The sequence below is a fragment of the Fontimonas sp. FW305-C-3 genome (assembly GCF_058783185.1).
On the sequence record NZ_JBYSYK010000003.1, the window covers coordinates 284,883 to 399,009 of the forward strand.

Here is a 114,127-nt window from a genome sequence, read left to right on the forward strand (position 1 = left end):
GACGCAAACGAAGCCGGGCAATGTGCCGGACGCGACTTCGCCGGCCCAGGATTCAACGGTGATCCCCTTTTCCGCAAGACGCCCAGGCGAGACGGCGTTCTCGCGAGTAAGCCCGCGCAGGACCACACAATCTGGAATGTCCTCTGCCGTTGCGGGACGAATGCGCATGGGGTCTAACGCCCGGGTTAAGGACGCGGCTCCGCCGACAGTGGAGACGTCGGCCCTTGAACCCTTGGGTGGCCGACACTGCTGACCAACGCTTCGACCTCTTTCAATCGCGAGTACTTGTACCAAGGTAACGCTGCTTGAATTACAAACAGCGCCAACAGCACGGCAAGATACAGCCACGCGACCGCAGGCTTCTTGATCTCCACTATCTTTACGCGAAATGGCACAGCCATTCCTGGAGGCGGCCATTGTCCAGACCGAGCAGCACGCTGCGTATAGTGAACTGCAATGAACGAAAGCACCGCAACGAGTGTGGTACTAGCCACGGCAGACCAAAACGCGCGATTAATGACCTGATCCGCAAGAAGTGAAAGGTCGCTGCTCAGCGGCGGAAGCAGCTGATTGAGGCGGCTTAAGAGGAGCGTTACCCCCGCCAACAAGATGGCTGCCAAGAAAAACAACTGGCGAGCCCTGAGAGTGGGTTCGGCGAACCGTGTCATGACGCCGAACGCCCAGGTTAAGGGCGCGGCTCCGCCGAAGGCGGAGGCGTCGACCCGTGGACCGTTGGTTGGGCCGCGAACCCGGCTTCTTTCTCGTGAGCGATGGACCAGAAAACCACCGCACCGTTATTGTAAAACGCCAAGTCCTCCGGATAGTGGGGTGCCAGCCAACTGAATATCCCGGGCACCTCGGACAGCACAGCTAACGTTGCCTCGTTGAGGCCGTAGGTTCTTACCAAAGCAGTGCTGCCAACTAGATCGGTGCCAGGCCAACTGGATGTGATCTGTTCGTTACGCTGGTGCGGCTTCAGTTTCTTCTCGATGTGCGCCGCTTTCTTCGAGAACCTAAACTCTTGCCGCCACGTGAGACTGAATGCGTCAGCTTCCTTGGAAGCTAGAGTCAGTATCTGTTCGTAACTCATGGTCATTTTGCGGCCCAACGCCAAATAGAAGGAACATGGAACGCCGCATAATCCGGCGGCATTTCCAAATAACTCGAAACAGATGGTCCCAACGCCCACGAGAACAAGGCGTTGCATGGGGGGCCGACAGCTAACATGGAACTGCACATGGAATCACATTACCCAAAAGACACGGCAGCATAGTTGGCGCCAGAGGGCTTTGTGAATAGGCTGTAATTCGCTCGTCTGGGCAGCACCCGACCTTTACTAGTTGAGCGCAGTACCGCTCAAGCCAGAAAGCGCAGTCCGTCGACCAGTGAATCCGGGTCGAGCAACGTCAACAGCCGGTCATCGCGGCTGACCAAACCCTGTGTACGTGCCGAATTGTCGCCGTCCCCGACACGGGGCGCCGGCTTGATCGCGCCGCTCGGCAGCTTGAGCACTTCGGCAACGCCGTCGACGCACAACCCGAACAACTCGCCGCCGAGGTCGAGGACGACGATGCAGTACCTGGCTTCGATGTCCCGTTTGCCGGCCGGGCCTTCCTCGCGATCGAGGCAGAGGCGCAGATCGAGCACGGTGACGACGCTGCCGCGCAGGTTGATGACGCCGACGACGACGGCAGCCGCTCCCGGCACCGGCTCGACGGTGACGGCCGACAGCACTTCCTGCACGCAGCTGATCGGCAGGCCGTAGGTCTGTTCGCCGACCGGAAAGCACACCCAGCTCGACAGGCGATCCTCGCGGCGGCGGGCTTCGAAGTAGCGGTCAGTCGCAGCAGGAATCGCTTGCGCGCTCACGGCATGGCTCCATTGATGAGGCTCAGGGTTCCGCTAGGAACGACGATCGTGTCGACATGATTGCCGGGGCTGACGACGGTGGCCATCTCCTCGCCGGCGCCCGGCAAGGTGGCTTCCGCCGGGCCGCCGGGCAGGTCCGGATCTTCCGGATGCGCCATGACGATGACGACGACGCGGCGGTTGCGGTTGCGGCCCTCTGCAACGCTGTTCGACGCGGTGGGCCGGTATTCGCCGAGGCCGATGACGGTCATGCGCTGCGGCGCGACGCCGGCGCCCATGAACAGGTGCACGACGCTCGCCGCGCGTGCGGCGGAAAGCTCCCAGTTCGACGGGAACGTGCTGGTCGCGATCGGCACGTTGTCGGTGTGACCTTCGATGCTGATCGGATTCGGGAACGGACGCAGGATGGACGCGAGCTGGTTCAATACCGGCACTGCGTTCGGCGCCAGGGTCGCGACGCCGCTGGCGTAGAGGATGTCGGTGCTGATTTCGATCTCCAGCCAGTGCGCGGTGCGACGGACGACGATCGTACGGTCGCGGATCAGATCCTTCATCGCCAGCTCGACTTCGTCGGACATCCGCCGCAGTGATTCGGCGGCGCGCTGCTCACCCTCGCTCTGCGGCTGGTCCGCAGTGCTGACCTGCCCATCCGTTTCGCGCGTATGCACCGCGCGCAGGCTCTGCATGTGCCGCACCGGCTGCTCCGACTCGAAGCCGCGCAGGTTCACCGCGCTGAACATCGAATCGCTGGACGCGCCCTTCTCCGGGCGGTTGCCCATCTGCACCGGCTTCATCGACTTCGGCGGACCGCCGAAAGCCTGCGACAAGGAATCCGCGAGCACGCGGTACTTGCCCTCGTTGACCGAGGACACCGCATACATGACGACGAAGAACGCCAGCAGCAGCGTGATCAGGTCGCCATAGGGAATCGCCCAGGCTTCGTGATTGACGTGGTCTTCGTGCTTGTGTTTCTTCGCCATGACGGGCCTCTAGTGCAGATAGCCCTTGAGCTTGGATTCGATGTTGCGCGGGTTCTCGCCCTGCGAGATCGAGATCAGCCCTTCGATGATCATCTCGCGCACGCGGTTCTGGCCGGCGACGACGGCCTTGAGCTTGGACGCCATCGGCAGGAAGAACAGGTTCGCCGAGGCGATGCCGTAGATCGTCGCGACGAACGCCGCCGCGATGCCGTGGCCGAGCTTGCTCGGGTCGGCAAGGTTCTGCATGACCGACATCAGGCCGAGCACGGCACCGATGATGCCCAGCGTCGGCGCATAGATGCCCATGCCTTCCCAGACCTTGGCACCCTGGGTTTCCTCGTGCTCGCGCGTCTGCGCCTCGACTTCGAGCACGTTGCGGATCGCGTCCGGCTCGGCGCCGTCGACGAGCATCTGCAGGCCCTTGCGGATGAACAGGTCCGACTCGCCTTCGACGCTGCTTTCCAGCGCAAGCAGGCCCTGCTTGCGGGCGGTACCGCTCCAGCCGACGATGCGCTCGATCAGCGCATGCGAGTCCTGCTGCGGCGGCTTGAAGACCCACTTGACCATCTTCATGCCCATCTTGAACGTCGAGGCGGGCGTATGAATCAGGATCGACGCGACGGTGCCGACGAGCACGATGACGAACGCGGCCGGCGACAGCAGCGCGCCGACGCCCGCACCCTTGAGGATGCTGCCGCCGATCAGCGCAATGAAGGCGAGCACCACGCCAATGACAGAAAGCTTATCCATGCTGCATCCCCAAAGTTCGTTTCCAGGCTTCGACCAGACCGGCGAAGTCGAGAATCAGCGCAACCCGGCCATCCGGCATCACGGTCGCACCGGCGACGCCGGCCAGACCACGAAGGCTTGCGCCCAATGGCTTGATGACAATCTCTTCGCGACCGCGCACTTCGCGGACGACGAAGCCATAGCGCTCGTCGCCGACCTGGGCAACAACGACATGGCGCGGTGCGTCGCGATCGAGGGCCGACAGCCAGGGATCGAGCGGCACGAGGCGCAGCGTGTCGGTGCGCGTCAGCACGACATCCCAGCGGTCGAGCTTCTGCACCGCGGACGGATCGAGCTGGAACACGTCGGACACCGAGCTCAGCGGCAAGGCGTAATGCTGCGTTTCGCAGTCGACGATCAGTGCCGGCAGGATCGCCAGCGTCAGCGGCACGCGGATGTGAATCTCGCTGCCATGGCCGAGGCGTGACTGGATGTGCACGCTGCCGTTCAGCGATTTGATGCGCGACATGACCACATCCATGCCGACGCCGCGGCCGGACAGATCCGACACCTGCTCCTTGGTCGAGAAGCCCGGCAGGCAGACCAGCTGCAGGCATTCATCGGTGCTCAGGCGCGCGGCCATCGCGCGATCGAGCAGGCCCTTCTCGATCGCCTTGCTGCGGATGCGCTCGGCATCCATGCCGGCGCCGTCGTCGCTGACGACGATGAGAATATGGTCGCCGGCCTGCTGGGCCGACAGCTTCAACTGGCCGGCGGCCGGTTTGCCGCGGCGCACGCGCTCCTCCGGCATCTCGATGCCGTGGTCGACGCTGTTGCGGACCATGTGCACCAGGGGATCGGCGAGCGCTTCGACCAGACTCTTGTCGAGGTCAGTATCCTGCCCTTCGAGCGTGACGTCGACTTGCTTGCCGAGGCCGCGCGCGACGTCGCGTGCGAGCTTCGGGAATCTGGAAAACACCTTGCGCAGCGGCTGCATGCGGATCTGCATCACGGCGCCCTGCAGGCCGCGCGTGATGAAGTCCAGCTCGCTGACGGCGCGTGCATTGGCTTCGCCGCTGCTCTTGCCGCGCAGCGACTTGAGGCGGTTGCGGACGAGCACGAGCTCGCCGACGAGGTTCATCAGCTTGTCGAGACGATGCGTGTCGACGCGGATCGTCGTCTCGGCTTCCGGTGCGGTCGACGGCGATGGAGTAGCCGGCCTGGCCGCAACGGGCGCCTCAACGCTCGACGCCACGGGAGCGGCGGCCGGCGCCGATGCAGCGCCGGGCTTGCCCTGCAGCTGATCGAGCAGCGCTTCGAATTCGTCTTCGCTGATCGTGTCGGATGCGGACGCGGCGGCCGGCTTCGGCGCTTCAACGACGACGGGGGCGACTCCGGCAGCGAGATCATGCAGACGCTGCACCAGCGCCGGCGGCGCTGCCTGCGGCTCCGCCCGTGCGGTGACCGCGGCCATCATCGCCTGCACCTGATCGAGCGCCTGCAGCACTGCGTCAAGCAGCGCGGCGTTGACCGTGCAGCGACCGTTACGCAGCGCGTTGAAGACATCCTCGGTCGCATGGCACAGATCGACCATTACCGCGAGATTCAGGAAGCCGGCGCCGCCCTTGACCGTATGGAAGGCCCGGAAGATCGCGTTCAGCAGTTCGGCGTCCTGCGGCTGTGCCTCCAGCTCGATGAGCTGGCCGGACACGCGCTCGAGCAGCTCGCCGGCTTCGGCGAGAAAGTCACTGCGGATGTCGTCGTCGACCATCGAACTCATGGATCAGAACCCCAGTTCCGACAGCAGCGCGTCGGCGTCCTGCTGAGTTGCCGCCGGCGCACCGAGGCCTTCGACCGCCGGACCGGCGAGCATGCCCGGCACGACCGCAGCGGCCGGCACCGAGAACTCGGCATCGCTGCCGCGCAGCAGTTCGTGCAGCACGGTCTCGACATTGCAGACCAGCGTGATGACGCGCTTGATCAGCTGGCCGGAGATGTCCTGGTACTCCTGCGCCTGCGACAGCGCCGTCAGCGTCAGACGCAGCCCCTGCGCATCGGCGCGCAGGCCGTTGCTGAGCTGGCGGATGTTCTGCCGCGCCTGCGGCACGTCCGGATGCGGCACCGCCAGATCGCATTCGATATCGACCATGCGGTCGGCGATGGAGCCCAGGCTGCAGGCCACTTCATGCGCCTGGTCGACCAGATCCAGCGTCCGGTGCGCCGCCTTCTCGGTGACCTTCATGATGTAGTCGAGGCGGTGCCGCGCATCCGGCATGCCGTCGTTGGCGAGGCGTGCGATCTGGTCGTCCTGATGCATCGCGCGGACCTGCTGCTGCAGACCGCGGCTCAGCCGCGCCAGATTCGAGTACAGCCCGCGCTGCCGCGCGCGCATCAGCTCGTCGAGCTGCTGGTCGAAGCCGGCGGCGTCGCCCATGTCGAGCCGGTCCAGCGCCATGCGCAGCGCGCTCGCGACGTAGGCGCGATCGTGACTGGGCAGCGGCGCAGCGGCCGGCGCGTTCATGCCGCTTCTGCCAGGCGCTGGAAGATCTTGTCGATCTTCTCCTTGAGGGTGACGGCAGTGAACGGCTTGATGATGTAGCCGCTGACGCCGGCCTGCGCCGCCTCGATGATCTGGTCGCGCTGGGCTTCGGCGGTGACCATCAGCACCGGCGTCTTGCCGATCCGCGCATCGGCGCGGATGTGGCGCAACAGATCGATGCCGGTCATGCCGGGCATGTTCCAGTCGGTGACGACAAAATCGAAAGTGTTGGTCTGCAGCAGCGGCCAGGCCGTCTTGCCGTCGTCGGCCTCGGTGACATTGGCGTAGCCAAGGTCGGCCAGCAGGTTCCTGACGATGCGCCGCATCGTCGAGAAATCGTCCACCACCAGTATTCGCATGTTCTTGTCCATATCTCTCTTCCGGTCACTCCAAACGCGTTGAAGCCCTTTCAGGCTGCTTCGGCAAAATCACCCCAGATCTTGAGCCGGGCGCGCAGACGCAGCAGTGCCTGGCCATGGATCTGGCAGACGCGGCTCTCGCTGACCCTGAGCACCGCGCCGATCTCGCGCAGGCTCAGCTCATCGCTGTAGTACATCGACAGCACCAGGCGCTCGCGCTCGGGCAATGCTTCGATTGCCAGCGTCAGCGCCTGGTGAAATTCGTTATGCGCAAGAACGCCCAGCGGGCTGCGCTGCGGGTCGACCGCATCGAGCGTCTCGTCGCCGCTGTCGCCGCCGATGTCCATGCTCAGCACCTGGCAGCGCGAGGCGTCCTGGACGATGGCGTGGTACTCGTCGACGGAAATCTTCATATAGGCGGCGACGTCGATATCGCGCGCATCGCGGCCGCTCTGCTGCTCGATGCGGCGGATCACGTCCGCGACTTCACGCAGGCGGCGGTGCACCGAGCGCGGCGCCCAGTCCGTCTGGCGCAGCTCGTCGAGCATCGCGCCGCGGATGCGGATGCCGGCGTAGGTTTCGAAGGACGCACCGCGCTCGTCGCTGTAGTGACGGATCGCGTCGATCAGGCCGATGACGCCGGCCTGGATCAGGTCGTCGATCTCGACGCTGGACGGCAGGCGCGCAGCCAGATGATGGGCGATGCGCTTGACCAGTTCGGCATGGCGCTGCACCAACTGCGCCTCGGACTCTCGGGGTGCCACGGCAGCGGGCGGCTCGGCTTGGGTCATGGCAATCATGCGGGGGCTCCGATCGGTGAAGGCGGCGTCATCCGTTGGACGAGCCGCTCGACAAAGAACTCAAGGTTTCCGCGCGCGCCTTCCGGCAGCGTCCAGCCGGCGACCTGCTTGGCCAGCTCGCGGAATGCCAGTGCGGACGTGCTGCCTGGATACGCGTCGACGACGGCCTTCTGGCGGCGCACGGCGCGCTTGAGCCATTCGTCGTGGGGAATCGGCCCGATCTGGCACAGCGTCACGTCGAGGAAGCGCTCCGACACGCGGCGCAGGTTCTCGAAGATTTCCTTGGCTTCCTTGGCGTTGTGAACCTGGTTCGGCATCACGTTGACGCGCTTGATGCCGTTCTCGCGGCTCAGCACCTTGATCAGCGCATAGGCGTCGGTCAGCGACTGCGGATCGTTGGTCGCGACGACGATGATTTCCTGCGAGGCCTGGCTGAAGGTGATGACGCTGTCGGCGATGCCGGCGGCGGTGTCGACGATCAGCGTGTCGAGCGGCCGGTTGATCTCCGAGAACGCGCGCACCAGGCCGGCGTTCTCGACCGCCGACAGTTCGGCCATGCCGCGCTTGCCGCTTGACGCCGGGACAACCCAGATACCCGCCGGACCTTCAATCAAGGTGTCTTCCAGCGTGCACTCGCCGGCCAGCACATGCGACAGGTTGAACGTGGGCTGCAGGCCGAGCATGACGTCGACATTGGCCAGCCCGAGGTCGCCGTCGAGCAGCATGACCTGGCGGCCGTCGAGGGCCATCGAGATCGCCAGGTTGACGGAGGTGCTGGTCTTGCCGACCCCGCCCTTGCCGCTGGTGACCGCGACGACCTGCACCGGCTTTGCGGCGCGCATGCGGCGCAAGCCGACGGCCTGGCCTCCACCCATCGGATCAATGTTCGGCATGAGCCATTCCAAACTGCAAGGCCATCGTGGAGTCGTCGACCGTTGCCGGTATCTGACGGGACATCTGCATCGCGCGCAGAACGAACTGGTCGGCCTTGGCGAGCTGCAGGTCTTCGGGAACGCGCTGGCCGTCGCAGACGTAGGCGATCGGCAACTTCATGCGGATGGCCGCCGACAGCACGCCGCCGATGCGCGTCGCCTCGTCGACCTTGGTCAGCACCGCCGCGATCGGCTTGGCCGGCGCGAAGCGGTTGAGGATTTCGTGCAGGTCGATCGCCTGCGTCGTCGCCGGCAGCACCAGCAGCTTCTGCAGGCGCGTGCGGCTGGCCGCCATCTCGGCGAACTGCGCGGCAAGCTGCTTGTCGCGCGGCGCCATGCCGGCGGTATCGACGAGGATCAGCTTGTAGTCGGCCAGGCGGTTCATCACCGCGGCCAGTTCGCGAGCGTTGACGGCGGTGTGCACCGGCACGCCGAGCATGCGGCCGTAGGAGAACAGCTGCTCCTGCGCACCGACGCGATAGTGATCGGTGGTGACCAGCGCGATGTCGCGCGTGCCGAAGCGCTCGGTCCAGCGCGCGGCGAGCTTGGCGATCGTCGTCGTCTTGCCGACGCCGGTCGGACCGATCAGCGCGAACGCGCCGCCCTGCATGATCAGGTCATTGGGCGCGACGGGAATCCGCCGCGCCAACAAACCGAGCGGCAGGAACCGCGCGCGGTCGCTGCCGGCCTTCTCCGGCAGCTCGGCGATGATCTCGCGGGCCAGCGTGGTGTCGATGCCGAGATCGACCATCGCGCGCAGCGCGGCCATCCGCTCCGGCTGGCGTTCGCTCATGTCGCGCCAGACCAGGCCGGCGAGCTGGCCTTCGAGCAGACGGCGCATGCTGGTGACTTCCGAACGCAGCTGCTGGACTTCCGGCGCCGGAATGGCCGGCATCGGTTCCGCGCCGTGCTGCGGCGCAGCGGCTTCAGCCTTGGCGGGCGGCGTGTTTGCTTCCTCGGCGGCCGGCGCCGGGCGCCGCTGGGTCTGATGCAGCAGCGCGGAGTCGTAGTCGGTCGCGGCAACTACCTCGACGCCGCCGGCGACGCGCTGGTTGGAGAGGATCACCGCATCGGCGCCCTGCTCCTCGCGCACCAGGCGGATCGCCTCGCGCATGTTGGCTGCCAGAAATCGCTTGATCTTCATGTTGCGTTCCCTGTCCCGCTCTGGATGTTCATTGCCTGATCTCGCTCGTTCAGCTGACTGCGCCAACCATGCGCAGGCGCTTGTTGTTCGGCACTTCTTCGTAGGCCAGCACGTACAGCGCCGGGATCGTCTGGCGGGTGAAACGCGCCAGCAGCGGACGCAGCGGCATCGGCACCAGCAGCACCGCGGGCTGGCCGTTCATCTCCTGACGGCGGGCTCCGCTGGTCAGCGATTGGTGCATCCGTTCTGCGAGTCCTGGTTCCATCACAGCGCCTCCGCTTTTGAGGCTGTCCTGCAACACCTGTTCCAGCGGTGCCGCCAGCGTGAATACCGGCAGCTCTTCTTCGAGACCGTTGATCTCCTGGACGATCTGACGGCCCAGCGCGATGCGCACATGACCGGACAGCACGACGGGATCCTGGCTCTGCGCGGCGTGTTCGGCGCAGGCCTCTGCGATCACGCGCAGGTTGCGCACCGGCACGCGCTCGGCGAGCAGGTTCTGCAGCACCTTGACGAAATTGGAATGCGACAGCTGCTTGGGAATCAGATCCTCGACCAGCTTCGGCGCGTGCTTGGCCAGCTGCGTCAGCAGCGCCTGCGCCTCGTCATGGCCGAGCAGTTCGTGCGCGTGGTTCTTGATGACCTGCGACAGCTGGGTGACGACGACCGTTGACGTATCGACCACGGTGTATCCGAGCGTCTGCGCATGCTCGCGCGCACCGCGCTCGATCCAGATCGCATCCATGCCGAAGGTCGGGTCCTTGGTCGGCGCACCTTCCAGCGGTCCGAACACGCGGCCAGGGTTCAGCGCCAGATCCTTGTCGACCTGCACCGAACCTTCGGCCACCGGCACGCCATGCACCAGCAGACGGTAGGCACCCGGCGCGAGATCGAGGTTGTCGCGCACATGCACCGGCGGAATCAGGAAGCCGATCTCCTGCGTCAGCTTGCGGCGCGCGCCCTTGATGCGCGCCATCAGCTCGCCGCCCTGGCGCGTGTCGACCATCGGAATCAGGCGATAGCCGACTTCCAGGCCCAGGGCGTCGTCGCTCGGCACGTCTTCCCAGGACAGCTCGCTCGGCGGCGTTGCGACCGGCTCGGGCACCGCGGCCGCCATCGCCGCGGCTTCGCGCTTGCGGCGGGCGCGCAACCAGGCAATGCCGCCGCAGACCGCGCCGAGAAACAGGAACACGAGGTTCGGCATGCCGGGGATGATGCCGACCAGGCCGAGCACGCCGGCGGTCACCGCCAGCACGCGCGGCTCGGCGAACAGCTGGCCGGCGACCTGGCGCGCCATGTCGGTCGAGCGCGACATGCGGGTGACGAGCACGGCGACTGCGGTCGACAGCAACAGACCCGGCACCTGCGCGACAAGGCCATCGCCGATCGTCAGCAATGCGTAGGTCTTCGCCGCTTCCGCCAGCGGCAGATCGTGCTGCAGCGCGCCGATGCACAGGCCGCCGATCAGATTGATGAAGAGAATGATGATGCCGGCGATCGCGTCGCCGCGGACGAACTTGCTGGCGCCGTCCATCGAGCCGTAGAAGTCCGCCTCCTCGCGAACCTCGTTGCGACGCGCCTTGGCTTCGTCGCGCGTCAACAAACCGGCGTTCAGATCGGCGTCGATCGCCATCTGCTTGCCCGGCAGGGAGTCGAGGATGAAGCGTGCCGAAACTTCCGACACCCGCTCGGCGCCCTTGGTCACGACCATGAAGTTGATCAGGGTCAGGATAACGAAGACGATGATGCCGACCGCGTAGTTGCCGCCGATGACGAAGTCACCGAAGGCATGAATCACCCGACCGGCGGCATGCGGCCCCTCATGGCCGTGCAGCAGCACGACGCGGGTGCTGGCCACATTCAGTGACAGGCGCAGCAGGGTCGCGAACAGCAGCACGGTCGGAAACGCGCTGAAGTCCATCGGCCGCATCACGTAGATGACGGCGAGCAGCACCGCCAGAGAGATCGCGATGTTCAGCGTGAACATCAGGTCCAGCACCGGCGACGCCAGCGGCACGACCATCATGCCGAGGATCAGCAGCAGCAGCAGTGGCGCCGCCAGGCTCTGCGCGCCATTGGCGCCAGTGAATCGGCTGAACAGGGTTGCAGGCGTTGAACTCATGCGCCTGCTTTGCAACTTCCGTGCTTGTCGGAATTTCGACATGACGTGTCATGGGAAACCCTGACACGTCATGTCCTGCGAACCGCAGCCCGGGTGGAACCCGGGTTTCACCCGGGCTACGGTGACTGCGGGGTAAGGGGCGTTCTTCGGCCTACTCGGGATCCGGCTCGCCACCCGGCACATCGCCGATCACCGGCAGCGACGGCGCCTTGCCGGCGACCGCCTGGCGCAGCTGGTAGATGTAGGTCAGCACCTGCGCGACGGCGGCGTACAGCGCGACCGGGATTTCCTGATCCAGTTCGGCACCGCGGTACAGCGCCCGCGCGAGCGGCGGCGCGGACACCATCGGAATCTTCAGTTCCTTGGCCTTCTCGCGGATCGCGTGGGCCATCAGGTCCTTGCCCTTGGCGACCAGCTTCGGCGCGCGCATCTTGCCCGCCTCGTACTTCAGCGCGACGGCGTAATGCGTCGGGTTGAGGATGACCACGTCGGCGCCCGGCAGCTTTTCCATCATGCGGCGGTTGGCGATCTCCTGCTGCATGCGGCGGATGCGGCCCTTCACTTCCGGGTTGCCTTCCGACTGCTTGTGTTCGTCGCGCACTTCCTGACGCGACATGCGCAGCTTCTTGTTGTACGACCACAGCTGCCAGGGCGCATCGATGAGCGCGATCAGCAGCAGGCCGCCGCACAGCCAGATCAGGCAACCGAACGCCAGATCCAGCGAATGGCCAAGCGCCGGCTGCAGGGTTTCGCGGCCGAGGCCGAGCAGTTCGTCGCGATGACCGAGCACATAGGCGACCGCAATCGCGCCGAGCACGCTGGACTTCAGCACCGCCTTGAGCAGTTCCATCAGCGTCTGCGACGAGAACATGCGGCCGATACCCTTGATCGGATTGCTGCGCCCGAAGTCCGGCTGCAGCGCCTTGACCGACAGGTTCCAGCCGCCGAGCGCGGCCGGCGCCAGTAACGCTACGACCACCGCCACCGCGAGGATCGGCGCGACCAGCCACAGCGCCTCGACGCCGAAGTTGGCGAAGCGCTGCGTCAGCAATGCCGGATCGCGCAGCGTGGCGGCGTCGAAGCTCAGCGCCGCACGGAACCAGCCAGCGGCACCGGCGCCGAGGCTGCCGGCGATCGCCATCAAGGTCAGCACGCCGGCGGCGACGCCGGCCAGCGAGGCGAGTTCGCGCGATCGCGGCAGCTCGCCACGTTCGCGGGCCTCGCGCTGGCGTTTTGCTGTGGGGCGTTCGGTTTTCTCCTGGGCGCTCATGGCGCCGCCGCTCCGATCATCTGCGCAATGACGAGCCAGGCACCGTCGAGCAGGATGCCGACCTGCTCGGCGAGCGCCGGCAGGCCACCGTGCATCAGCAGCAGACCGGCCACCAGCGTCACCGGAAAACCGACTGCGAACAGGTTCAGCGACGGCGCCGAGCGGCCCATGACGCCGAGCGAGAGATTGGCGACCAGCAAGGCGGTGACGACCGGCAGGCCGAGCAGCAGGCCACCGGCAAACAGGGTCGCGCTGTAGCCGAGCAGGATGCCGAGCTGGTCACCGCCGAAGCGGGCGCTGCCGACCGGCAAGCTGGTGAACGAACGCACCAGCAGGTCGATCAGCACCAGATGACCGCCCATGCCGAGGAACAGCAAGGTCGTCAGGATCAGCATGAACTGGCCGATCACCGGCGTGCTGACGCCGCGCAGCGGATCGGCCAGCTGGGCGAACGACAGGCCCATGCTGTAGGAGATCATTTCACCGCCGAGCACGACGGCTTCGAACACCAGCAGCAGCACGAAGCCCATGCACAGGCCGATCGCCAGCTGTTCGATCAGCGTGCGCCACCACGCGGCCTCGAACATCGCGACCGGCGTCGCCGCCGGCAGCAGCGGCGCAATGACCAGCGTGATCAGGATCGCCAGGCTCAGGCGGATGCGCACCGGCACGTTGCGAGCGCCCACCACCGGCGCCAGCATGAAGACCGCGGAAATGCGCAGGAACGGCCACAGGTATTGCTGGACCAGGCCGAGCAGCTGTGTATCGCTGAACTCGATCATTCGCTGGCAACGCTAGCCGATCATCGACGGAATGTTCTCTACCAGACGCTTGGTGTACTCGATCAGCATGCGCAGCATCCAGGGGCCGGTGATCGCGAGCACCATCGCCATCGCCAGCAGCTTGGGGATGAACGACAGCGTCATTTCGTTGATCTGCGTCGCGGCCTGGAACACGCCGACCAGCACGCCGACCGCGAGCGCGGTCAGCAGCAGCGGCGCGCCGAGCATCAGCGCCAGCGTCAGCGCCTCTTGGCCGATCGTCAGGACGGTTTCCGGCGTCATTGGAAACTCGCCGCGAGCGTGCCCATCACCAGCGACCAGCCGTCGACCAGCACGAACAGCATCAGCTTGAACGGCAGCGAGATCAGCATCGGCGACAGCATCATCATGCCCATGCTCATCAGCACGCTGGAGACGACGAGGTCGATGATCACGAAGGGAATGAACAACAGGAAGCCGATCTGGAACGCGGTCGTCAGCTCGCTGGTCATGAACGACGCGGCGAGCACGCTGAACGGAATGTCCTCGGGCGTCGCGTACGGCCCCTGCCCGGCCATGCGGGCGAAGGTCATCAGGTCGGCTTCGCGGGTCTGCGCCAGCATGAACTCGCGCAGCGGCTTGGCGCCGGCTTCGAGCGCCGGCTTGAACTCCATCTGGCCGTCGAGATACGGCTGCGCGGCCTCGGTATAGATGCGGTCCATGACCGGGCTCATGACGAAGAACGTCAGCAGCAGCGCGAGGCCGAGCAGGATCTGGTTGGTCGGCGTCTGGCCGGTGCCGAGCGCCTGACGCAGCAGGCCGAGCACGACGATGATGCGCAGGAACGCGGTCATCGACAGCAGCAGCGCCGGCAGCAGGCTCAGGCCGGTCATCAGCAGCAGCGTCTGGATGCTGAGGCTGTATTCGGTGGCGCCGCCGGCAGCCGGCGTCGCGGTCAGGGTCGGCAGGCCGGCGGCGGCGAACGAGATTTCTGGCTGCAGCATTGCCAGGAACGCAATGGCCAGAAAGATCATCAACTTCAGACTCCCTCTCCCCGCCTGCGGGGAGAGGGTTGGGGTGAGGGGCGTCTTTTCACGCAGCAGCTGCGCGCCACCGCCCCTCACCCCGGCCCTCTCCCCGCAAGCGGGGAGAGGGAGATTCAATGGATTGATGAAGAGCGTTTTCATTTCGGCCCTTTCTTCATGGCGTCATCGAGCCAGCTCGAGAACGCCTTGGCCAGCGGCGGCATCGCCAGCGGCTGGGATTCGGGAATCGACGGCGGCGTGTCGTAGCTGTGCAGCAGGTTGACGCCGCTGCCGCCGACACCGAGCAGAAAATGCTTGCCGCCGGCTTCGATCCACACCACACGCTCCTTGGCGCCGAGCGAGACCGCCGCATGCACCTGCATGGCGCCGGCGCGCTGGCCGCGCACGCCCTGCACGCGCTTGAGCATCCAGGCCAGCGCGAACATGACCGCCAGTACGACGATCAGGCTCAGCAGCATCTCGAAGATGCCGCCGGCCATCGACGGTGCTGAGTTTGCAGTTGCGGCGGCAGCGTTCATTTCAGCTTGCGAATCCGTTCGGCCGGGCTGACCACATCGGTCAGGCGGATGCCGAACTTCTCGTTGACGACGACAACCTCGCCATGCGCGATCAGCGTGCCGTTGGCGTAGACGTCGAGCGGCTCGCCAGCCGCGCGTTCGAGTTCGACGACCGAGCCCTGGTTGAGCTGCAGCAGGTTGCGGATCGCGACGCGGGCGCGGCCGACTTCCATCGACAGCGTCACCGGCACATCGAGAATGACGTCGAGATTGACGTCGCCGCCGTTCTGGTTGGAGCCGGTCTGGGCGGTGTTGGAAACGAGTGTTGAGGAAGCGTTCATGCGGCCTCTCGGTGGCTGGGAATCATGGGGGGCTGGCGCGAGCTGGGTTCGCCGATACGGATGACATTGCGGCCGTTGGCCTCGCCGAAGGTGCCGCGGAACAACGGCAGCTGCTCGACGCACAGGTCGAGCACCTTCGGCAGATTGACCGGGATGACGTCGCCGGCCTTGAGCTGGGCGAGCTGACGCAGGCTGATCGTCGTGCGCACCAGCTCGCTGGCGACCTCGACTTCGCAGTTCTGGATCTGCTCGCGCAGCATCACCGCCCAGCGCTCGTCCCTGCCGCCGCGATCCGACTGGATGCCGGCATCGAGCTGCTCGCGGATCGGTTCGATCATCGAATACGGGAAGGTCACGTGCAGGTGGCCGCCGCCGCCTTCGAGTTCGATCTTGAACTTGGAGACGACGACGATCTCGCTGGGCGAGACGATGTTGGCGAAATGCGGATTGACCTCGGAGTTGATGTACTCGAACTCCATGCCCATGACCGGGCTCCAGGCTTCCTGCAGATCGGCAAAGGCCTGCTTGAGCATCAGCTGGATCACGCGCATCTCGGTAGGCGTGAACTCGCGACCTTCGATCTTGGTGTTGAGACGGCCGTCGCCGCCGAAGAAGTTCTCGACGACGGTGAAGACCAGGCGCGGCTCGAACACGAACAGCGCGGTGCCGCGCAGCGGCTTGACGCGGATCAGGCTCAGGCTGGTCGGCACGAACAGCGAATGGGTGTACTCGGAAAACTTGTGCGTCTCGATGCCGACGACGGTCAGCTCCGGCGTGCGGCGCAGCATGTTGAACAGCGAGATGCGGAACAGGCGCGCGAAGCGCTCGTTGATCATCTCCAGCGTCGGCATGCGGCCGCGGACGATGCGGTCCTGGGTCGCGAAGTCGAAGGAACGCGCTTCGCCCGGCATGGCCGGCGCGGCGCTCGTGTCGACCTTGCCGTTGTCGACGCCGTGCAACAGCGCGTCGATCTCGTCCTGGGACAGCAGTTCATTGCTCATGGCGCCGGGCTCACTGCATGACGAAGCTGGAGAAATAGACGGCCTCGACACCGGGGCTGCCGGTTTCTTCCTTGAGGATTTTCTGGATCTCGCCGAGGACCGCGGTCTGCAGCTTCTCCTTGCCTTCGCGGGTCGTCAGATCGGCGACCTGCTGCTGGCCGAGCAGCAGCAGGATCGCGTTGCGGATGCGCGGGTTGTAGCGGCCGACGGCTTCCAGCGCGGCGCTGTCGCGCGCCATCAGTTCGATCTGCGTCTGCAGGTAGCGCGCGTGATCGGGCGCGTCGAGATTGACGACGAAGGCGGGCTCCATGGTCTGGTACAGCGGCGGCGACTTCGGCTTCTCGGCGCCAGCGGCCTCGCCACCCTCGCCTTCGGCCGCATGCGCGAGGCTGGCCTGCATGGCGGCTTCGGTGCGGTGCGAGAAGAACCAGGAGATGCCGGCACTGGCCGCGGTGGAGATCACGACCGCGCCGATCAGCAGCATCATGCCGCCGCTCTTGGCGGGGGCGCTGGGTGCGGCCTTCGCCGCGGGCGCGGCAACGTCGTCGTCGACTGCGGAAGCTTTTGACTGGGCCATGAGACGGCTCGTGGGTGGACTGAGGGGTCCAGAGCAAGTCCTGTTCCAGTGAGTTGCGGTCCGTAGAGGCGGGTCTGAAACCCAGCAAACTCAAGGCTTGCGGCGGCGCCGCGCCGGGAAGCCGGAAAACCGGCGGCGGAAAATGTGCGATGCCGCCGGAAAGTCGACACCTGTCGACCGGAGCCGTTCCCCGGATTTCATCCGGGCTACGTCCGACCCTGTAGCCCGGGTGCAACCCGGGATGCTCCGGTTCAGAGGCCGGATGCGATCCGGACCGTAGCTAGGCGTAGGCGTCGACCAGCAGCAGGCTGCCGACCTGGCGCCGCGAGCGCAGGCTGCTGCTCCGCTCGCGCGTGCCGCTATCGCTTTGCGCCTGGTTACCGCTCTGGCTGGCGCTGCTGCGTTCGACCTGGGCACGCGCCAGGTTCAGGCCCTGCACCGACAGCAGTTCACGCAGCTGCGGCAGCGACTGCTGCAACAGGTCGCGCGCGGCGGCGCTGGCGGCGACGATCGTCACCTGCGCATCGTTGCCGCGCATTTCGACGCGCACGCTGAGACTGCCGAGTTCCGCCGGATGCAGTTCGATGATGGCGTCGTGCTGCTCGTCCAGAGATCCGGCAATGCGTTCGCCCAGCTGCAGGGTCCAGTCGGCTTGCTGGGTGTTGATGACCGTCGGCGCCGGTGCCGGCGGCGGCGTGCTGGCGGACGATGCCGGTGACTGCACGGGGTTCATCGGCGTATCGATCGGCAGGACGGCGGGCATCGAGTTGGCCGCCGCGACGTCGATGAGCGCGGCGAACGACGCCGGATTCAGGGTGCTGGCGGCGATCGGCTGCATGTCGGCCAGCGCGGTGCCGAGGGCGTCCGGCCCTGCCGGCGTCAGCAGCTCTGCGTCCGGTGCCGGCTGCAGAAGATCGACCGACATCGGCACCACCGGCTGTTGCGACTTCTTCGGTCCGGCTGCGGCCTCCGGCAGCGGCGCGGTGGCGTCAGCGGCCATCGCGGCGCCGTCCTGGGGCGTGGGGCCTGGGATCGGGCGCATCCACTGCAGCCACAGACCCATCAGCGAATTGCCGTCGCCGATTTCGTCGTCCGCCGGTTCGCGCTTGATCGGTTCGGATTCAGTGCCTTCCGTCGGCTCCAGTCCTGTGGTCTCGGCAGCTGATGCAACCAGGGGCAGACCGCTCGCCGCCAGCAAGGCATCGAATGCGGTTGTCGGGGTCGCCGCTCCCGGCGCCTTCGGTACGGCAGGAGGTGCGGCCGCGGCAGGCGGCGGCGAGGCGGTCACTGACGGCGATGCGCTCAAGATCGATCGCCGGCCTGATGCTGGCGCAGGGCGTGCTCATCGAGTGTGCGCTGGCCGCGGCGGTTCTCGACCAGCGATTCGCGGCCACGATAGACGTCCGCCAGCTGATCAAGCGTGCTGACTTCGCGGTGCCGCTGTAGCCAGCGGCCGCGCTCGGCTTCGAGCTCCTGCTGTGCCTGGCGAGTCAGCTGGGTCTGGAATGCGGCGGCCTCGTGCAGCCGGCTGACGAACATGCGCGCATTGAGCAGCAGCTGGGTGCTGGTCACGCGCTCCGGCAGCGCGTACTCGCGACAATAGGCCGACAGCTCGTTCAGGCGCGCCTCGCGCTCGGTCAGCTTGCGCTGCGCATCCGCCAGGCGGCTCGCGGCCTGATCCTCGCGAGTCTTCGCGAGCTGCTGCAGCGGTTCGATCCGGCGTGACATGGCAAGTGGCATTGGGCGGGACTCAGTTCAGCAGGCGATGCAGGCCGTCGATGCTGTCGCGCAGGCTGGCGCTCTGGCGGACGTCCTGGCGGAGGAACTCTTCGATGCGCGGCCACTGCGCGATGGCCGCGTCGACCCGCGGATCGGCGCCGTTCTGGTAGGCACCGATCGCGATCAGATCGCGGTTGCGTTGGTAGGCGGAGAACAGCGCACGGAACTGGCGCGCGGCGGCGCGATGGGTCGGATCGACGATCTCGTTCATGACGCGCGAGATCGACGGTTCGATGTCGACGGCCGGATAGATACCGGAATCGGCGATCGAGCGCGACAGCACAATGTGGCCGTCGAGGATGCCGCGCGCGGCGTCGGCGATCGGGTCCTGCGGATCGTCGCCTTCGGTCAGCACCGTATAAAACGCCGTGATCGAGCCGCGGCCGTCGATGCTGTTGCCGGCGCGTTCGACCAGCTTGGGCAGACGCGCGAACACCGACGGCGGATAACCGCGCGTCGTCGGCGGCTCGCCGATCGCCAGGCCAATTTCACGCTGCGCCTGGGCGAAGCGCGTCAGCGAATCCATCAGCAGCAGCACGTGCTTGCCCTGATCGCGGAAATGTTCGGCAATCGCGGTCGCCGTGTAAGCCGCGCGCAGGCGCTGCAGCGGCGAGCGGTCCGCCGGCGTGGCGACGACGCAAGCGCGCTTCATGCCTTCCGGCCCGAGGCTGTGATCGAGGAAATCGCGGACTTCGCGACCGCGTTCGCCGATCAGGCCGACGACGATGACGTCGGCCTGCGTGAAGCGGGTCATCATGCCGAGCAGCGTCGACTTGCCGACACCGGTGCCGGCGAACAGGCCGAGACGCTGGCCGCGACCGACGGTGAGCAGACTATTGATGACGCGCACGCCGACATCGAGCGGCTGCGAGATCGGCTCGCGCGCCAGCGGGTTGAGGATTCGTCCATGCAACGGGACATGGTGGCTGCAGGACAGGCGGCCGCGGCCGTCGATCGGCTGACCTTCGCCATCGAGCACGCGACCGAGCACCGCATCGCCGACTGCGACTTCGGCGCTGTGCCCCATCGGCACGACGCGCGCCATCGGCTGCAGGCCCTGCATGTCGCCGGAAGGCATCAGGAAGACGCGTTCGGCGGAGAAGCCGACGGCTTCGGCTTCGAGGATCGCGCCGTCCGGATTGATGATGCGCGCGCGCGCGCCCAGCGCGAGCGGACAGCCAACGGCTTCCAGCGTCAGGCCGACAACGCGGCGCAGCTGGCCTTCGACGACCAGATCCTGCGCTTGCGCCACGCGGTCGCCCTGTGCGCGCAAGCGCGCGGCAAAGTCGTGGTTGGCCTGGGCGCTGAAGGTATTCACAGGGCTTCGCCGGCCACTGCCATGCGCATCGCTGCGAGCCGCGTTTCGAGACGCGCGTCGAGCTGGGTCGAGTCGGTGGCGATCCGGCAATCGCCGCGCTGCAGGCTGGCGTCGCCGAGAATCTGGAAGTTCTGCCCTTGCGCCGGCAGACCGGGACGATCGGCCAGAAATGCAACGTCGTCCGGATGCAGCTGCACGCGCAGCTCGCGCGTGTACGGCGGCAACGCAGCGAGCGCACTGCGCACCAGGGATTCGATCAGCTCGGGACGCAGGCTCAGCTCGGCCTGGGCCAGGCGCCGTGCGATCGCGCAGGCGGTTTCAAGCAGTGCGGCTTCGACTTCTTCATCGAGCTGCGCCAGCGGACGCTGGATCTGTTCGATCAATGCGCGCAGGCGTTCGGCTTCCTGCCGTGCCGCGCGCTGGCCATCGGCATAACCGTCGGCCTGGCCGCGCTGCAGGCCTTCCTGGTAAGCCGCGGCTTCGATCTCGTCGAGCTGCGCGGCGGTATGCAAACCGTCGAGATCGCGCGGCCGGGGCTCGTCGAAGCTGGGAATCTGCCAGCGCGTCAGCGCCGCGGCGCTCTCCGCCGGGACGACGGCCAGCGGCGCAACCTGCTCCGCCAGCAGTTCCGGCATCGCTTCGCCCATCAGACCATCTCCTCGCCCTTGCCGCCGAGCACGATCGTGCCGGCATCAGCCAGACGCCGCGCGATCGCCAGAATTTCCTTCTGAGCGCCCTCGACATCCGACAGCTTGGCCGGGCCTTTGGCTTCCATGTCCTCAAGCAGCATCTCGCCGGCACGCGCCGACATGTTGCGCAGGATCTTGTCCTTGACCCGCGGCTCGGCGCCCTTGAGCGCGAGCCCGAGCACTTCGCCGGGCACATCGCGCAGCAGCGCCTGGATGCTGCGGTCATCAACCTGGCCGAGATCGTCGAAGACGAACATCAGGTCCTGGATGCGCTGCGACAGATCCTCGTCGACTTCGCCGATCTTGCCGATGATGGCCTGCTCGGCCGTCGTGTCCATCAGGTTCAGAATGGTTGCAGCGACCTTGATGCCGCCGACGCTGGAGGCCTTGAGGTTGCCGCCGCCGGAGAACTGCTTCTCCATGATCTCGTCGAGCTCGCGCAGCGCCTGCGGCTGGATGCCATCGAGGCGCGCGATGCGCATCAGCACGTCGCCGCGCATGCGTTCCGGCAGCTGCAGGACGACATCCGCCGCCTGGTCCGGATCGAGATAGGCCAGCACGATGGCGACGATCTGCGGGTGTTCGTTGCGGACGATGTCGGCAACGGCGCGCGTCTCCATCCACTTGAGCGCTTCGAGCCCCTTACTGTTGCGACCCAAGAGAATGCGATCGATCAGGCCGTTGGCCTTGTCCTGTCCCAGCGCGTTGACCATGACACGGCGCACGTAGTCATCGGCGCCGACGCCCAGCGAGGTCTGCGAGTCGACCGCGAGGACGAACTCGTCCATGACCTGCGTCGCGCGTTCCTGGCTGACGTTCGACAGCGAGGCCATCGCCGCGCCGACCTTCTGCACGTCCTTGGCGCCCATGTGCTTGAGCACTTCGGCCGCCTCGGTCTCGCCGAGCGACATCAGCAGGATGGCCGCGCGTTCGACGCCCGTCGGTGCAGCCGCTGCGGCATTGGCGTCGCCCATCTTCAAGCCTCCTGTCCGACCCAGTTCTTGACGACCTGGGCCACGCGTTTCGGATCCTGCGCGACGGCCTGACGCGCCGCCTGCAGCTTCTGTTCATAGGCCAGCTGCTGCTGCGGCATCGCCTGCGCATGCACCAGCTGCATCTGCGCCCGGCCATCGGCCAGTGCCGCCTCCACTTCCGCCGCCGGCCCCGGCAGCGACTGCTGCAGGCTCGCGCGCAGCGGCGTGTTGAGCAGGCTGCGCAGTGCCGGCCGCAGTACCACGAAAATAAGGATCAGCAACAGCAGCAGACCCGCACCCAGGCGGGCGTAGCTCTGCACCTGCGGCTCGCGCCAGATCGGCAGCTCCTCGGCTGCGGCGATTTCGCTCTGCAGGAATGCCGCGTTCTGCACTTCGACCGAATCGCCGCGCTGGGCATTGAAGCCGACGGCTTCCTTGACCAGCGACTGCACCTGCGCGAGTTCGGCGGTGCTCAGCGGCTTGAGCTCGACCTCACCCGGCTTGCCGTCGGATTTTGGACGCGGCACGTGATCGACCAGCACCGCAACCGACAGACGCTGGAGTTTTCCGGCCGACTGGCGCGTGTGGCTCAGCGTGCGGTCCATCTCGTAGCTGCGCGTCGCCTGCTTGCTCTGCGTTTGGATGTCGCTCTGCGGGCCCGTCGCCTGCGGCTGGCCGGCGGCATTGACCGCATTGAGCGGCGGATTGGGCTTGTCGGCCGGCGGCTGGTTCGATGTCGCGCCCGGAATCCCGACCGCGGCGCCGGCACCGGCGCGGGTAACGTCCTCGGAAATCTGTTCGCTGCGAATCTTCGTCGCGTCCGGCGTATAGCTTTCGCGCGCTTCCTCGGTCACCGAGAAATCGATGTCGGCGGCCACCTGGGCGCTCACCCGGCCGGCGCCGACCAGCGGCACCAGCAGCTGTTCGATGCGGCGCGCGTAGTCGCTCTCGACGCGGCGCTGGTAGCCGAGCTGTTCGGTGCTCTGCGCCAGGGCGCTGTCGTTGTTGTTGGACATCAGGCGGCCGCTCTGGTCGACGACCGTCACGTCCTGCGGATCCAGGCCCGGCACGCTGGCTGCGACCATGTGGACGATCGACGCGACCTGGTTCTGTTCGAGTTCGCGACCGCTCTGCAGCTGGACGAACACCGAGGCGCTCGGCGCCTCGCGGTTGCGCGTGAACGCCGAAGGTTTGGGAATCGCCAGATGCACGCGCGCCGCGCGGACCGGCTGGAGATTGCCGATCGTCCGCGCCAGTTCGGTTTCCAACGCGTGCTGGTAGCGGGCGGTTTCGACGAACTGGCTGGTGCCGAAACCCTGCTCCTGGTTCATCGCCTCGAAGCCCTGGGCCGAACCGCGCGGCAGTCCCTGGCCGGCGAGCTTGAGGCGCGTTTCATGCACCTTGTCGGCCGGCACCAGCACCGAGCCGCTGAGACGGTCGACTTCAAAAGGCACCGCCGAGCTGCGCAGTGCCTCGGCGACTTCGGCCGCATCGTTGCCGGCCAGGTTGGCGTAGACCGGCACATAGGCAGGACGCTGCGACCAGGTCCAGGCCCACAGCCCGATCGCAACCGCGGTGGCGATGCCGAACAGCACGCCGAGCTGGCGCACGGCGGGAACGTCCTTGAGATTGCGTACCGTCGAAAGCGATTGACTGGCCATGATTCAGCTCAGAGCGGCATGTTCATGATGTCCTGATACGCCGCGACCATGCGGTTGCGGACCTCGACAACGCCGCGGAACTCGACCTGCGCCTTGGCGCCGGCCAGCATCACGGTGGAAAGATCGGTGTTGCGGTCGCCGCGCGCGAAGGCTTCCTGCAGCTGGGTAGACGTGCGCTGCGACTGGCTGACCTGGTCGATCGCGCCTTTGAGCATCGTGTCGAAACCGCCCTTGGGAACCGCGGCGTTCAACGGCGCTGCCGCCGGCCGGCTGCTGGCCTGCGCCTGCAGCGTGCGGATTTGCGCGAGCACCCGGCTGACATCCATTTCGTTCATTGCTGCGACCCAGGGAACCGTTTGCGGGGGTCGGTGCAAGACCTGTTCCCGGTGCGGCGGATCGCGGGCGTCAATGAATTGACTCAACTCCAAGACGCAGCCGCCGCCAGATTTCCGACGAACTGCTCCCTCTCCCCGTTCACGGGGAGAGGGTCGGGGTGAGGGGCCTCTTTTGGCCCGGAGCCCCAAACAGCCCCCGTTCGCATCGAGTGCCGTGCGCGCAGCGCACGGTGCATCGAGATGCCGGCGCAGACCTGGTGCTGGTCTCTCGATACACCGCGCTCACGCGCGGCACTCGAGACGAACGGGGCTTTGTCCGGCGCCCGAAGGAAAAGCCAAACAAAATCGGCCGGCATTGCGCCGGCCGATGCTTGCTGCAAGAAGCGGACTAGGTCCGCTCGATGACCATCAGCAGGTCGTGCGCATTGACGATCGCGCCGCGCTGGGTCAGCACCTGGCCGATCGTCGCGTCGGCTTCGGCGCGCAGCTGGGTTTCCATCTTCATTGCCTCGATCGACAGCAGCGGATCGCCCTTCTTGACCTTCTGGCCCGGCTTGACCGCGACGGTGACGACCATGCCCGGCATCGGCGCGCCGACGTGGTTCGGGTTGCCGTCTTCGGCCTTCGGATTCTCCGCCTTGGTCAGCGCACCGGCCTTCGGCACGCGGACCACGCGCGGCTGGCCGTTGAGCTCGAAGAACAGCTTGACCGCGCCCTCCTCCGGCAGATCGGTCTGGCCCTGCAGCTTGATCATCAGCGTCTTGCCGGGCTCGAGGTCGATCGACACTTCCTCGCCCTCGCTCAGACCATAGAAGAAGAGCGGCGTCGGCAGCACCGACACATCGCCGAAATGACTGCGGTGCTCGGCGTACTCGCGGAAGACCTTCGGATACATGAGCGCCGAGGCCAGATCGGTGTCGGTGAGCTTGCGGCCGATCGTCTTCTCGGCTTCGGCACGCGCCGCTTCCAGGTCGACGGGCGCCAGCGAAGCGCCGGGGCGGCCTTCGCGCGGCTTGCCGCCCTTGAGAATCTTGTCGGTCAGCGCCGCCGGGAAACCATCCGGCGGAAAGCCGAGATCGCCGGTGAACAACTGGATCACCGATTCCGGGAACGCGACCTCGCGGGTCGGATCGGTGATGTCCTCGGCATCGAGGTCGTTGGCGACCATGAACAACGCCATGTCGCCGACGACCTTTGACGTCGGCGTGACCTTGACGATGTCGCCGAACAGCTTGTTGACCTCGGCATACGCGCGCGAGACCTCCGGCCAGCGCGCGGACAGGCCCAGCGACCGCGCCTGCTCGCGCAGGTTGGTGTACTGACCACCCGGCATCTCGTGACGATAGACGTCGGACGTACCGGAACGGATATCGGCCTCGAACGGCGCGTAATAGCGCCGCGTGCCTTCCCAGTAGGTCGACAGCGCCTGCAGCTTGTCGAAGTCCAGGCCAGGATCGCGCGGGGTACCGACCAGCGCGCTGGCGATCGCGCCGAGGTTCGGCTGCGAGGTCAGGCCGGACATCGAGTCGAGCGCGCCGTCGACGGCATCGCAACCGGCCTCGATCGCGGCCAGCACACTGGCCGCGCTGATGCCGCTGGTGTCGTGGGTATGGAAATGGATCGGCAGACCGACTTCCTGCTTGAGCGCGGTCACCAGCGCATGCGCGGCACGCGGGCGGCAGACGCCGGCCATGTCCTTGATGCCGATGATGTGCGCGCCGGCCTTCTCGAGCGACTTGGCCATGTCGACGTAGTACTTGAGGTTGTACTTGGGCCGCGCCTCGTCGAAGAGATCGCCGGTGTAGCAGATCGCCGCCTCGCACAGCGCGCCGGATTCGCGCACCGCATCGATCGCCACGCGCATGTTCTCGACCCAGTTCAGCGAGTCGAAGACACGGAACAGGTCGATGCCGTTGCCGGCCGCCTGCTGGACGAACTGGCGCACGACATTGTCCGGATAGTTGGTATAGCCGACCGCGTTCGACGAGCGCAGCAGCATCTGGAACAGGATGTTCGGCACCGCCTCGCGCAGTTCCGCCAGGCGGTGCCAGGGATCTTCCTTCAGGAAGCGCAGGGCAACGTCGAAGGTCGCCCCGCCCCAGCATTCGAGCGAGAACAGCTCGGGCGCCATGCGCGCGTAGTACGGCGCAATCGCCGCCATGTCGCGCGTCCGCATGCGCGTCGCGAACAGCGACTGGTGGGCGTCGCGCATCGTCGTGTCGGTCAGCAGCACCTGCGGCTGCTTGAGCATCCAGGCGGCAAAGCCATCCGGGCCCAGTTCCTTGAGACGGTCGCGCGTACCCGGCTGGATCTTCTGCGCGAGGTCGAAGTCCGGCAGCACCGGCTCGGCCATCGGCGTCGGCGGCGCGATGCGCCCCTTCATCTCCGGGTTGCCGTTGACGACCACCTCGCCGATGAAGCGCAGCAGGCGCGTCGCACGGTCGCGGCGGCGGGCGAAGGTGAACAGCTCCGGCGTCGTGTCGATGAAGCGCGTCGTGTTCTCGCCCGACTGGAACAGCGGGTGATTGATGACGTTCTCGAGGAACTGCAGATTGCTCGACAGACCGCGGATGCGGAACTCGCGCAGCGCACGGTCCATGCGCGTGATCGCCTCGGCGGAGCTGGCGCCCCAGGTCGTGACCTTGACCAGCAGCGAGTCATAGAACGGCGTGATGACCGCGCCGGAGTACGCGGTGCCGCCGTCGAGACGCACGCCGAAGCCGGCGGCGCTGCGGTAGGCGGTCAGGCGGCCGTAGTCCGGCGTGAAGTTGTTCTCCGGGTCTTCGGTCGTCACGCGGCACTGCAGCGCGTGGCCGGTCATCGTGATGGCGGACTGCTCCGGCACACCGGACTGCGGCGTGCCGATGCGCGCACCCTCGGTGACGCGGATCTGCGCCTTGACGATGTCGATGCCGGTGATTTCCTCGGTCACCGTATGCTCGACCTGGATGCGCGGGTTGACCTCGATGAAGTAGTACTTGCCGGTCTCGGCGTCCATCAGGAACTCGACGGTGCCGGCGTGACTGTAGTTCACCGCCCGCCCCAGCTTGAGTGCCGCCTCGCACAGGCCGGCGCGCTGTTCGTCATTCAGGTACGGCGCCGGCGCCCGCTCAACGACCTTCTGGTTGCGCCGCTGCACCGAGCAGTCGCGCTCATATAGATGCACCAGCTGGCCGTGGGTATCACCGAGGATCTGCACTTCCACGTGGCGCGCATGGCGAACCAGCTTCTCCAGGTAGACCTCGTCGTTGCCGAAGGCGGACAGGGCTTCACGACGGGCGACGTCGACCTGGGTCGCAAGGTCGGCTTCCGTCTCGATGACGCGCATGCCGCGGCCGCCGCCGCCCCAGCTGGCCTTGAGCATCAGCGGATAACCGACCTCGCCCGCCATGCGGCGGACCTCGTTCATGTCCTTGGGCAACGGCACCGTGGCCGGCATCACCGGCACCCCGGCCTTCACGGCGACATTGCGCGCGGCGACCTTGTTGCCCAGCGTGCGCATGACGTCCGGGCGCGGGCCGATGAAAAGGATGCCGGCCTGATCGCAGGCGTCGGCGAAGTCCGGATTCTCCGAGAGAAAGCCGTAGCCAGGATGGATGGCGTCGACGCCGGCCTTGCGTGCAACCTTGAGGATGCCTTCGATATCGAGATAGGCGGCAATCGGCTTCTGCCCGGCACCGATGCGATAGCTCTCGTCCGCCTTGAAACGATGCAGGGCGTAACGGTCTTCGTTGGCGTAGATCGCCACCGTGCGAATGCCCAGTTCCGCCGCCGCGCGCATGACGCGGATAGCGATTTCCGAACGGTTGGCGACCAGCAGCTTGCGGATTTGGCGCATTCAAACAGTTCCTGTGAGTCTCATCGAAAGGGGTGCGTTGCCACATTTTCGAGCATGGCAGACCCGGACAATATACCGATACAACGAGCGTGCCACCTACCATCCGGATAGGGCACCGATGCGATTTCTCCTACGTACAGACAATTTTAGCGGCCCGTATCGCAGCATTATTTCGGTCGGTCGCGAGGCCGGAATGCACCGGTTTTTGGCGTTTCGCGCGCCCTAGGGAGTCCCCTAGGGAAACCAAATGCGAAAAACACTAGTGCTACGCATTTGATTTCGACTAGCATACGGTGCCCGTCATGGGCGTACCTTTCTGGGAGATCGTTAATGGCTAAGGCCAAGAAGAAACCAGCTGCGAAGAAAGCACCCGCTAAGAAGGCTGCTCCGAAGAAGGCTGCAAAGAAGGCTGCACCGAAGAAGGCTGTGAAGAAGGCTGCTCCGAAGAAGGCCGCCAAGAAGGCTGCTCCGAAGAAGGCCGCCGTGAAGAAGGCTGCTCCGAAGAAGGCAGTGAAGAAGGTCAAGGTCAAGCGCAAGCCGAATCCGGCGCTGATGAAGCCGATGACGCCGAGCGCGACGCTCGCCGAAGTGGTCGGCAACAAGCCGCAGCCGCGCGGTCAGATCACCAAGAACCTCTGGGCCTACATCAAGAAGAACGGCTTGCAGGATCAGGCGAACAAGCGCCAGATCAATGCTGACGCCAAGCTGCAGAAGGTGTTCGGCGGCAAGACCACGGTCAACATGTTTGAAATGACCAAGCTGGTCAGCAAGCACATCAGCTAATGTCGTGCCGGAGCAGCGACGCAAGCGTCTAACGCTTGCGTCGCCCTCTCTGGGCTCGCTCCGACGAGCCGCAACGCTGACGGTTTTGGTTTCGCGGTACTGAAACATCCACGAAGCACCCAGGATTACTGTGAGCACCGTCGATCCCAGCCTGTTCGCCCGCTACGTGCCGCTAAACGCGCTGAGCCCCGAACGGCAAGCGGATCTGGCACGCAAATCCACGGTCACTGCCGCCAAACCCAAGGCGGCATTGTTCAAGATCGGCGATACCGCCGATCGCGCCCTCTTTCTGTTGTCCGGCGAAGTGCGTCTGCTCGACGCCCAGGGCAACAGCGTCGCCAGCATCCGCGCCGGCGACCCCGCATCCTTCCATCGACTTGCCCATCAGTCGCCGCGCGGCGTCACTGCCATCTGCGCGACCGACGTCAGCGTGCTCGCGGTCGACTCCGGCCTGCTCGACGTCATGCTGACCTGGGACCAGACCGGTTCCTTCGAAGTCGGCGAGCTCAAGGCCAGCGAAGTCGACGGCGACAATGCCGGCGACGACTGGATGACGCGCCTGCTGCAGATGCGCACCTTCCAGCTGGTGCCGCCGTCCAACCTGCAGGCGATGTTCATGCGCATGCAGCAGCACAACGTCGAACCCGGCACCGTCATCGTCAAGCAGGACGACGTCGGCGACTACTTCTATGTCGTCATGTCCGGCCGCTGCATCGTGACCCGCGAGCAGACTGCCGGCAAAGCCGTGCGCCTCGCCGAGCTGGAGTCCGGCTCGTGCTTCGGCGAAGAGGCGCTGATCTCCGACTCCCGGCGCAATGCCACCGTCACCGCGCTGGTGCGCAGCAGCCTGATGCGCCTGAGCAAGGACGACTTCCGCAAGCTGCTCAACGAGCCGCTGGCGCGCAAGATCGACTACGCGAAGGCTCAGGAGATGGTGGCGAGCGGCAAGGCACGCTGGCTCGATGTACGCCTGCCGAGCGAATCGCAGAACGCGCCGCTGGCGGGTGCACTGAACCTGCCGCTCTACATGCTGCGCATGAAGCTCGCTCAGCTCGACGCGGCAACGACTTGGATTGTCTGCTGCGATACCGGCCGCCGCAGCTCGGTAGGCGTCTTCGTGCTGACCCAGAAGGGCTTCGACGCGCTGCTGCTGGCCGGCGGCCTGCCCGCGACCCTTTAAGCGAGCTGCGTAGCCCGGATGAATTCCGGGGCGGACATCGCACTGCAAGTGTGAATCCCGGGTTGCACTCGGGCTACAACCCAGCCTTACATCGTGTGGGTCGGCTTGTCGCCGCCGAGCGCGCCGGCCAGCAGCGACTCGATCTTCTTCTGCGTGGTGCCGCCATCCTGCGTGCTGAACTGCACGCCAATTCCCTGCAGGCGCTTGTTCTGCGCGCCCTTGGGCGTCAGCCAGACGACCTTGCCGGCAACCGGGATGCGTTCGGGGCTTTCCATCAGCGTCAGCAGAATGAACACCTCATCGCCGAGGTGATAGTCCTTCGTCGTCGGAATGAACAGGCCGCCGTTCTTGACGAACGGCATGTAGCCGGCCAGCAGGCCGGCCTTGTCCTTGATGTTGAGCGTCAATATGCCGGGCTGTGCACTGCCGGCTCGATTGGGTGGTGTGCTCATTCGCGATGCCCCAGATGGTGTTCCGTCCCCAGGCGAACTGTAACCGATCTGGCCCGCACGGGATCAGGCCTTGCCAAGCACGCTGGGGCCGAGTTTCAGCCAGTTGACGAACAGCGACTCCAGCAGCAACTGCGGCTGCGCATTGCCGCCAGCCAGACGCAGGGCCTCGATGACTTCATCGAGCATGAGCTCGAGCGCTTCCAGCGCGGCGGCATCGGCATCCTTGCGCAACGCATGATGGCGCAGCTGCTGATACAGCCAGCCCCAGGCCCACTGCAGATGCTCGGCAAGACCGTCGCGATCGATCTTGGCGGCCGCGGTCACCGGATCGGTTCTGCGGCGGCCGACGCTGGTCCACAGATCGATCCAGGTACGCCGCAGTGCCAGGCTGTCGCCTTCCATCATCGCGAGCGCATGCAGCGGCGCGCCATGTGCCGCCACCAGCGCTTCGGCGCTGTCTCCCACCGATGCCTGGGCGCTGAGCCACTCGGCGGCGACTGCCGGCGCGGGCAGCGGCATGCGGACCCGCTGGCAACGGCTGCGCAGCGTCGCCGCCAGCGCCTGCGGCCGCGAAGCGATAAGCAACAGATGCGTCGCCGGCGGCGGCTCTTCGATGGTCTTGAGCAGCGCATTGACGCTGTTGACGTTGAGCGAATCGGCCGGATCGATCATCGCCACCCGCGCCGTCCCGTAGTGCGATGACAGGCTCAGGCGCTCGATCAGCGCGCGTGCCGCCTTGATCGAGATGTCGCGGCGCTGGCTTTTCTCCTCCGGCTCCCAGTGCGCCAGACCCTGCTCGTGCTGACCATTGGCGGTCAACGCCATGCCGAGCAAGCCATCGGTGCTGAGCAGCATCGCATTCGGATGCGCACCGACCGCGAACTGCACGCAGCTGCGACACTGGCCGCAGGCATAGCCGCTGCGCTGCTCGCACAGGATGAACGCCGTCAGCGCACGCGCGAACCAGCGCTTGCCGACGCCTTCCGCGCCCGTCAGCAGCACGGCATGCGACAGGCGCTGCTGCAGCACCTGCGCGGTCAGCTCCAGCCACAGCTCCTGCTGCCAAGGCAGCGGCTTGTTGAATGCCGCGCTCACCAGCGTCGCTCCAGGACGGTGCGGATCTGCGCAAACACGGCATCCGCGTTCTGCGCGGCGTCGATGACGACGCAGCGCTCTGCATCTTCCTGCGCCCGTCGCAGGAATGCGGCGCGGACGCGCTGCATGAACGGCAGTGCCTCCGCCTCGAAACGGTTGGCCTGCCCACGCGCCAGCGCGCGCTGCAGGCCGACTTCGGGATCGAGGTCGAGGATCAGCGTCAGGTCCGGTTTCAAGGTGGGCATCACCAGCGCTTCGAGCGCCTGGATGTGTGCGTCCGCAATACCCTTGCCGGCGCCCTGGTACGCATAGCTGGAATCGACAAAGCGGTCGCAGATGACATCGCTGCCGGCTTGCAGAGACGGCTCGATCAGCCGGCGCAGATGCGCGGCGCGTGCGGCGAACATCAGCAGCAGCTCGGCCTCGACGCCGACGCCCTCTTCCCAGGATTGCAGCACCACGCCACGGATCGCTTCGGCGAGCGGCGTACCGCCCGGCTCGCGGGTCTGCACGACCTGCCGCCCGTGCGCATGCAGCCAGTCGCGGATGCGCGCGGCCTGCGTGGACTTGCCGCTGCCTTCGCCGCCTTCGAGCGTGATGAATCGTCCGCGCATCAGGGCCTGCGCTTCAGCTGATATTGACGGACCGCGGCATCGTGCTGCTCCAGCGTCTCGGAGAACACATGCGTGCCGTCGCCACGCGATACGAAGTACAGCGTCTTGCCGGCGTCCGGATGCAGCGCCGCGTGGATCGCCGCGCGCCCCGGCAGGCAGATTGGCGACGGCGGCAACCCGGCGCGCATATAACTGTTGTACGGCGTATCCGTCGTCAGATCGTTGCGACGCAGATTGCCGTCGAAGCTCGCACCGAGGCCATAGATGACGGTCGGATCGGTTTGCAGGCGCATGCCCAGCTGCAGGCGGCGCACGAACACGCCGGCGATCTGCGCGCGCTCATGCTCGGCACCGGTTTCCTTCTCGACGATCGACGCCATGATCAGCGCCTCTTCCATCGTCTGGTACGGCAGCCCTTCGGCGCGCGAGGCCCATTCCTCCGCGAGCACCTTGTCCATCGTCGTCGCGGCGCGGCGCAGGAATTCGATGTCGCTCAGACCACGCGAGAAGCGATAGGTATCCGGGAACAGGCGGCCTTCCGGATGGCCGTCGCTGCGCCCCAGCGCCGCATAGACTGCGTCCGGCGTGGCGTCCGGCATCGTCTGCTGGATGCTCGGATGCTTGCGCAACTCGGTCAGCGCCTGCGTGAAGGTCCAGCCTTCGATCAGGCGCAGCTCATGGAGGACCGAGCGGCCATCAATGAACATCTGTAGCGCCTGCAGCACGTTCATGTCCGGCGTCAGCCGGTACTCGCCGGATTTGATCTGCGGGCCGATCTCGGTGATGCGCGCGTAGGCCCGCAGATACAGGATGCTGCGCGGTGCCGCCGGCAGATAGCCCTGATCGGCCAGTCCCTGCGCGACCGCGGAGAAGCCCTGCCCCTTGGGAATCTCGAACAGCGCGTCCTGCGGAAGATCCAGCGGCTGCTGCAGCACGCGCCAGGCATCGACGGCCAGCGCCACCGCCATGCTCGCCATCAATGCCATCAGTAGCAACAGTGTCCGCATCACAATCCCTTGTTCGTCGTTGCGGGATGCGCGAGCGCCTGCAGCAGGCGCCGCGTATGCATTCCTGGCGCCGGCCAGCGCCTTGCGTCCAGCGCGTGCACCGGCCACAGGCCGATGACCGCGTTACAGATGAAAACCTCATCGGCAGCCTGCAGATCGTCCAGCGTCAGCGGCCGGATGCTCAGATCCAGCCCGAGCGCGGGCGCCAGTTCGATCAGCTTGCTGCGCATGATACCGGCGATACCGCATTCATTCAGCGCCGGGGTCAGCAGCTGGTTTCCGGCGACGCAGAACAGGTTGCTGCGCGTGCCGCAGACGATCCTTCCCTGCGCATCGCACAGCAGGCGTTCGTCGATACCCTCCGGCCAATCGCGCGACGCCAGCACCTGTTCGAGACGGTTCAGATGCTTGATGCCGGCCAGCAGCGGCTGGGCCGCCAGCGTGATCCGGCTGACATCGATGCGAATGCCATCGCGCAGCGCCGCTGGATTCGATACCGGTGCAGCACTGGCGATCACCCAGCGCTCGCTCGCATCGCCGGTCGAACGATAGCCGCGCCCGCCCGCGGCACGCGCGACGATGATCTTGACGATGGCGCCCTGCGCGCCGCCGACGGCCTGCCGCGCTTCGGCGAGCAGCTGAGACGCCGGCGGCATCGCCAGCTGCAGTGCCGCGCAATCCGCGGCAAGCTTGCTGAGATGACGGTCCCAGTCGACCAGTTGCCCCTGCGCGTACAGCACGGTGCGGAACACGCCATCGCCATAATGCAGGGCACGGCTGCTGGCGATGCCGGCATCGACGGCAACGCCGTCGCGCAGCGTTCGCAGACTCATGCGCCGCGTCCGAGGGCGAGCAGCAGACCGCGCGCTTTCGCACGCGTCTCTTCGAGCTCGGCCTGCGGCTCGGAATCGGCGACGATGCCGGCGCCGGTGCGCAGACGCAGCTTGCCGGCCTGCCAGACCAGCGAACGGATGAGGATGTTGCTGTCCATGCGCCCGTCGCGCGACAGATAACCCATCGAGCCCGTGTACGGTCCGCGCCCCTCGCCTTCGAGCTCGGCGATGATCTGCATCGCCCGCACCTTGGGGCAGCCGGTGATCGTGCCGCCGGGGAACACCGCCCGCAGCGCTGCGCCCGCGCCCAGTCCCGCGCCCAGCGTGCCGCGGACGTTGGAAACGATGTGATGCACGTGCGCGTAGCTCTCCAGCGCCATAAGTTCGCTGACGACGATGCTGCCGGGTTCGCAGACGCGGCCGAGATCGTTGCGCTCGAGATCGATCAGCATGACGTGCTCGGCACGCTCCTTCAGATTGCCGAGCAGCACTGCGCGCAGCTGAGCATCTTCGGCGGCATCGTTGCCGCGCCGCCGCGTGCCTGCGATCGGCCGGGTCTGCACAGTGCGGTCGTCGATTTGCAGCAGACGTTCCGGCGAGGAGCTGATGACGGCACTGTCGCCCCAGCGCAGGATGCCGGCGAACGGCGCGGGGTTGGTCTTGCGCAGGCGCCGGTACAAAGTCGCCGGACACACCTCGTCAGGGATCACCGCGTCCCAGGCGCGCGACAAATTGATCTGGAACACATCGCCGGCGCGCAGCCATTCGAGGATGCGGCTGACGCCGTCGGTGAAGCGCGTCGGCAGTTGTTCGTCGATGGCGCTGGCGATCCAGTCCGGCGGATCCGCGGGCATTGCGCTTCGCACTGCATCGACGTCGCCGCGCAGCTGCGCAATGCCGGCGGCGCCGGATTCACTGATCAGATGCAGACGATTCTGTTCGCGATCATGAATCACCGCCGCGCGGCAACGCACCGCAAGGGCATCCGGCAGTGCGTGCGGCGAATCCGGCAGCTTCAGCTGCGGCTCCACCCAGCGCGCGGCTTCGTAGCCGAGCAGAAAGAACCAGCCGCCGGTAAACGGCAGATTTTCGTCGCGGGGCAGCGTGCCCTCGCGCGCGACCCAGCGGTCCAGCTCGGTGAAGAAATTCTGACCGTGAATCGCGAAGCCATCGGCCACCAACCGGCCGTGCTGACCGACGAGGCTTTCGCCCGGCTCGGCAAACAGGATGTCCCAACGCCCAGACTGCGGATGCGCGGCGACGCTTTCGAGCAGGAAGGGATAGCGCTGTGGATCGCGCTGATGCAACAGCGACAGGTCGAAGCCGTCGGCGGCTAGAGTGAGATGTTGCAGGGTCATGCGATCCGCATCGTGGCCAAAGGCGTTCAGACCAGATCGTTCAGACCCGATCACCGGCGCCTGCCTCTCGGCAGGCCGCGCAGATCAGACGTAACGCTTGAACGCCAGCGTGCCGTTGGTACCGCCGAAGCCGAAGGAATTCGACATCGCGATGTCGAACTTCGCTTCGCGCGCGACATGCGGCACGTAGTCGAGATCGCAGCCTTCGTCCGGGTTGTCGAGATTGATCGTCGGCGGCAGCACCTGATCGCGCAGCGCGAGCAGCGAGAAAATCGCCTCGATACCGCCGGCGGCGCCGAGCAGATGGCCCGTCATCGACTTCGTCGAACTGACCGCGACCTTGCTGGCGTAGTCGCCCAGCGCGCCTTTGACCGCCAGCGTCTCGGCAACGTCGCCGGCCTGCGTCGACGTCCCGTGAGCGTTGATGTAGCCAACCTGTTCCGGATTGATCTGTGCATCGCGCATCGCGTTCTGCATGCACAGACGCGCGCCGCGGCCGTCTTCCGGCGGCAGCGTGATGTGGAAAGCGTCGCTGGACATGCCGAAGCCGATGACTTCGCCATAGATCTTCGCGCCGCGCTTCTTCGCCGCTTCGAGTTCTTCGAGGACGACAACGCCGGCGCCGTCGCCGAGGACGAAACCGTCGCGATCCTTGTCCCAAGGCCGGCTGGCCCGGGTCGGATCGTCGTTGCGCGTCGACAGCGCGCGGGCCTGGCAGAAGCCCGCCATGCCGGCCGGCGCCGAACCGGCTTCACCGCCGCCGGCAATGTAGACGTCGGCGTCGCCGGACTGGATCAGGCGTGCGCCCAGACCAATGCTGTGCGTCGCCGTCGTGCAGGCAGAGACGATGGCGAAATTCGGCCCGGAGATTCCCAGGTCGATCGTGATGTAGCCGGAGATCATGTTGATGATCGAGGCCGGTACGAAGAACGGAGACACCTTGCGCGGGCCACCGGCCTGCAGCTTGGCGCATTCCTCCTCGATGGTCCCGATGCCGCCGATACCGGAGCCGACGCAGACGCCGATGCGCTCGCGGTTGGCGTCGGTGATCTCAAGGCCGGCGTCCTTGACGGCCTGCTTGGCCGCGGCGACGCCGTAATGAATGAACGGATCGGTGCGCTTGACTTCCTTGACACCCATCCAGTCCTCGGGCTTGAAGTCTTTGACCAGGCCCGCGAATTTGGTGGTGTAGGCCGACACGTCGAATCCCGTGATCGGCCCAATCCCCGACTTGCCCGCAAGAATGTTCTTCCAGGCCGTAACGGGATCGTTGCCCACAGGCGAAACGATCCCGAGGCCGGTGACGACAACGCGTCTGCGGCTCATAGCAAATCTCTGATTCGGAAGGGAGTGCTAGCTGTGAGGCCCGGGGCTTAGCCCTGGTTGGTGTGAGCCTTGATGTAGTTCAGAACGTCCTTGAACGTGACGATCTTCTCGGCTTCTTCGTCCGGGATGTCGATTTCAAACTCTTCTTCCAGCGCCATCACCAGCTCGACGGTGTCCAGAGAATCGGCGCCCAGGTCTTCAACGAAGGAGGCCTCGGGGGTGATCTGATCTTCGCCGACCGAAAGCTGTTCAGCAATGATCTTTTTGACCTTCTCTTCAAGCGTGCTCATGCGTGACTCCGCAGTTTTTTGGTGTGAAAAGCCGGCGTATTGTAGATGAAGCCGCCGGGGGAAACAGAATAACTATTTTTCTTTCTATATACAGAGCATTAGCTCATGTATAAGCCACCATTCACATGAATGGTTTCGCCGCTGATATAGCCGGCTTCGGAGGAAGCCAGGAACGCCACCGCCGCCGCGATGTCGGCCGGCGTGCCCAGGCGCTGGGCCGGCACCCGGCTCAGCAACGCCTGCTTGGTCTCGTCGTTCAGGGCCTTGGTCATGTCGGTATCGATGAAGCCCGGCGCGATCACATTGACGGTGATGCCGCGCGAACCGATCTCCTGCGCCAGCGCCTTGCTGAAGCCGACCAGGCCCGCCTTCGCGGCGCAGTAGTTCGCCTGGCCCGGGTTGCCCATGGCGCCGACCACCGAGCCGATGCTGACGATACGGCCGTAGCGCGCCTTCATCATGCCGCGCAGCACCGCGCGCGACAGGCGGAACACCGAAGTCAGATCGGTTTCGATGACGTCGGACCAGTCTTCGTCCTTCATGCGCAGCAGCAGGGTGTCGCGGGTCACGCCGACGTTGTTGACGAGCACGCTGATCGGACCGATCTCGCCGAGCAGCGCTTCGCAGGCCGCCGGATCGCGGACGTCGAGCACCTTGCCCTGCCCGCCGCTGGCGGCGAGGGTTTCGCCGATCGCCTGCGCGCCGGCGGCGCTGGTCGCGGTACCGATGACGCGCGCGCCTTCGGCCGCCAGGCGCTGCGCAATGGCGCTGCCGATGCCACGGCTGGCGCCGGTGACGAGGACGGTTTGATCGGCAAATCTTTGGGTCATGTCGAAGACATCCGCGGAGCCGCCCGCAGCGGCGGGCGATTCATTAATGAGTATGAGCAGCAGGATCCGAGCCAGGAAGGATAGCACCCGGCCCCGCCATGCCTCGCAGGGCCTAGCCGCTCAGCAATGCAGACGCTGCCGCAAGCCCGCTCGCGTCTTCCAGTGCCTGTGCAGGCACAGACTTGTTGATGCGCTTGCTCAGACCACACAGCACTTTGCCCGGTCCGCATTCGAGGAACAGCTGTGCGCCACCCTCGACCAGTCCGTTGACCAGGCGCGTCCATTGCACCGGACGGTAGAGCTGATCGCGCAACGCAGCGCGAATCGCCTCGGGTCCCTGCGCGGGTTGACCATCGAGATTGTGTGAGACGGGAATGACAGGTGTGTGAATTTTCAGATCCGCCATTGCCGCGAACAGCTGGTCGGCGGCACCGCGCATCAGCGAGCAATGCGAAGGCACCGACATCGGCACCTGCACGACCATGCGCGCGCCGTGCGCCTTGGCATTTTCCAGCACCCAGTCCACCGCTGCGCGATGCCCGGCGACAACGACCTGGCCGGGCGAATTGAAGTTGGCAGGCTCCAGCACCCCATCGACCGGACAGGCCTTGCACAACGCAGCCACCTGCTCGTCATCGAGTCCGACGACCGCCGCCATGCCGCCGGTACCGGCCGGCACCGCCGCCTGCATCAGCTGACCGCGCAGTTCAACCAGCTTCAGCGCATCGGCAAAACCAAGACTTTGCGCCGCAACCAGCGCGGCGTATTCGCCCAGGCTGTGTCCAGCCAGAGCTTGCGGCGACGGCAGGTTCTGGCTCTGCCAGAGGCGCCAGACTGCGACGTTGGCCGCGAGCAGGGCCGGCTGCGTACGCTCGGTCCGGTTCAGTTCTTCCGTCGGGCCCTCGCGCACGAGGCCGGCGAGATCCCAGCCCAGCGCGTCGGAAGCTTCGGCAAACGTCTGCGCCACCAGCGGCGAATCATGTCCGCCCAGCATGCCGACGGCCTGCGAACCCTGCCCGGGAAACAGCATTGCGTACTTCATATGAGATCTTGCGTCGATTCTGATTTGATTTCTGGAATCATAACTTTGCGCTCTCTTCCTCGAAAGCTTCCGAAGACGAGCCCGTAAGCGAAGGCGGCGAGCGTACCAAACAGATGAGATTCGACCACGACCCTGCCGCCCAGCGCCGTTTCGTCCGAAACCGGGCCGCCCGCGATCAGCTCCCAGCCGATCTTGCCGACCAGATAGGTCAGACAACCGGCCGCGATCAGATCGCGCTTGAGCACCTGCGGCATCAGGCCGAGCACGAACAGGCCATGGATCACGCCGGACATGCCGACGTAGTTGCGCAAGCCCGGCTCGAAGGCGAGCAGGCAAAAGCTCATGACGACGGCGAGCACGGCGACGCGACGCGCCCAGACCCAGCCGCTCAGCGCTTCCGGACACAGCAGCACCAGCACCAGCAGGCCGAGCGCATTGAGTGCGCAGTGATACCAGCCAAGGTGGACAAAGCTGCCGGTCAGCACCCGCCACCACTGCGCATTGTGGAGAATCTGTGTTCGATCGTAGGCAAGCGCCGAACGACCGGCATCACCGAGGGTCTCTAGCGCTAAGATCAGCACGATCAGAACCAGCGGCGCCAACCACACCGCGCGGGAGCTGTAGGGTGATTTTGTTATCATGTGTCGAGGGCGTCGGCCCTACTTTCTTTTATTACAACAAATAGTTGGATCAATGATGGCCATTCGTTCACAGCACATGCAACGCGGCTTCACCCTGATCGAGATCATGGTCGTTGTCGTCATTCTCGGCATTCTCGCCGCCGTCGTCGTCCCCAACATTATGGGCAGACCGGATGACGCCCGCATCACCAAGGCCAAGCAGGATATCCGCGTCCTCGAATCGCAGCTCAATCTGTACAAGCTCGACAACTACAGCTATCCGTCGACCCAGCAGGGCCTCGAATCGCTGGTCAGCAAGCCCGGCGGCGAACCCGATCCGAAGAACTACAAGAGCGGCGGCTACATCAAGACGCTGCCGAAAGATCCCTGGGGCAACCCGTATCAATATCTGCAGCCGGGCACGCGCGGCGAGTTCGATCTGTTCTCGCTCGGTGCAGACAACCAGCCGGGCGGCGAAGGGCCGGCCGGGGACATCGGCAACTGGAATCTGGGCGGCTGATCACCGCCCTTAGCCCCGGTCCTCCCGATGCGCGCCCGCTCGTCCGGCTTCACGCTGGTCGAAATCCTCGTCGTGGTCGTCATCGTCGGCATCATGCTGACCTTCGCGACGCTGGCGATCGATTCCTCGGGCGATCGCGCGATCGAAGACAAGCTCGTCACCGAATCCGAGCGCATGGAGCAGCTGTTCAAGCTGGGTGAAGAGGAAGCCGAACTCAAGGGCATCGAGATTGGCTTCATCCACACCAGCAGCGCCTACGCTTTTGTGGTCGTCGGTCCCGATGGCGACTGGATTCCGTTCACGGAAGGGCCGCTGCGGCCACGGCCGATTCCACAGCCGCTGGAATTCGCGCTGCGCGTCGAGAACCGACCGGTGGCGCCGGCACAGACTCTGCCCGAGCCACCCAGCGACGACGACAAGAAGGCCAGCGATGCCAGCAAGCCTGAAGTCGTGCCGCAGGTGATGCTGCTGTCGAGCGGCGAGATCACGCCGTTCACGCTGGATCTGACGACACCGGCGCTGCCCGTGAGTTACCGGCTGACGGCGACGCTGCTCGGCCAGGTGTCGAAGGAGCGCTTCGAGCGCGAGGGTCTGCGATGAATCGCGGCCTCCGTCGCAGCGGTGGCTTCACGCTGATTGAAATGCTCGTCGCCGTAGCCGTGCTGGCAATCGCGATGGCGGCGATCCTGTCCGGCATGGCGCGTTATGCCGACAACGCCAGCCATCTGCGCGAACGCACCTTCGGCCTGTGGGTCGCGCACAACCGTCTCGCCGAATTCGAACTGCAGAAGACCTGGCCGGATGTCGGCAAGGCCGACGGCACGGTCGAGATGGGTGGCTTCAAGTGGAAATGGAAGGCCGAGATCAAGAAGACGCAGGACGACAACCTGCGCCGCATCGATCTGGTCGTGCTGTCGCCGGACGGCAAGAGCAATGCGGCGTCGCTGTCGTCGTTCCTGCCCAATGCCGGCAAGCAATAACGTGCGCGCCATCCGTTCACAGCAAGGCTTCACGCTGCTGGAGCTGATCGTCGTCATCGGCATTTTCGCGATCTTTGCGCTGATGGCCTATGGCGGGCTCGATTCGGTGCTGAACACCCGGCGCCAGGTCGAGATTGCACAGGAGCGCATCGCCGCGCTGCAGAAAAGCTACATCCGCCTGCGCAACGACCTGCAGCAGGTCAGCAGTCGCACAGCGCGCGACGGCTTCGGCGATACGCAGCCGGCGCTGCGCGCGACCGACAAGGGCTATCTGGAATTCACCCGCGCCGGCTGGCGCAATCCGCTGCTGCTGCCGCGGCCGGGTTTCGAGCGCATCGCCTACCGTTACGAAGCCGGCAAGCTGATCCGCAGCTCCTGGCGCGTGCTCGATCAGGCGCAGGACAGCAAGGCGGTCGATGTCACGCTGTTCGACAACGTCGAGCAGGTGCGCTGGCGCTACTTCGATAAAGTCAGCAACGAATGGCGCGACCGCTGGCCCTACGACACCAGCAGCGGCACGGCGCAAGCGGCCATTGCGCCGCCCGAGGCGGTAGAGCTGACGATGCGCACGAAGGATGTTGGCGAACTGCGCTTCCTGTTCAGGATCGGGCTGGATGCCGTGAAGATTCCGCCGATTTATGGGGGCGGCGACGATTGTCAAACGACCGGTGGCACCGGTTGTGTATCGCCGACTCCGGAGCCAACGCAAGATTCGGATCCGGCGTTTGTTCCATGACCAACCGACGCCAACAATCCGGCATTGCCCTGATCACCGCGATCCTCGTCGTCGCGATCGCCGCCATCGCGTCGGCCGCGATCCTCGGGTCGGCCAACATCGCGATCCGCCGCACGGCGAACCTGCAGGAATCCGAACTGGGCTGGTGGTATGCGGTCGGCGTCGAGGGCTGGATCAAGACCATCCTCGATCGCGACCAGGACCAGAACAAGTTCGACTCCCTGCGTGACGCCTGGGCGATGCCGGTCGACTTCCTGCCGATCGACGAAGGCTATATCCGCGGCGGCGTCGTCGATCTGCAGGGGCGTTTCAACCTCAACAATCTCGCAAGCCCGGATCCGACCCAGCGCGCACAGCAGGTACAGATCTTCGTCCGCATCCTGCGCTATGCCGAGGTGGCCGAGGAATACCAGGCGACGGCAATCGCCGCCGCGATCACCGACTGGATCGACGCCGACCAGGAGCCCACCGGCGCCGATGGCATCGAAGACAGCGAATACCTGCGCGGCGATATTCCCTACCGGGCCGCCAATCGCCTGATGGCCGGCGTCTCGGAGCTGCTCGCGGTGCGCGGCATCGACAAGAAGGCCTACGCTCGCGTCAGCGGCATGTTCTGCGCACTGCCGCAGGTCGGCACGCCGATCAACGTCAACACGGCGCCGCCGGCGGTGTTGATGGCAATGGCTTCTGGCGGCAGTCCGGAACTGGAGCTGTTCCTGAAAGAGCGTGTCGATAAACCGATCGAATCCAGCGGTCAGATCGCGACCCGCCTCGGCCCCGCCTTTAACGAGGTTCCACGGAACATGCTGACGATCAACAGCAACTTTTTCATGCTCCGCGCCGAAGTCTTCATAGGCAGCGGGCGGACGGCCCTGTATAGTTTCTTCTTCCGCCCATCGCAGGGTAATACTGCGGTTTACGGGCGCAGCACAGACGTCGAATAGTGCGCGAAACCCTATATATCAGACTGCGCGCCGCCGAAGCGGATGCGCCCACGGCCTACTGCATCGCGAGCAACGATGCGGTGGTTTCGTTTGTGGTCGAAAACGCGCCGCTCGAGGCGGCGTTGGCCCACGCCGCCGGCCGTCGCCTCGTCGTGCTGGTGCCGTCTGCCGATGTGCGCCTCGCCGGCGTCAGCCTGCCGGCCAAGCAGGCCGCGAAGGCGCTGCAGGCGATTCCCTATCTGCTCGAAGACCAGCTGGCCGACGATGTCGAGACGCTGCATTTCGCCCTTGGCGCTCGTCAGGCCGACGGCAACTGGCCGGTCGCGATCGTCGCCCACCAGCGCCTGCAGCAGTGGCTGACGTTCTTCACCGAACGCGGTCTGCGGCCCGACGCGATGATCCCGGATGTCCTGGCGCTTGCGGTGCCGGCGGACCAGCAGTTCAGCATGCTGATCGATGGCGATCAGGTACTCGTGCGCAGCGGCGCCGACAGCGGCTTTATCTGCGTGCGCGAGGATCTCGAACTCAGCCTGCAGCTCGCCGATCCGGAAGGCCAGCGGGCGCTGCGCATTGCGATCCCGCGCGATCAGCAATTCGATCCCAGCACGCTGGGCCGCAGCGTCGAACCCCTGCACGGCTACACGCAGCCGCTCGACGCCCTGCTGCAGGCCTTGCGCCCGGCGCAGGCCATCGACCTGCTGCAGGGCAACTATTCGGCCAAGCAGAATCTGATTCGCCACTGGCTGCCCTGGCGCCTGGCGGCCAGTCTTGCCGGCGTGGCGATTCTGCTCGCGGCAACCGTGCATGGCGTTCAGGCCTACCGCATCGGCAGCGAACTCAAAGCCTTGAACAGCGCCAATGAAGAGCGCTACAAGCAGATCTTCCCGAACGAGACCCGCATCGTCGACCTCGACGCCCAGCTGACGCAACAACTCACCCGGCTGAGCGGCGGCAGCGGCAACGCGAAGATGCTGCCGCTGATTGCCACCGTCGCCAGCGCTCAGAGCGCCGTCAGCGGCGTCAAGATCGACGCGCTGCAATACCGCGAAGGCGCGCTGTACGTCGGCATGAGCGCGGCCAATCTACAGGCGCTGGACGCGCTGAAGGCCTGGTTCGAACAGGCCAAGGCCGGCGCGCTCGAAGTGCAGTCGGCCAATTCCGGCAGCGAAGGCGTGCAGATCCGCATCAAGTTGACGCCCGCATGAAGAACCTCATCGACAGCGCATCCGCCTGGCTGCGTTCGCTCGCCCCGCGCGAACGCGTCCTCGTCCTGCTGTGCGGCGTCGTCGTGCTGCTGACGCTGATCTATGTCGCCGGCTGGAAGCCGCTGGTCGATGCACACGTCCGCCGCGAAGCCTCGCTGGAACGTGCGCGCGGCATTGCGACGCGTATTGAGCAGGCTGCCGCGGAAGTGCAGGCCGCCGGCCCGGCGCGCGCGGTCAACAGCAGCACCTCGCTGGTCGCCGCAGTCGATCAGACCAGCCGCTCGGCAGTGCTCGGCAAAGCGCCGTCGCGCGTGCAGCCCGAAGGCGAAAAGGAAGTCAAAGTCTGGATCGACGATGTTCCCTTCGACAATCTGTTGCGCTGGCTGCAGGAACTCGAAATGAAGTACGGCATCAGCACGAGCAGCGCGGAAATAGAGCGCAGCTCGGCGCCGGGCATGGTCAACGTCCGCGTGACACTGGTGCGCGCCTGAACAACACGATGAAGACTCGTCACCTCATTATTGCCGGCGTCCTGACCTTCGTCGTTGGCGTGCTGGTCCAAGCCCCAGCGGCGCTGCTATACGCTTGGATCGCCCCCAAGGCGGCGATGCCGGTCGACGTGCTGGGCGTCAACGGCACGTTGACGCAGGGTCGCGCCACGCAGATTCGCTTCGGCAATCAGGTGCTGGTTGCCGACATCGACTGGACGCTCAAGCCATTGGGCCTGTTGCTCGGCCACCTGAGCTACCAACTGCATAGCGGCACGCCGCCGCTGATGATCGACGGCAAGGTTTCGCAGAGCCTGATGAGCACGGCGTTCAGCGAGCTGACTGCCAATGGCGAACTGCGCACGCTCGCCGCCGCGGCCGGACAGAGTTTTGTGCCGGTCAACGGCGTCGTGAATCTGGATCTGAGCTCGCTGAAGCTGCGCAACAACTGGCCGGTGTCGGCAGAAGGCTCGCTGCAGCTCAACAATCTGCAGTGGACGCTCGGCAAGGAGCCCGCAGCGCTGGGCAATTATCAGGCGGCGCTGAGCACCGAGGACGATCAGATCGTTGCCCGGATCAGCAGCCTTGGCGGCAGCGTGGACATCAGCGGCGAAGCGCGGGTAAAGCCAGACCGTAGCTATTCCTACGCGCTGAAGCTCAAGCCGAAGCCGGATGCCCCGCCGATGATCGCCAATCTGATGAAGCAGCTCGGCACGCCTGATGCCGAGGGTTATTACAGCCTGCAGAAGAGCGTCGATGCCCCGCCACCGCCAGCTGGCGTCGAACAGGCCGTCGAAACCGCTCCCGGCGATTCAGGCTCGAACGTCAGCCCGGCCACCCAGCGAACGCCGCCGCCGGCCAACCAGCCGCCGCGCACGCCGGAAGAAACCGAAGAAGAAGGCCTGACCTTCGGCGGTAGCCGTTAGCAGCGTGGCCATGAGTTGGTCTCCTCACGTCGTTGTCGCCAGCATCGTCGAGCGCGATGGCCGTTTCCTGATGGTCGAGGAGCAGATCAACGGCGCCCTGCGCCTGAACCAGCCGGCCGGCCACTGGGAAAAGGACGAAACCCTCGTCGAGGGGGCGATCCGCGAAGCGCTGGAAGAAACCCGCTGGCAGGTCATGCCCACGCATGTGCTGGGCCTTTATCACCATGATCCGGTCGATCTGCATTACGGCTTTCTGCGCGTGGCTTTCATCGCCAAAGCAGAGCTTGAACACCGCGAGCGCAAACTCGACACCGGCATCGAACGCGCGGTCTGGATGACGCGCGACGAGATCGCCGCCAGTGTCGCGATCCACCGCAGTCCGATGGTGCTGCGCTGTGTCGACGATTACCTGTCCGGCACGCGCTATCCGCTGGATCTGATCGCTCACCTTTAAATCCGTGGCGAACCAGGACCAACACGTCATCGTCGGCATGTCTGGCGGCGTCGATTCGTCGGTCAGCGCCTGGCTGCTGAAGGAGCAGGGCTATCGCGTCTCCGGCCTGTTCATGGTCAACTGGACCGAGGACGAAGAGGCCTATTGCAGCGCCGCCGAAGATTTCCAGGACGCGCGCCGCGTCTGCGAGGAAATCGACATCCCGCTGCACCGCGTGGACTTCTCGCGCGAGTATCGCGAGCGGGTGTTCGCGCAGTTTCTCGCCGATTACGAAGCCGGCAAGACGCCGAATCCGGATGTGCTGTGCAACCGCGAGGTGAAGTTCCTGCCGTTTCGCGAGTACGCGCTGCGGTTGGGCGCGGACTGCATCGCGACCGGGCACTACGCGCAGATCGAACAGCACGCCGACGGCCCGGCCCTGCTGCGCGCCGTCGACGACAACAAGGACCAGACCTATTTCCTCGGCGCGGTCCATCACGATCATCTGCGCCAGGTGCTGTTTCCGGTCGGCGGCCTGCCCAAGCCGCAGGTGCGCGAGATCGCGCAGCGCGCGGGCCTGCCGGTGCATCAGAAGAAGGACTCCACCGGCATCTGCTTCATTGGCGAACGCGAGTTCCGCGATTTCCTGTCGCGCTACCTGACGCCCGAGCCCGGCGCCATCGTCGACGACAGCGGCAAGCCCATCGGCCGGCACACCGGGCTGATGCATTACACGCTCGGTCAGCGCCGCGGCCTCGGCATCGGCGGCACGCGCGGCGGCAAGGAAGCGCCGTGGTTCGTCGTCGGCAAGGATCGCGCAAGCAACCAGCTCATCGCGTCGCAGGACGAGGCGCACCCGCGCCTGCTGGCCGATAGCCTGGTGACCGGCCCCTTCAACTGGCTCGCGCCAAAGCCCGCGGACGGCACCCGTCTGCTCGCGCGTATCCGCCATCGCCAGACCTTGCAGGCCTGCAGGGTCGAGCACCAGGGCGATGCACTAAAAGTGTGCTTCGACACGCCGCAGCGTGCGGCCGTCGCCGGCCAGTTCTGCGCCCTCTACGAAGGACAGCGCTGCCTGGGCGGCGGCGAGATTTCCGACGTCAAGGATCTGCGAGCGATTCGCATCTAGCGCAGCGGGTTTGGTTTCTTCGCGCGCGCAAGATGCACGGCAAGAGCCGTTATCCGTCGGTTTTCCCGCTATAATTTCGCGCCGTTTTGCACGCGCCCTCGTGGCTGACATCCTCGTGCAGAAACGCTGACCTCAAGCCACTGCCGGGAGTTTCTAGCCATGACGGACAGCTACAAAGCAAAGTCCACGCTCAACGTTGGTTCCAAGACCTACAGCTACTTCAGCCTCAAGGCCCTCGAACCCAAGTTCAACATCTCCCGCCTGCCCTATTCCTACAAGATTCTGCTCGAGAATCTGCTGCGTCACGAAGACGGCCTCAACACGACCAAGGTCGAGATCGAAGCGCTGGCTGGCGCCGATCTGGCCAAGCTGCCGTCCAAGGACATCAACTTCACGCCGGCGCGCGTGATCCTGCAGGACTTCACCGGCGTACCCTGCGTCGTCGACCTCGCCGCGATGCGCGACGCGATCAAGACGCTCGGCGGCGACGCGTCCAAGGTCAACCCGCTGTGCCCGGTCGAGCTGGTCATCGATCACTCGGTCATGATCGATCACTACGGCTCGAAGGACGCGCTCGATCTCAACGCCAAGGTCGAGTTCCAGCGCAATGAAGAGCGCTACACCTTCCTGCGCTGGGGCCAGGAAGCACTGAAGAACTTCAAGGCCGTGCCGCCCGATACCGGCATCGTCCACCAGGTCAACATCGAATACCTCGCCCGTGTCGTCTTCGAAAACGACAGCGGCCTGCTGTACCCGGACAGCTGCTTCGGCACCGACTCGCACACGACGATGGTCAACGGCATCGGCGTGCTGGGCTGGGGCGTCGGCGGCATCGAGGCTGAAGCCGCGATGCTCGGCCAGCCGTCGTCGATGCTGATGCCGGAAGTCATCGGCGTGAAGGTCAGCGGCAAGCTCGCCGAAGGCGCGACCGCGACCGACCTCGTGCTGACCGTCACCGAAATGCTGCGCAAGCGCGGCGTCGTCGAGAAGTTCGTCGAATTCTTCGGCCCGGGCCTCGCGAACCTCTCCGCTTCCGATCGCAACACGATCGCCAACATGGGCCCGGAATACGGCGCCACCTGCGGCATCTTCCCGATCGACAACGAAACCCTGAACTACCTGCGCCTCACCGGCCGCAGCGAGCAGCAGATCGCCGTCGTCGAGGCCTACGCCAAGGCGCAGGGCATGTGGTGGACGCCGGAAGCACCGGAAGCCGACTACACCGACGTGCTGACGCTCGATCTGGGCAGCATCAAGCCGTCGCTTGCCGGCCCGAAGCGCCCGCAGGATCGCGTGCTGCTGACCGACGTCAAGGCCAACTACCGCAAGGCCTTCGAGGCCGAACAGAAGTCGCGCCCGTCGAAGGGCCCGGCCAAGGTCACCGATGCCGGCAAGACCTTCGAGCTGAAGGACGGCGCGGTGATGATCGCCGCGATCACGTCCTGCACCAACACCTCGAACCCGAGCGTGCTGATCGGCGCCGGCCTGCTCGCCAAGAAGGCGCGCGCGCTGGGCCTGACCAGCAAGCCCTGGGTCAAGACCTCGCTGGCACCAGGATCGCTGGCGGTCACCGAGTACCTGAAGAAGGCCGGCCTGATCGAAGACCTCGAGCACCTCGGCTTTTACGTCACCGCCTACGGCTGCACGACCTGCATCGGCAACTCCGGCCCGCTCAACGAGCCGCTGGGCAAGGCGATCAACGACAACACGCTGTCGGTTTCGGCCGTGCTGTCGGGCAACCGCAACTTCGAAGGCCGCGTCCACCAGGACGTGCGCATGAACTACCTCGCCTCGCCGCCGCTGGTCGTCGCCTACGCAATCGCCGGTTCGACCGACCTCGACCTGACGACCGAACCGATCGGCCAGGGCAAGGACGGCAAAGACGTCTTCCTCAAGGACATCTGGCCGACCAACTCGGAAATCCAGGAAGTCGTCGCCAAGGCCGTCACCGCCGAAGGCTTCAAGAAGAGCTACGCCGACGTGCTCAAGGGCGATGCCCGCTGGCAGTCGATCAAGATCAGCAAGTCGGAAACCTATCCCTGGGATAGCCAGTCGACCTACATCGCCAACCCGCCGTACTTCCAGGGCATGACGATGACGCCGCCGGGCATCCAGCCGATCAAGGGCGCGCGTGCGCTTGCGCTGCTGGGCGACTCGATCACGACCGACCACATCTCGCCGGCCGGCGACATCAAGAAGGACGGCCCCGCGGGCAAGTACCTCGAAGAGCGTGGCGTCAAGAAGGCCGACTTCAACAGCTTCGGTTCGCGCCGCGGCAACCACGAGATCATGATGCGCGGCACGTTTGCCAACACGCGCATCAAGAACGCGATGACGCCGGGCGTCGAAGGCGGCGTCAGCCGCCACTACAACGGTTCCGCCGGTCCGGTCGAGCCGATCTACGACGTCGCGATGAAGTACCAGAAGGAAGGCACCCCGCTGGTCGTTCTCGCCGGCAAGGAATACGGCACCGGCTCGTCGCGCGACTGGGCAGCCAAGGGCACGATCCTGCTCGGCGTGAAGGCCGTGATCTCGGAATCCTTCGAGCGCATCCACCGCGCCAACCTGGTCGGCATGGGCGTGCTGCCGCTGAACTTCGTCGATGGCCAGACCCCGGCCAGCCTCGGCCTCGACGGCTCCGAAGTCTTCGACTTCGACGGCCTCAAGAATGGCGCGACCGAAGTCGGCGTCACCGCGAAGAAGGCCGACGGCAAGTCGATCTCCTTCAAGGCCAAGGTGCGCATCAACACGCCGATGGAGTGGGAATACTACGAACACGGCGGCGTGCTGAACTACATGCTGCGCCAGATGGCGAAGTAAGCCGCACAAGCTGGAAGAAAAAGGCCGCGCAAGCGGCCTTTTTCATGTGCTTCAATACCGCATGCGGCCGAACCTATGCGCCTGAACAAATATATCAGCGAAACCGGCGTCTGCTCGCGGCGCGAGGCGGATGGCTGGATCGAGCAGGGCCGCGTGACGGTGAACGGCGCCAAGGCCGTGCTCGGCACGCAGGTCGACGATGGCGATCGCGTCTGCGTCGACGGCAAGCCGGTCGGTCAGAGCAAGAAGGATGTCTACATCGCGCTGAACAAGCCGGTCGGCATCACCTGCACGACCGAGCGGCATATCGAAGGCAACATCATCGACTTCATCGGCCATGCCGAACGTATCTTTCCGATCGGTCGGCTCGACAAGCCTTCGGAAGGTCTGATCCTGCTGACCAACAACGGCGATATCGTCAACGAAATCCTCCGCGCCGAGCACAATCACGAGAAGGAATATGTCGTCACGGTCGATCGGCCGCTGACGGCCGACTTCATCGAGCGCATGGCGGCGGGCGTCGAGATCCTGGATACGCTGACCAAGCCCTGCGTGGTCCGCGCCGAAGGGCGCAATGTCTTCCGGATCATCCTCACCCAAGGCCTCAACCGGCAGATCCGCCGCATGTGCGAGGTCTTCGACTATCAGGTGCGGCGCCTGCAGCGGGTTCGCATCATGAACGTCCATCTGGGCAAGCTGCCGATCGGCCAATGGCGCGACCTCAACGCCGATGAGTTGCGCGGCCTGCTGCCCGGCAAGGATTTGATCCCGCCCGAGCGCCTGACGCCGGGCCTGACCGCCAAGCCGGCCAGACCGGCAGCCGCTCCCGAACCGGCCCGGCCTCAACGCCCCGAACCCGCCCCCAACCCCTGGGCCAACGCACGCAAACGCCGCTAGGCGCGCCGGATTCAGGCTAGGTGCAGCCAGACATCCACAGGCCCGTCTGGCGCGGCATTTGCGTAGCAACTCCCGTAAACTTTGGCCCGTTCCCCACCCTGCACCGGCACGGCTTCTCGCATGACTACTCGCGTTGTCTTCAATCAGAAAGGTGGTGTGGGCAAGACCACCATCGTCTGCAACCTCGCGGCCATTGCTGCCAGCCGTGGCCTGCGCACGCTGGTCATCGACCTCGACACCCAGGGCAACGCCACGCAGTACCTGACCGGCAGCGCCGCGAGTCAGCCGGATCGCTCGATCGGCGATTTCTTCGAGTCCACGCTGAGCTTCTCGATCAATCCGCCGCCGTTCGTCACCTATACCAGCAATACCGCATTCGAGAATCTCGACGTGGTCGCCGCCGACCGCCGCCTCGACGAGCTTGCGGTCAAGCTCGAAGCCAAGCAGAAGATCTACAAGTTCCGCGACAGCCTGCGCAAGCTGCGTGGCTACGATGCGATCTTCATCGACACGCCGCCGGCGCTGAACTTCTATTCGCGCTCGGCGCTGATTGCCGCCGACCGCGTGCTGATTCCTTTCGACTGCGACGAGTTCGCACGCCAGGCGCTGTATTCACTGCTCGACAACATCGACGAAGTCCGTGCCGACCATAACGAAGCGCTGATGGTCGAGGGCATCGTCGTCAATCAGTTCCAGTCGCGCTCGCGTCTGCCGGCCCGCATGGTCGAGGAGCTGAAGGCCGAAGGCCGCCCGGTGCTTGACCAGATGGTCAGCAGCTCGGTGCGCGTCAAGGAGTCGCATGAACAGCATGCACCGCTGGTCTTCCTCGAGAAGGGCCACCGCGTGACCCTGGAATACGTGGCGCTGTACGATCGGCTGATGAAAGGTCGCTGATCGCGACCTGCCGTCGGGCGGGGGCTCGACAGCGACATCTGCACAGCTTCGGGGGAAGCGATGAACAAGAAACTGGCGCTGCTGCTGGCAGCCGCACTGATTGCCGCGTGCTCGGACGATGACGCGGGCAACTCCAACGCACCACCGACGACCGGCGTCGCCGAACTCTGCGTCAGCAGCGACTGCGGCGAGCGCACGATCCTGCTCGATCTGCCCGGTGCGGAAAACCTGACGTTCTCTTCCGATGGCCGTCTGTTCGTCAGCGGCGGCGCAGGCCTGTTCGAGATCCACAAGAACGACGACGGCAGTTTCCGCGCCGATCAGATCTCCACCGAATCGACCGGCTTCACCGGCCTGGCCATCCGCGACGGCTATCTCTACGCATCGAGTGGCGATGGCCGTCTGTGGGGCGGCGCGATCAACGCCACGCCGCAGATCGCGCCGATCCACACGATGACCGGTATGTGCATCGCCAACGGCACGGCACTCGGCGCCGACGGCCGCATCTACGTCGTCGACGAGCCACTCAACATCTGCGTGCCCGATCCGAAGATCAAGCGCTTCACGATCGACCCGAATGATCCGCTCAAGGTCGTCAACGAGGAAGTCTGGGTCCAGGGCAGCGCACTCGGACTGCTGTCGGTCGGCGTCGGCAACACGCTGCGCTTCCCGAACGGCCTGCAGAGCGACGGCAACGTCTTCTACGGCACTGACGGCGGCAGCATCTACAGCGTCGAACTGCTCGCGGACGGCAGTGCCGGGCCGGTCGCGCCGATCTTCTTTGAAGTCGATATCCACGACGATCTGGGCCTGGTCGCGGACGGCGTGTTGCTGGCGAATTTCCTCAGCGGACGCATCAGCCTGATCTCGCGCGATGGCGAGCTGCTGCAGGCGACGGCGCCGGGCACCTTCAGCTTCCCGTCTTCAGTGCGTCTAGGGCGGCCGCCGATGTTCGAGCCGACCGATGTCGTCGTGACGGAGACCGGCGTGCTCGTGGATCAGAGCCTGCCGCTGGATCATCTGAGCGTGTTTCGGCGCAAGCCCTAGCCAGCCGTAGCCCGGATGAAATCCGGGGCATTCGGCCCGCGGCAATCGCTGATCCCGGATTGCATCCGGGCTACGAATTCCACGGACCGTGGCCTCAAGTTCCCGTCAGATCGTCAAAAAATTTCTTCGCCTTGCCCAGCCAGGAGCTCGCTTCCGGATGGTGCTTGCCGCCGCCGTCGTCCAGCGTCGCGCCGAACTGCTTGAGCAGATCCTTCTGCGCCTTGTTGAGCTTGACCGGCGTTTCGACCATGACGTTGCAGTACAGGTCGCCGGTGCCTGAGCTGCGCACCGAACGCACGCCGCGCCCGCGCAGGCGGAACTGACGGCCGCTCTGCGTGCCTTCGGGGATGTCCATCTCGACCTTGCCTTCCAGCGTCGGCACTTCGATCGTGCCGCCGAGCGCGGCGGAGACGATCGAGATCGGCACCGTGCAATGCAGATCGTCGTTGTCGCGTTCGAACATCTCGTGCGGCTTGACGGTGATCTGCACGTAGAGATCGCCGTTCTGCGTACCACGCTCGCCGGCTTCGCCCTCGCCGTTGAGACGGATGCGATCGCCGGTATCGACGCCGGCCGGCACCTTGACCTCCAAGGTCTTCTCGCGACGCAGCTTGCCCGCGCCGCGGCAAGACTTGCAGGGATCAGTGACCACAGAACCGCGGCCGCGGCACTGCGGGCAGGTCTGCTGCATGACGAAGAAGCCCTGCTGCACGCGCACCTGGCCGGCGCCGTTGCAGGTCTTGCAGGCCGGCGGTTTCTTGGCGTCCGCGGTGCCGTGGCCGTCGCAGGTCTCGCAATCGACCCAGCTCGGGATGCGGATGGTTTCGGTCGTGCCGAACACGGCTTGTTCGAGCGACAGCTCCATCATGTAGCGCAGATCGGCGCCACGACGCGGGCCGCTGCGGCCGCCGCCGTTGCCACCGAAGATGTCGGCAAAGACGTCGCCGAACATGTCGGCGAAACCGCCGCCGCCGAAGCCGCCACCACCGCCGCCACTGCGCTGCAGACCTTCGTGGCCGTACTTGTCGTAGACCGCGCGCTTCTGCGCATCGGTCAGCACTTCGTAGGCCTCGGTGACGACCTTGAACTGTTCTTCCGCGCCCTTGTCGCCCGGATTGCGATCGGGGTGATGCTTCATCGCGAGGCGGCGGTAGGCCTTCTTCAGCTCGTCATCGCCGGCCTCTTTCGAGACGCCAAGAACTTCGTAGTAGTCGCGCTTGCTCATGTCCGTGAAGCGTGAGGTGTGTCCTGCCCCGACCCACTCACCGCTGTTCCCCTGTTCACTGCGTTACAGAAACGAAAAAGGTGAGGCGCGAGTGTTCCCACTCATCGCCTCACCCTGGAGCTTCTCAGCCCTTACTTCTTGTCTTTGACTTCGGTGAACTCGGCATCGACGACATCGTCGTTCGGCGCCGAACCACCCGCTGCACCGCCGGCCGCACCGCCGCCCGCCTGCTGCTCGGCACCCTTCTGCGCGTAGACGCGCTCCATCAGCTTGCCGGAAGCCTGCGCCAGCGCCTCGCTCTTGGCCTGGATGTCGGCCGGGTCTTCGCCCTTGATCGCTTCGCGCGCGGCGGTCACCGCGGCTTCGATCGACGACTTCTCGTCGGCCTCGACCTGCTCGCCGAGATCCTTCAGCGACTTCTCGACCGCGTTGATCATCTGCTCGGCCTGATTGCGCGCGCTGATCAGCTCGTTGAACTTGCGATCTTCCTCGGCATGCGCCTCGGCGTCCTTCACCATCGCCTGGATCTCGGCTTCGCTGAGACCCGAGTTCGCGGTGATGCGGATCGACTGTTCCTTGCCGGTCGCCTTGTCCTTCGCCGTCACGTGCAGGATGCCGTTGGCGTCGATGTCGAAGATGACCTCGACCTGCGGCACGCCGCGCGGCGCAGCACCGATGCCGGTCAGGTCGAAACGGCCGAGCGACTTGTTGGCGCTCGCGATCTCGCGCTCGCCCTGGAAGACCTGGATCGTCACCGCGGTCTGGTTGTCCTCGGCGGTCGTGAAGGTCTCCGACTTCTTGGTCGGGATCGTCGTGTTCTTCTCGATCAGCTTCGTCATCTTGCCGCCGAGGGTTTCGATACCCAGCGACAGCGGCGTCACGTCGAGCAGCAGCACGTCCTTGCGGTCGCCCGACAGCACGGCGCCCTGGATCGCGGCGCCCGCGGCGACGGCTTCATCCGGGTTGACGTCCTTGCGCGGCTCCTTGCCGAAGAAGTTCTTGACCGCTTCCTGGACCTTGGGCATGCGCGTCTGGCCGCCGACGAGAATGATGTCGTCGACTTCCGAAGGCTTGAGGCCGGCATCGGCCAGCGCGGTGCGCACCGGCTTCAGCGAATTCTCGATCAGGTCGTCGACCAGCGATTCGAGCTTGGCGCGGCTCAGCTTGAGCGCAAGATGCTTCGGACCCGTGGCATCGGCCGTGATGTACGGCAGATTGACTTCGGTCTGCGAGGTCGACGACAGCTCGATCTTGGCCTTTTCGGCCGCGTCCTTGAGGCGCTGCAGCGCGAGCGGGTCCTTGTGCAGGTCGATGCCCTGCTCCTTCTGGAATTCCGCCGCGATGTATTCGATGACGCGCTGGTCGAAGTCCTCACCGCCGAGGAAGGTGTCGCCATTGGTGGCGAGCACTTCGAACTGCTTCTCGCCGTCGACGTCCGCGATCTCGATGATCGAGATATCGAAGGTACCGCCGCCGAGGTCGTACACGGCCACCTTCTTGTCGCCGGTGACCTTGTCGAGACCGAAGGCCAGCGCCGCGGCGGTCGGCTCGTTGATGATGCGCTTGACCTCAAGACCCGCGATGCGACCGGCGTCCTTGGTCGCCTGGCGCTGCGCGTCGTTGAAGTAAGCGGGCACCGTGATGACGGCTTCCGTCACCGGGTGGCCGAGATAGTCCTCGGCGGTCTTCTTCATCTTCATCAGGACCTGCGCCGACACCTGCTGCGGCGCCAGCTTCTGGTCCTTGGCCTGTACCCAGGCATCGCCATTGTCGGCCTTGACGATCTTGAACGGCGAATGCTTGATCGCCTTCTGCACTTCCTTGTCGTCGAAGCGACGGCCGACCAGGCGCTTGACCGCATACAGCGTGTCGTGCGGATTGGTCACGGCCTGGCGCTTGGCGGCGCGGCCGACGATCGGCTGCGGCTCGTTGGTGTAGGCGACGATGGACGGCGTGGTGCGCTCGCCTTCAGCGTTCTCGATCACGCGGACGCTGTTGCCGTCCATGATGGCGACGCAGCTGTTGGTGGTGCCGAGGTCGATGCCGATGATCTTGGACATGGGTGCTCCGGAAAATAGTGCTGGTTCAGATTGGGAACGGAACGGTTCAGCTTCGAACCGTTCTTAAATGCTTGAGCTGTAACTGGCGGCTAGGCCCTGTTTTTCAAGACCCGGCGGCGGCCTTGGAGACGACCACCATGGCCGGCCGCAGCAGGCGTTCATGCAGGCGATAACCCTTCTGCATGACGCTCAAAACGTGGTTGGGCGGCAGGTCGGCGGATTCGGCCATCGTCATCGCCTGGTGCAGCTCGGGATTGAAGGCCTCGCCCTGCGGATTGACCGCCTGCACGCCGCCCTTCTCGAGCACGCTCATCAGCTGGCGCCAGGTCAGCTGCATGCCATCGGCCATCGCCTTGGCGGCGCCGTCTGCACCGGCGGCGGCCTGCATGCCCAGCTCGAGGCTGTCGACGACGGCGAGCAGCTCGCCGATGATCTTCTCGTTGGCGTACTTGAGGCTGTTCTGTGCATCGCGCTCCAGGCGCCGGCGCGAGTTCTCGAACTCGGCCATCGTCCGCAGCTGGGCGTCCTTGGCGTCCTGCGCCTGCTGCTGCGCCTCGGCGAGCCGACGGGTCAGCGCGTCGATTGGGCTCTCGGCGCTGGATGGGGCCACATCGTCTGCGGCGGGCACTGGGGTGTCCGGTTCTTGGCTCATCGTGTTTCGATTCGTCACGGTTGGGTTTTGCCCCGCAACCCATCCCGGAATCCAACGGGTCGGTCGCGAAAGGGGCGCAATCATAGCTGGGGCGCGTTGCAAACGCCGCCCACCAGCGCTTTCTGGGGGTCAGCTTTCCGCTTTCAAGCCCGCCGACAGCGCGCGGGCGGTCTCCTGGACCAGCGGAATGATCCGGGAATACGACATGCGGGTCGGGCCGATGACGCCCAGCACGCCGGCGACCCGGCCATTGACGGTGTACGGCGTGGTCACGACGCTGCATTCGTCGAGCACCCGGTAGCCGGACTCGTCGCCGATGAAGATCTGCAGGCCGTCGGCATTGAGGCACTGGTCGAACAGAATCAACAGGTCGCGCTTGCGGTCCAGCGCATCGAACAGGCCGCGCAAGCGGCCGACATCGGCCAGCTCCTGGAAGCCCATCAGGTTTGGCCTGCCGGCGACCACATAATCGGTCTCGCTGCTCTCGTCGCGCATCGCGCGCTCGGCCATCGTCGCGGCCTCGCGCAGCATCAGGTTGATCCGCGCCTGGGTTTCGCCGGCGTCGCGCGCAAGGGCCTGACGCAGCTCGACCAGATCGCGGCCGGCGAAATGTTCGTTGAGCAGGGCCGCGTAGCGACTCAACTCGTCCGCGCCGTAGGGCCGCTCCGTATGCAGAATGCGGTTCTGCACCTCGCGCTGGTTGACGACCAAAATCGCCAGCACGCGGCTGCCGGACAGCGGCAGGAACTCGATGCGACGCAGGATCGCCAGGTTGCGCCGCGGCACGGTGACGACGCCGGCCATCTGCGTCATGCGCGACAGCAGGTTGGACGCGGCCTGCACCATGTCCGGCACGCTGCGGTCGCCGGGCACCAGATCCTCGACGATCTGCTCCTGCTCGGCATCGCTCAGTGATTCCGGCGCCAGCAGCGTGTCGACGAAGTAGCGGTAGCCGCGCGTCGTCGGGATGCGCCCGGCCGAGGTATGCGGCGAGGCGACAAAGCCAAGATCGTCGAGATCCGCCATGACATTGCGGATTGTCGCCGGCGAGAGTCCCAGCCCCGCCATCCGCGACAGCGTGCGCGAACCCACCGGCTGACCGTCATGGATATAACGCTCGACGAGCAGCTTGAGCAGTTCGGCGGCGCGGGGATCTAGGGACTGCGACATGGTGATGACAGCTTGACGGCGAAGGCGGCTGATTTCAATGGCAAAGCCGAGGTGCAAGCACTTCAGGTTCCACAGAAAGTGCGATAGCAGGCGGTGAAATTTCCAGGCGCGGCCGCGGCCAGGGCCGTGCCGTCGCGGGTCCGGTCGAAAGGTCGGCGCACTGCCTCGAGCAGTGCTTCAAAGAGTTGCAGGTCGCCGTCATCGACGGCCGCGGCCAGTGCCGCCTCGACGTGATGATTGCGGGGCACCAGCGCCGGATTCGCCGCGGCGAGCAGTTCCGCATTGGCCTGCTGCGTTCTGCCCTGCGCAGACAGACGACGCTGCCAGCGTTCGAGCCAAGCGCCTGCTGCCGCGGACGCATCGCCGAAGCGCGCAAGCCAGGTCGCGGCACCCGCAGCGTCCACCGGCAGTTCGCGCCAGCCTAGCGTCCAGTCCACGCGCTGGGTCTGCATCAGCTGCAGCAGGTCCTCGATCAGCGCGCGGTCCGCATCGTCGTCGCCCGCCGCGGCGTCGAGGCCCAGCTTGGCACGCATCACCGTCAGCCAAGCGCCGGTATGGGCCGGCGCGAACGCCTGCAGAGCCTCGGTGGCGAGCGCGATGGCGCGCGACTCGTCCGCGTCAATCAGCGGCAGCAGAGACTCGGCCAGGCGCGTGAGATTCCACTGCGCGATGCCGGGTTGATTGCCGTAGGCATAACGGCCGCCGGTATCGATCGAACTGAACACTGCCTCGGGGTCGTAGTGCTCCAGAAAGGCGCAGGGACCGTAGTCGATCGTCTCGCCGGAGATCGTCATGTTGTCGGTGTTCATCACGCCATGGATGAAACCGATGCCCAGCCATTGTGCGATCAGCGCGGCCTGCCGCTGCACGACGGCCGAGAGCAGACCGAGCGCGGCATCCGGACGGCCGAGCTGATCCGGCGCATGCCGCGCGACCGCGTAGGCCAGCAGCTTGCGCAGCATGGCCTCGTCGCGGCGGGCGGCGAAGAACTCGAAGGTGCCGACGCGCAGATGGCTGGCCGCCACGCGCACCAGCAGCGCACCGGGCAACAGCCGGTCGCGGCGGACCTGCTCGCCGGTCGCGATGACGGCAAGTGCCCGCGTGGTCGGAACGCCGAGTGCCTGCATGGCCTCGCCCATCAGGTATTCGCGCAGCACCGGACCGAGCGCGGCGCGGCCGTCGCCACCGCGCGAGAACGGCGTGCGCCCCGAGCCCTTGAATGCGATATCGCGGCGCTGGCCGCGGCGGTCGATCAGCTCACCGACCAGCAACGCGCGGCCATCACCCAGCTGCGGCGAGAAGCCGCCGAACTGATGCCCGGCATAGGCCTGGGCGATCGGCGTCGCGCCGTCCGGCAGGCCGGCGCCGGACAGCAGGCCGAGGCCCGCGGGGCTGCGCAGCTGCGCCGGCGAGAGGCCGAGTTCGCCCGCAAGGTCTTCGTTCAGCAGCAACAGCCGGGCCTCCGGCCAGGCCTGCGGCTGCGCCGGGGCGTAGGCACCCTGCAGCTCGCGCGCATAGCTGTTGTCGAACGGAATCGACAGCGGCGCTGGCGCGGTGCCGACAGCAGACGCGGCGGTCTCGACAGTCATCAGGCTCTCCGGCGCGGCAGTTTCCATTCCATGCGCGGATAGTGGCAGGTATAGCCGCCGGGATTGCTGACCAGATAGTCCTGGTGCTCCGGTTCGGCTTCCCAGAAAGGTCCGGCCGGCTCGACCTGCGTCACCACCTTGCCGGGCCACAGGCCGGACGCGTCGACATCGGCGATCGTCTGCAAGGCCACTTCTTTCTGGGCCGGCGATTCGTAGTAGATCGCCGATCGATACGAAGTCCCGCGATCGTTGCCCTGGCGGTTCGGCGTGCTCGGGTCGTGGACCTGGAAGAAGAACTCCAGCAGTTCGCGGTAGCTGAGCTGGTCCGGCCTGAAAACCACCTCGATCGCCTCGGCATGCGAGCCGTGGTTCCGATAGGTGGCATGCGCCACATCGCCACCGCTGTATCCCACCCGTGTCTCGACCACGCCGGGCAGCTTGCGGATCAAATCCTGCATGCCCCAGAAACATCCGCCGGCCAGAATGGCGGTTTCGGTCGCAGCCATTGCGCTCTCCTGTTGATCGGCATGCGGATGTCGCATCCCGACATCGCTAGTTGGTGGCAAACCGTACCGGATTCAAGGCAGCAGAGGACAGCACTCGAATGCGCGAGGATTTCTCTGTACCCTCCACGACAGTCGCCCGAGCCGCTGATCCTCGATCAGGCCTTTTCGCCCACGTTCTCTCCGCATGTCCAATTTCCAGACCGCTGGGTTCCAGACTGTTGGCCTGATCGGCCGCCGCGCGGACAGCCGCGTCGCCCCGACCCTGCTCCAGCTCTGCGACAGCCTCGTCGAGCTGGGCCGCACGGTGCTGGTCGAACAGGGCGCGGTCGGCCTCGAAACCTGCGGAGCGGAACGCACGACGCGCGCCGAGATGGCGAAGCGCTGCGACCTGATCGTCGTCGTCGGCGGCGACGGCACCTTGCTGTCGGTCGCCCGCGCGGTGACGCCGCATGGCGTGCCGATCCTCGGCGTCAACCAGGGCCGGCTTGGCTTCATGGTCGACGTCGCCCCCAACGAAATCCGCGAGACGCTGCGCGCCGTCTTTGCCGGCCAGTACGAACGCGAAGAGCGTCTGCTGCTCGAAGCGTGCATCCAGCGCCGTGACCAGCAGACCATCGGCCCGTTCCTCGCGATCAACGACGTCGTCATCCGCAACCAGGCCTCGATCCGCATGCTCGAGTTCGAAACCTGGCTCGACGACGAATTCATCTCCCAGCATCGGGCCGACGGCTTCATCGTCTCCTCTCCGACCGGTTCGACCGCCTATGCGCTGTCCGGTGGCGGTCCGGTGCTGCATCCCGGGCTCGAGGCGATCGCGCTGGTGCCGATCTGCCCGCACACGCTGTCCGACCGCCCGATCGTCGTCGGCGCGCGCCAGACCGTGCGCATCATCCTGCGCGGCAGCGAATCCGCCGTCGCCATGTGCACCTGCGACGGCCAGAACAGCGAAATCCTCGGGCCCGGCGAAGTGCTGGAAGTGCGTGCGGCGAAGTCGCGGCTGAGCCTGATCCACCCCAAGGGCTATAGCTACTTCAATATCCTGCGCAACAAGCTGCACTGGGGACGCGGTCCGATCCTCAACTCAGAAACCAGCTGAAATAAACAACGCAGCATGCTGAAAGCAATCAATATCTCCAACCTGGCGCTGATCGACTCCCTGGAGCTCGAATGGGCGGCCGGCTTCAATGTGCTGACCGGCGAAACCGGCGCCGGCAAGTCCATCCTGATCGACGCGATCGGCCTGGCGATCGGCACCCGCGCCGATCTGGGCCAGGTCCGCAGCGGCGCCGAGCGTGCCGAGGTCAGTGCCGAATTCCAGCTTGAACCCAACGGCGCCGCGCTGCGCTGGCTGCGCGAACAGAGCCTCGAAGACGCTGACGATCCACAGACCGTCGTGATCCGCCGCGTCGTCCAGGCCGGCGGCCGCGGCCGCGCCTTCGTCAACGGCAGCGCCGTTACCGCCGCGCAGCTGCGCTCACTCGGCGAGCTGCTGGTCGACATCTTCGGTCAGTCGGAAAGCCAGACCCTGCTGCGCGCCGAAATCCAGCGCGAACTGCTCGACAGCTACGGCAAGCACAACAGCGAACTCAAGGCCGTCGCCGGCGCCGCGGGCGCGATTGCCGCAATCGACGCCGAGATCGAGTCCTTGCGCGGCGCCGCCAAGGGCGACCCGGCGCAGATCGATTTCCTGCGCTTCCAGGTCCAGGAGCTCGACGCGCTCAAGCTGGAGCAGGGCGAGCTCGAACAGCTCGACACCGATCATCGCCGCCTCGCCAGCGCCGGCCGCCTGCTGCAGGACGGCGGCACCGCCCAGGAACGCCTGTACAGCGGCGACGACACGATCTACGACCAGCTCAGCGAAGTGCAGGGCCTGGTCGATGGCCTGGTGCCGCTGCATGCGGACTTCCGCGCCGCCAGCGATGCGGTCAGCGGTGCGCAGGCGCAGATCCAGGACGCCGCCGACACGATCCGCCGCGTACTCGATCACATGGAGCTCGACCCCGAGCGCCTGCAGGCCGTCGAGTCGCGCCTGCAGGCGATTCACGACACGGCGCGCAAACATCGCGTGCGGCCGGACGGCCTGCACGCCCATCACAGCCAGCTCGCCGAAAAGCTCGATCTGCTGGCCCACGCTTCCGACAATCTCGCCGCGCTGGAGCGCCGGCGCGAGAGCGCCCTCGCCGACTACCGCAAGCAGTGCAGCGTACTCAGCGCGGCCCGCGTCAAGTCCGCCAAGCGCTACTCGCAGGGTGTCACCAGCGTCGTCAAGACGCTGGGGATGGCGAGTGCGCAATTCATCGTCGTTGTCGAAGCCGACAGCGGCGCGGCGATCAGCGCGCACGGCAGCGATCACATCCGCTTCGATTTCACCGCCAATCCCGGCCAGGCCGCGAAGCCGCTCGCCAAGGTCGCGTCCGGCGGCGAGCTGTCGCGCGTCTCGCTGGCGATCCAGGTCACCGGCCTGCAGGCCGGCGGCGCGGCGACGATGATCTTCGACGAGGTCGACGCCGGCATCAGCGGCGCGGTCGCCGAGATCGTCGGCCAGAAGCTGCGCGCGCTCGGCACCGAGCGTCAGGTGCTGTGCGTGACCCATCTGGCGCAGGTCGCCGCGCAGGGCCACGGGCATTACGGCATCGCCAAGACGGTCAAGGCCGGCCAGACCTATACCCAGGTCAAGCGGCTGGATGCCGAACAGCGCGTCGAGGAGATCGCCCGCATGCAGGGCGGCGTCGCAGTGTCCAGCGCGGCGCTGGAGCATGCGCGCGACCTGCTGCAGCGTGCAGCGGCAGCCTAGGGCCTGTTAACGCTATGGAAGCCCTGCGGACGCTCGGGCTTTTCGCGCTCACCGCCGTCGCGGAAATCGTCGGCTGCTACCTGCCCTATCTGTGGCTGAAGCAGGGCCGCAGCGCGTGGCTGCTGGTCCCCGCCGCGCTCAGCCTGGCGGCATTCGCCTGGTTGCTGACCCTGCATCCGCAAGCCGCCGGCCGCATCTACGCCGCATACGGTGGCGTCTATATCGGCGTGGCGTTGCTCTGGCTATGGGCGGTGGAGTCGATCCGTCCGACCCCGACCGATTGGCTGGGCGCTTCGGTGGCGCTGCTCGGCATGCTGATCATCATGCTCGGGCCGCGCCACAGCTAGGCCCGCTTCAGCGCTTCGCGGCCTTGTTCTTCGGCCGCACGTACAGCACGAGGTTGTGCTCCTCGACGATGTAGCCGTGCTTTTCGGCGATCTGGTGTTGCAACTTTTCGATCTCTTCGCTGACAAACTCAATGACCTTGCCGGTTTCCAGGCAGACCATGTGATCGTGGTGCGGACCACGATCGAGTTCGAAAACGGCGGAGCCCCCCTCGAAATGGTGGCGCTGCACCAGGCCGGCGGCCTCGAACTGGGTCAGCACGCGGTAAACCGTGGCAAGGCCAACGTCCTCGTTGAGGTCGATCAGCTTGCGGTAGATGTCTTCCGCGGACAGATGCCGCATTTCACTGTTTTCCAGCAACTCAAGAATCTTGAGCCGCGGCAGCGTTACCTTGAGGCCAGCATTGCGAAGGTCGGAGGTTTCCACGTCGGCGCCTGATGTGATGTTTCGGCTATTATCCTCGCTCCTTCAGACTGGGCAACCCGATGCGCGTCTTTGTCGTCCTTATTTGCACCGTTTTGCTCAGCGGCTGCCAGATCATTTACAAGCTGCCGACCCGTCAGGGCAACGTCATCGAGCAGAAGCAGCTCGATCAGCTGAAGGTCGGCATGACCCAGCCTCAGGTCACTTATCTGCTCGGCACGCCGCTGGCGGCGAGCCCGTTCCGCGCCGATCGCTGGGATTACGTGGGCTACTACAAGTCGCCGCGCGGTCAGGTGTCGAAGCGCGTCGTCACGCTGTACTTCGACGGCGAGCAGAAGCTCGCCAAGATGGAAGGCATCGAGAAAGCATCGGCGGAACCGGAAATCGAGAACCCCGACCTGAAGACCGTCATCGACGACGAGAAGAAGGCGGCCAAGGAAGAAGAGCGCGCTGCCGGCGATGCCGGTCAGCAGCAGGGCGTCGTGGTCACGCCGGAGCAGCAGCAGCCGTAGGCAGGTATCGCGCAGTCAACCAAGCCGGCCGAAAGGCCGGTTTTGTTTTGAGGCGAAACTACCTGCCCTTCCTGGCATCGGCGGCGCGCGCGCGGCGCGACGCTTTGGGATCGATCAGCAGCGGGCGGTAGATCTCGATGCGATCGCCTGCGCTCACCAACTCGTCCAGTTCAACGACCCGGTTCCAGCGCCCGACCTTGTTGCGCGCCAGATCGATCTCCGGCCACTGCTGCAGGATGCCGGAGCGCTCGACCGCCTCGCGTACCGTCGCGCCCGCCGGCACCGAGAGCGAAATGACCTGCTGTTCGTCCGCAAGCGCGTAGACGACCTCGATCTGCAGCGACGCCACGCTCAAGCGGGCACATTCCAGAAGCTGACGAGGCGATCGAGCAGACCCGACGCGTACAGCAGGATCAGGATCAGGCCGAGGCGCGCCGGATAGCGCAGCGCGAAGAACCAGATGCCAAAGAGCCAACCGTCGCGCTCGCCCCACATCGAACGCGTCAGATCGCGCGGCATGATGCTGACGACGAACACGCTGATCAGCAGCCCGGTCGCCGGCGCCAGCCAGCTGGCGGTGATGAACTGCAGCCAGCCGAAGAAATTCAGACCCCACAGCTCGGCGTCCTGGAACAGACTGAACGACAGCAGCGTCCCCAGGCCCAGATACCAGACGATCAAGGCGCTGCTGGCGGCGGCGAAGACTCGCGTCATGCGCCATCGATCGATCATGTAACGGGTCAGCGGCTCCAGCAGCGCCGTCGCCGAACACAGCGTGACGATGAACATCAGCGCGAAGAAAGTGACGCCGAACAGCGTGCCGCCCAGCGTCGGCGGCAGGCTCTGCGGCAACACCTGGAAGATCAGCGCCAGTCCCGGCACCGGTTTCAGCCCGGCCGAGAAGATCACCGTGAACAGCGCCACGCCCGACAGCACGCTGACCAGTACATCGAGCATCACCAGCACCAGCGCGATGCGCTTGATCGGCGCGGTGGTCGGCAAGTAGGCGCCCAGGCCCATGATGACGCCGAACCCCAAGCTCATCGTGAAGAACGCCTGGTGCAGCGCTTCCATCGCGCCGCGCCAGCCGAGCCGGTCGAAATCCGGCGTCAGCAGCCAGGACAGCGCCGCACTGGAATCGAGCGTGACGAATGCGTAGGTACACAGCGCGAGGATCATCGCCGCGGCCGCCGGCATCAGACGCATCGCCGTCCGCTCGATCCCCTCGCGAAAGCCGTGGGCAACGACCACGCAGACGATCACCATGAAGATCGTGTGCCAGGACAGGCAGCGCTCCGGATCGCGCGCCAGATTCAGGAAAACCGTCGCCGCCTCGGCATCCGCCATGCCGGAGAATTCCCCGGTCGTCGTGCGGAATGCATAGGCCATGCTCCAGCCGGCAATGACGCTGTAGTACGACAGGATCAGCACCGCACCCGTCAGCGCCATGCGCCCGATGACGACCCAGATGCGCTTCGCCCTGGCGGTCTCGGCGAGACGGCGGAAGCCGGCAATCAGGTCATCGCGCGCCCAGCGGCCGATCATCAGCTCCGCCGCCAGCAGCGGCGCGGCAATCAGCAGCAGCGCCGCCACGTACACCAGCAGGAAGGCGCCACCGCCGTACTCGCCCATCAGATAAGGCACGCGCGTCAGGTTGCTGATGCCCACCGTCGCGCCGGCGGCGACCACGATGAAGCTTTGCGACGAACTCCAGGTTCCGTGGCTGCTTTCGCGGATATTCATCCCTGTCTCCGGCGGTAGGCCCCGAAACTCATGCGCTGGCAAGTCCTGTTTGGTCCGCTCTGCGCGGCTTCGTGGTGGTCTCTTGCGCGCTAGTCTAGCCGCCACCACCTATAATTTGCCCATGAGCAAGAAAGACAAGGCCGAGAAGGCCGGCGACAACGCGCAGCCGCGAACCATCGCGGTCAACCGCCGCGCGCGTTTCGACTATTTCATCGAAGACGACTACGAAGCCGGCCTGATGCTGCAGGGCTGGGAGGTCAAGGCCTTGCGCGCCGGCCGCGCCCAGGTCGCCGAAGCCTATGTGGTGCTCAAGAATGGCGAAGCCTTCCTGATCGGCGCCCATATCACGCCGCTCAAGCAGACCTGCACCCACGAGATCGCCGACGCCACCCGCACCCGCAAGCTGCTGCTGCACGAGCGCGAGCTGTCCAGCCTGATCGGCAAGGTCGAGCGCGCCGGCTACACCCTGGTGCCCCTGGAAATGCACTGGACGCGCGGTCGCGCCAAGCTGCAGATCGGCCTCGGCAAGGGCAAGAAGAACCACGACAAGCGCGCCGACATCAAGGAAAAGGACTGGGAGCGCCAGAAAGGCCGCATCATGCGGCACGCCTCTTAAGCCTTTAAGAAAAGCCCGTAGCCCGGATGAAATCCGGGACAGCCCCACCAGCAAAGAGCAAAGCCCCCGGATTCCATCCGGGCTACGGCACCGAACGGAACTCCGCCCCTTCGTGGTAGTCTTACCCCGTACCTCGGGGATGACATGGCTTCGACGGTGACTGGAAATTTGACGTGCATGCCGAGGCGCGGATGGCCCTCGTTAATAACTTCCGCAACCAAGCTAGTTGCGAACGACTCCAACTACGCCCTCGCCGCCTAAATCCGGCGAGCGTCTGACCAGACGGTGTTGATGCCCCTGAATCAGATGTCGACTCTCATCAACTCGCATTGAAGCCCGTCCTTGGCCGATTTGCTAAAACCTTAAGGGAATAAGCGACGGCGTTCCGTGCCTATCCGGGAACCGAAGTCGAAAATCAAAGATTAGGCTAAGCATGTAGATCGAAGAACGGAAGGTTGTCGGACGCGGGTTCGATTCCCGCCATCTCCACCAAATAAGGGTCCATAGCGATCCCACAATGTCCACTAACCCCGTGTAATAGCGGGGTTTTTTATTTCCCACCGTCTATAGAAGTCCTGGAAAGTCCGTTGACATCCGGGGGCAAGGCGGGGCAAGTTCGGGGGCACCCCAGCCCAGCAATGAGCCTGCTGCCCCCAATGCCGCTTACCGACATCAGAATTAAGAATGCATCGCCAACGGCGAAAACTCAGCGCCTTTTCGACGCTGGAGGCATGTACTTAGAGATTTCCCCAACCGGGGGTAAGTGGTGGCGCCTGAAGTACCGTTATGAGGGAAAGGAGAAACGCATCTCCCTGGGCGTCTATCCAACCATCTCGCTGAAAGAGGCGCGCGCCAAACGCGATCAAGCAAAAAAGCTACTCGCAAACGGCGTGAATCCTAGCGATGAACGACAAGCCGCTCAAATAGCCAAAGCAGGCGCGGCGAGCTTCGAAGCCGTTGCCCGTGAGTGGCACAAAAAGCTCTCGCCAACCTGGGTGCCCAGCCATGCTGACCGCATTATTCAGAGGCTAGAAGCTGACGTATTCCCGTGGATAGGAACCAAGTCCGTTAGCGATATCAAAGCGCCCGAGCTACTGCAAATAGCCCGTCGGGTTGAAGGCAGGAAGGCACTCGATACTGCTCACCGAGTTCTTCAGAACTGTGGGCAGGTGTTCCGATACGCCATCGCCACTGGCCGAGCAGAGAGAAATCCCGTCCCGGATCTAAGAGGGGCCTTACCACCCACGAAAGGCAAACACCACGCGAGCATTACCGATCCGAAAGCGGTTGGTGGATTGATGCGTGCGATAGACAGCTTCTCAGGAACTTTCGTGGTCAGGTGCGCGCTGCAACTGGCTCCGCTCGTATTTGTCAGACCAGGCGAACTTCGCAAGGCAGAGTGGAGCCAGTTCAACCTAGAAAAGGCTGAATGGAGGATTCCCGCTGGAAAAATGAAGATGCGCGTTACGCATATCGTGCCTCTAAGTAGACAAGCCGTAGAGATACTGACCGAGCTAGCTCCGCTTACTTCCGGAACGTCCATTGCGAATCCACAGGGACCACGCTACGTTTTCCCCGGCGTTCGGAAGCGAAACAATCCGATGAGCGAAAACACAATCCTCGCTGCTCTACGCACTTTGGGTTACAGCAAAGAGGAAATGACGGGGCACGGCTTCAGGAGCATGGCCTCCACCCTACTGCATGAGCAAGGGTGGAACCATCAAGTTATCGAGCGTCAATTGGCCCATGCCGAGCGCAATGCAGTAAGCGCTGCGTACAACTATGCTGAGCATCTACCCGAGCGCAGGACGATGATGCAATCGTGGGCTGACTACCTGGACACTTTGCGCTCTGGGCAGCAACTCGCATAGCCAGTCCCGTAGACCCTTCGCCAACACACCGCCCCGCTCAAGGGACTACACTCACTCGACAGGGGCGGACAGGTCATCCGGGGGGATGAAACTCATGGGCAGTGCGAAAAATCCCATCACGTTAAGTGGCCACTTTGGCATCGATCCACTTGCACTTGATAAAGCGGGCGTTCTTGACGCAACACTAGCTCTCGACACGAAGCTATTTATTGACCCCCTTCTTTTCGGCGATAGCAAACATAAAGAACTGCGAGGAAAAGCTACCAAGCTATATCGCCTCCATTTCGAGCGAATTATCGATCTGCTTAACGCAAGCAAGGCAGTAAACGATGCCCCCTGGAAAGCTGCGAAACGCCTTCTCAAAGTCCAAGAAACAGTCGGCACATGTCTGGGATACGGAGCTGGATCCATACACGGAAGCGCGATTGGCGAGACCCTGGCAAATCGAATACTGAAAGTTGCCTCCGAAGTAATCGACGTAGGCGTGTCGAATCCCGCTCTGTTCTCGGCGATGGCTCTATTCGAAGAAGATATTGGACCCGACAGGCTTAGCGACCTTACGACCCACATCATCTTTCCGGCTCTGATTGCATTCAATCAAGGAGCTCTGCTCAAGCTGGGCATGGAAGGGGAACCCTTTCGGCAACCCGATGGGAGCTTCGCAACATTCTTGCGGAATCCGTTTGAAGCACAGAGGGTACCAATTATCTTGGTTCCAACCGATATCCTGAGGGACCTGCCGGTCGCCAGAGATTGGGATGAGATTGCAGCAGCTGCTCAGCACAACGCAGCGCTCAGAGAACGCATCAACCAGCATGTAGCCGAAATTTGGCAGAAGAAAACGAAACGAAAAAAGGGACTACTTAAATCTCAAGCGCTTGCGAGCCAAGAAGCTTTTCAGACCTTGCTAGATTCGATCAACGAGGCGTCCGCTCTTCCCTACGATGTAAAGACCGATCCTGAAGGCGTGATTCAGTGGGCAACCAAGGGACGCCAATACGCGGAAAATAACCCCCTTCAGCTGAAGCGCCCAAAGGCAAAGTCGCTCGACGCATTGTTCGATTTGGTCAGCTTGGTTGTCGATCAGTTTCAGCACATGATCGAAGAGTGCGGCCTGAACAAGGAGCTCTACAGAACAAAAGACAGGCCGCGTCACGAGTCCACAGCTCAGCGCCTCTTCTTCGCAATTGCATACTCATACTGCCATGCGAACGACATAGATATCTCTCCGGAGCTCGACACCGGCAACGGAAAGGTAGATTTCAAATTTTCCGACGGCTTCTCTAAGCGTGTTCTTGTCGAGATAAAGCTCTCCACGAATACAGCGTTAGTTAGCGGATATACAAAGCAGCTGGAAGTCTATAAGAGAGCGCAGCTTACAGATCGTGCGATCTATCTGGTTCTGGACGTTGGGAAAATGGGCAACAAGGCGAAAGACTTAGTATCCGCACACAACACGCTGAACAAGACATACAAGCAGGTGTCGCACCTTAGGTTCGTCGATGGCGCGCTGAAGGCAACTGCGAGCAAGCGGAAATAGAACTCAGAAGAGGATGGCATGCATGGCATCTGACGAGGAAATCATTGCCGATCTACGCCCAACTGCCCGACTTCGGGTGATGGATCTTCTCTCCGAAGCTGGCGTAGACGTTTCAGCATGGAGGAAGACAAAAGATGGAAGTCCGGTAAAGCACCCGGCGGCCAACCCCCGCTATTGCTATGAGTGGGCGTTTGGCGCAGTCGATGAGCCCGCAATCTTCTGCATGTGGCACAGCAGTCTCAGATCTGATGCCAACGGGATTCACTGGAAAGGAAATTTTCGCCAACTCGCAGAAAAGTTAGAAGCTCTCTCTAGAGATCACGCTCAAGCTTCCAAAGTACGCCAGACATTTGGCAGCCAATCGACTCGGGCACGAGCGTGCGATCAGCGCATGCACGAAGCTTCCGAACGTCGCGCGCCCATACGCATCATTGTCGTTGACGGAAAGCAGAAAGATAAAGACGACATCGGCGGCGGACACTCCAAGGTTTCTAAGCGGCTACTGGATCCGGAAGACTGGGAACTAAGAACATATGACGTTCAATCTGGCGCCTTCGAGGTTCGCCGAGGAGCAGCGCTCCGATCCGCCACAGCCTGGTCCAACGAAGAGCTTCGTGCAACAGTCACTGCATATCAATCTTTACAAGAATCCATACGAAATGGCGGACAGATCAACAAGGCAGGGACGTACCGTGAACTTGCTCGCACCTTTGGTCGATCCGCCAAGGCATTCGAATACAGGATGCAGAACATCTCCTACATCCTCGCTCTAATGGGCCGCGAGTGGATCGCTGGCCTAGCGCCCGCAAAGAATGTCGGCACCGATATTGGATCAAGAATCACAGCGATTATTTCGCAAGGCGCGCCTGACACTGAGGCACATGCCGTAGAAGAGAAACTTGAAACAAAGCGCTTGATCTCCGTAACGTTTACCAAGCCAAGAGGTGCGATTGATCCCGTTCGCACCGCGAGTGTCGTCACCACCTTCACGCGAGACGCACAAGTAAAAGCTTGGGTACTGAAACGCGCCAGAGGGATCTGTGAATGCTGTCAGCGCCCCGCCCCGTTTAGTGATGCAGCAGGCGACCCGTACTTAGAAGTACACCATGTACGTCGCCTGGCGGATGGCGGAACCGACACCACTTCGAACGCCGTTGCGATATGCCCCAACTGCCATCGCGAACTTCACTACGGCATAGACGCGCGAAAAAAGCAGCTGACTCTTATCAAAAATATAGCCGACTTGCGGCCTGAGTAGATGGATAGCTCAATGAACACAAAGAAAATTCAGGGACTTCTCGCAGACTTCGCTAAGGAGCGCGATTGGGATCAGTTTCACAGCCCCAAAAATCTCGTCATGGCACTAGCCGGCGAAGCGGGAGAGCTGGTCGATATTTTTCAATGGTTAACCGAAGAGCAATCTAGGGCATTGGACTCAAAAGGGATCGCCCTTGCATCCGAAGAGATGGCTGATGTGCTTCTGTACTTGCTACGTCTTGCCGACAAACTAAACATCGATCTCGAGAAAGCTGCACTCTCAAAGATAGAACTCAACGGTCGCAAGTACCCCGTAGATGCTGCTCGCGGAAATGCTGATAAGTACAACAGGCGCACTCCATGACACGCGTCATCCTTCAACCTGCAGGTAACGACGCATCCCTACGCCACTATCGAGATACCGTCAAGCGCCCCGTCCCTCTGGTCCAGCTTGCAAATCACCTTCCGACAGATGACATCGATATCTTGTCGCAGGCAGCAGACGGGTTCGGAATCGCCACTTGGGGAGTCACTCCCGCGACGAATGGTTCAAACGTCGGTAAGTGGAGGCAGATTCAACGAGGAGATGTCGTATTGTTCGGTGGGAAAGGAGTTTCATATGCGTCTGCCGTCGTTGTTCACACAGCACGCAATGCAGCCCTAGCTCACGAACTATGGGGAACAGACCCCTCCGGCAACACCTGGGAGTATCTTTTTTTCATTGCCGAAGTGCGCGAACAGCGAGTACCTAAGTCACTCGTTAATCAACTCGCCGGCTTCGCATTGAGCAATGCGTGGATGGGATTCAACGTAGTTGACGAGAAGCGCAGTGAAGCGATTCTTCTAGGCCTGGAAATAGGTAGCTCAAGCTACTTACCAAATGTAAGCAAGGAAGATATTTCCGAAGAAGCTCGCCGGCTATCGGAATCGGGGAGCACGGATCTGCTTTCCACTGTCTTTTTACGAAAGGAGCAGGCAGCGCTACGGCGCTGGGTCTTCCGATCAGAAAGAACTATGCCCTGCGCTCTGTGCGGCCGTGAGTATTCAGTAGAGTTTCTTGTGGCGGCGCATGTAAAGAAGCGGAGCATATGCACCATCGAAGAGCGATTGGACTTCACAAACATCGCGATGCCTCTGTGCAAATTCGGTTGCGATGATCTTTTTGAGAAGGCCTATGTCGTCGTCAAAAATGGCATGGTGGCCGCAGGTAATTCCGCTCCAAAGTGCGAAGTCGCACGGACATACGTCGCCGCCTTGGTCGGACGTTCGTGCAAGTACTGGTCGCGCTCATCAGCACCATATTTTTCTTGGCATGCAGGCACCGAAGAGTGATGGCGGTCGCTGAACTGGCTCGGCTTTTGAGCCTGCCACCGTATATGTTGTTGCACTGGCGGCAGAGCCCGGGCACCCTGGGCATGATTTTTGATGACTCGGGGGAGTCGAATGCAGGAGCCTGCAAAGTTGCACTTTTACGACATCAAAGCATGCGGCTACTACACGCTTGGCGGAAAAGCCCGAGCGTTCGGTGAGCCGGCAAGCACCTTGAGCAATCTGTTGTCTTGGGTAAAACAAGATGGCAAAGCTCTCCAGGAAACATGCACTTACACACCCTCAGAAGATGACCCGTTCATGCATACCTATTGCCTGGATATGCAGAAGGATTCAAAGGGCGACTTCGTGCTCGTAAGCTGGAATGAAACTCCTCTCGCTGATGGCCTAGTCGAAAGCGTCGACGGTACTCAACCCGTGGGTGTCGCAGCCATCGAAGGCACTGAGCTTCCAAATACAACCAGCATTCCAGGGTACCCCGCATACTTCTGGATTCTCCCGTCCGAGGGGTTGCTCGTCACGATCCAGTTCGGCGACATGCGAAATGGACATCTTGCTATTGATAAATACCTAACTGGATTTCTGGAAAGGCACTCAAAATTTGTTGCCGCTCAGCCTAGCACCGAGCCAGATGCTGATGATCAGCAGTTGGGATATTGCGAGCATCCCGGAGACACTCCCCAGCATCTTATTCCACGATTCAAAAGCGTCCTGAAGCACAATCACGCTGATTTAGATCATCTTCGAACCAATCGAAATAGAATCACCAAAGTTGTTCGTCACCAAATTCTTAAGCCAGGCAAGAGTAAAAATCAGTCGCTGTATAAGCGCCTCCTCAAGCACCTAGGATTTGTTGGAGAACCCATGCTCTCATCGGAGGTCAAGGTCGACTACACAATTGATATGTGCCCGACCGAGGCAGAGTTCGAGGAAATTCTGGCGAGTTTTTCCGAGGAGCAGAATGAATCCGCTTGGCAGAGGACCGGTTTCCGATTGCAGGGATCTCAAACTCCCGTCTGGCTTGACAGTGCGAGAGCTCGCGTCGACATTGAGCTGGACGTCGCTCGCGGAGATCAGAAGACTGTTTCAGCCACCTCCATTCTGGAGGCGATTAGCGCTCGCCGAGCCAATCTCATAAGCACTCTGGACTAATGAAGTACGTAAAGCCGGGGCTATACATTCTGATTTCGCTGCTCGGCGTTCCAGCGATCTTCGGGATTTCTTGCCTGGGCCGCGCCGTACCAATGCAAGCGCAATTAGGGATGTACGACTCACTCTCGACAATCGCCGTATTCGTATTCGGCGTCATGGGAGCCTGGCTTGCTCTCGTTTATCCCGACACGCTCAAATCCATACTCGACCCCGCTGTGACCAAAAAGGAAAAGCTGGGCCGTGTCATCGGCAGAATGCTAAATCCGATGGTGATCTCTCTTTTTATCGTTGTTTCAAGTTTATTGGTCAAACTTGCGTACTTGCTGGGAAAGTACAACTTTGAGTTACAGAATTATGTAGAGATTATTAGAGGCACAAGCTTCGCTTTTCTTGGAGTTCTTTTTGGGCTCGTTGTGCTGGCCTTGATCTATGCAATCTCGCCCGGTCTAGGCATATCTGATGAATTTGAAATTCGGATCAACAAAGATAGAAGACTGAAGCAACTGCGTTAGATCTCATCATTAAGCCAATCACGAATGCACCGCAACTGTTGCCTTGATAACTGGGGCTTCAGATCAAATAGGCCTAAGCGGGTTCGAACAATCTTGTCAGGATCATTTCCTTTATCACCCGCATACAGCGCATTCCCGCCGCTACTTTTACCGATCTCAATAGGGCAACCCCTAAAGTTCCTAAGTGGCAAGCCTCGCGAATTCGCCCCACCTCAAATCTTGGTGCTTAGGCCATTGACGCTAGTATCAATGTCCAGGTTTGTTTCGCGAGTCTCGGATACCTAAGCCTCGAATAGGGCTCATGAAATGACGAGTAGGATTACCGAGGAACGTAAGGACTTCCCTTCTGCCCCACGACCCTCTAAATCGCCCGCTAAGATCGCTCTGTCGAAACCGAACGAAGCCCTGCGCGACGGCGGACTAGATGCGATTCAGAGTCACTTGATCAGAGATATCACACCGAAAATCACTGTCAGCACAAGTCCAACAACCGCCAGCGGTATAGACCACTTGTTGGAAGACTGAAGCCGCTCCAATGCGTCCTGGCGCGCCTCGATCAGACCCGCGAGGTCTTGCAGTTTGCCCCTCGCTGCGTCTCCATCACCAGCGGTTACAAACCTTTGGATGTCCAGAACTAGATTGCGCTCTGCGGGTGGAAGATCGGCAAACGGCGCTTCCTCCTCTATGCGCTTTAGCGCTTCCGTGGCTCGAACCTTGAGATGGCGCCTGGTTTCGGACCCGATGCTCTCATCTGCGACTAGATTTACCAGGTATTCCCGCAGCGCCCGACCCAAACCGGCTCGATAGGAAATATCGTCCGCTCCCAATCCGTGAACCCCTTTGTAGACGTTCACGAAATCTTCGACAGCTTCAAGAGTGCCAGTCAGCAGTCCTTTCTTAATTGCCTTTTGTAGCGCCTCTCCTCGCTCATTCCGAAGATCGCGAGATCGCCTTAAAAGTTGACGAGCTACAGATGCATATACTGCAAGACCGACCGCCGCTCCAAACACCGACATGACTCGCTCATCGAAAATCTCTACGAGTGCACTCACGCTACCCTCACTGATGCCTGGTCACGAATGCCGACAGCGGCAACTATATTCTAAGTCGTACCCGCGACCAGTTCGCACGGCACGCCCCACATTCCGTGCTCGCTCGTCCACGCCCCTCGTCTAACTGGGGGCATTTTGTGGGTGGGCTGCAATGTCAATTCCGAAGGGCAATAGCTGACCCTTGTGTCGGTAGTATGTTGCAGGGTTCATCTCCTCGCGCAGATCATCTCCGTCTTGCCACTTGCGAACCGTAAGCTGCAGGTACCTCGGCAAGCCTTGAAAGACTTGCTTCGATAGCAACTCATTCCTACTGACCTGTAGTCGATTCAAGTAGATTTCAAATGTGCTGGAAGCAGCATCCGCGCTCCATGCAGCACCTGAAGCTAGACGCCTGTCGGCCAGCTCTCTGGATTTAAGGGTGACTTCGATTCGAAGCGCGTCGTCGGCCATGACCAACAGGTCGTCTCTATTCGGCAATGCATCTGGAAGGGCTCGAGTTGGCTTCTGCAGCTCGTCGCCCTTGCAGTAGACCTTGATCGCTCGATATTTAGAGTTCTTAGCAAAGTAAAGAGTCTCCCCTGTGTACTCACCACGGCCTGAGTGCCTCATTGTGGCCAGCTTGCTCAGCGACCGTAGAGCAGCTCTAGCTTTGGCCCTCGAGCCGCAGGGGATCATGCAGTTGATATCAACCCTCGTAAGCCGGAAGTCTCCCTTCAGCCATTGGCTAATGTGCGACCAGGACACGTGGCGACCGGCGTTTTGGATTGCTACAGCGGCCATACGGGCAACTAGATACTTAAGATCAGTCCCACCGATGACGTTATGCCCCTGAAGAAATTTCGCGGGATTGCCTGAAATCCAGACATGCGTGTCGCGGGGACCTCCTGAGGGCATATGGGTTCTTAGGGAGATGGCATCTGAATGAGATCCCTGAACCCGCAGGTATTTGTCCTTTTCCCATTGGACGACACCGTTCTCATCAATGTCCATTACGACGCCTCCTCTGATCTTTCCCCAATGGGCATAGGGGACTACAGCGGTGACCCAATCAATCATCAGGGGTAGCTGCTTTTTCGCACCGGTGAGAGAAATGAGCGGTATTACTGATAACACCTTTTCAGCGGCGATCTGTCCTCCCTGGTAGGCCGTCGGATTGGAATTAAGCATGGGCAACACCGGCAGGCAGTCCGCCAATGCATTTCGCGATCCATTCATTGACCTCGGCTTCAACCCATACAGCTGAGCCATGGGAGGTCAGACGGCGCTGCCGGGGAAAAAGCCCCTTGCTGATATGGGAATAGACAGTGGACCGCCCAAGTGAAGTCCTGGCGCAGACCTCCTTGATCCGAATAAGCCGGTGCTGAACTGAAGTGGTTCGAGTCGCTACATGTGCCGCGTCATTCATAGTTGCCTCCTTGTAAGTCACTGAAAGGAAACGAACTATTAAGAAAGTACGCTTATAAAAAAATCCTCTTATACGGTAGGCGTACTATTTTTTCTGGGGCGACGCTTAGCAATTGGGATTCCCCGTTGCTCACGGTAACGGATGTGCCAGTTTTTCCCTGTTGGGCCCTCAATAAATCGGCCTCTCTGGGGCTCCCGTAGACCTAGCTCCCTAGCCTTGGCGCATACGGTGTCATACACAGAAATGAGGGCAGCCTGCTGTTTCTGACCTTGCACGACAGCTTCGTGGATTAACCGACCACCGAACTCGGCCAATTGTCTCGTCTTGTCGTGGCGCTTCATAGCGGCCGCCTCCCCAAGCTCCCTGTGAAACGCATTTCGCACACGCTGAATCTGAGCAGCCGTTGCTTCGCCGCGCCCCACCTGGGCTGTCGCCATTCTTAGTAGATGCTGCGCGTGAATTAGCACCGGCAGATGCATTAAATGTCCGCCGTTAGCGAGCCTCTCGGCAAAGATTGCAAGCAATGTAATTCCAATCGCCTGCAAGCCCGCGCAGGAGTCCACTTGTGCCCCTGACTTTCCTAGCACCGCCGGGAACCTCTTTAAGCTTCCCACAGCTTTAAGAATGCGCTTCGGCCAGCGCGTGAGCGCCGGTGAATCCCATGAGCGAGTTTCAAAAAAAGGATCTCGCCTAGAACCGCTAGAAAAGCTCTCCATCACCTCTTCCAAGGCATGAATAGCGTCCTCAAAGTGCTGCTTGCCTACGGGCAGCGTCGGTGAGAGCTCCCCATTCAAATCGACGATATAGGCTTTGAAATCCTCCTGCGCAAAAACCAGCTCGGCCTTCAAAGCTTGTAGCGGCTTGTGCCAGTCGTCCTCTACGGAACTGAGCTGGTCTAGACGTCCCACTATCTCCGCTTGCCGCCCCACCAACTCACGTATGTAAGCCTCCCTGTCCGGCAAGGGGCATTCCTCTGTACTCGCAGGCGCTGTATTCACCGACACTCCGCAAATGGGCTGAGGCGCTTAGCCGGTCGAATGGCTAAGCTTGTCAAGATTGATACGATTCTGAAATATCGTATGCCAGCCACACGCGGAAGCTAATTAGCAGGCTTGCCAACGCCCACAGCTAACATTGCCAACGGTGTGATAGGAGCTGCTGCCCGAGAGCGATGCACACCATCAATTTCCGGAGCAATGAGCGAGACAGTTGACTCCTTTGGGGGCAACTGTGGGGGCATCTGGTTTTTATGAAATGCAAAAAACCAGTATTTACCTGCGCAGAAGAGGCCTAATGTGGTAGTCGCCATCCCAACCCTTAGGGCCGCTACCGAACGTAGCGGCCTTTATTTTTGGGTGGCGATTCTTGCGCGGGGTCCACTGTCTGCCGCACAAGCGCGCCATACGCACCGCCTGCGAGCGCGAAATCGGCTCGTCGCGAGGTGTGTCAACGTGACCGCAACTTGCCTGGCGCAATGCATTGACGCTGAAATGCGCGATGGGCGCCAAAGTGCGCCCAATCCAACTCGGTCACAGGATCATTAGACGTGCATTCAAATCCGGCCCGTAAGCATTTCGGAGCGCTAGAAGGACTGCGTGGCATCGCCGCGCTGATCATCGTCGTTTTCCACGTCACCTACAGATTTCCGGGCTATCTGGCAGTCGAGTTTTTCATGATGCTGAGTGGATTCGTGATGGCCCACGCCTACCTCGAAGCCCCGGCACGCCTGAACAGCGGAACATTCCTGTGGCAGCGGCTCGCGCGGCTTTATCCGCTGCATATCTTCGCCCTGCTGGCGTACATCACGTGCTACGTGTTCCGCTACCGGATCTTTCCGGAGTTCCGAGACGGCACCACCTTCACGCTCGTGCAGCAGTTGCTGCTGCTGCACAACGTGGGGCTGAATCCAACCCAGCTGACCTGGAATTTCCCGGCGTGGACCGTTTCGGTCGAGTTGATGGTCAACCTGGTCGCCTACTGCTTGCTGCCCAGGGGTGTGCGCAGCCTGTGGCTGGCGCTGGCGGTGATCCTGCTTTACACCCTGATTCTTAATTCCAGCGGCATTCTGGGCGTACACCATCAGGTCTACTGGAACTGGCTCAGCGCCGGCTTCTGCCGCGGACTCGCTGGATTCCTGCTGGGCTGGCTGATGTTCCGGGTCTGGCAACGGATTCAGGCCGTGCCGGGCAGCCGGGTGGGTTTCTCAGTGGCCGAGCTGTTCGCGCTGGGGTTGTTGGCCCTGCTGCTTGTGCGCGGACCGATGGATACGAAGCTGGATTTCGCCGCCATTCCGCTGATGGCGGGAGTGTTGTTGCTGCTCGGTCTGGAACGCGGTGTGTTGAGCTGGCTGCTGCGGGCCGCAGCGTTGCAGTATCTCGGGCGAATCTCATTTGGTCTCTATCTGCTGCACATCCCGGTGCAGGAAGTGCTGTTCCGGCTGGATCTGCACGTGCCGCGGCTGGGCTTGCTGCCATACATCCTGCTGTTGTGGAGCGTAACCATTGCCTGCGCCGCGCTCGCGCATGCCGGCGTGGAAAAACCCGCGCGCACCTGGATGCTGGGCGGAATGGAGCGCTGGCCATGGCTGCGTGCCTTGCTGAGCACCCCACCCGCGTCGGATCATCCGGCACCACGGCGGTCCGACCCGTAAGCCAGCTGTCGGACGCGGGTTCGATTTCCGCAATCCCACCAACTCAGAGCCCCACCGAAAGGTGGGGCTTTTTGTTGAGCAGCGTCCAGCTGCACCGCTTATTGGGCAGGCCGACTCGCCATCTTGATCGAATCCCATCGGTCTTTTTCGGCCTTGGCGGCACCGATATAGATGCCCACGCTCAGACCGCAGGACGTCTTGCGATCCATCCCTTCGCTGACGCCCGCGGTAATGCTCGCCGCATAGGTCTGCGCGCGTTCCTTGACGCCGATCTTGTAATCGTCGCTTGCGAGGTAGCGTTCCACTTCCTTGTACTCAGCGGCGCTCACGTACGGCTTTTCCTGCTCCAGCGCCTTGAGGCCGGTTTTCAGGCTCTTGAATTTCACCTCGGGGCAGTACGAAGCGATGAGTTCGCTGATGACTGCCGACGATGTCAGGTAGGCGCCCAGCGCAGCACCGCGCTGCTTGTCCGCATCGGCTGCGGAGGCCAGGCCCGAGAACGCCAGGGCGCCGGAGATCAGTAGCGCACGCACCGCGCCGCCGATGGATGGGGTATCGAACGCTTCTCTCACTGAGCACCTCTTGGCTGTTGCCGCCAAGGTTGCTCCAGTTCAATGGGGACTCGCAAGCACCAGCGCGATGCTGCTCCTTCAGCTGCCGGCGGTCCGCAGATCGGCCAGGATCTGCGGCAGATCGACGGTCGTGCGGATGCCTGGCGCGGCGTCGCAGACGTAGGGAATCGCGTTGACGGCGCGGTGGGCCGTGAGGCCGGGCGACACCAGCGGCCAGCGCTCGGCCGAAACCGGGAAGCGGATATCGAGCTCGACAGGCACGTCGCCTTCCACGGCGATGCGCCAGCCGTCGCTGCGCAGATCCCAGCTGGCGTCGATGTCGGTCGTGCAATACCAATTGGCGGTGAACGTCATCAGCTTCCTGCCTTTGTACAGGCCACTGACTGTCGCGCGCTGCGCGGCAACGGTGCCGGCTTCGATGACGCCGGCGGCAAGCTCGGTGCGCTTGCTGGCGAGCGCGACATCGCCGCTCGCCTCGACATCGTCGAATGACAGCCCCAGCGCTTCGGCAACAAGCTGCAGGGAAGGCGCGAAGGACTGACGCAGGTGATGCGCGCGACCGGCGTCGCGGCGCGGGTCCGGCGCCTGGCCGAAGCCCATGATCTGGAACAGCAGCTCCGGCGAATTGCGCGGCGCCAGGTTGGCGTATTCGTTGATCTGCAGATGGTCGAGGCGCCGCAGCAGCGAGGTCATGACCAGCGGCAGCGCTTCGGTCACAAAGCCCGGGCTGGCACCGGTCGCGTGGATCGACGTACCGCCGCGCGCGCAGGCCTGCTCGATGCGCTGGCGGGTCGGTGCATCCAGACCCGCGGGATTGTTGATCTCGGTGCGCGTCGTGACGATGTTGGTGCCCGACTCGAGAATCCGGCAGACGTCGTCGACGTTGAACCCCTGTTGCATGTACAGCACGCAATCGGCCTTGAGCGCGAGGATCTCGTCGAGGCTGCGCGTCGCGCGCACGCCGGTGGTGCTGAGATCGCAGAACGTGCCGGCATCCCTGCCCTGCTTGGACTCGGAATGCACGTAGAGACCGACCAGCTCCAGCGCCGGATGCTCGATGACGGTGCGCAGCGCACGCGTTCCGATGTTGCCGGTGGCCCACTGGACGACGCGGTAGCGCTTGTTGCGTGGCTTGCTCATGTTCGTTTATCCGGCCAGCTTGCCTGCCGCGAGCTCGCGCAGGTTGGCAGTCTTGATCTTGTTGGATGCGGTCATCACCAGCTCCGCTTCGTCGATGAACAGTACACGGCGCGGCACCTTGTAGCTGGACAGGCGCTCCGATGCGAAGGCGCGGATGCCCGCTTCGTCGAGCTTGGCGCCGTCATGCGCGACGATGCAGGCCACGACCATCTCGCCCAGCGTGTCGTGCGGAACACCGACCGTCGCCGCGATCTTCACGCCGGGGCACTGCGCAATGACGTCGTTGATCTCCAGTGGAGAAACGTTCGCGCCGCCGGTCTTGATGATGTCGTTGAGGCGACCCTTCCAGTGCAGGCGGCCTTCGGCGTCGATGAAGCCGCCATCGCCGGTGCGGAAGAAGCCGTCTTCGTCAAAAGTCTCCTCGACCGCCATGCGCAGGTAACCCGGCATCAGCGTCGGCCCCTTGACGGCAATCTCGCCCGCCTCGCCGAGCGGCAAGACCTTGCCGCTCAGCGGCTCGACGATGCGGATCGTATTGCCCGGCAGCGCGTAGCCATTGTTGCCGTCGGCGATCTCGCGCGGCGTGCCGCTGGGATGCACGGTGACCAACGTGAAGGTCTCGGTGCTGCCGTAAGCGGCGACCGGTTCCTGCCAGTCCGCATTGACGGTCGGATGCGTGCGCAGCGCGGCGGTCTCGCCGACATAGCGCAGCGTCGACAGCTTGGCGTTCTGCCAGCCTGGGTCTTCGACCAGCTTGCCCCATTGATGCGGCCAGGCGATCGGCAGCGTCACGCGTTCGACCTCCATCAGGCGCAGCGCTTCTCCGGCGTTGAAGGCGCTTTGCAGAATCATGCAACCGCCGGACGCGAAGGTCGCGCCGAGGGCCATGCAGAAATTGCCGGACCAGAAGAAGCCATTCGCGGTCCAGCTGCGCGCGTCGCCCTGCAGGCCGAAAATCTTCGGCCAGCGCCAGCACTGCAGCGCCGCCGCGCGGTGCGTCTGCACGATGGCCTTCGGCTTGGCGGTGGAACCCGACGAGAAGAAAACAAAGCCGCGATCGGTCGCCGCGACTTCCGCACTCATCGCTTCGACCAGCGCGGCGGACGCCAGCGGGCCCTTGAGGAAATCGTCCCAGCGTTCGATCCCGGAGCCGGCCGGCGGCTCGCCGACGCAGATCGCACGGCGCAGATACGGCAGACGCGTCGACGCGATGGGCATCTCGCCGGCGCCCAGTTCGGGGCAGATCTCGATCAGCTCGCCGGCGAAGTCGCGCGACAGGATGGAGCGCTCGAAGATCAGCAGCGAGACATCGCCGACGCGCAACATGTACTCAAGCTCGGCACCCTTCGCGAAGGTGCTCAGCGCAACGCAGGTGCCGCCGGCCAGTGCGATGCCGAACATCGACGTCACCCACTCGGCGCGGTTCGTCACCAGCAGGCCGACGCGGGTTTCCTTGGTCACGCCACGCGCCGCCAGCGCACGCGCGACCGTGAAGGCCTGTTCCCACACCTGCTGGTAGCTCATGCGCAGGACGCTGCCGTCCGGCAAGTGATAGACCAGCGCCTCCTTCGGACCGTGCGCGCTGCAGACTTCGCGCAGGAATCCGCCGAGCGTCAGGGCGCCCAGCTGTTCTTCGGCCAGCGGCTTGCCGCGGATGATGGAGTCCGTCATTGCTGATTCCTCGTGGCATGCATGCGGGCGCGCACTTCCGGCGCGAGGCCGGGAACGCCGGCTTCGAGCTGCGCCCCAAGGGTCTTGAACATCATTGCGGCGATTTCGTAGCAGCCGACGGTGTAGATGATGTCGACCAGCTGTTCGATGCTGAAATGCCCGGACAACCGCGCCCAGGTGTCGTCGGCGATGCAGGCATCGGCATGCAGCTCGTCGACGGCGCGCACCAGGTCGGCGTCGAACGGATCCCAGCCGGCCGCATCCGGCCCTTCCTGCAGGCGTTCGATGTCCGCTTCGGTCAGGCCGGCGCGCAGGCCGAGCACCACATGCTGGACGAACTCGTACTCCGAGCGCCGCAGCCAGCTGATGCGCAGGATCAGCAGCTCGCGGATGCGCTTCGAAATCGAACTCGTCACGGCGACGTGCTGATTGAACGTCAGGAAGGCGCGGGTCGCCGCCGGATGGCGCAGCATCACGCCGATGCCGTGGGTGCCGCGCGGATCGGCGCCCTGCCAGTTCTTCAGCACGAAGTCGCGCGCGCTGGGAAACGAGCTCATTGCATCGTGCGCGGCCGGATCCCAGTCCGGCGGCATCAGGGGCGCTATGCGCGCCGCGGGTTCGTTCTGCATGTCTGCATCCCTCAGCGCGGCGTCCACGCCGACGTCAGCGCGAAATCCGACAGGTACTTGGTGGAGCTCCAGCCGCCGTCGACGACGATGGTCTGGCCGTTGATGAAACTGCCGCCGGTCGAGCACAGGAAGGCGATCGTGCTGGCGACGTCATCGACGCTGCCGAGGCGCGTATGCGGCGTCATCTCGACATTCATGCGGCGGAAGCGTTCGTCCTGCAGACGGCCTTCGGTCATCGGCGTCACCGTCACGCCCGGCGCGACGGCATTGCAGCGGATGCCGGTCGCGCCGTACTGGCAGGCGATGTGCTGGGTCAGCCCGGTCAGGCCGGCCTTGGCCGCGGAATATGCACCGCCGCGCAGGCCGCCGACGTGGGCGAAGGTCGACGTCACGTTGATGATCGCGCCGTCCTTGCGCATGTGTCCGATCGCCTCGCGCGCCATGCGAAACGGCGCGCGCAGCATCAGGCCGAGGAAATAGTCGAGCGTCTGATCGTCAGTCTCGTGCAGCGGCTTGGGGCTGCCGACGCCGGCGTTGTTGACGAGAAAGTCGATCGCGCCCCAGCGCGAAACCGCGAGGTCGGCAACCTGCCTGGGCGCCGCGTCCGCGGTGAGATCGACGGCGATCGTCGCCACTCGCGCCGGATCGCCGATCGCCTTGGCCAGTTCGGCCAGGCGGGCTTCGTCGCGGCCGACGCCGACGACGGCCATGCCCATGCCGGCAAGCTTGACGGCCGTGCCGAAGCCGATGCCGCTGCTCGCGCCGGTGAGAATGGCAACCTTGAGTTCTGTGGTCATTGAAATGGATTCTTTTGGGATTTCCCAGATGCCCATGAAACTAGAAGAGCCGGCCGCCGGGGTATTGATCGGGCCGGACACAGGCTTGACTCCGGGCGACAGCCGGCTGACGCCGTCGGACACCGGGCTGTCGCCCACGATCAAGACGACCCGGGCGGCCAGACCCTAGGCTGGATGCAAATTCGAAGAGCTGCCGCAATGCAGAATGAGCTGAAAGCCGGGCGCAAACAGGTCGCGGGCCGTTGGATCCGCTGGGACGAGGCGCGCGCGCAGCAGGCCTACGCGCAAGGTCATTGGGTCCGGCAGACGCTGGCCGACGCACTGCAGAGCGCCGCGGAGCAGACGCCGCAGCGCCTGCTGATCGGTGAAGGCGACACACGCATGGATTGCCGCAGCTTGCACGCACAGGCCAGCACACTCGCCCAGGCGATGCTCGCGCGGGCGCCGAGCGGCAGCGTCGTCTCGTTCATGCTGCCGAACTGGCACGAGGCTGCGGTGATTTACCTCGCCGCGACGCTGGCCGGCATGGTCGTCAATCCGATCCTGCCGTCGCTGCGCGAGCGCGAACTGCAGTTCATCCTCAGCGACGTCGACAGTCGCTTCGTGTTCATCCCGGCGAGCTTCCGTCAGTTCGATTACGCGGCCATGCTCGGCAAGGTCGTCGCGCAGATCGAAAATCCGCCGCAGGTTGTTGTGCTTCGCGGTCCCTCCGGGCTGCACACGTCCTACGACACGATGTTGCAGCACGCCGCGCCGGCGCAGACCCTGCCGGCGCGCGATGCCGACGCCGTGCGCATGGTCATGTATACCTCCGGCACGACCGGCCGGCCCAAGGGCGTTCTGCACACGCACAACTCGCTGCATGCGCTGTTGTGCCAGCTGCGCGATCACTGGCTGGTCGATGTCGGTGACAAGTTCCTCGTGCCCTCGCCGATCGCCCACATCGGCGGTTCGATTTACGCCTTCGAGGCGCCCCTGCTGCTCGGCAGCAGCGCGATCGTCATGGAACGCTGGGATGCCGACGAAGCGGTGAAGATCATCGACGCCGAGCGCTGCACACACATGGCCGGCGCAACACCGTTTCTCGAACAATTGCTCGCGGCGGCTCGCCGCGCCGGCACGCGCCTGCCAAGCCTCAAGGTCTTCATCTGCGGCGGCGCCTCGGTGCCGCCGTCGCTGATCCGCGCGGCGAAGGATGGCTTCGAGCGCGCGGTCGTCACGCGCGTCTACGGCTCGACCGAAGTGCCGGTGACGACGGTCGGCGCGACACTGCCGGGCGAATCGCAATACGCCGCCGATACCGACGGTCGCGGCGGCTACGCCGAGATCAAGCTGGTCAATCACGGCTCGGCGCCAACCGGCGAAGGAGAAGTCTGCGCGCGCGGGCCGCAGATGCTGGCCGGCTATCTGCACGTCGAGGACGAAGCGGCGGCTTTCGATGAGGACGGCTATTTCCGCACCGGCGACATCGCGCGCTTCAAGGACGAGCGGTATCTGGTCGTCACCGGTCGCGCCAAGGACATCATCATCCGCAACGGCGAGAACATCTCGCCCAAGGAAGTCGAGGACCTGCTGATCGGGCATCCGCAGATTGCCGAGATCGCGATCGTCGGCCTGCCCGATGCGCGCACCGGCGAGCGCGCCTGCGCGGTCATCGTCGCCAAGCCCGGCCTTGCAGGTCCGGACGTCGCTAGTCTCGGCAGCTTCCTGAAGCAGCTCGGCGTCGCGATGTTCAAGGCGCCGGAACAGGTCGTGCTGTGGGATGCGCTGCCGAAGAACGATGCCGGCAAGGTGCTCAAGCATCAAATTCGCGCGGCATTGCTGCAGCGGCAGAATTAATCAAACCGTCATTCCCGCGAAAGTGGGAATCCAGGGCGGAGAGCGCTGCTGTGCATTCCTTGGATTCCCGCTTTCGCGGGAATGACGAGCTCAGAGCGACCTTGCACTGCCTTCTGCGCTGGGTCATCCTCGCCGCGTGCAAGCCCGCAAAGCTTCAATCCCCCCGACGCCAGCGCCTGACACTGCCGCAACCGACGGCGGACTGGACGATGCGCATGCCATGGTGCGCGTCGATGCGCTGCGCAAGTTCAGCGAGGTTGTCAGCGCCATCGGCGGCGATCCGTCCGCGCTGCTCGCCAAGGCGAATATCGAGCCGGCCGTGCTCGACAATCGCCACGCACTGATTCCCTATCGCACGCTGGTGCAACTGCTCGAACGCAGCGCCGACGAACTGGCCTGCCCGGATTTCGGCCTGCGCCTGGCCGCCGCGCAGGATGGCCTCAAGGTGCTCGGCCCGCTGGAATTCGCGATGCGCAACTCGCGCACGCTGCGCGAAGCCTTCAGCTACTGCGGCGAGCACCTGCAGGTCTACAGCACCGCCTCGCAGATGCGCAGCCAGCCCGGCCCGCGCGAGGGCGAGCAGTTCTTCCGCTACGAAATTCTGCTGCCGAAGATTTCCGAGCATCTGCAGGCGACCGAGCGCGCGCTGCTGCTCGCCCAGCATGTAGCCCTGCATGTGACCGCAGGCCGGATCGGTGCGCGCGAGGTCTGGTTCAGCCATGAGCCGCTGTCGTCGATCTCGATCTACCACCAGTACTTCCGCATTCCGGTGCGCTTCGGCCAAGCGATGGACGGCCTGCTGTTCAGCGATCAGGATCTCGACGCCGAGATTCCGGATGCCGATCCGCAGCTTTACGAACTGGCTTCGGATTTCATCGAGAATCGCTTTCCCGCCGAAGAGTCCGTGCTCAGCTCGCGTATGCGCGGCATCGTCGAGCGTCTGGTGCTCGACGGCGGCTGCACTTACGAAGGCGTGGCCTCGATGCTCGGCATGCATCCGCGCACGCTGCAGCGCCGGCTCAAGGCCGAAGGCGCCTCGTTCGAGGCGATCAAGGACAGCGTGCGCCGCGACATTGCGCAGCGCTACCTGAAGCAATCCAGCGTTCCGCTGATCCAGATCGCCCGACTGCTCGGCTACGCCGACACTTCGGCGCTGTCGCGCAGCTGCTTCCGCTGGTTTGGCGCGTCACCGCGTCAGCTGCGGCTGGGTGGCGACGGCGACGAGTAGGCGTCGTCTCCGACATCGCGCGGTCGATTGCCACCTCTTCCGTCATTCCCGTGAAAGCGGGAATGACGGATTAACCCCCTTCAAACCGCCCCATGCTGTGTCGCAGCATCGACCTGCCTGCCTTTACAGGCGCGCCTCACTCGGCAACAATGAACATCAGTGTTGAATAGTTGATATAAGCCGCTCAAGCGGATATCAGTCGACGAGGAGAAGTGCATGAGTTCGGTCGATTCGATGGCGACTTTGCGCAAGCCGGCCGGGCGCGCGACGCAGGCGGCGGCGAAACGGCCGACGATGCAGCTCGGCGCCATTCGCAGCAGCGCACTCTGCAGGTTCAAGGAGATCGTCAGCGCACTGGGCGGCGACACGATCGCGCTGCTGCGCCAGGCGGACATCGCCCCCACCGCGCTCGGCGACGACAAGGCGACGATTGCCTTCCCTGATCTCGCCCAGCTCCTGGACGCCGCCGCCGAGCAGCTCGAATGCTCCGATCTCGGCATGCGCCTCGCGACCGCTCAGGCCGCTGCCGGCGCGACGAAGATTCTCGGCCCGATCGGGGTTGCGTTGAGCAATGCGCCGACGCTGCGCAGCGCACTGCAGTATTTTGCCGATCACAGCCAGGCCTACAACGGCGCCATGCGCCTGTACCTGGATCAGCTGCCGGACGACGGTCGGACGTTCCTGCTGGTCGAGCATATTGCCGCCGTGCCCGGCGCACAGCTGCAGGCAACCGAGCATGCACTGACCTTGCTGCATCAGGTCTGCGCGGCGATCGGCAACGGCCGCATGCGCGCCACCGAAATCTGGTTCAGCCACGAGGCGAGTGCGCCGCAGGCGGTCTACCGCAGCCATTTCAGCGCGCCGCTGCGCTTCGGCCAGAGCATGAGCGGCCTGCTGTTCGACGAGAAGGATCTCGATCAGCCGCTGCCCGATCGCGATGCCCAGCTTCACGAGATCGCGACCAGCTACATCGACCAACGCTTCCCCGCCGTCTCGCGCAGCCTGAGCTCGCGCGTGCGCATCCTCATCACCCATCTGCTCGCCGAAGGCGGCTGCACGCACGAGCGGGTTGCCGCCGGGCTCAATCTGCATCCGCGCACCCTGCAGCGCCGCCTGCGCGACGAAGGCGAATCCTTCGAAGCGATTCGCGATCAGGTCCGCCGCGACGTCGCGCTGCGCCATCTCGCGCAATCGAACGTGTCGCTGGTGAAGATGACCGAAATTCTCGGCTACTCCGAAACCTCCGTGCTGTCGCGCAGCTGCACACGCTGGTTCTCGGCATCGCCGCGCCAGCTGCGCAAGGGACAGAGCAACGCATCGGCCAAGGCCGCGTTGTGCGTCGACGAAGCCGTCAGCTGATCCAGCCCCTCAACAGAGACCTTACGCATGTCGCAGTCGTCCGGGCGTTATCGCGCCGCAAGAGCACCGAGTCTCGCTGAAGGCTGGACACTGAAGAGCCTGACGCCGCCGAGCCGCCTGTTCGGCGCCAATGGCCTGCGCACCGGCCCTGATGGCCGCATCTACGTCGCGCAGGTTTCGGGCAGCCAGATCAGCGCGGTGGATATCGCAACCGGCGCGGTTGAGGCGATCAGCGCCAAGGGCGGCGACATCATCGCGCCCGACGATCTGGCCTTCGACGCCAGCGGCAATCTGTACGCAACCGAAGTCATGGACGGTCGCGTCAGCGTGCGCAATCGCGCCGGCCAGACGCGCGTGCTGCGCGACGACATGCCCGCCGCCAACGGCATCACCGTTCATCAGGACCGCCTGTTCATCGGCGAGTGCCGCATCGGCGGGCGCCTGCTCGAGCTCGACTTGAATGGCGGCGAGCCGCGCGTGTTGCTCGCCGATGTGCCGATGCCCAATGCGATGGAAGTCGGCCCGGACGGTCTGCTGTATTTCCCGGTCATGGGCACCAACGAGATCTGGCGCATTCATCCCGACGGCGGCGCCGTCGAGAAGGTCGCCGGCGATCTGGGCGTGCCGGATTCGGTGAAGTTCGACTCGCGCGGGCAGATCGTCTCGACCCAGGTCCATAGCGGCCAGGTGCTGCGCATCGATCCGCGCAATGGCGAGCGCAGCGTGCTCGCCCAGCTCGATCCCGGCCTCGACAATCTGACGATCGTCGGCGAACGGCTGTTCGTTTCCAGCTTCACCGGCCAGATCACCGAAATCGGCGGCAAGGGCGAGGTCAGCAGCCTGCTCGCCGGTGGTCTCAACGGTCCGCTCGACGTGACGGTCGACAGCCGCGGCGCGATCTACGTCGCCGACGGTGCGCATCTGTTCCAGCTGCAGAACGGCGCGCTGAAATCGGTCGGCATGATGTTCAGCCCCGGCTTCCCGGGTTACATCCGCGGCGTCCGCGCGGTGGGCGATGGCGAGCTCATCGTCGCGACCGCCGGCGGCCAGGTCGCGCGCTACAAACCGGCGCAGGGCGAAAGCGAAGTGCTGGCGCAGGGCTTCGACCAGCTGTACGGCATCGACGTCGGCGCCGATGGCCGTGTGGTCGTCGCCGAGCTCGGCACCGGCCGGCTGCTGTCGATCCGTGGCGGCCAGACCGAAGTGCTGGCATCCGACCTGCGCGATCCGGTCGGCGTTGCGCTCGACACCGACGGCCACTGCTTTGTCTCGGAAGCCGGCGGCGGTCGTGTCGTCAAGGTTTCCGGCGCCCGTGTCGAGACCGTGATCGACGGCCTGAAGCGCCCGCATGGCGTGCTGGTGCGCGATGGTCAGCTGTATGTCGTCGATGCCGGCGCGCAGGCCTTGATCGCCGTCGATCTGAAGACCGGACAGCGCAGCGTCATCGCCAGCGACCTGCCGGTCGGCGTGCCGGCTGGCGTGGTTGCCAAGCCGCTGCGTGGATTCCCGCCGTTCACTGGACCGATGGGGCCGTTTGCCGGCATCGCCGCCGGCGCGGATGGCACGCTGTATCTGTCGGCGGATGCGGAAGGCAGCATCCTGGCACTGCGGCGGATCTAAGGTCCGTAGTCCGTAGGATGGGCTGAGCATCGCGAAGCCCATCGTTTCGCAGCCGCATCGCCCTCCGATGGGCTGGGCTGCGCTGCGCTTAGCCCATCCTACGAAAATACAGTGAAACAAAAAAAGCCCGCCGATCGGCGGGCTTTTTTTATCAAGCCATGAAGACTACTGCGCAGCTGCCGCCGCACCGAAGTTGAACTTCAGACGCGCACCGATCATGCGCGGCGTACCCAGTGCACGCGATTCGTAAGCCAGCAGGTTGTAGGTGCCGCTGGTGTAGGTCACGTACTGCTCGTCGAGGACATTGGTCGCGAACGCGGTGACGTCCACCGGCGAACCGAAGATGCCGGTCCAGCCGAGGTTGAGGTTGAGCAGCTCGAATGCGTCGAGCAGGCCGAACGGACCCGAGCTCGTCGCAGCCGAGCGCTGTTCGCCGATGTACGAGTACGTTGCACCGGCAAAGATCTGGCCCCATTCCGACGGCACCGGCAGATCCCAGTTCAGCGAGGCGACATAGGTCTGCTTCGGCGCGTACGGCAGCTCGTCGCCGACATCGGCGATCGGCGTCACCGATGCCCCGGCGATACCGCCGCCGGCTTCGCCGACACGACCGGTCAGGTCTTCCTGCTCGAGCAGTTCGGTATCGAGGAAGGACATCGCCAGCGCAAACGACAGATTCTCGAGAACCTGCAGATAGAGATCGGCTTCGACACCCGCGATGCGCGACTTGCCGGCGTTGACGATCGTCGTCGTCTGCGTCGACGTGTTGGAGATGTAGCCGAGCTGCAGCTGCTGGTTGGTGAAGTCGTTGTAGAACAGCGCCATGTTGAAGCGGCCCGGGATGAAGCCTTCGAACTGCGTCTTCAGGCCGAGCTCGTAGGTATCGACCTTCTCGGGCTCGAAGGTATCGACGCCCGGATCGGCCGCCGGGATGACGCTGCCCTGGCGATAGCCGCGCAGGTACTTGGCATAGATCATCTGGCCTTCGAACGGCTTCCAGTCGAATTCGACGAGGCCGGTCGGCGCCTTGCTGCTGACTTCCGGCGTGACAACCTGCAGGCTCGGTCCCAGCGGCACGTTCAGCAGCCAGGTGTAGCGGGTCTTCTCGCCGTAGGCCTCGGTGTGATCCCAGGTGTAGCGCAGGCCGCCGGTGAAGCTGAATTCGTCGCTGAAGTGGATGGTGCCCTGTGCATACGCCGCGCGATTCAGGTATTCGGTCTTGTAGGCCTGGACCAGCACGCCGCCGACGACGCCGCCGAGCGGGTCGTAGCAGTTGAAACCGGACGCGGGGCCTTCAAGCGAAGCCATCTCGCAGGAGATCAGGCCGGCGGAGTTGTTGCCGGAGAAACCGTCGGGACGGCTGTTCTCGTAGTACACGCCGCCCTGCCAATCCAGCCCGCCGTCGAACGACGTGCCCTGCAGCTGCAGTTCGGCGACATAGGTTTCCTGGCTGGTGACCGGCCAGTCCGGATTGGCGACCGACACGCCGGTCTTGAACTCGCGGCTCGGATCCGGATCAAGCGGAATCGGGCCGATGAGCGGCAGCGTCAGCAGCGGCACGTTGTAGCGGAACTGGGTGCCGAAGATGTCCGAGCCGTTTTCGGTGTGCAGATGCGCGTAGGCGAGGATGTTCTTCAGCGTGACGTCGTCGCTGAGCTCCCAGCTCAGGGTGTTGATCAGGCGCTTTTCCTTGATGTTCGTCATCGGCGACTTGATCGTGCTGACGACATCGTAGAAGCCGTTCTGGCCGGCAGCGGCCTGGCGGTCGAGCTGGGCCTGGCAGGCCGGATAGTGCAGCGTGCCGGAGAACTGCAGGAAGAATCCGCCGGTGAGGTAGTCCTCGTTGCAGGCGTACAGCTGCGAGCTGTAGCCGGTGCTCTCGGAATCGATGTACGACAGGATCGTGTAGTTCTCGACGGCGTCGCTGACGTTCCAGATCGTGCTGAGGCGCGCGGACGTGTAGTCGACGCTGCCGAGCTGGCTGGCGCCGATGTTGACGATGTTGTTCAGGTGGCCTTCGCGCTGGTTGCGATCGACGCCGAGGCGGAACTTGAAGTCTTCGCTCACCGGCACGTTGATGACCGCCTGCTGGCGCTGCATTTCCCACTCGCCGCCCGACAGTTCGACGTAGCCCTCGAACTCGTCCTTCGGCCGGTTCGGCACCAGCAGCACCGCGCCGCCCGTCGTGTTGCGGCCGAACAGCGTGCCCTGCGGGCCCTTCAGCACCTGCACGTTGGCGAGGTCGAACAGCGCACCCGGGCCGGCACCGTCGCCGGAGGTCTGCGAGCTCTGGCCGCGCGGCGCGACAACTTCGGCCATGTACGTGGCGACCGAGGCGGTCGTGCGCAGTTCCTGCGTGAAGCCGCGGATCGAGAACGTCGCGTTGTCGGCGCCGAAACGGGTGTTGGTCGACAGCGACGGCGTCTGCGTCGCGAGGTCGGCGGAGTTGGTGATGTTGGCGTTGGACAGCTGCTTGCCGTCGAACACCGTGATCGAGATCGGTACGTCCTGCACGCTTTCCTCGCGGCGCTGCGCGGTCACGATGATCTCTTCGATGACGCGGCTGCGCGGCGCGGGTGCGGCCAGGGTATCCGGCGCCGGGGCATCCGGCGGCAGTTCGATGACATCGACCGGCGCACCGGCGGCGGCCGGAGCCGGTTCGCTCGGCGCCGCCGGAGCGGGTTCGGCGACGGCATCGACCGGTGTATCGGAAACTTCAGCGGCGGATTCGGCCGGAGCCGCGGCGGGCGCGGCAGCGGCAGCCGGTGCCGACGTCGGGGCCGAGGCTGCCGGCGCCGGCGAAGACGCCGGGGTTTCCGCGATCGAGTCGAGGAATGCATCGAAATCGCTGTCGCCGCCCGAGGGCGCCGGCGTCGCGGTCTGCGCCGCTGCAGTCAGGCTGAGCCCGAGGCTCATGCCGGCAAGCAGACTTGCAGCCGCTGCGTTGATCACTTTTTTCATCTATCTCCCCCTGCATTCGGCCGGCATTCCAAGGGGAATGCCGACGCTAGGTAAGCCCGCGGACCGGCCACAAAGACCCCGACACGCGTGCCGCCCGTCAACACTGATGACGTATGCGCTCAAACTAACGGCGCGACGACCTTCAATTCTTGACCCGGTGCGACAATGTCACGCCACAGCGCGACGCCACCCGGCCTGTCGAAATCGCACTGCAGCATTCGCTGCCGCGGAAACAACAACGACGCGGCACCGGTCGGTCCGGTTTCGCGTCGCGTTACTGCTGCAATCGAGACTAGGGTTGTCCCGCCGGTACCGCAACGCGGCGTACTCGGCGGGACAACTGAGACTGCAAGACAAGGCAATCGCCCGGTCGATCCAGCTCGAACCCTTACGGCAGCTCGACGATGCCGCCGCCGAAGGCCGAGGTTTCGCCGGTCTGCGTCGTTGCGAGCTGCTTGATCTCGACCAGCTTCTTGCCGCCTTCCTCGAACTTGCGGATGACTTCGCCGTTGATGAACACGGTGTCGCCTTCCGGGTTGTGACGGCGGATCTGGCAGTGGCTGCTGCGCAGGAAGCCGGCATCGCCCTGCCAGTTGGTCAGGTGATGCGTCAGCCACGAGCAACGCTCCGGACCGTAGTCGTAGGCGCCCGGCGTACCGACCTTGAGCGCGAACTCTTCTTCCCAATGCACGCGTTCCGGGCAGTCCGGAATGTTGAAGCGGTTCTTGATACCCAGCCCCGGATGCTTGTGGTGCTGCTGCCAGGCCAGCTTGTTGGCGCGGATGTACAGACCGCCCCAGCCCTGCGCGTAGCAGATGAAGCCGGTGACCGTCATCGGACCCTTGACCATCTGCGGCAGCTTGTCGCCGACCTGCACGTCCTTCCAGTAGCGCGGCTTGGCGCCCTGCACTTCTTCCTTGGCGTACAGCTCGAAGATCTTGGCCAGCTCTTCTTCCGTGTACTTCTTCGGCTCGCGGGCCTTGACCTCGGTGTACTTGGTGCCCTTCTCGCGCGCGGTGTCGCGGTCGGTGCGGAAGCACCAGCTGTCGGCCTCGGACACGAGGTCGCCGCTCTGGTTGTAGAACTTGACGTTGTAGATCTGCTGGAACGAGCGACCGGCGAACTTGGTCTGATGCTCGATCAGATCCTTGAGCTTGGCTTCGGTCGTGATCGTGTCGTTGCGCAGCACCGGCTTGTGCCACTGCCAGTTGGCGCCGGCCCACATCGCGTGCGTGCCCGACAGGCCGCCGACGTAGCCGGAGATGATGCGGCTGGTCGTGAACAGGAAGCTCGGCAGCGCAACGAGCGTGCCGAAGCGCGACTTCGCCGCGTACTCCGGATCGCACCAGAGCGGATTGTCGTCGCCGATGCCGTGCGCGTAGTGACGGATCGCGTCGCGCGTAGCCTCGTAGTTCCAGGGTTCGACGGTATCGGTGATCGCCACGCCGATGCGCTTGCGCAGCTCTTCGAGGCCCTTGTCGGTGATCTTCGGGAACAGATTTACATCGTTGGACATGTCGTCTTCTCCTTGGAAACTTAAGCAGCAGCGGCGCTGGCGGCGTTCTCGCGATCGCGCAGCACCTTGCGGTTGACCTTGCCGGCCGGGGTTTTGGGCAGCTCTTCGACGATGGCGATCTGGCGCGGGAACTCGTGCTGGCTGAGGCGCTCGCGCGTGAAGTCCTGCAGTTCACGGACGAAAGCCTCGTCGCTCGGCCGCGGCGTGACGACGAAGGCCTTGACGACCTGACCGCGCAGCGCGTCCTTGACGCCGATGACCGCGGCTTCGCGCACGTCGGGATGCTTGAGCAGCACGTTCTCGATCTCGACCGCGCTCATCGTCCAGCCGGCGGAGATGATCACGTCGTCGGCGCGGCCGCCGTGGTAGAGATAGCCGTCCTCGTCGATCCAGCCGAGATCCTTGGTCGGGACCCACTGCCCGCGCCGCAGCAGCTTGAGTTCGCCGACCTGGCGCGGTGCGCAGGGCTTGCCGTTCGGGTCCTGCACTTCGACGGTCTGGCCGGGAATCGCCTTGCCGAGCGAGCCCGGCTTGACCGTGAAATCCGCCGCGCCGGGATAGTTGACGAGCACGACACCGATCTCCGTCGTGCCGTACATGCTGCAGACCGGTCGGCCGAACAGCTGCTCGGTGAATTCCAGCGTCGCCGGGTCGATCGGCTCGCCGGTGTACGACAGCTTCTGCAGCTTGAACTTAAACCTCGAAGCCTCACCGGTCGCTTTCATCATCCGGTAGTGCGTCGCCGCGGCGGACAGGTTGGTGATGCCGTAGTCCTGCAGCGCCTGCAGCAGACGTAGCGCGGCGAACTTGCCGGACATCGTGCCGGTCGTCACGCCCAGAGACAGCGGCGCCAGCGTGCCGTGCCACATGCCGTGGCCCCAGGCCGGCGACGACGGGCAGAAGAAATCGTCCTGCGGCCGCACGCCGGTGCCGTACAGCGCGGCAAGCGCGAGCACGACGATGGACTTGTGATTGTGCTTGACCGCCGCCGGCAGCTCGCGCGTCGTGCCGGAGGTGTACTGGAAGGCGGCGAGGTCATCGGCCTTCGTACTCGTCTTGAACGTGTCCGGATAGGCCTTCAGCGCGTCGAACAGCGAATCGTCGGCGACGACCACGCGGGTGTTCGCCGCAGCTTTCGCCATCTCGGCTTTTTCGGTGTTGGTGACCAGGATCACCGGATTGCAGTCCGCCACGCGCAGCTGCAGACCTTCCGGGCCGAACAGCGTGAACAGCGGCACGCTGATCGCGCCCATCTTCATCGCGCCGAACATCGCCGTGTAGAACGCCAGCGACGGATCGAGCATGAAGGCGACGCGATCGCCCGGCTTGACGCCCTGCGCGACCAGCCAGTGGGCGAAGCGGCTCGACCAGGCCGACAGCTCCTTGAAACGGATGATCTCGTCGTGGCCGTCCGCATGCGCAACCCGCACGGCGATCCGCTGCGCATCACCGGCATGGCGGTCGACGCACTCGTGGGCAATGTTGAACGACTCCGGCGACCCGTCGAACAGCGCCCAGACTGCCTGCATCGAATAAAGCCGCTGGGCGTCCGCGTAGCTCGTGTAGTCGGTCAGCTTGCTCATCAGATTTCCGAAAGATCCCCGGCGCGGAATCACGCCAGGCCGGCATCAGAACAGAGCCGGTCAGTTGTTGTCAATGCGCAACTATTGTTTTATATATACAACAACTGTCGAATTGCCGGTCGCCGACGGAAAGGCATAATCAGGACCGGTTTCTTGCTTGCAGGCTTGCCGCCATGAATCGCCAGATCGATGCCGCAATGGATGTCGAAGCCGAAGTGAACGTGCCGAGCGCGCTCGTGCAGCTCGTCCACTATCGCTTCGGCGAGCCACCGCACAGCGTGCTGCGGATGGAAGACAGGATTCGCGTCGAGCTGTGCCTGGGCACGCGCCATCGCAGCGCACGCGCCTGCTTCGCGGACCGCTGGAATACCGAACGTTACGAACGCATCGGCGATCTTTTCGTGCTGCCGCCGACGATCGACATGAACGTGCGCAGCGACGAGGCCAATCCGCTGTACTCGGTGCTGTGCCAGCTCGAGCTCGGCCCGGTCGTGTCGCTGTTCGAGGAGCTGCCGGAGCTGACCGACCACTTCCTGCTGACCGGCCTCGATATCCGCGATGCCAACCTGCGCCAGTTGATGCTGCGCGTCGCCGATGAAACGCGGCATCCGGGCTTTGCCAGCAACGTCATGATCGAGGCGATGGTCACGCAGATCAGCGTCGAGCTGCTGCGCTACGGCGGCGCCCTGCCCGGCCGCCTGCCGCAGCGCGGCCTGGCGGAATGGCAGCTCAAGCGCATCGATGAACGCGTGCAGGAAATCCGTAAGGCGCCGACGCTGGAAGAGCTCGCCGGCCTGTGCCGGCTTTCGGTGCGCCAGCTGACGCGCGGCTTCCGCCTGGCGCGCGATTGCTCGCTGGGCGCGTATGTGGCCAGCAGCCAGATGGCGCATGCGCGCGCGATGCTCGCCGCCGACGACAGCGTGACGAACATCGCGGAGACCCTCGGTTTCTCGTCGTCCTCCAACTTCTGCTACGCCTTCCGTCGCGCCGCCGGCATGACGCCGACGCAGTACCGGCAGACGCTGCCGCCGCATTACGCGGCCACCAGCGAAGCCTCGGCGGTCGGACGTCTGCGGACCATGGCCGCATCTCAACGCGCTGACCGGAATTCATCGTAGACAGCCCGGCGACCCGCCCCTAAGTTGCTGGCACACCGGAATGTAGCGCCGGTCACGCCGTGCCGATGGGGGATGCAATGAATAGAACCCAGCTGACCAAGTGGGTCTCAGCCGCAATGCTGTTGCTGTGTTCGCCGCTCACGCTCGCCCAGACGGGCTCTGACGATGATCTGCTGGACCTGCTCTCGCAGATCGAGCCCGAAACACCGGCCGTACCGGCAGCATCGCCCGCACCTGCCGGCGAGCCGAGCAAGCCGACACCCACCGCGACACCGGCCAGCGAGGCGGTTGCGCCTTACGACGTGATTCCGCTGCCGCAGACCGCGCAAGCGCTACCGACGCCAGCCGCGCCGCCACCGCGCGCATCGATCGAGGAGATCGTCGTCACCGCGCGCCGCACCGCTGAGAACCTGCAGGACGTGCCGGTCGCCATCGCCGCAATGAGTGCGGACGATCTGAAGCGCGACCAGATCAACAGCCCGCAGGATCTGCAGGGCCGCGTGCCGTCGCTGATCGTCGGCAGCAACAGCCAGATGCGCAACACGGAAACGCCGGCGATCCGCGGCCAGGGTGCGCAGTTCGGCGCCAGCCCCGGCGTCATCATCTATCTCGGCGAAGTGCCGGTGCCGTCCGATCCGGTCGCCAACTACCAGGGCGGTCCCGGCAAGTTCTTCGACCTGGGCAACGTGCAGATCCTCAAGGGCTCGCAGGGCACGCTGTTCGGCCGCAACACGACGGGCGGCGCGCTGCTGCTGGAGCCAGCAAAACCGCAGGACGGTTTCTCCGGCTCGCTGCGCGCCGGCGCACTGGCCTTGTCCGGCGGTGACAACCTGACCGGCCACTCCTACGAAGCGGTGCTGAACACGCCGATCGTCGATGAAGTGCTGCTGGCGCGCTTCGGCGGCCAGGTCTACCAACGCGACGGCTTCACGAAAGATGTCGTCACCGGCAAGGACTACGACAGCAAGAATTACTGGACCGCACGCGCCGGCCTGCTGTGGCGGCCCGGTGCCCGCGTCGAAAACTACCTGATGGGCTACTGGTCCGACAGCGACGACAACGGTACGGCCACCGTCATCGAACGCGTCAACCGCGAAGGCCTCAATCGCGCGATTCCCGGCGCGGTCGGCCTCGGTGCGCTGACGCAGATCATTCCCGGCATAGATCTCGCGCAGATCGGCAACCTCGGCTGCCTGACGCTGAACTTCTTCGGCCCATCGACCAACTGCGGGCAGGACATCGTCGACGAGCAGGCGGCGCGCGGCAACCGCAGCGTCCAGCTCAGCGGCGATCCGAACGACCTGCTCGAGACCGGCGGCGTCATGGACAAGCTGAGCTTCGAGCTCAGCGATGCACTGACGCTCGTCAACATCGCCAGCTACTCGACGTTCAAGCATTCCTACCGCTGGGATCTCGACGGCTCGCGCGCCGCCTTCAACGAGTTCGTCAATCCGGACGACCTGCTGCAGGCCGATGTGCAGACCTTCACCGAGGAGCTGCAGCTGCAGGGCACCGCGCTGGACGGCGCGCTGAAGTACGTCGTCGGCGCCTATTACGAGGACACCGACGCGGTCGGCCGCATCGTCGCGGTGTCGCTGCTGTTCGTCGACGTCGACCAGCAGTACGACCAGAGCAAGCAGTCCTTCGCGCCGTTCGTGCAGGGCACCTACGATCTCGGCAACCTCTTCGAGTCGATGTCCGGCCTGAATCTGACGCTGGGCGCGCGCCATACCCGCGACAAGACGACCGGTTCCGCGTCGATCACGCAGCTGGCGCTCGGTCTGGTGCCGCTGGTCGACAAGAGTTTCGATGCCGAGGTCGAGAGCTCCGAGTGGACCTGGACCGCGGGCCTCGACTATCGCCTCGATACCGAGAACAGCGGCAATCTCATCTATGGCAAGGTCAGCCGCGGCTACAAGACCGGCGGCTTCGCACCGATCTCGGTCAACCCGGACCGCTACACCTACGATCCGGAATTCGTCACCAACTACGAGATCGGCCAGAAATCCGACTTCACGATCGGCGCGATGCCGGTGCGCCTGAACTCGGCGATCTACTACACCGACTACACCGGCCTGCAGAAGGCCGGTATCGACGCCTACGTGCCGCCGAACTCGGTCAACCCGGTGCCGCAACTGGGCCAGTCGATCTTCAATGTCGGCAGCGCCTGGGTCGCCGGCTTCGAGATGGACCTGACGATCCAGCCGGCCGAAGGCTTCACCTTCGTCGGCACTTACGGTTACACGCGTGCCGAGTACACGAAGTTCGAGCTGGACTACACCGGCGCGACGCCGCAGCTCGATTGCACGGGCGAGGAAATCCAGGCCGGCAACAGCATCGAGCTGAGCTGCATACCGTTCCAGTCGACGCCCGAACATCAGTTCAGCCTGTCGGGTCGCTACCTGCTGCCGCTCGATCCCGCGCTCGGCGATGTCGAGACCGCCCTGACCTACACCTGGACCGACACGCAGTACAGCGGGCAGTCCTCGCCGCCCGAAGGCGAGCCCGGCGCCTATCTGCCCGTTGCGCGCCTGCTCAACGCGAGTGTCAGCTGGAGCGGCATCTTCGGCTCCCGCTTCGACGTGCAGCTGTTCGGCACCAATCTGACCAACGAGATCTACCGCATCTCGAACAGCAACCAGTGGAACCTGACGTACTTCCAGAGCTCGATCTATTCCGAGCCGCGGATCGTCGGCTTGAACCTCGCCTATCGCTGGGGCGAATGAATGGATCACTGCAAATCCGTAGCTCGGGTGCAAGCCGGGATTCAGCGCTCGCTGCCAAGCAACAGCCCCGGATTTCACCCGGGCTACGGGTCATGAACGACCAGTGCGATGAGAGAATTCCTGGGGAATCCAATGCGTAGAGTCGATGGCGAGATCATCCTGTTCTGGGCGCTGCCGTTCCTGGCCCTGAGCTGGCTGCTGGTCTTCGTTTTCTTTCCCGGCTTTCATGCGCCGATGGCGCCGACGATGTCGGCCGAGGAAGTGGCGGCCTTCTATCGCGATCCGCAAAACCTGCCGGGCATCCGCTACAGCATGATCGCGTTCAACTGGTTCGCGATCGGCATCGTCGTATTCCTCGCGCTGATCGTCATGCAGATCAAGCGCATGGCGCATCGCACGCCGATCCTCGCCTATTGCTATCTCGGCTGCGCAACCGGCGGGCCGGTGCTGTTCTTCATCGCCGACCTGTTCTGGCTGCTCGCCGCGTTCCGCCCGGAGCGCGATCCGCAATTGACGCTGCTGTTCAATGACATCGCCTGGATCACGTTCACCGGCCAGGTCGGCTTCATCGTCGCGCAGTGCCTGTTCCTCGCGCTGGCGATCTTCCTCGACCGCCAGCCACGGCCGGTCTTCGCGCGCTGGGTCGCCCATTTCAACCTGGCGATCGCGGTTGCCGTCGCGCCGGCGGCGTTCGTCGCGACGACGCTCGAAGGTCCGCTGGCCTGGGACGGCCTGCTGTCGTTCTGGGTGCGCAACGGCGCGATCGGCCTGTGGCTGATCGTCATGACGCTGGTGATGGGCCGCACGTTGCTGCGCCAGCGTGCGCAGGTCGGCGCATGAGCAGCACGAGCCTGCCGCTGCCCGCACGGCCGACCGGCACCTGGAATCGCGTCGTCTGGCACTGGCGCCACGATCCAAAGATCGAGCTGTGGATCATGTGGTGGGCGATGGTCGCCTTCTACCAGGTCTTCGGCATCGTGTTCTGCCTGATGACCAAGGTCATGCCGCCGCCGAAACCCTGGTGGGACCACGCGCGCATCGTCCAGTACTTCAGCGACAACCACGACGGCCTGGTCTGGGGCTTCGGCATCATCTTCCTGATCGCCGGCATCACCGCGTCGGCGAACGCGCTGATCGGCTACTCGATGCGGCGCATGTCGGTCAGCCGCGTGTTTGGCTACAGCTACATCGCGATCTACTCGCTGAGCGCGCTGCCCGGCATGCTGCTGGCGGCGATCTTCCTGACCGTCGGCGCGCTGCGCCCGGACCGCGACCCGGCAATCCTCAGCTGGCTCTACGACGCCGCGTTCATGACCTTCGTCGGCACGATGGGCGTGTTCCTGATCGGCACCGCGGTGTGGATGCTCGCGATCCTGCTCGACAAGAACCGCGTGTTCCCGCTGTGGTTCGGCTACATGAACATCTGCAACCTGCTGACCGAAGTTGTCGTCGCGCCGGTGTGGATCTTCCACGAAGGCCCGTTCGCCTGGAACGGCGTCATCACGTTCTGGGTCGATACGCTGGTGTTCGTCGCCTACACCGCCGCGTTCATCACGCTGCTGCGCCGCCTGATCCTGCGCGACGACCTCGGTGACGGTCCGCTGCCCGAACTGCCGGCACGCGCTTGAGGACCGCCGCATGACCAGCGCCACCATCGCCAGCACGACACCCGCCGAAGGCTATATCCCCGGCCAGCGCGACATCTGGATGTTCGTGATGTTCGAAGCCGTCGTGTTCGGCAGCTACTTCGCGATCTACATGCTGTACCGCAGCTGGGACTCCGCGCTGTTCCTCGATTCCCAGCAGCAGCTGAGCCAGAACCTCGGCGTCGCCAACACCGTGATCCTGCTGATCAGCTCCTGGCTCGCGGCGCGCGCGGTGCAGGCCTCGCGCGACGGGCAGTTCCAGAGCGCGCAGACCTTTCTGGCCGGCACGATCGCCTGCGGACTGCTGTTCGTCGCCTGCAAGCTGCTGGAGTGGTCGCTGAAGATCGATGCAGGCTTCGAGTTCTCGACCAACCGCTTCTTCTCGTTCTACTACTTCCTGACCGGCATCCACGTTGTGCATGTGCTGTTCGGCTTCGTCTTCCTCGGCGTTGCCCTCTACCAGCTGCGCAGCCCGCAACGCCGCTCGCAGACGGTGATCGAAGCCGGCGCGATCTTCTGGCACATGGTCGATTTCCTGTGGGTAATCATCTTCGCCCTGCTCTACGTCATGAGGTAATCGTGATCACCGCCACCGCACGACTGGGCGCTGTCTGCGCCCTGCTGACCGGCGTCACGCTGCTGTCCTGGTGGATCGGCAGCGGCGACGGCCTGCACGCGTTCACGCTCAACGCCGGCATCAGCGTCGGCGTGATCCTGATGGCGGCGCTCAAGGTCCGCCTGATCGTCTGGGAGTTCATGGAACTGAAACATGCGCCGCGGAGCCTGCGCCGCACCGCCGATGCGACGCTGACATCGCTGATCGCGGCGCTACTGACGCTGTACTTTGCCGGAGCGCAGTTCCAGGGCTGAAGCAGCCCCAAAAATCCGCCCGCAGCGTCTTGCGCAATGCAGCCGCAGCCCTGAGCATGGAGTCCCATCCCCTCCACCTGGCCGTTCCTGCGTGGACCGGGATGGGACCAGGGAGAAACGGGGATGAAGTTCGTGAACGCGCTGCAGGCCGGCGTCATTCGGGCGTGGGCTGGGCTGGGCTGGATCGCCGGTGTCGTGCTCGGCAAACTGAGCTGGCAGGCCCCGGAATGGGTCAAGGCGCTGGGGCGCGCACTGGCCAGGGCCGCCGCCGCATTCAAGGCCGCCATCCTGCGCAGCCCGCGCACGGCGGCAGCGATCGTGACGCTCGTCCTGTTGATCGCCGCCGCCAGCTACGCCGGCTGGCAATGGTGGAAGAGCCGCCCGAAACCGGTCGAGGTCGGCGTGTTCGCGCCGGAACTGCTGCCGCGCACCTGCTACGAGTGTGGGCCGGAGACCAAACCGGCCGACCTCGTCGTCAGCTTCTCCGAATCGGTGGCGCCGCTCGAATTCGAAGGCAAGACCCTCGATCCCGCCAGCGCCGGCATCCGCCTCAAGGGCGACGATCTGCCGGCGGGAGACTGGTCCTGGATCAACGATCGCACGCTGCAGTTCCGCCCCGCCGCGGACTGGCCGATCGATGAAGAGTTCGAAGTGCAGTTCGCCAAGAAGGGCTTCGTCGCCGGCCACGTGCTGCTGGCGCGCTATGACGTCAAGGTGCGCACCGCAGCGTTCGAGGCGCGGGTCGCGAACACCGAGTTCTTCCAGCATCCGGTCGTCGCGTCGGACAAGAAGGCCGTCTTCACACTCAACTTCAGCCACCCGGTTGACGTGGCCGATCTGGAATCGCGCCTCAAGCTGCAGCAGTTCGAACGCGTCACCAACGCCCAGGAGCGCGATGCCGGTGCGGTGGCGTACACGGTCAGCTACGACAACCTCAAGCTCAACGCCTACATCCATTCGACGCAGCTGACGGTGCCGGACAAGCAGGGCCGGCTGGCCCTCAGCGTCGCCAAGGGCGTGCATGCGGCACGCGGCGGCAATGCGCTGGACGCGGCGCTGACTGCTGACGTCATCGTGCCGGGACTCAACAGCCTGCGCGTGCAGGACGTCTCGCTGACGATCGCGCGCGACGAGAAGAACGACCCGAAGCAGGTGCTGCTGACGGAGCTTTCCTTCAGCGTGCAGGAAACCGACATGGCGCCGAAGATCAAGGCCTGGCTGTTGCCGGCGCGCCATCCCGATGCCGAAAAGCAGAAAATCTTTGAAACCTCGCACCGGGCCGGCGAAGCCTACGACTGGAGCCAATGCAACTGCTACGGCAGCGGCACCTCGAGCACAGGCTTCGACGCCCGCATCATCGAGCAGTCGCAGGCGCTGCCGCTGAGTCTGATCCCCGGCGAGCTCGATCACCATGAGCTGCACAGCTTCAGCTATGTCGCCGATCCGAAGCGCTTCATCTACGTGCGCATCGACAAGGGCCTCAAGTCTTTCGGCGGCTTCCGCCTCGGCGAGACTGTCGAACGCGTGCTGCAGGTGCCCGAGTATCCGCGCGAGCTGCGCGTGATGTCCGAGGGTGTGCTGATGGCGATGTCCGGCCCCAAGCGCCTCAAGCTGTTCTCGCGCGACGTGCCGGCGATGCGGGTCGACATCGAACGGCTGCTGCCCCGGCAGCTGCAGCATCTGGTCACGCAGACCGGCGGGCGCTTCAGCACGCCCGAGTTCAACAACTACCAGTTCGATGCCAGCAACATCACCGAGCATCTGTCGCAGATCGAAACCCTGCCCGAGCTGCCGGCCGGCACGCCCAACTACAGCACGCTGGACCTGGGCCGCTATCTGAAGGCCGACGGCAACGACCGGCGCGGCATCTTCCTGCTGCGCCTGCGGGCCTGGGACAAGAAGAACGACCAGCCGCTGAGCACCGAAGGCGAATCGCAGGACGAGACGTACAGCTACGACGACGAGGGCCGGCAGTACAGCAACGGCGATACGCGCCTGATCGTCATCAGCGACCTGGGCATGGTCGTCAAGCGTAATCTCGACGGCACGCAGGATCTGTTCGTGCAGTCGATCCACAGCGGCACGCCGGTCGCCGGCGTCGAGCTGTCGGTGCTCGGCCGCAACGGCGAAGCGGTGCTGACGCAGACCACCGATGCCGAAGGCCATGCGCGCTTCGCCGCGCTGAAGGACTTCAAGCGCGAGCAGCAGCCGGTGCTGTACCTTGCGCGCAAGGACGGCGACAGCTCGTTCATGCCGATCGATTCCCACCTGCGCCAGCTCGACATCTCGCGCTTCGATGTCGGCGGCGTATCGAACACGACGGACGCCAATGCACTGACCGCCTACCTGTTCTCCGATCGCGGCCTGTACCGGCCCGGCGAGGAGATCCGCATCGGGGCCATCGTCAAGGCACAGGACTGGAAACCACTGCAGGGCGTGCCGCTGCAGGTCGAGATCAGCGATCCGCGCGGCACCGTCGTCAAGAAGGACAAGCTGGTGCTCGGCCCCGGCGGCTTCGAGGACATCCGCCACAGCACGCAGGACGCCTCGCCGGCCGGCAACTACACGGTCAACGTGCTGCTGAGCAACGGCGCGATCATCGGCTCGCTGCAGGTGCAGGTCCGCGACTTCCTGCCGGATCGCCTGAAGATGGCGGCGACGCTGTCGGCCGTGTCGGCCGACGGCTGGGTCTCGCCGGATGAGCTGAAGGCGAACATCACGCTGCAGAACCTGTTCGGCACGCCGGCACAGCAGCGCCGCGTCACCGGCGCGATCACGCTGTCGCCCGGCCTGCCGAGCTTCCCGGCCTATCGCGATTACCGCTTCCACGATCCGCAGGCGGCACGCCAGGGTTTCAGCGAGGAGCTGCCCGAGACCACGACCGGCGACGACGGCACCGCGTCGTTCGATCTGAACCTGCAGCGCTTCGAAAAGGCGACCTATCTGCTGCAGTTCGTCGCCCAGGGATTCGAGGCGGATGGCGGGCGCGGTGTCGCGACACAGACCAGCCAACGCGTGTCGTCGATGCCCTACCTAGTCGGCTACAAGACCGATGGCGATCTCGATTTCATCGGCCGCGGCACCGAACGCAGCGTGTCGCTGATCGCGATCGATCCCAAGCTGCGCAAGACCGAGGTCAAGGGCCTCAAGCTGTCGCTGCTGAAGATCGCCTACGCCTCGGTGCTGGTGAAGCAAAACAACGGCACCTACCGCTACGAATCGCGGCGCAAGGAAATCTCGCAGAAGGAAACGACGCTCGACATCGCGGCAGGCGGCGGCACGCTGCCGCTGCAGACGACCGAGCCGGGCAGCTTCGCCTACCTCGTGCGCGATGCGGACGGCCAGCAGCTCGCACGCATCGACTTCCAGGTCGCCGGCGACGCCAACCTGTCGCGCTCTCTGGAGAAGAACGCCGAACTGCAGCTGGCGCTGTCGAAGACCGACTACGCGCCGGGCGAGGACATCGAGGTGCAGATCACCGCGCCCTATGCCGGCGCCGGTCTCATCACGATCGAGCGCGACAAGGTCTACGCCTGGCACTGGTTCCGCGCCGAGACGACCGCGTCGACGCAGCGCATCCGCCTGCCGGAGGGCATCGAGGGCAACGCCTACATCAGCGTCAGCTTCGTCCGCGATCCGGGCTCGCCCGAGATCTACATGAGCCCGCTGTCCTACGGCATCAAGCCGTTCTCGATCGCGCTCGGCGCGCGCCGCAACCCGGTGCAGCTGGCGCTGCCCGAGCGGATCAAGCCGGGCGAGACCGCGAACTTCAAATACAGCACCGAGAAGCCGTCGCGCATCGTCCTGTTCGCGGTCGACGAAGGCATCCTGCAGGTTGCGCGCTACCAGCCGCCCGATCCGCTGGCTCATTTCTTCCAGAAGCGCTCGCTCGACGTGTCGACGCGGCAGATTCTCGACCTGATCCTGCCGGAGTTCCGCGATGCGGTGATGGCAGCCGCACCCGGCGGCGACGGCGACAACCTGCTCGCGAAACATCTCAACCCGTTCAAGCGCAAGGGCGACAAGCCGGTCGCCTGGTGGTCCGGCATCGTCGATGCCGACGCCACCGAGCGCACGCTGAGCTACACGGTGCCGGACTACTTCAACGGCACGCTGCGCGTGTTCGCGGTCGCGGTGTCTGACGAGGCGATCGGCGTGTTCGACGGCAAGAGCTTCGTGCGCGGCGACTTCGTGCTGTCGCCCAACGCGCCGACCACGGTGGCACCGGGCGACGAGTTCGAGGTCAGCGTCGGCATTGCCAACAACGTCGACGGCTCCGGCAAGGATGCCGAGATCGCCGTGAGCCTGGAGACCAGCGCCGGCCTCAAGATCGTCGGCGAGCGGACCCGGAGCGTCGCGATTGCCGAAGCGCACGAATCGTCCGTCAGCTTCCGCCTCAAGGCCACCGAAGCACTGGGGCCGGCCGATCTGATCTTCGTCTCCAAGCTCGGCGCGAAATCCGCGCGGCGCCAGATCGACCTGTCGGTGCGCCCACCGGTGCCCTACCGCGTCACGCTGCACGCCAGCAGCGTCGCGCCCGGCAAGCAGGCGGACGTTCCGGTGCAGCGCGAGCTGTACCCGCAGTTCCGCGAGCTGGAAACCGGCATGGCGATGCTGCCGCTCGCGCTCGCCCACGGCTACACCGCCTATCTGCAGCGCTACCCCCACTCCTGCACCGAACAGCTGATGAGCATGGCGATGCCCGGCATCGTGCTGTCGCAGCGGCCGGAGTTCGGTGATGTGAAGACCGCGCCGGGTGCCGATCTGCGTGCGCTGGTCGATGAGCTGCGCTCGCGGCAGAACCCGGACGGCGGCTACCGCTACTGGCCGGGCGGCGCCGAAGTCCAGGCCTTCGTGTCGATCTACGCACAGCACGGCCTGATCGAGGCTGCCGAACTGGGGCTGCCGGTGCCACGCGATCTGCTCGACCGCGGCAATGAGTGGCTGCGCACCCTGGCGGCACGCGACGGCGATTCCCTGGAAGACGAGCGCAACAGCGCCTACGCGCTGTATCTGCTGACGCGCCAGGGCCAGGTGCTGTCGGCCGAAGCTTCCGGGCTGCGCCAGCGACTCGCCGAGCGCTACGAGGATCAGGGTCCCGGGGACATCGCCACTGCCTTCCTCGCCGCATCGCTGCAGCTGATGAAGCAGACGCGCGACGCCGAGACCCTGTTCGCCAAGATCAGGTTCGAGGGCAAGCATCCCTACGACCGCTGGCGCGACGCGATGGTCTGGGATGCGCAGCTGCTGTACCTGACCGCGCGCCACTTCCCGCAGCGCCTCGGCAAGCTGCCGCCGTCGCTGCTGAACAATCTGGTCAAGCGCACGCAGCAGGGTCGGTATCACTCGCTGGCGGCCGGCACCACGCTGCTGGCGCTGGATGCCTATGCGAAGGCCGCCGGAGAATCGGGCATCAACGCGCAGTTCTCGGTCACCGAGCTGCTGCGCGATGGCAAAACCCGCCGCGCCCTCAAACTGCCGGACACGCTGCTGCCGAAGACCGACTTCAGCGCCGACGCCAAGTCGCTGCGCTTCGACAATCAGGCCAAGCTCAACGCCTACACGGTCGTCAGCCAGGCCGGCTTCGAACGCAGTGTGCCGACGGCGCCGCTGGTGCAGGGCTTCGAGATCCTGCACGAGTACATCGGCGCCGACGGCAAGCCGGTGACCACCGTGAAGCTCGGCGACGAGATCGACGTGCGCCTGAAGTTCCGCGCGGTGGAGCGGCAGTCGATCGACGACGCGGCGCTGGTCGATCTGCTGCCCGGCGGCTTCGAGCTGGTCGTGCAGCCGCAGGAATTGCAGCAGCAGTTCCTGCGCGCTTCGACCAACCCGGAGGCACAGACCGGCGAGGGCTACAGCGAAGGCGAATCGGACGAGAGCGGCGAGTACGGCGACGAAGGCGGCGGCGACTGGACGCAGTGGCTGTGCCCGGTCTGCGTCGACGGCACCAGCGCGTATCCGACCTATGCCGACTTCCGCGAGGACCGCGTGGTGTTCTACACCGGCGTGTCGACCGACATCGGCCAGATCGTCTATCGCATCAAGGCGACCAACGCCGGCACGTACACGCTGCCGCCGGCCTATGGCGAATCGATGTACGAGCCGAACGTGCAGGCACGGTCGGCCGGAGGACAGATCGTCGTCGAGCAGCCATGAGCGGAGCGCGGTCGCGATGAGGCGGGCGCTGCGAGCCATCGCGGTCGGCGGCGTGCTGCTGGCCGTGCTGCTCGGCGGCCTGCGCCTGTGGCCGCATGCGCCGCTGCGCGAGCGCATTCCGGGTTCCACCGCCGTGCTCGACGCTCAGGGTCGCCTGCTGCGGCTGACGCTGGCGAGCGACCAGCAGTACCGGCTATGGACGCCGCTGGAGCAGGTCTCGCCGCAACTGGTCGAAGCGCTGCTGCTGCACGAGGACCGCGGCTTTCACCGGCATCCCGGTGTCAACCCGCTGGCGCTGCTGCGCGCGGCACTGAGCACCGCGCGAGGCGAAGCCCGCCAGGGCGGATCGACACTGACGATGCAGCTCGCCCGCCTGATGTACGGACTCAACACACGCAGCATCGGCGGCAAGCTGCAGCAGATCGTCTGCGCGCTGTGGCTGGAGCTGCGCTACTCCAAGCACGATCTGCTCGAAGCGCATCTCAACCTGATGCCCTACGGCGGCAACATCCAGGGCGTCGGCGCCGCCAGCCTGATCTACTTCGGCCGCCGGCCGGACACCCTTTCGCTGCCGCAGGCGCTGGCACTGGTGCTGATTCCGCAATCACCGGGCCTGCGCGATCCCGCGAAAGGAGAACCAACGGCGCTGCGCCTCGCCAGCCAGCGCCTCTTCGCACGCTGGCTCGAGCGCCATCCGGACGCGGCGGATCAGGCCGGCCTGATGCAGCTGCCGCTGCATTTCCGCAGCCCGCGTGCCTTGCCGTTCGAGGCGCCGCATCTGACGACGATGCTGCTGCGCCAGCGCAGCGGCGACGAAGCAAGTGAAATCCGCACGACGATCGACCTCCCGCTGCAGCGATTGCTGGAGCGCGAAGCACGACGCTATGTCGATCGCGAGCAGCGCGTTGGCATCCGCAATGCGGCGGCGATGCTGCTCGACTGGCGCAGCATGGAAGTCAAGGCGGTGCTCGGCTCGCTCGACTTCAGGGATGCCGCCATCGAGGGCCAGGTCGACGGCACGCGCGCACTGCGCTCGCCCGGTTCGGCGCTCAAGCCGCAGCTCTACGCGCTGGCGATCGACCAGGGGCTGATCCATCCGCTCAGCGTGCTCAAGGATGCGCCGACGGCATTCGGCCCCTTCAGCCCCGAGAACTTCGACGGCGCCTTCGTCGGCCCGATCACCGCGCGCGATGCCCTGATGCGCTCGCGCAACATTCCCGCGGTCGGCCTGGCGGCGCGCCTGAGCAAGCCGGATCTCTACGACTTCCTGAAGCTGTCGGGCGTCGGCCCGCTGGCATCACGCGAGCACTACGGCCTGGCGCTGGCGCTCGGCGGCGGCGAGATCACGATGCAGGACGCGGTACGCCTGTACGCGCTGCTCGCCAATCGCGGACTGCTCAAGGGGCTGCGCTACCAGCCGCAGGGCCGGCTCGACGACGGCCAGCGCCTGTTGTCCGCCGAAGCCAGCTTCATGGTGCTCGACATGCTCAAGGACAATCCGCGACCGGACGAGCTGATCCTGCAGGGCGCCGGCGCCGGCCGGCCGGTGGCCTGGAAGACCGGCACGTCGTGGGGATTCCGCGACGCCTGGAGCGTCGGCGTCTTCGGCCCCTACGTGCTCGCGGTCTGGGTCGGCAATTTCGACGGCAGCTCCAATCCGGCCTTCGTCGGCCTGCGCGCCGCGGCGCCGCTGTTCTTCCACATCGTCGATGCGGTGCGCGCGGCGCAACCTTCGCTGCCGGAACCGGCCGCCTCGCCGCCGGCAAAGCTCGCGCGCGTCGAGGTCTGCAGCGCTTCGGGCGATCTGCCGAATGCCGACTGTCCGCAAACCTCGGTCACCTGGTTCATCCCCGGCACGTCGCCGATCCGCCTGAGCCGCGTCCATCGCCGGCTCAAGGTCGACCGCCGAACCGGACTGCAGGCCTGCCCGCCGTACGATGCGCGCTACGTGCGCGAGGAAGTGTTCGAGTTCTGGCCGTCCGATCTGCAGCGCCTGTTCGCGCAGGCCGGCATGCCGCGGCGGCGACCGCCGCAACCGGCGCCCTGCACCGCGGATGCGCCAAGCGGCAGCGCGCCGGTGATCACCTCACCGCTCAAGGCCGTGACCTACAGTCTGCGGCTGGCGCGCGCGGGCGCCGACAGCGTGCCGCTGGCGGCCGACAGCGACGGCGACGTCCGCACGCTGCACTGGTTCGTCGACCAGGGCTATGTCGGCAGCACACGCAGCGGCTCCACGCTCAACTGGAAACCCACGCAGTCCGGCGATTTCCAGGTCAGCGTCGTTGACGACCGCGGGCGCGCGGACCGCCGTGACCTCAAGGTCGCGCTGCTGCACTGAAGCCGTCGCATTCAGGCAATATCGCGACTTCCAAGAATTCACCGAGTCGTCACATGACCGCAATCCGCTCCCGCATTCTCGGCCTGGGCACCCATGTGCCGTCGCGCGTCGTCACCAATCACGACCTCTCGAAGGTCATGGAGACCAGCCACGAGTGGATCGTCGAGCGCTCCGGCATCGAGCAGCGCCATTGGGTCGAGCCCGAGGACGGCAATTACACGATGGGCGTCAAGGCCGCCCGCGCCGCGCTGGCCGACGCCGGCTGCGAAGCGAGCGACATCGACTGCATCATCTACGCGACGCTGTCGCCCGACTATTACTTTCCCGGCTGCGGCGTGCTGGTGCAGCGCGAGCTGGGCATTGGCCATGTGCCGGCCTTCGACATCCGCCAGCAGTGCTCGGGCTTCGTCTACGGCCTGCAGATGGCGGACGCCTTCATCCGCGCCGGCCAGTACAAGAAGATCCTGCTGATCGGCGGCGAAGTCCATTCGCGCGGCCTCGACAAGTCGACGCGTGGCCGCACTGTCACCGCCTTGTTCGGCGACGCAGCGGGCGCCGCAATCATCGGCGTCAGCGAAGACCCGGCACGCGGCATCCTGACCACCCGCATGCATTCCGACGGCAGCGAAGCCGAATGCCTCGCGATCCTGTGGCCGGGCATGGCGCCGGGCCGCGACGCCTACGTCAGCCACGAGGACATCGACGAAGGCCGCATCTGGCCGACGATGGAAGGCCAGAAGGTCTTCAAGAACGCCGTCAAGCGCATGCCCGAGGTCATCAACGAAGTGCTCGCCGAGCAAGGTCTCGCAGTGTCAGACATCGACATGCTGATCCCGCACCAGGCCAACCTACGCATCAACGAGATGGTCGCCAAGCTGCTGCGCATCGACGAGAGCAAGGTCCACAACAACATCCAGAAATACGGCAATACGACCGCCGCGACGATCCCGCTGTGCCTCGCCGAAGCGCGCGCGCTCGGCAAGGTCAAGCAGGGCGATCTGGTCTGCGCCGTGGCCTTCGGCGCCGGCTTCACCTGGGGCGCGGTGCTGATGCGCTGGTGAGGACATCGTAGGATGGGCTGAGCGCAGCGAAGCCCATCGCGTGCAAGGTGCCGACAATGGGCTGCGCTGTGCTCAGCCCGACCCCAGCTGACGTGACACCTTCGCCGCGCTGTCGCGCAGTTCGCGGCCGATCTTCGCCAGCGTCTGGTCGCGCAGCTGTTCGCTGATGCCGACGACGACAAGGCAGTGCGTCAGCTTGCCGGCAACGCCGTAGACCGGCGCGGCGGCAACGGTGATCCCGGTCATGTAGTTACCCTGGTCGATCGCGTAGCCGTTGACCCGGGTCGCTTCGATCTGCGCTTCCCACTCGGTCAGCGTCGGTGCGTTGGCCCAACGCAGTCGCTTGAAGCGGCGATGCAGCTCTTCCCTCTCGTAGTCACCGAACGCAGCGATGCAGCGACCGCTGGCGCTGATGGTGGCCGGGAAGCGGCTGCCGATCTGCGTATACAGCTGGATCATGCTTTCGGAACGCGCCATCGCGACGACGATCATGTGCTCGAGGCCGACGATCTGCACGCCGATGGCGGTCACGCCGTAATCGGCGACGATGCGATCGAGCGCCGGCTGGGCGATGTCGCTGAAGCGGTTCTGGCTCAACCACTGCCGCGCGAGGATCAGCACGCCGGCGTTCAGCGTGTAGAGCTTGGTGACCGGATCGAAGGCGACGAACTCCTCGGCGACCAGCGTGCGCAGGATGTGCAGGCAGGTGCTCGGGATGATGTTCAGCGCCCGAGCGATGAACTGCACGCCGACCGGCTCGGCGGAGCGCCCCAGCAGGCGCAGGATCGCCGCGGCACGCGATACCGCCGGCACCGTGCTGCGTTCGAGCGCGGCGTCGAGGGCGGCGGCATGCGGGTCCTTGGCCTTCGGATTCTTCGGCTTTGCCGCCATGGGAGCTGCTTTCGGGCCTGTCGTCGGTGGGGAACTGAACGGGCTCAATGATAGGGCCATTCCGCGGCCGGCACAGGACGGCGTCAGCGTGAATTTGCCTGACCGCGCAACGCCGCTTGGCCTGCACTTCAGCATTCCCGCGCTCCGCTTTTAATATACAGCGCTGTTGACCATTACAGGTTCGGCGGAGTATCGTCTTTGCCTATTCAGACAAGGTCGCGCCAGCGCATTTTTTTGTCGCCACGGGTCAAGGCAGTCGAGACCTCGGGTGGCAGGCTTGCAGCGAACCGGAAGATTTGAAAAATCCGCCCGCCCGAGGAGCAAGCACTTGAATTTTGACGGCCGCATCATCGTCGTATCCGGCGCCGCGGGCGGCGGCATCGGCACTACCGTGACGCGCATGCTGGCCGAAGCCGGAGCCACCGTGATCGGCGTCAGCCGCTCGCAGGCGAACATCGACACGCATCTGGTGCCGCTCGCCGCCAAGGGCCTGTCCGTCATCCCGGTTGCGGCCGACGCCGAGACCGACGAAGGCATCGCCGCGACGATGGCGGCCGCGAAGAAAGCCAAGGGCACGCTGTACGGCCTGGTCAATGTCGCCGGCGGCGCCGCGCCGCAGACCTGGATGCGCGCGACGCGCGTCAGCCGCGCCGACTGGCGTGCGCTGTTCTCGCAGAACCTCGAATCGATGTTCTTCATGACCCAGGCGGTCGCCGCCGAACTGCGCGCGCAGAAACTGCCGGGCTCGATCGTGTCGATCTCGTCGATCAGCGGCATGAACAGCGCGCCGTACCACATCGCCTACGGCACCGCGAAGGCGGCGGTCGTCGCGGCGACGCGCACGCTCGCCGCTGAACTCGCGCTCGACAACATCCGCGTCAACTGCATCGCGCCCGGCCCGACCGCGACGCCGGCGTCCGAGGCGTTCATCGACAAGGACGAGGCACGTGACCGCGCGGCGATTGCGATGGGCCGCCGTGGCAAGCCAGAAGAACAGGCCGGCGCGATCCTGTTCCTGCTGTCCGAGCATGCCGGCTACATCACCGGCCAGACGATCCTCACCGACGGCGGCCTGAACCTGAAGTGGACGCACCTGGGCGCCGATAACACGTCGTTGTTCCTGAAGAGCCAGGAATTCCGCGCAGCGATTCAGAAATGAGCGAACCCGACCTCAGCGTTGCGATGACGATCTCGCCCGAGGCGTATACCTCGGTCGAGTACGCGCGCGCGGAGCAGGAACGTCTGTGGCGCAAGGTCTGGCTGCAGGTCGGACGTATCGAGGAAATCCCCGAGGTCGGCAACTTCCTCGCTTACGAGATCGGCGTCGATTCGGTGATCGTCGTGCGCACCTCAGCCGACACGATCAAGGCTTATCACAACGTCTGCCCGCATCGCGGCCGGCGCCTCGTCGACATCCCGGATGGCGAGAAGCAGGCCTGCGGCAAGCGCAAGCTGTTCGTCTGCGGCTTCCATGGCTGGCGCTTCGATCTCGATGGCAACAACTGCCACATCCTGCACCAGGACGACTGGCAGGGCGCGCTGACGCCGGAACGCACGCGCCTGGGCGACGTGCGCGTCGATACCTGGGGCGGCTGGGTCTGGATCAATCTGGATCCGAACGCCGAACCGCTGCTCGATTACCTCAATCCCGCAGCGGAAATGCTCGAACCGTTCCAGCTGCAGAACATGCGGTATCGGTGGCGCAAGTGGGGCGTGTTCGACTGCAACTGGAAGGTCGCGATGGAGGCCTTCAACGAGACCTACCACGTCCAGACCACGCATCCGGAGTTCAACAAGTACGGCGAGTTCCGTGGCTGGGCGCGCGCGCAGGGCAAGCACAGCAACATCGGCTACGAAGCGCCGAAGAGCATGGACCAGAACCAGGCCGGCAAGCTGCGCGTCGGCACCGGCGCGGATGCGCGCCTGTCGACCGCGGAGATGCAGCAGTACACCTGGGAAAAGGCCAACACCAACACGACGCAGACGATGG

The 114,127-nt window shown here is 64.5% G+C and carries 105 protein-coding genes, 1 other RNA gene and 1 pseudogene (2 of these 107 only partly in view); 45 read left to right on the plus strand and 62 right to left on the minus strand.

The genetic code is table 11. The features are described from left to right. From AC3WUF_RS12790 to AC3WUF_RS12930, 29 genes are all read right to left on the minus strand, one after another. Positions 1-168: the 5' end (the start) of a GNAT family N-acetyltransferase gene (locus AC3WUF_RS12790; protein ID WP_492426138.1), read on the minus strand. The gene continues 294 nt to the left of window position 1, outside the view; 168 of the gene's 462 nt are visible here — the first part of the coding sequence; the start codon lies at positions 166-168; its stop codon lies beyond the left edge, outside the window. Positions 169-185: 17 nt separating this feature from the next. Further along, positions 186-668, minus strand: a complete 483-nt coding sequence (locus tag AC3WUF_RS12795) for a hypothetical protein (RefSeq protein ID WP_492426140.1) — start codon at positions 666-668, stop codon at positions 186-188. A 17-nt stretch (positions 669-685) separates the two neighbouring features. Continuing rightward, positions 686-1,090: a hypothetical protein gene (locus AC3WUF_RS12800; protein WP_492426142.1), complete on the minus strand. Its 405-nt coding sequence runs from the start codon at positions 1,088-1,090 to the stop codon at positions 686-688. Between the two features lie 266 nt (positions 1,091-1,356). Then, complete coding sequence (locus AC3WUF_RS12805) at positions 1,357-1,869, minus strand: chemotaxis protein CheW (RefSeq protein WP_492426144.1); 513 nt, start codon at positions 1,867-1,869, stop codon at positions 1,357-1,359. Beyond that, positions 1,866-2,849 carry a flagellar motor protein MotD gene (motD, locus tag AC3WUF_RS12810; RefSeq protein ID WP_492426146.1) on the minus strand — a complete coding sequence of 328 codons (984 nt, stop codon included), beginning with the start codon at positions 2,847-2,849 and terminating at the stop codon, positions 1,866-1,868. The genes AC3WUF_RS12805 and motD overlap by 4 nt, the downstream gene beginning before the upstream one ends. Before the next feature lie 9 nt (positions 2,850-2,858). After that, positions 2,859-3,599 carry a flagellar motor protein gene (locus AC3WUF_RS12815; RefSeq protein ID WP_492426148.1) on the minus strand — a complete coding sequence of 247 codons (741 nt, stop codon included), beginning with the start codon at positions 3,597-3,599 and terminating at the stop codon, positions 2,859-2,861. Next, entirely contained in the window at positions 3,592-5,358 is a 1,767-nt protein-coding gene (locus AC3WUF_RS12820) for a chemotaxis protein CheA (protein WP_492426150.1), read from the minus strand. Before AC3WUF_RS12820 ends, AC3WUF_RS12815 begins: the two co-directional genes overlap by 8 nt. Before the next feature lie 3 nt (positions 5,359-5,361). Continuing rightward, complete coding sequence (locus AC3WUF_RS12825) at positions 5,362-6,099, minus strand: protein phosphatase CheZ (RefSeq protein WP_492426152.1); 738 nt, start codon at positions 6,097-6,099, stop codon at positions 5,362-5,364. Next, on the minus strand, positions 6,096-6,488 hold the full coding sequence (gene cheY, locus AC3WUF_RS12830) for a chemotaxis response regulator CheY (RefSeq protein ID WP_492426154.1): 393 nt from the start codon (positions 6,486-6,488) through the stop codon (positions 6,096-6,098). Before cheY ends, AC3WUF_RS12825 begins: the two co-directional genes overlap by 4 nt. 38 nt (positions 6,489-6,526) lie before the next feature. Then, positions 6,527-7,267: an RNA polymerase sigma factor FliA gene (locus AC3WUF_RS12835; protein WP_492427182.1), complete on the minus strand. Its 741-nt coding sequence runs from the start codon at positions 7,265-7,267 to the stop codon at positions 6,527-6,529. Positions 7,268-7,272: 5 nt separating this feature from the next. After that, complete coding sequence (locus tag AC3WUF_RS12840) at positions 7,273-8,169, minus strand: MinD/ParA family protein (RefSeq protein ID WP_492426156.1); 897 nt, start codon at positions 8,167-8,169, stop codon at positions 7,273-7,275. Next, positions 8,156-9,352, minus strand: a complete 1,197-nt coding sequence (flhF, locus tag AC3WUF_RS12845; RefSeq protein ID WP_492426158.1) for a flagellar biosynthesis GTPase FlhF — start codon at positions 9,350-9,352, stop codon at positions 8,156-8,158. Before flhF ends, AC3WUF_RS12840 begins: the two co-directional genes overlap by 14 nt. Positions 9,353-9,401: 49 nt before the next feature. Next, the gene (flhA, locus tag AC3WUF_RS12850; protein ID WP_492426160.1) at positions 9,402-11,474 is read right to left on the minus strand and encodes a flagellar biosynthesis protein FlhA; all 2,073 of its coding nucleotides are present in this window, start codon (positions 11,472-11,474) and stop codon (positions 9,402-9,404) included. A 151-nt stretch (positions 11,475-11,625) separates the two neighbouring features. Further along, on the minus strand, positions 11,626-12,744 hold the full coding sequence (gene flhB, locus AC3WUF_RS12855) for a flagellar biosynthesis protein FlhB (RefSeq protein WP_492426162.1): 1,119 nt from the start codon (positions 12,742-12,744) through the stop codon (positions 11,626-11,628). Beyond that, a complete protein-coding gene (gene fliR, locus AC3WUF_RS12860) occupies positions 12,741-13,526 on the minus strand; it encodes a flagellar biosynthetic protein FliR (protein ID WP_492426164.1) in 786 nt (261 codons plus the stop codon). Before fliR ends, flhB begins: the two co-directional genes overlap by 4 nt. Before the next feature lie 12 nt (positions 13,527-13,538). Continuing rightward, positions 13,539-13,808, minus strand: coding sequence for a flagellar biosynthesis protein FliQ (gene fliQ, locus AC3WUF_RS12865; protein ID WP_492426166.1), 270 nt, complete (start codon positions 13,806-13,808; stop codon positions 13,539-13,541). Continuing rightward, positions 13,805-14,539 (minus strand): flagellar type III secretion system pore protein FliP, encoded by a 735-nt coding sequence (fliP, locus tag AC3WUF_RS12870; protein WP_492426168.1) that lies wholly within the window; start codon positions 14,537-14,539, stop codon positions 13,805-13,807. Before fliP ends, fliQ begins: the two co-directional genes overlap by 4 nt. A gap of 149 nt (positions 14,540-14,688) precedes the next feature. Continuing rightward, positions 14,689-15,069 carry a flagellar biosynthetic protein FliO gene (gene fliO / locus AC3WUF_RS12875; protein ID WP_492426170.1) on the minus strand — a complete coding sequence of 127 codons (381 nt, stop codon included), beginning with the start codon at positions 15,067-15,069 and terminating at the stop codon, positions 14,689-14,691. Further along, positions 15,066-15,389 (minus strand): flagellar motor switch protein FliN, encoded by a 324-nt coding sequence (gene fliN, locus AC3WUF_RS12880; RefSeq protein ID WP_492426172.1) that lies wholly within the window; start codon positions 15,387-15,389, stop codon positions 15,066-15,068. Before fliN ends, fliO begins: the two co-directional genes overlap by 4 nt. Further along, positions 15,386-16,390, minus strand: coding sequence for a flagellar motor switch protein FliM (gene fliM / locus AC3WUF_RS12885; RefSeq protein WP_492426174.1), 1,005 nt, complete (start codon positions 16,388-16,390; stop codon positions 15,386-15,388). Before fliM ends, fliN begins: the two co-directional genes overlap by 4 nt. Positions 16,391-16,400: 10 nt before the next feature. Further along, on the minus strand, positions 16,401-16,967 hold the full coding sequence (locus AC3WUF_RS12890; protein WP_492426176.1) for a flagellar basal body-associated FliL family protein: 567 nt from the start codon (positions 16,965-16,967) through the stop codon (positions 16,401-16,403). 280 nt (positions 16,968-17,247) lie between these two features. Beyond that, on the minus strand, positions 17,248-18,273 hold the full coding sequence (locus tag AC3WUF_RS12895; RefSeq protein ID WP_492426178.1) for a flagellar hook-length control protein FliK: 1,026 nt from the start codon (positions 18,271-18,273) through the stop codon (positions 17,248-17,250). Next, on the minus strand, positions 18,270-18,695 hold the full coding sequence (fliJ, locus tag AC3WUF_RS12900) for a flagellar export protein FliJ (RefSeq protein WP_492426180.1): 426 nt from the start codon (positions 18,693-18,695) through the stop codon (positions 18,270-18,272). The genes AC3WUF_RS12895 and fliJ overlap by 4 nt, the downstream gene beginning before the upstream one ends. 22 nt (positions 18,696-18,717) lie before the next feature. After that, positions 18,718-20,064: a flagellar protein export ATPase FliI gene (gene fliI, locus AC3WUF_RS12905; RefSeq protein ID WP_492426182.1), complete on the minus strand. Its 1,347-nt coding sequence runs from the start codon at positions 20,062-20,064 to the stop codon at positions 18,718-18,720. Beyond that, positions 20,061-20,711 carry a FliH/SctL family protein gene (locus AC3WUF_RS12910; protein ID WP_492426184.1) on the minus strand — a complete coding sequence of 217 codons (651 nt, stop codon included), beginning with the start codon at positions 20,709-20,711 and terminating at the stop codon, positions 20,061-20,063. Before AC3WUF_RS12910 ends, fliI begins: the two co-directional genes overlap by 4 nt. After that, positions 20,711-21,727, minus strand: a complete 1,017-nt coding sequence (gene fliG, locus AC3WUF_RS12915) for a flagellar motor switch protein FliG (RefSeq protein ID WP_492426186.1) — start codon at positions 21,725-21,727, stop codon at positions 20,711-20,713. Before fliG ends, AC3WUF_RS12910 begins: the two co-directional genes overlap by 1 nt. 2 nt (positions 21,728-21,729) lie before the next feature. Next, a complete protein-coding gene (fliF, locus tag AC3WUF_RS12920) occupies positions 21,730-23,388 on the minus strand; it encodes a flagellar basal-body MS-ring/collar protein FliF (RefSeq protein WP_492426188.1) in 1,659 nt (552 codons plus the stop codon). Between the two features lie 8 nt (positions 23,389-23,396). Beyond that, positions 23,397-23,723, minus strand: coding sequence for a flagellar hook-basal body complex protein FliE (gene fliE / locus AC3WUF_RS12925; protein ID WP_492426190.1), 327 nt, complete (start codon positions 23,721-23,723; stop codon positions 23,397-23,399). Between the two features lie 388 nt (positions 23,724-24,111). Then, entirely contained in the window at positions 24,112-27,561 is a 3,450-nt protein-coding gene (locus AC3WUF_RS12930) for a pyruvate carboxylase (protein WP_492426192.1), read from the minus strand. Between the two features lie 330 nt (positions 27,562-27,891). Between AC3WUF_RS12930 and AC3WUF_RS12935 the strand changes: the two genes are divergently transcribed. Next, entirely contained in the window at positions 27,892-28,344 is a 453-nt protein-coding gene (locus AC3WUF_RS12935) for an SWIB/MDM2 domain-containing protein (RefSeq protein WP_492426193.1), read from the plus strand. Positions 28,345-28,474: 130 nt separating this feature from the next. Continuing rightward, the gene (locus AC3WUF_RS12940) at positions 28,475-29,524 is read left to right on the plus strand and encodes a cyclic nucleotide-binding domain-containing protein (protein WP_492426195.1); all 1,050 of its coding nucleotides are present in this window, start codon (positions 28,475-28,477) and stop codon (positions 29,522-29,524) included. Positions 29,525-29,610: 86 nt separating this feature from the next. Here the strand turns inward: AC3WUF_RS12940 and AC3WUF_RS12945 are convergent, their stop codons facing one another. The 11 genes from AC3WUF_RS12945 to rrtA form a co-directional block, all read right to left on the minus strand. After that, positions 29,611-29,976, minus strand: a complete 366-nt coding sequence (locus tag AC3WUF_RS12945) for a PilZ domain-containing protein (RefSeq protein WP_492426197.1) — start codon at positions 29,974-29,976, stop codon at positions 29,611-29,613. 63 nt (positions 29,977-30,039) lie between these two features. Beyond that, positions 30,040-31,071 (minus strand): DNA polymerase III delta subunit-related protein, encoded by a 1,032-nt coding sequence (locus AC3WUF_RS12950; protein ID WP_492426199.1) that lies wholly within the window; start codon positions 31,069-31,071, stop codon positions 30,040-30,042. Then, positions 31,068-31,685, minus strand: coding sequence for a dTMP kinase (gene tmk / locus AC3WUF_RS12955; protein ID WP_492426201.1), 618 nt, complete (start codon positions 31,683-31,685; stop codon positions 31,068-31,070). Before tmk ends, AC3WUF_RS12950 begins: the two co-directional genes overlap by 4 nt. Next, on the minus strand, positions 31,685-32,692 hold the full coding sequence (gene mltG / locus AC3WUF_RS12960; protein ID WP_492426203.1) for an endolytic transglycosylase MltG: 1,008 nt from the start codon (positions 32,690-32,692) through the stop codon (positions 31,685-31,687). Before mltG ends, tmk begins: the two co-directional genes overlap by 1 nt. Continuing rightward, entirely contained in the window at positions 32,692-33,525 is an 834-nt protein-coding gene (gene pabC / locus AC3WUF_RS12965) for an aminodeoxychorismate lyase (RefSeq protein WP_492426205.1), read from the minus strand. The genes mltG and pabC overlap by 1 nt, the downstream gene beginning before the upstream one ends. After that, on the minus strand, positions 33,522-34,883 hold the full coding sequence (locus AC3WUF_RS12970; protein ID WP_492426207.1) for an aminodeoxychorismate synthase component I: 1,362 nt from the start codon (positions 34,881-34,883) through the stop codon (positions 33,522-33,524). The genes pabC and AC3WUF_RS12970 overlap by 4 nt, the downstream gene beginning before the upstream one ends. An 84-nt stretch (positions 34,884-34,967) precedes the next feature. Continuing rightward, positions 34,968-36,209 carry a beta-ketoacyl-ACP synthase II gene (gene fabF / locus AC3WUF_RS12975; RefSeq protein ID WP_492426209.1) on the minus strand — a complete coding sequence of 414 codons (1,242 nt, stop codon included), beginning with the start codon at positions 36,207-36,209 and terminating at the stop codon, positions 34,968-34,970. Between the two features lie 47 nt (positions 36,210-36,256). Beyond that, a complete protein-coding gene (gene acpP, locus AC3WUF_RS12980) occupies positions 36,257-36,499 on the minus strand; it encodes an acyl carrier protein (RefSeq protein WP_492426211.1) in 243 nt (80 codons plus the stop codon). A 98-nt stretch (positions 36,500-36,597) separates the two neighbouring features. After that, a complete protein-coding gene (gene fabG, locus AC3WUF_RS12985) occupies positions 36,598-37,329 on the minus strand; it encodes a 3-oxoacyl-ACP reductase FabG (protein WP_492426213.1) in 732 nt (243 codons plus the stop codon). A gap of 112 nt (positions 37,330-37,441) precedes the next feature. Further along, positions 37,442-38,371: an ACP S-malonyltransferase gene (fabD, locus tag AC3WUF_RS12990; protein ID WP_492426215.1), complete on the minus strand. Its 930-nt coding sequence runs from the start codon at positions 38,369-38,371 to the stop codon at positions 37,442-37,444. Continuing rightward, the gene (rrtA, locus tag AC3WUF_RS12995; RefSeq protein ID WP_492426217.1) at positions 38,368-38,973 is read right to left on the minus strand and encodes a rhombosortase; all 606 of its coding nucleotides are present in this window, start codon (positions 38,971-38,973) and stop codon (positions 38,368-38,370) included. The genes fabD and rrtA overlap by 4 nt, the downstream gene beginning before the upstream one ends. A 94-nt stretch (positions 38,974-39,067) precedes the next feature. On the opposite strand from rrtA, the gene gspG reads away from it, so the two are divergent. The 14 genes and pseudogenes from gspG (at position 39,068) to AC3WUF_RS13065 (ending at position 52,010) form a co-directional block, all read left to right on the plus strand. Next, positions 39,068-39,511: a type II secretion system major pseudopilin GspG gene (gspG, locus tag AC3WUF_RS13000; protein ID WP_492426219.1), complete on the plus strand. Its 444-nt coding sequence runs from the start codon at positions 39,068-39,070 to the stop codon at positions 39,509-39,511. Positions 39,512-39,538: 27 nt separating this feature from the next. Beyond that, positions 39,539-40,111 (plus strand): prepilin-type N-terminal cleavage/methylation domain-containing protein, encoded by a 573-nt coding sequence (locus AC3WUF_RS13005; RefSeq protein WP_492426221.1) that lies wholly within the window; start codon positions 39,539-39,541, stop codon positions 40,109-40,111. Then, entirely contained in the window at positions 40,108-40,491 is a 384-nt protein-coding gene (gspI, locus tag AC3WUF_RS13010; protein ID WP_492426223.1) for a type II secretion system minor pseudopilin GspI, read from the plus strand. The genes AC3WUF_RS13005 and gspI overlap by 4 nt, the downstream gene beginning before the upstream one ends. A gap of 1 nt (position 40,492) precedes the next feature. Continuing rightward, the gene (gene gspJ, locus AC3WUF_RS13015) at positions 40,493-41,227 is read left to right on the plus strand and encodes a type II secretion system minor pseudopilin GspJ (protein WP_492426225.1); all 735 of its coding nucleotides are present in this window, start codon (positions 40,493-40,495) and stop codon (positions 41,225-41,227) included. After that, positions 41,224-42,171 (plus strand): type II secretion system minor pseudopilin GspK, encoded by a 948-nt coding sequence (gene gspK / locus AC3WUF_RS13020; RefSeq protein ID WP_492426227.1) that lies wholly within the window; start codon positions 41,224-41,226, stop codon positions 42,169-42,171. The genes gspJ and gspK overlap by 4 nt, the downstream gene beginning before the upstream one ends. Continuing rightward, entirely contained in the window at positions 42,171-43,376 is a 1,206-nt protein-coding gene (gene gspL / locus AC3WUF_RS13025) for a type II secretion system protein GspL (protein WP_492426229.1), read from the plus strand. Before gspK ends, gspL begins: the two co-directional genes overlap by 1 nt. Beyond that, on the plus strand, positions 43,373-43,867 hold the full coding sequence (locus AC3WUF_RS13030; protein WP_492426231.1) for a type II secretion system protein M: 495 nt from the start codon (positions 43,373-43,375) through the stop codon (positions 43,865-43,867). Before gspL ends, AC3WUF_RS13030 begins: the two co-directional genes overlap by 4 nt. A gap of 8 nt (positions 43,868-43,875) precedes the next feature. Further along, the gene (locus tag AC3WUF_RS13035; RefSeq protein WP_492426233.1) at positions 43,876-44,790 is read left to right on the plus strand and encodes a type II secretion system protein N; all 915 of its coding nucleotides are present in this window, start codon (positions 43,876-43,878) and stop codon (positions 44,788-44,790) included. 10 nt (positions 44,791-44,800) lie between these two features. After that, positions 44,801-45,244, plus strand: a complete 444-nt coding sequence (locus tag AC3WUF_RS13040) for an NUDIX hydrolase (RefSeq protein WP_492426235.1) — start codon at positions 44,801-44,803, stop codon at positions 45,242-45,244. A gap of 4 nt (positions 45,245-45,248) precedes the next feature. Then, positions 45,249-46,352, plus strand: a complete 1,104-nt coding sequence (gene mnmA / locus AC3WUF_RS13045; RefSeq protein ID WP_492426237.1) for a tRNA 2-thiouridine(34) synthase MnmA — start codon at positions 45,249-45,251, stop codon at positions 46,350-46,352. A 159-nt stretch (positions 46,353-46,511) separates the two neighbouring features. Then, a complete protein-coding gene (gene acnA / locus AC3WUF_RS13050) occupies positions 46,512-49,172 on the plus strand; it encodes an aconitate hydratase AcnA (RefSeq protein WP_492426239.1) in 2,661 nt (886 codons plus the stop codon). 75 nt (positions 49,173-49,247) lie between these two features. Beyond that, a pseudogene (gene rluF / locus AC3WUF_RS13055) lies at positions 49,248-49,919 on the plus strand (23S rRNA pseudouridine(2604) synthase RluF); the annotation flags it as partial. 270 nt (positions 49,920-50,189) lie between these two features. Continuing rightward, positions 50,190-50,963, plus strand: a complete 774-nt coding sequence (locus AC3WUF_RS13060) for a ParA family protein (protein WP_492426241.1) — start codon at positions 50,190-50,192, stop codon at positions 50,961-50,963. Positions 50,964-51,023: 60 nt separating this feature from the next. Next, a complete protein-coding gene (locus AC3WUF_RS13065) occupies positions 51,024-52,010 on the plus strand; it encodes an SMP-30/gluconolactonase/LRE family protein (RefSeq protein ID WP_492426243.1) in 987 nt (328 codons plus the stop codon). Positions 52,011-52,104: 94 nt separating this feature from the next. Here the strand turns inward: AC3WUF_RS13065 and dnaJ are convergent, their stop codons facing one another. From dnaJ to msrA, 6 genes are all read right to left on the minus strand, one after another. Continuing rightward, on the minus strand, positions 52,105-53,235 hold the full coding sequence (gene dnaJ / locus AC3WUF_RS13070; protein ID WP_492426245.1) for a molecular chaperone DnaJ: 1,131 nt from the start codon (positions 53,233-53,235) through the stop codon (positions 52,105-52,107). Positions 53,236-53,366: 131 nt separating this feature from the next. Next, positions 53,367-55,295: a molecular chaperone DnaK gene (dnaK, locus tag AC3WUF_RS13075; RefSeq protein ID WP_492426247.1), complete on the minus strand. Its 1,929-nt coding sequence runs from the start codon at positions 55,293-55,295 to the stop codon at positions 53,367-53,369. 103 nt (positions 55,296-55,398) lie between these two features. Next, positions 55,399-55,947 (minus strand): nucleotide exchange factor GrpE, encoded by a 549-nt coding sequence (grpE, locus tag AC3WUF_RS13080; protein WP_492426249.1) that lies wholly within the window; start codon positions 55,945-55,947, stop codon positions 55,399-55,401. Positions 55,948-56,076: 129 nt separating this feature from the next. Further along, positions 56,077-57,117 (minus strand): heat-inducible transcriptional repressor HrcA, encoded by a 1,041-nt coding sequence (gene hrcA / locus AC3WUF_RS13085; RefSeq protein WP_492426251.1) that lies wholly within the window; start codon positions 57,115-57,117, stop codon positions 56,077-56,079. Between the two features lie 62 nt (positions 57,118-57,179). After that, the gene (locus tag AC3WUF_RS13090) at positions 57,180-58,658 is read right to left on the minus strand and encodes a protein adenylyltransferase SelO (RefSeq protein WP_492427184.1); all 1,479 of its coding nucleotides are present in this window, start codon (positions 58,656-58,658) and stop codon (positions 57,180-57,182) included. A gap of 47 nt (positions 58,659-58,705) precedes the next feature. Beyond that, positions 58,706-59,212, minus strand: a complete 507-nt coding sequence (msrA, locus tag AC3WUF_RS13095) for a peptide-methionine (S)-S-oxide reductase MsrA (RefSeq protein ID WP_492426253.1) — start codon at positions 59,210-59,212, stop codon at positions 58,706-58,708. Between the two features lie 184 nt (positions 59,213-59,396). On the opposite strand from msrA, the gene AC3WUF_RS13100 reads away from it, so the two are divergent. From AC3WUF_RS13100 to AC3WUF_RS13110, 3 genes are read left to right on the plus strand one after another with little or no spacing between them, the layout of a single operon-like run. Continuing rightward, positions 59,397-60,308 carry an NAD(+) kinase gene (locus AC3WUF_RS13100; protein WP_492426255.1) on the plus strand — a complete coding sequence of 304 codons (912 nt, stop codon included), beginning with the start codon at positions 59,397-59,399 and terminating at the stop codon, positions 60,306-60,308. 15 nt (positions 60,309-60,323) lie between these two features. Next, positions 60,324-62,006: a DNA repair protein RecN gene (recN, locus tag AC3WUF_RS13105; RefSeq protein ID WP_492426257.1), complete on the plus strand. Its 1,683-nt coding sequence runs from the start codon at positions 60,324-60,326 to the stop codon at positions 62,004-62,006. 14 nt (positions 62,007-62,020) lie between these two features. Further along, a complete protein-coding gene (locus tag AC3WUF_RS13110) occupies positions 62,021-62,353 on the plus strand; it encodes a YnfA family protein (protein WP_492426258.1) in 333 nt (110 codons plus the stop codon). 7 nt (positions 62,354-62,360) lie between these two features. On the opposite strand, the gene fur is transcribed toward AC3WUF_RS13110, so the two are convergent. Continuing rightward, positions 62,361-62,777, minus strand: coding sequence for a ferric iron uptake transcriptional regulator (gene fur / locus AC3WUF_RS13115; RefSeq protein ID WP_492426260.1), 417 nt, complete (start codon positions 62,775-62,777; stop codon positions 62,361-62,363). 59 nt (positions 62,778-62,836) lie between these two features. On the opposite strand from fur, the gene AC3WUF_RS13120 reads away from it, so the two are divergent. Then, positions 62,837-63,286, plus strand: a complete 450-nt coding sequence (locus AC3WUF_RS13120; protein ID WP_492426262.1) for an outer membrane protein assembly factor BamE — start codon at positions 62,837-62,839, stop codon at positions 63,284-63,286. 58 nt (positions 63,287-63,344) lie between these two features. On the opposite strand, the gene AC3WUF_RS13125 is transcribed toward AC3WUF_RS13120, so the two are convergent. After that, positions 63,345-63,635, minus strand: a complete 291-nt coding sequence (locus AC3WUF_RS13125) for an RnfH family protein (RefSeq protein WP_492427186.1) — start codon at positions 63,633-63,635, stop codon at positions 63,345-63,347. Positions 63,636-63,637: 2 nt separating this feature from the next. After that, positions 63,638-65,029 (minus strand): sodium-dependent transporter, encoded by a 1,392-nt coding sequence (locus AC3WUF_RS13130; RefSeq protein WP_492426264.1) that lies wholly within the window; start codon positions 65,027-65,029, stop codon positions 63,638-63,640. A 121-nt stretch (positions 65,030-65,150) separates the two neighbouring features. Between AC3WUF_RS13130 and smpB the strand changes: the two genes are divergently transcribed. The 9 genes from smpB (at position 65,151) to AC3WUF_RS13175 (ending at position 73,306) form a co-directional block, all read left to right on the plus strand. Further along, a complete protein-coding gene (gene smpB, locus AC3WUF_RS13135) occupies positions 65,151-65,645 on the plus strand; it encodes an SsrA-binding protein SmpB (protein ID WP_492426266.1) in 495 nt (164 codons plus the stop codon). A gap of 135 nt (positions 65,646-65,780) precedes the next feature. Further along, positions 65,781-66,137, plus strand: a transfer-messenger RNA (tmRNA) gene (gene ssrA / locus AC3WUF_RS13140). Positions 66,138-66,301: 164 nt separating this feature from the next. After that, positions 66,302-67,516 (plus strand): tyrosine-type recombinase/integrase, encoded by a 1,215-nt coding sequence (locus tag AC3WUF_RS13145; protein ID WP_492427188.1) that lies wholly within the window; start codon positions 66,302-66,304, stop codon positions 67,514-67,516. A 94-nt stretch (positions 67,517-67,610) separates the two neighbouring features. After that, a complete protein-coding gene (locus tag AC3WUF_RS13150; RefSeq protein ID WP_492426268.1) occupies positions 67,611-69,056 on the plus strand; it encodes a DUF8370 family protein in 1,446 nt (481 codons plus the stop codon). A 22-nt stretch (positions 69,057-69,078) separates the two neighbouring features. Continuing rightward, on the plus strand, positions 69,079-70,314 hold the full coding sequence (locus tag AC3WUF_RS13155) for an HNH endonuclease (protein WP_492426270.1): 1,236 nt from the start codon (positions 69,079-69,081) through the stop codon (positions 70,312-70,314). A gap of 12 nt (positions 70,315-70,326) precedes the next feature. After that, positions 70,327-70,677 (plus strand): nucleotide pyrophosphohydrolase, encoded by a 351-nt coding sequence (locus AC3WUF_RS13160; RefSeq protein WP_492426272.1) that lies wholly within the window; start codon positions 70,327-70,329, stop codon positions 70,675-70,677. Beyond that, the gene (locus AC3WUF_RS13165) at positions 70,674-71,645 is read left to right on the plus strand and encodes a hypothetical protein (protein ID WP_492426274.1); all 972 of its coding nucleotides are present in this window, start codon (positions 70,674-70,676) and stop codon (positions 71,643-71,645) included. The genes AC3WUF_RS13160 and AC3WUF_RS13165 overlap by 4 nt, the downstream gene beginning before the upstream one ends. Before the next feature lie 111 nt (positions 71,646-71,756). Beyond that, entirely contained in the window at positions 71,757-72,794 is a 1,038-nt protein-coding gene (locus AC3WUF_RS13170) for a hypothetical protein (protein WP_492426276.1), read from the plus strand. After that, the gene (locus AC3WUF_RS13175; protein WP_492426278.1) at positions 72,794-73,306 is read left to right on the plus strand and encodes a hypothetical protein; all 513 of its coding nucleotides are present in this window, start codon (positions 72,794-72,796) and stop codon (positions 73,304-73,306) included. The genes AC3WUF_RS13170 and AC3WUF_RS13175 overlap by 1 nt, the downstream gene beginning before the upstream one ends. A gap of 437 nt (positions 73,307-73,743) precedes the next feature. Here AC3WUF_RS13175 and AC3WUF_RS13180 read toward each other — a convergent pair whose 3' ends face one another. The 4 genes from AC3WUF_RS13180 to AC3WUF_RS13195 form a co-directional block, all read right to left on the minus strand. Further along, entirely contained in the window at positions 73,744-74,358 is a 615-nt protein-coding gene (locus tag AC3WUF_RS13180) for a hypothetical protein (RefSeq protein WP_492426280.1), read from the minus strand. A gap of 120 nt (positions 74,359-74,478) precedes the next feature. Further along, positions 74,479-75,606: a phage/plasmid replication protein, II/X family gene (locus tag AC3WUF_RS13185; protein WP_492426282.1), complete on the minus strand. Its 1,128-nt coding sequence runs from the start codon at positions 75,604-75,606 to the stop codon at positions 74,479-74,481. Then, positions 75,518-75,763, minus strand: coding sequence for a helix-turn-helix transcriptional regulator (locus AC3WUF_RS13190; protein ID WP_492426284.1), 246 nt, complete (start codon positions 75,761-75,763; stop codon positions 75,518-75,520). The genes AC3WUF_RS13185 and AC3WUF_RS13190 overlap by 89 nt, the downstream gene beginning before the upstream one ends. A 68-nt stretch (positions 75,764-75,831) precedes the next feature. After that, positions 75,832-76,725, minus strand: coding sequence for a hypothetical protein (locus AC3WUF_RS13195; protein ID WP_492426286.1), 894 nt, complete (start codon positions 76,723-76,725; stop codon positions 75,832-75,834). A 584-nt stretch (positions 76,726-77,309) separates the two neighbouring features. Between AC3WUF_RS13195 and AC3WUF_RS13200 the strand changes: the two genes are divergently transcribed. Beyond that, complete coding sequence (locus AC3WUF_RS13200) at positions 77,310-78,413, plus strand: acyltransferase family protein (protein WP_492426288.1); 1,104 nt, start codon at positions 77,310-77,312, stop codon at positions 78,411-78,413. Between the two features lie 98 nt (positions 78,414-78,511). Here AC3WUF_RS13200 and AC3WUF_RS13205 read toward each other — a convergent pair whose 3' ends face one another. The 5 genes from AC3WUF_RS13205 to AC3WUF_RS13225 are packed head-to-tail and all read right to left on the minus strand — an operon-like array spanning position 78,512 to position 83,222. Next, positions 78,512-79,012, minus strand: a complete 501-nt coding sequence (locus tag AC3WUF_RS13205) for a hypothetical protein (RefSeq protein ID WP_492426290.1) — start codon at positions 79,010-79,012, stop codon at positions 78,512-78,514. 51 nt (positions 79,013-79,063) lie between these two features. Continuing rightward, positions 79,064-80,125 carry an NAD(P)H-dependent amine dehydrogenase family protein gene (locus AC3WUF_RS13210; RefSeq protein ID WP_492426292.1) on the minus strand — a complete coding sequence of 354 codons (1,062 nt, stop codon included), beginning with the start codon at positions 80,123-80,125 and terminating at the stop codon, positions 79,064-79,066. A 6-nt stretch (positions 80,126-80,131) separates the two neighbouring features. Further along, entirely contained in the window at positions 80,132-81,796 is a 1,665-nt protein-coding gene (locus AC3WUF_RS13215; protein ID WP_492426294.1) for a class I adenylate-forming enzyme family protein, read from the minus strand. Beyond that, positions 81,793-82,425: a carboxymuconolactone decarboxylase family protein gene (locus AC3WUF_RS13220; RefSeq protein WP_492426296.1), complete on the minus strand. Its 633-nt coding sequence runs from the start codon at positions 82,423-82,425 to the stop codon at positions 81,793-81,795. The genes AC3WUF_RS13215 and AC3WUF_RS13220 overlap by 4 nt, the downstream gene beginning before the upstream one ends. 11 nt (positions 82,426-82,436) lie before the next feature. After that, positions 82,437-83,222: an SDR family NAD(P)-dependent oxidoreductase gene (locus AC3WUF_RS13225; protein ID WP_492426298.1), complete on the minus strand. Its 786-nt coding sequence runs from the start codon at positions 83,220-83,222 to the stop codon at positions 82,437-82,439. Between the two features lie 198 nt (positions 83,223-83,420). On the opposite strand from AC3WUF_RS13225, the gene AC3WUF_RS13230 reads away from it, so the two are divergent. The 4 genes from AC3WUF_RS13230 (at position 83,421) to AC3WUF_RS13245 (ending at position 89,268) form a co-directional block, all read left to right on the plus strand. Then, positions 83,421-85,061 carry an AMP-binding protein gene (locus AC3WUF_RS13230; RefSeq protein WP_492426300.1) on the plus strand — a complete coding sequence of 547 codons (1,641 nt, stop codon included), beginning with the start codon at positions 83,421-83,423 and terminating at the stop codon, positions 85,059-85,061. A gap of 220 nt (positions 85,062-85,281) precedes the next feature. Further along, positions 85,282-86,289 (plus strand): AraC family transcriptional regulator, encoded by a 1,008-nt coding sequence (locus AC3WUF_RS13235; protein WP_492426302.1) that lies wholly within the window; start codon positions 85,282-85,284, stop codon positions 86,287-86,289. A gap of 216 nt (positions 86,290-86,505) precedes the next feature. After that, positions 86,506-87,648, plus strand: a complete 1,143-nt coding sequence (locus tag AC3WUF_RS13240) for an AraC family transcriptional regulator (protein WP_492426304.1) — start codon at positions 86,506-86,508, stop codon at positions 87,646-87,648. Between the two features lie 27 nt (positions 87,649-87,675). Continuing rightward, positions 87,676-89,268, plus strand: coding sequence for a Vgb family protein (locus tag AC3WUF_RS13245; protein WP_492426306.1), 1,593 nt, complete (start codon positions 87,676-87,678; stop codon positions 89,266-89,268). A 165-nt stretch (positions 89,269-89,433) separates the two neighbouring features. On the opposite strand, the gene AC3WUF_RS13250 is transcribed toward AC3WUF_RS13245, so the two are convergent. From AC3WUF_RS13250 to AC3WUF_RS13260, 3 genes are all read right to left on the minus strand, one after another. Then, positions 89,434-92,229, minus strand: coding sequence for a TonB-dependent receptor (locus AC3WUF_RS13250; RefSeq protein WP_492426308.1), 2,796 nt, complete (start codon positions 92,227-92,229; stop codon positions 89,434-89,436). Positions 92,230-92,617: 388 nt separating this feature from the next. Continuing rightward, on the minus strand, positions 92,618-93,745 hold the full coding sequence (locus AC3WUF_RS13255; protein ID WP_492426310.1) for an FAS1-like dehydratase domain-containing protein: 1,128 nt from the start codon (positions 93,743-93,745) through the stop codon (positions 92,618-92,620). A gap of 20 nt (positions 93,746-93,765) precedes the next feature. Then, a complete protein-coding gene (locus AC3WUF_RS13260) occupies positions 93,766-95,328 on the minus strand; it encodes an acetate--CoA ligase (RefSeq protein ID WP_492426312.1) in 1,563 nt (520 codons plus the stop codon). A gap of 173 nt (positions 95,329-95,501) precedes the next feature. Between AC3WUF_RS13260 and AC3WUF_RS13265 the strand changes: the two genes are divergently transcribed. From AC3WUF_RS13265 to AC3WUF_RS13305, 9 genes are all read left to right on the plus strand, one after another. Then, a complete protein-coding gene (locus AC3WUF_RS13265) occupies positions 95,502-96,446 on the plus strand; it encodes a helix-turn-helix transcriptional regulator (protein WP_492426314.1) in 945 nt (314 codons plus the stop codon). 77 nt (positions 96,447-96,523) lie between these two features. Beyond that, positions 96,524-99,172, plus strand: coding sequence for a TonB-dependent receptor (locus AC3WUF_RS13270; RefSeq protein WP_492426316.1), 2,649 nt, complete (start codon positions 96,524-96,526; stop codon positions 99,170-99,172). Between the two features lie 132 nt (positions 99,173-99,304). After that, positions 99,305-100,012 (plus strand): hypothetical protein, encoded by a 708-nt coding sequence (locus AC3WUF_RS13275; RefSeq protein ID WP_492426318.1) that lies wholly within the window; start codon positions 99,305-99,307, stop codon positions 100,010-100,012. After that, entirely contained in the window at positions 100,009-100,800 is a 792-nt protein-coding gene (locus AC3WUF_RS13280; RefSeq protein WP_492426320.1) for a hypothetical protein, read from the plus strand. The genes AC3WUF_RS13275 and AC3WUF_RS13280 overlap by 4 nt, the downstream gene beginning before the upstream one ends. A 10-nt stretch (positions 100,801-100,810) precedes the next feature. Further along, positions 100,811-101,395: a cytochrome c oxidase subunit 3 gene (locus AC3WUF_RS13285; protein WP_492426322.1), complete on the plus strand. Its 585-nt coding sequence runs from the start codon at positions 100,811-100,813 to the stop codon at positions 101,393-101,395. A gap of 2 nt (positions 101,396-101,397) precedes the next feature. After that, entirely contained in the window at positions 101,398-101,688 is a 291-nt protein-coding gene (locus AC3WUF_RS13290; protein ID WP_492426324.1) for a cytochrome C oxidase subunit IV family protein, read from the plus strand. A gap of 123 nt (positions 101,689-101,811) precedes the next feature. Further along, a complete protein-coding gene (locus tag AC3WUF_RS13295; RefSeq protein WP_492426326.1) occupies positions 101,812-107,847 on the plus strand; it encodes an alpha-2-macroglobulin family protein in 6,036 nt (2,011 codons plus the stop codon). A 16-nt stretch (positions 107,848-107,863) separates the two neighbouring features. Next, entirely contained in the window at positions 107,864-110,185 is a 2,322-nt protein-coding gene (gene pbpC, locus AC3WUF_RS13300; protein ID WP_492426328.1) for a penicillin-binding protein 1C, read from the plus strand. A 53-nt stretch (positions 110,186-110,238) separates the two neighbouring features. Then, the gene (locus AC3WUF_RS13305; protein WP_492426330.1) at positions 110,239-111,246 is read left to right on the plus strand and encodes a 3-oxoacyl-ACP synthase III family protein; all 1,008 of its coding nucleotides are present in this window, start codon (positions 110,239-110,241) and stop codon (positions 111,244-111,246) included. Between the two features lie 72 nt (positions 111,247-111,318). On the opposite strand, the gene AC3WUF_RS13310 is transcribed toward AC3WUF_RS13305, so the two are convergent. Further along, positions 111,319-112,137, minus strand: a complete 819-nt coding sequence (locus AC3WUF_RS13310; protein WP_492426332.1) for an IclR family transcriptional regulator — start codon at positions 112,135-112,137, stop codon at positions 111,319-111,321. A gap of 277 nt (positions 112,138-112,414) precedes the next feature. On the opposite strand from AC3WUF_RS13310, the gene AC3WUF_RS13315 reads away from it, so the two are divergent. Beyond that, complete coding sequence (locus AC3WUF_RS13315; RefSeq protein WP_492427190.1) at positions 112,415-113,296, plus strand: SDR family NAD(P)-dependent oxidoreductase; 882 nt, start codon at positions 112,415-112,417, stop codon at positions 113,294-113,296. Continuing rightward, positions 113,293-114,127 carry the 5' portion of an aromatic ring-hydroxylating oxygenase subunit alpha gene (locus tag AC3WUF_RS13320; RefSeq protein WP_492426334.1) on the plus strand. Its footprint extends 512 nt past the window's final position, so the window shows 835 of its 1,347 coding nt (coding positions 1-835); its start codon is at positions 113,293-113,295; its stop codon lies off the right edge, out of view. The genes AC3WUF_RS13315 and AC3WUF_RS13320 overlap by 4 nt, the downstream gene beginning before the upstream one ends.

Bases quoted from the DNA above. Each gene is read 5' to 3' on its own strand.
- AC3WUF_RS12795 (WP_492426140.1), bottom strand. From the start codon at position 668: ATGACACGGTTCGCCGAACCCACTCTCAGGGCTCGCCAGTTGTTTTTC.
- AC3WUF_RS12800 (WP_492426142.1), bottom strand. From the start codon at position 1,090: ATGAGTTACGAACAGATACTGACTCTAGCTTCCAAGGAAGCTGACGCA.
- motD (WP_492426146.1), bottom strand. From the start codon at position 2,849: ATGGCGAAGAAACACAAGCACGAAGACCACGTCAATCACGAAGCCTGG.
- AC3WUF_RS12815 (WP_492426148.1), bottom strand. From the start codon at position 3,599: ATGGATAAGCTTTCTGTCATTGGCGTGGTGCTCGCCTTCATTGCGCTG.
- AC3WUF_RS12820 (WP_492426150.1), bottom strand. From the start codon at position 5,358: ATGAGTTCGATGGTCGACGACGACATCCGCAGTGACTTTCTCGCCGAA.
- AC3WUF_RS12825 (WP_492426152.1), bottom strand. From the start codon at position 6,099: ATGAACGCGCCGGCCGCTGCGCCGCTGCCCAGTCACGATCGCGCCTAC.
- cheY (WP_492426154.1), bottom strand. From the start codon at position 6,488: ATGGACAAGAACATGCGAATACTGGTGGTGGACGATTTCTCGACGATG.
- AC3WUF_RS12835 (WP_492427182.1), bottom strand. From the start codon at position 7,267: ATGACCCAAGCCGAGCCGCCCGCTGCCGTGGCACCCCGAGAGTCCGAG.
- AC3WUF_RS12840 (WP_492426156.1), bottom strand. From the start codon at position 8,169: ATGCCGAACATTGATCCGATGGGTGGAGGCCAGGCCGTCGGCTTGCGC.
- flhF (WP_492426158.1), bottom strand. From the start codon at position 9,352: ATGAAGATCAAGCGATTTCTGGCAGCCAACATGCGCGAGGCGATCCGC.
- flhA (WP_492426160.1), bottom strand. From the start codon at position 11,474: ATGAGTTCAACGCCTGCAACCCTGTTCAGCCGATTCACTGGCGCCAAT.
- flhB (WP_492426162.1), bottom strand. From the start codon at position 12,744: ATGAGCGCCCAGGAGAAAACCGAACGCCCCACAGCAAAACGCCAGCGC.
- fliR (WP_492426164.1), bottom strand. From the start codon at position 13,526: ATGATCGAGTTCAGCGATACACAGCTGCTCGGCCTGGTCCAGCAATAC.
- fliQ (WP_492426166.1), bottom strand. From the start codon at position 13,808: ATGACGCCGGAAACCGTCCTGACGATCGGCCAAGAGGCGCTGACGCTG.
- fliP (WP_492426168.1), bottom strand. From the start codon at position 14,539: ATGATCTTTCTGGCCATTGCGTTCCTGGCAATGCTGCAGCCAGAAATC.
- fliO (WP_492426170.1), bottom strand. From the start codon at position 15,069: ATGAACGCTGCCGCCGCAACTGCAAACTCAGCACCGTCGATGGCCGGC.
- fliN (WP_492426172.1), bottom strand. From the start codon at position 15,389: ATGAACGCTTCCTCAACACTCGTTTCCAACACCGCCCAGACCGGCTCC.
- fliM (WP_492426174.1), bottom strand. From the start codon at position 16,390: ATGAGCAATGAACTGCTGTCCCAGGACGAGATCGACGCGCTGTTGCAC.
- AC3WUF_RS12890 (WP_492426176.1), bottom strand. From the start codon at position 16,967: ATGGCCCAGTCAAAAGCTTCCGCAGTCGACGACGACGTTGCCGCGCCC.
- fliJ (WP_492426180.1), bottom strand. From the start codon at position 18,695: ATGTCACGCCGGATCGAACCGCTGCAGCAGCTCGCGAAGACTCGCGAG.
- AC3WUF_RS12910 (WP_492426184.1), bottom strand. From the start codon at position 20,711: ATGGGCGAAGCGATGCCGGAACTGCTGGCGGAGCAGGTTGCGCCGCTG.
- fliG (WP_492426186.1), bottom strand. From the start codon at position 21,727: ATGGGCGACGCCAATGCCGCAGCGGCTGCACCGACGGGCGTCGAACGC.
- fliF (WP_492426188.1), bottom strand. From the start codon at position 23,388: ATGGCCAGTCAATCGCTTTCGACGGTACGCAATCTCAAGGACGTTCCC.
- fliE (WP_492426190.1), bottom strand. From the start codon at position 23,723: ATGAACGAAATGGATGTCAGCCGGGTGCTCGCGCAAATCCGCACGCTG.
- AC3WUF_RS12930 (WP_492426192.1), bottom strand. From the start codon at position 27,561: ATGCGCCAAATCCGCAAGCTGCTGGTCGCCAACCGTTCGGAAATCGCT.
- AC3WUF_RS12935 (WP_492426193.1), top strand. From the start codon at position 27,892: ATGGCTAAGGCCAAGAAGAAACCAGCTGCGAAGAAAGCACCCGCTAAG.
- AC3WUF_RS12945 (WP_492426197.1), bottom strand. From the start codon at position 29,976: ATGAGCACACCACCCAATCGAGCCGGCAGTGCACAGCCCGGCATATTG.
- tmk (WP_492426201.1), bottom strand. From the start codon at position 31,685: ATGCGCGGACGATTCATCACGCTCGAAGGCGGCGAAGGCAGCGGCAAG.
- mltG (WP_492426203.1), bottom strand. From the start codon at position 32,692: ATGCGGACACTGTTGCTACTGATGGCATTGATGGCGAGCATGGCGGTG.
- pabC (WP_492426205.1), bottom strand. From the start codon at position 33,525: ATGAGTCTGCGAACGCTGCGCGACGGCGTTGCCGTCGATGCCGGCATC.
- AC3WUF_RS12970 (WP_492426207.1), bottom strand. From the start codon at position 34,883: ATGACCCTGCAACATCTCACTCTAGCCGCCGACGGCTTCGACCTGTCG.
- fabF (WP_492426209.1), bottom strand. From the start codon at position 36,209: ATGAGCCGCAGACGCGTTGTCGTCACCGGCCTCGGGATCGTTTCGCCT.
- acpP (WP_492426211.1), bottom strand. From the start codon at position 36,499: ATGAGCACGCTTGAAGAGAAGGTCAAAAAGATCATTGCTGAACAGCTT.
- fabG (WP_492426213.1), bottom strand. From the start codon at position 37,329: ATGACCCAAAGATTTGCCGATCAAACCGTCCTCGTCACCGGCGCCAGC.
- fabD (WP_492426215.1), bottom strand. From the start codon at position 38,371: ATGAAGTACGCAATGCTGTTTCCCGGGCAGGGTTCGCAGGCCGTCGGC.
- gspG (WP_492426219.1), top strand. From the start codon at position 39,068: ATGGCCATTCGTTCACAGCACATGCAACGCGGCTTCACCCTGATCGAG.
- AC3WUF_RS13005 (WP_492426221.1), top strand. From the start codon at position 39,539: ATGCGCGCCCGCTCGTCCGGCTTCACGCTGGTCGAAATCCTCGTCGTG.
- gspI (WP_492426223.1), top strand. From the start codon at position 40,108: ATGAATCGCGGCCTCCGTCGCAGCGGTGGCTTCACGCTGATTGAAATG.
- gspK (WP_492426227.1), top strand. From the start codon at position 41,224: ATGACCAACCGACGCCAACAATCCGGCATTGCCCTGATCACCGCGATC.
- AC3WUF_RS13030 (WP_492426231.1), top strand. From the start codon at position 43,373: ATGAAGAACCTCATCGACAGCGCATCCGCCTGGCTGCGTTCGCTCGCC.
- AC3WUF_RS13035 (WP_492426233.1), top strand. From the start codon at position 43,876: ATGAAGACTCGTCACCTCATTATTGCCGGCGTCCTGACCTTCGTCGTT.
- AC3WUF_RS13040 (WP_492426235.1), top strand. From the start codon at position 44,801: ATGAGTTGGTCTCCTCACGTCGTTGTCGCCAGCATCGTCGAGCGCGAT.
- acnA (WP_492426239.1), top strand. From the start codon at position 46,512: ATGACGGACAGCTACAAAGCAAAGTCCACGCTCAACGTTGGTTCCAAG.
- AC3WUF_RS13060 (WP_492426241.1), top strand. From the start codon at position 50,190: ATGACTACTCGCGTTGTCTTCAATCAGAAAGGTGGTGTGGGCAAGACC.
- AC3WUF_RS13065 (WP_492426243.1), top strand. From the start codon at position 51,024: ATGAACAAGAAACTGGCGCTGCTGCTGGCAGCCGCACTGATTGCCGCG.
- dnaJ (WP_492426245.1), bottom strand. From the start codon at position 53,235: ATGAGCAAGCGCGACTACTACGAAGTTCTTGGCGTCTCGAAAGAGGCC.
- dnaK (WP_492426247.1), bottom strand. From the start codon at position 55,295: ATGTCCAAGATCATCGGCATCGACCTCGGCACCACCAACAGCTGCGTC.
- grpE (WP_492426249.1), bottom strand. From the start codon at position 55,947: ATGAGCCAAGAACCGGACACCCCAGTGCCCGCCGCAGACGATGTGGCC.
- hrcA (WP_492426251.1), bottom strand. From the start codon at position 57,117: ATGTCGCAGTCCCTAGATCCCCGCGCCGCCGAACTGCTCAAGCTGCTC.
- msrA (WP_492426253.1), bottom strand. From the start codon at position 59,212: ATGGCTGCGACCGAAACCGCCATTCTGGCCGGCGGATGTTTCTGGGGC.
- AC3WUF_RS13100 (WP_492426255.1), top strand. From the start codon at position 59,397: ATGTCCAATTTCCAGACCGCTGGGTTCCAGACTGTTGGCCTGATCGGC.
- recN (WP_492426257.1), top strand. From the start codon at position 60,324: ATGCTGAAAGCAATCAATATCTCCAACCTGGCGCTGATCGACTCCCTG.
- AC3WUF_RS13110 (WP_492426258.1), top strand. From the start codon at position 62,021: ATGGAAGCCCTGCGGACGCTCGGGCTTTTCGCGCTCACCGCCGTCGCG.
- AC3WUF_RS13120 (WP_492426262.1), top strand. From the start codon at position 62,837: ATGCGCGTCTTTGTCGTCCTTATTTGCACCGTTTTGCTCAGCGGCTGC.
- AC3WUF_RS13130 (WP_492426264.1), bottom strand. From the start codon at position 65,029: ATGAATATCCGCGAAAGCAGCCACGGAACCTGGAGTTCGTCGCAAAGC.
- smpB (WP_492426266.1), top strand. From the start codon at position 65,151: ATGAGCAAGAAAGACAAGGCCGAGAAGGCCGGCGACAACGCGCAGCCG.
- AC3WUF_RS13145 (WP_492427188.1), top strand. From the start codon at position 66,302: ATGCCGCTTACCGACATCAGAATTAAGAATGCATCGCCAACGGCGAAA.
- AC3WUF_RS13150 (WP_492426268.1), top strand. From the start codon at position 67,611: ATGGGCAGTGCGAAAAATCCCATCACGTTAAGTGGCCACTTTGGCATC.
- AC3WUF_RS13155 (WP_492426270.1), top strand. From the start codon at position 69,079: ATGGCATCTGACGAGGAAATCATTGCCGATCTACGCCCAACTGCCCGA.
- AC3WUF_RS13160 (WP_492426272.1), top strand. From the start codon at position 70,327: ATGAACACAAAGAAAATTCAGGGACTTCTCGCAGACTTCGCTAAGGAG.
- AC3WUF_RS13165 (WP_492426274.1), top strand. From the start codon at position 70,674: ATGACACGCGTCATCCTTCAACCTGCAGGTAACGACGCATCCCTACGC.
- AC3WUF_RS13170 (WP_492426276.1), top strand. From the start codon at position 71,757: ATGCAGGAGCCTGCAAAGTTGCACTTTTACGACATCAAAGCATGCGGC.
- AC3WUF_RS13175 (WP_492426278.1), top strand. From the start codon at position 72,794: ATGAAGTACGTAAAGCCGGGGCTATACATTCTGATTTCGCTGCTCGGC.
- AC3WUF_RS13185 (WP_492426282.1), bottom strand. From the start codon at position 75,606: ATGGCTCAGCTGTATGGGTTGAAGCCGAGGTCAATGAATGGATCGCGA.
- AC3WUF_RS13190 (WP_492426284.1), bottom strand. From the start codon at position 75,763: ATGAATGACGCGGCACATGTAGCGACTCGAACCACTTCAGTTCAGCAC.
- AC3WUF_RS13210 (WP_492426292.1), bottom strand. From the start codon at position 80,125: ATGAGCAAGCCACGCAACAAGCGCTACCGCGTCGTCCAGTGGGCCACC.
- AC3WUF_RS13215 (WP_492426294.1), bottom strand. From the start codon at position 81,796: ATGACGGACTCCATCATCCGCGGCAAGCCGCTGGCCGAAGAACAGCTG.
- AC3WUF_RS13220 (WP_492426296.1), bottom strand. From the start codon at position 82,425: ATGCAGAACGAACCCGCGGCGCGCATAGCGCCCCTGATGCCGCCGGAC.
- AC3WUF_RS13225 (WP_492426298.1), bottom strand. From the start codon at position 83,222: ATGACCACAGAACTCAAGGTTGCCATTCTCACCGGCGCGAGCAGCGGC.
- AC3WUF_RS13230 (WP_492426300.1), top strand. From the start codon at position 83,421: ATGCAGAATGAGCTGAAAGCCGGGCGCAAACAGGTCGCGGGCCGTTGG.
- AC3WUF_RS13235 (WP_492426302.1), top strand. From the start codon at position 85,282: ATGGTGCGCGTCGATGCGCTGCGCAAGTTCAGCGAGGTTGTCAGCGCC.
- AC3WUF_RS13240 (WP_492426304.1), top strand. From the start codon at position 86,506: ATGAGTTCGGTCGATTCGATGGCGACTTTGCGCAAGCCGGCCGGGCGC.
- AC3WUF_RS13245 (WP_492426306.1), top strand. From the start codon at position 87,676: ATGTCGCAGTCGTCCGGGCGTTATCGCGCCGCAAGAGCACCGAGTCTC.
- AC3WUF_RS13250 (WP_492426308.1), bottom strand. From the start codon at position 92,229: ATGAAAAAAGTGATCAACGCAGCGGCTGCAAGTCTGCTTGCCGGCATG.
- AC3WUF_RS13255 (WP_492426310.1), bottom strand. From the start codon at position 93,745: ATGTCCAACGATGTAAATCTGTTCCCGAAGATCACCGACAAGGGCCTC.
- AC3WUF_RS13260 (WP_492426312.1), bottom strand. From the start codon at position 95,328: ATGAGCAAGCTGACCGACTACACGAGCTACGCGGACGCCCAGCGGCTT.
- AC3WUF_RS13265 (WP_492426314.1), top strand. From the start codon at position 95,502: ATGAATCGCCAGATCGATGCCGCAATGGATGTCGAAGCCGAAGTGAAC.
- AC3WUF_RS13270 (WP_492426316.1), top strand. From the start codon at position 96,524: ATGAATAGAACCCAGCTGACCAAGTGGGTCTCAGCCGCAATGCTGTTG.
- AC3WUF_RS13275 (WP_492426318.1), top strand. From the start codon at position 99,305: ATGCGTAGAGTCGATGGCGAGATCATCCTGTTCTGGGCGCTGCCGTTC.
- AC3WUF_RS13280 (WP_492426320.1), top strand. From the start codon at position 100,009: ATGAGCAGCACGAGCCTGCCGCTGCCCGCACGGCCGACCGGCACCTGG.
- AC3WUF_RS13285 (WP_492426322.1), top strand. From the start codon at position 100,811: ATGACCAGCGCCACCATCGCCAGCACGACACCCGCCGAAGGCTATATC.
- AC3WUF_RS13295 (WP_492426326.1), top strand. From the start codon at position 101,812: ATGAAGTTCGTGAACGCGCTGCAGGCCGGCGTCATTCGGGCGTGGGCT.
- pbpC (WP_492426328.1), top strand. From the start codon at position 107,864: ATGAGGCGGGCGCTGCGAGCCATCGCGGTCGGCGGCGTGCTGCTGGCC.
- AC3WUF_RS13305 (WP_492426330.1), top strand. From the start codon at position 110,239: ATGACCGCAATCCGCTCCCGCATTCTCGGCCTGGGCACCCATGTGCCG.
- AC3WUF_RS13310 (WP_492426332.1), bottom strand. From the start codon at position 112,137: ATGGCGGCAAAGCCGAAGAATCCGAAGGCCAAGGACCCGCATGCCGCC.